Genomic DNA, 115,343 nt, shown 5'->3' with positions numbered 1-115,343 from the left:
CCCGTTCCGGAGTGACGACGATGATAGGCCTTTCCAGGTGCGACGTAGAAAACGCGCCCACGCGAGCAACATCCGCGTTCATCATGGAGAGCAGGCTGACAACAATCCCGTGCGACTCTGTCAGGGCGACCAGATGCTTCACCGGCTTCACGCCAAGGCCCCACTGCACGCGAAGAGCCTTAGCTGCTGAAAGCGGGTCCATCTGACCTCGATCTATCGAAGGTAGATCAACCTCCGGGAAACGGACCTTCTTCTCCAGTGCGAACGTCAGCTCCCAAACCTGTTCGATAAAGGCGATGGCCTTCGCGCGGTCCCGGGCGGACGTCGAACGCAAGCTTCGAAAGTGCGCACGGGAGCCGTCCACTCGACCAATTGGGCGGCCAGCTGCGAAGTATTCCACGGGAACGTGTAAGGCCTGAGCTATCACGGGAAGGAGATCACGTCGCGGCGTGGAAGCCCGTGATTCGTACTGACCGATGGCCGAGGGCGTCACTCCGACGAGTTCGGCGAGCCTTGCCTTGGAAAGACCTGCCGCAAACCGCGCCTGCGTCAAACGTGCAGGATCGAAGTTGAACGCGACAGCTTCGAGATGAGGACGCCCAACTTGCGCGCCCAGAGAGAAGAGGGTTTCCCGATCATCCATGAGTACCTCCACCCGCTTCCTCCGTCTTCACCCCCAGCTGAGGGCGCGGGATAGGCCCGTCAGAGAAGCCCTGGCCTTCTGCGGACTCGATAGCCACCAGCGAGCCCAATCCAATATCGAGCAAAGACTCCATCATCTCAAAGGTGAGGGAGCCGTCAATTCCCAGTGTGGCCTCGCCCCAGTCGATGCTGTGAAGTGCAGACGGGTTGCTCGCGAAAGGCACAACAACCACACGATGAGATGAAAGTGTCTCCTCGAGTTTCGCGGCTTCGCTCGCGACAAGCAGACGCTCTTCTTCACTCAGTTCTGAGTGTTCGAACTCAATGTCGAGATGCTGCTGTGCGACGTCTCGTTCCTGCGTGAATAGTGAGATGCGCGATTCTGAAACTGCGAAAGGGCGCGATCCGATGTCCGTGGATCGATCCCTGGCGAAGCGCCAGGGGAACAAGACCACGCCATTGAATGAGACCAGCCTGTAGCCTCGCCGTGGAACGATCTCAGCAGATGGAAGCTGCCCGAGCACCGAGACGAACTCATCCAGACACTTACGCCATATCTGCCCATACACCCCGGTGTGCCTCATGTCAGCTTCCGCCTGCGCGTTCGCCATCTTCTCGTGGCAGTTGCGAATAATGGCTGGGATTTGCTCCCGAACCAAGACGCCGTCAACTCCCAGTGTCCGTAGCGCCCATGCGCGCCCCTCATCGATCGCCACCTCGGGCTCCCTTCACTATTCTGCGCCTAGATTACCACATCACTTCATTTTCGAACCTAGAACGCTCAGACTGCTCCCCGCCTCAATATGTACTTCCGCGAAGAGCGCCTGCCTTTCGGCATCCCGCCCACGGGCCAGAGCACCTCACCAACGGGAATATAAGTTCGGTCGCGATCTCATCACGTGTTCTGAGATGGTTGTGAACGGTGAACCTGCGAACGAAATTCGCAGTGTGCAGTTTGTCGAGGAGTTCGATCCATGCATCTATGGAGATTCGTTGCACTCGAGACGTCCACTCGCCACTCTGCGTTATTGACTACTATCCCGCGTCGTCACCGCTCCCGACTCAGGCTCTCCGCACGTCGCAGAGTAAACACCGCCAGCAGGAACCCCACGACGGCCCACGCCGCCACGGCCAACACCCAGACCGCGGCCGGTTCCCGGAGAACCTCCACCTGGTACGTCAAAGGGTTAAAAGCCGCGACGATTCCGAGCCATCCGCCAGAAATCGGATAGAACAGCGGCGCCGCCAAGATGACCGGCAGCGACGTCACCGTGACCACCAAGTCACGAGCAGCATACGAATTGATCTTGCCTCCGAGGGCCGCCCCAAACCCGCTCCACCCGATCACGAGGAGAATTCCCAGCCCCGCCAACGACGACATCGACCCAACATCGGGCGCGGAACCTCCGAAAACCAGAAATGAGCACAACAACAGCAGAATCAATTGCCCCAGGAACACCGACGACGCAAAAATCACGATGCTCAGCATGTAGCCCATAGTCGACCCACCCTGCAGGGCGTAGATGGCAAACACGCCCCACTTACGGTCATTGGAGACATCGCTCATGCTGGCCGTCGCGGCTCGGAAGGACAATAAGCAGACCATTCCGGCAAGGATGAATTCGGCGTACGGCCCGGTTCGATCTTCTAATGCCCCTTGAAGGCCCGCGGACAAGAACAGTAGGTATGCGACCGGTTCGATGAAACGGCCAAGATACGAATTTCGCCAATTCCACAGGGACGCGAAATGGAATTTCGTGAGGATGAGCGGGCGCATCAGCGAGAGTCCTCCTTCAACTGCTGGTAAACGTCCCAGAGGTCTTCCGTCGGTCGCGATGAGCACGCCAAGTATTCGTCGACGGGCATGTCGGCGATCATCCGTCCCCCGCTGATCGCAACCACGCGAGTGCAGTGGCCGGAAAAACGCGAGGTTTCGTGGGTGCTGATCAGCGCGGCCGCGCCATCCCGTCGACGGTCATCGAGGTACCCAAACACCGCCTCGATGCCTTCAGGGTCCAATCCGGTGGTGGGCTCGTCGAGAATCATCAGCTCGGGATCCCCCGCTAAGGCGCGGCCAATCTGGGTCCGCCGCAGCTCCCCGCCCGAAAGCGTTTGAGCCGTCTTATCCAAGTGGGCATCCAGCCGAAGCGTTTCGGCGACTTTGGCTACCACCGCGCGAGATTTCCGACGAAGCGCAGGTTGGCGCAGCTCGAGACCTAATGCGATGTTCTGCCGCACGGTCAACGACCAATCCACGATTTCGCGCTGTGGACACCATCCGATACGTGTCCGGTCGACGTTGATCGTCACGGTTCCTGAAGTGGGGCGTGACAAACCACCGATCATGTCGAAGAGCGTCGACTTGCCGGCTCCGTTGTGTCCAACGACCGCAATCACGTCACCCGGGTAAATGGCGAGATCCAAGCCGTCGACGGCCGGTCTCTCGCGTTTCGGATATTTCTTGACCAGGCCCATCCCGGTCACCAAGGGCTCCATCACGATTCCCCTTTCACACGGCCTCGACGATGAGACCGCACTGTTAATTGGGCAGGAAGAGATAGGCAAACCGCAGTGTCACAAGCTTCTGGCGGGTTTGCCTCTATAAGGGGCCTAGGGCCCCGATGAAAGATTCGCGACGGTGCTCAGGCTGGCGCTTCCTCGAGGGAAGGGCCGTCGGGGGTTTTTCGCGATGGTCGGTGCGATGGGCACGACCAAGCGCCCCCAGGAGACCGAGACCGTCAGGAACCGGACTCGGCGCCCGGGATACGAATCGCGAAAATCTCTGAGCCTGTTCTCATCGTGAAACCCTCTCAAGAACCGTATGAGCGGTCGCGGCGCTTGCCCCCAAGAATGATGAGGCACCGATAGACCAGCGTCCGCGAGAAAGGATGTTATACAAGTCACCCATGAGGGACAAGGTCGCCCGCAATATAGGAGATTCACCGGGCATAACGCCGTCGTAATCATCACCCACATAGCCTCGCGGCGATCACCGCGAGGCTATGACAGCGCCCCTCGAGTCACGCAGGCGACCCGAGGGGCATCAAGGTATTGGAATTACATCCGGCTCAAGGACATCTGGCCGGCCTTAGTGTAGAACCGCGCCGAGAGCTGCTTCGGTGCCGTGTCGTCCTTCTCGATCCAGTCGACGCAGTAGAAGCTCGAGACCATATCCTGCGGCGTCACGGTCACGTGGACGTACCCGCGGCGACCGTCGTACTGCTTGACGTACGGGTGGTCCAGCCAGTCGCTGGTGTTGCTGTCCGTCTTGGCGCCGTCGCCGTCCGAGGCGACCGAGGTGCACACGAGTTCGACGCCGAGGGTTCGGCTGTTCTGGTCGTTGAAGTCTTGCTTCAGTTCGGCCGCCGAATGCTTGTGGATATCTCCGGAGAGCATCACCGGATTGGAGGCGCGGTTCATGACTTCCAGCATCCGCTCGCGGGCCGCGGGGTACCCGTCCCATTGATCCGTGCGGTCATCGGTGATGGGCGTGAGCACCACGCCGTTGGCCAGGATGTTCCACGTCGCGGGGCTGGTCTGCAAGGAATTCGCGACCCAGGCTTCCTGATCCGGACCCAAAATGGTCCGGTCCGGACGTGTCCGGTCGGCCTCGTCCTTCGGGGCCGGGTCACGGAATTGGCGGCTGTCCAGCAGGGAAAAGCGAATGAGATTGCCGACGTCGATCTTGGTGGTGATGTCGCTCGAGTCGCCCTGGGGCAAGGCCTCGACGTCCAGCGGCATGTTCTCGTAGAACGCCCGGTAGGCCGCCGCGATCCGCTCGCGGAAGTTGGGGTCCGGGGTCGACTCCGCCGGGAACTTGCCCGTGTAGTTGTTCTGCACCTCGTGGTCGTCCCAGATCACGGCGCAGGCGGCCCGCGCGTGCACATCCTGAAGGTGCGGATCGGTCTTGAACAAGGAATACCGGAGGCGGTACTGGGCCAACGTCTTGGTCTCCACGCGGTGGGCCGGACCGACCTCGGCGCCCTGGCGCGTGAGGTTCTTTTCGGTGATGCCGTACTCGTAGATGTAGTCGCCGAGGAACAGCACGAGGTCCAGGTCCTGCTCCTGCGCGAGGTGCTTATGCGCGGTGAAGTGCCCGTGGTACCACGCCTGGCAGCTGACAAAGCCGAAGGAGAATTTGGAGAGCCCCGTATTCGCCGCGGGAAGGGTCTTAAAACGGCCGACGCGGCTGATCTCGGTGCCCACCCGGAACCGGTAGAAGTACTCGGTGCCGGCCTGGAGCCCCTCGACCCGCGGATGGACCGCGTGGGACAGCTCGGGCTGCGCCAGGGCATCTCCCTCCTTCTCGATGCCGACGAAGCCCTCGTCCCGAGCCACCTGCCAGTTCACCGTGATCGGCCGCTGAGGCATGCCGCCGAGGCCGTCTTCGGCCAACGGCTGCGGGGTCAGGCGCGTCCACAACACCACACCGTCCGGCCGAGGGGCGCCGGCCGCAACTCCCAACCCAAAGACGTCCTTGAGATCGGGTTCCGCGACGAATTCCTGCCCCGGAGTCTCGGCGGCTCGGGCGCCGGAGAAGTTGATCCCCAGGGCCAGGGCCGTGGCGGAGACGCCGCTGAGTTGAAGGAGCTTCCGACGATTGAGTCCCGAACCGTTTCCGGACGATGCGTTCTGCACTGTGAATACCTCACTGAATAAACGATTGATGTGCGATGCCACATCAAGGTATCCATCGAGGATGACGCCGAAGAGACGTACAGACAGCGTCGATATTCACTATCGCGTCACAACATATTGGGCGTCATAATATTGAAGCGATGAACGTTCCTCGTGTATTCGCGAGGCATTATCAACGACCGGGTCACGGCGTCGCCTCCCCCGCAATGAGCGGGCTTCCCCGGAATCTCGGGGGATTCAAAGAAACGGCGGCGACCATTCCTATCACACGCGAAAACATCGATCTACCGTCGAATAATGCATTTCCGGAAACCTTTCATTCGAATCTTATCTATAAGCTCACATATCCTCTCCTCGCGGAGGCGACGAGCGCGTGGAGGGGGTTAACCCGTCGGCAACCGCATGAACCAACGCAATTTATCCGCATTTTCCGTCGCAGTTCGGGCCAGGGGATCATGCGGCCCGGTAGCCCGGTCGGCGAGCCCCACGCCGGCACCCCACGGCACCGCAACTACCAGCCACCTGGAGCCCGCCGACCTGGGAACTTCCTCATGATTCGGTCACGAGCGAATAACGCCCATTCACGGCGGCAACCCACCACGGGACAGAAAACGACGGCGCTGGCCCGGAAGCGCGCGGAATTGATCATTTTGTGACCGATCAAGGGCCGCATCACGGGCTCGTCTACCCCCAAAAATCAGGGGTTAGCGTGGGGAACGCCTGATCTTGCACATGGATTCAGGAACGTTTCGACCAAGGAGTTATCTCATGATCCGCACCCAGCACCTCACCCGTAAGGCATCCATGGCCGCCGCCGGTGTCGCGCTCGCGCTCGGTGCCGGCGTCGTCTCGATGGGGCCCGCGCAGGCCACATCCGCTCCTTCGTCCGAGGCGAAGGCCGTCAGCACGCAGAGCACCCCGCAGGGCGTGGAGCAGGCCGCGCTGGTCCGGTCCACCGAGAACCCCACCACGTACTTCCTGAAGGTGCCCAATACCGACGGCCCCGGTGAGTTGCCGGCCCCGAACGGCACCTACGACGTCTCGATCACCTCCGGTGACCAGCACGAGCAGCACCGCGTCGAGGTCAAGGACGGCGTCGTGGACCTCAAGGATTCTCACATCCTTCAGACCGCTCAGTTCGACCCCTACATCAGCATCACCTGGGTGGGCTGAGTCCCTTAAGCTAGAACCACACTGAGGGCCGTTACCGCATCACCCGATGCGATAACGGCCCTCTTTCATATTTCAAGGTCGAGACGACCCCGGGAGTAGGCTGGCCCTCATGCTTCGCCCCATTTTTTGGCCGGTCATCGTGCCGTCTCTGCTTTTCGCCGTCGGCGTGGGGGCGACCGTACCCGTGCTGGTCCTCTCGGCCCTGAGCCTGGGCGCCAGCGATGCCCTCTCGAGCGCCGTGGTCTCCCTGATGGGTGCGGCCAGCCTGCTCTTCACGGTGCCGGTGGGCATCCTGATCGACAAGATCGGCGACCGCAAGGCCATGATCTTCGGCACGAGCGCCGCCGTGGCCATCACGGCCCTCCTGGTGCTCTCCCTCTCGGGCTCGGTCGCCAAGCCCCTGTCCCTGATCTTGTACATCGTCCTGCTCATGCTCCTGGCGCCCGTTCAGGATATTTGGGGTCTGGCACGCCAGGCGGTCGTCGCGGAGAAGATGCCGGCGGTCCACATGGGACGGGCCATGACCGCCCTCGGCGGAACCCAGCGCGTGGGCAACTTGATCGGTCCCATGATCAGCGCGATGTTGCTGCTGTGGTTTCCACTGTGGTCGGTCTACATTTTCAGCGCTCTCTGCGCCGTGCTGGCCGTGATCGTGTTGTGCGTGCCGGCCCTCAACCGCGGTTTCGACGCCGTGCCGAGCCAGACCACGGCCTCGACGCCGGTGGTCAATCCCGCGGAGGGCCCGGCACCGAGCAAACTCGACGTCCGATGGAAGGCCGTCCTGCTGGCCGGCGTGTCCGTCACGATCCTTTCCCTCGCCCGGGCCGTCCAGCCCATGATGATCCAGCTGTGGGGCGTACACATCCACCTGCACGAATCGGGCATCTCGTTGCTCGTGGCCCTCGGGGCGGCGCTCGAGCTGGTGTTGATGTTCCCCGGTGGCTACATCAAGGACTGGCTCGGGAGATCCGCGGTTCTCATCGTCTGCCTGGTGATCTTCGGGTCGGGCTTCCTCGTGATGTCGGTTCAGCCGGTTCTCCTGTGGACCATCCTCGCGGTGATCGTGATGGCCATCGGCAATGGGCTCGGCGCGGGAGTCAACATGACCATCGGCGCTGACCTCAGCCCCAAGGTGGGGCGCGCCAAATTCCTCGGTATCTGGGCGATCTTCAACAACTCCGGCAAGCTCGGCGGACCCGCCCTCGTGGCGGGCCTGCTGGCCGTGGCCACGCTGCCGCTCGCTCTGGTCTCCACGGGGGTTCTCACGATCGCCGGCGCGGCCTGGATGGGGCTCTTCGCCTCGACCGTCAAGCTCCCCAAGGGGGTCAAGGAGCGTCCCGCGAAACGGCGGTGACCCGTCGCGCGGCGGTAGTGTCGTGGCATGCCCTTCTCGGAACCACGCACCACGACCGACCGCACCGATCAGAGCCTGCCGGAGGAACACGCCGTCGCCGTCCGGGACGCTCACCTGCACAATCTGCGCCACGTCTCCACGAGTTTTCCGCGAGGTCAGCTGGTGGCCTTCACGGGCGTCTCGGGGTCGGGGAAGTCCTCGCTGGCCTTCGGAACCATCCACGGTGAATCCCAGCGTCGCTACCTCGAATCCATCGCGCCCTTTGCCCGGCGGCTCATCGGGAGCACCATGGACCCGAGGGTCGAATCGCTCACGGGGTTGCCACCCACGGTGGCCCTCGAGCAACGCACCAGCGGCGGAGGCGCGCGGTCCAGCGTCGGGACGATCACCACGCTCTCGAACGGCATCCGCCTGCTGTACTCCCGCGCGGGCGATCACCCCCGCGACGTCCTGGATCGCGGTTCGGCCCTTCACGGCGGCAGGCTCCTGGCCGAGACCTTCAGCCCCAACACGCCGGAGGGAATGTGCCCCCAATGCCACGGCGCCGGCACCATCCACGAGCCCACGGAACGCTCGATGGTTCCGGACCCCAGCCTGTCGATCAACGAGGGCGCGATCCAGGCCTGGCCGGGGGCTTGGCTGGGGAAGAATTTCCACGACATCGTGCGCACCCTGGGCATCGCCGACATGGATCTTCCGTGGCGCGATCTTCCCCGCGAGACGCGCGACTGGATCTTGTTCACCGACGAGCAGCCCGTGGTCGAGGTGCACCCGGAGCGCGGCGTCGACCAGGCGCACGGAACCTATAAGGGCCGGTGGCAGTCGGTCAACCGTTACCTGTTGAAGTCGGTGGACCACGCCAAATCCGAGAAGACGCGAGCGCGAGCCCTGCGTTTTCTGGACACCTTCACGTGCCCGACGTGCCAGGGGCACCGGCTGAATCCGGATGCCCTGCGGGTCACCTACCTCGGGCAACCGATCTACGAGTTGAACGCGCGATCGGCCGAGGAAATCCTGGAGCTCCTTTCGGCCCGTCGGATCGAGGTGGGCAAGCTGCCGGACAGCCCCGAGATCGAGGCCGAGCGCTTGTTGTTGCCGAACGTGGTGCCCGTCCTCGAGACCATGGTCGGCCTGGGCCTAGGCCACCTGAGCCTGGACCGGGCGGCCCAAACGCTGTCCACCGGCGAGATGCAGCGGTTACGCCTCGCCGCGCAGCTGCGCTCGGGGCTCTTCGGCGTGGCCTACGTCCTGGACGAGCCCTCCGCGGGATTGCACCCCAGCGAGAAGGGGATCCTGCTGGATCTGTTCCAGCGATTCCTCGATGAGGGGAATTCGGTCCTCTTGGTCGAGCACGACATGCGCCTCGTCGAACACGCAGACTGGGTGGTCGATGTCGGGCCGGCGGCCGGGGTGGACGGCGGCCGGATCCTGCACTCGGGCTCGGTCGAACAGCTGGCAAACGTCCCCGATTCCGCCACGGCCCCGTACTTGTACAGGGGGCATCCGACGCCTCGTGGCGACGAGGAGACCCGCACCCCCACGGGAGAACTGACGTTGCGTGGCATCTCGGTGCGGAATATTCGCGGCGTCGACGCCTCGATCCCGTTGGGCGTCCTGACCGCCATCACCGGCGTGTCGGGTTCGGGCAAGTCCACGCTGCTCGGCGACGTCATCGCGCCGGTCCTGCGTCACAGCGTTCGGTCGAGCGTCCTGGACGACGAGGCGGTCGAAAACGTGGACCTGGCCGGCGCGGAAGGCACGGAGGCGATCGACCGACTCGTGCAGATCACCCAGAAGCCGATCGGCCGCAGCCCGCGGTCCTGCCTGGCAACGTACACCGGCCTGTTCGACCGCGTGCGCAAACTGTTCGCCGGCACCACCGAAGCCGCCGCGCGCGGCTGGGGCATCGGCAGGTTCTCCTTCAACGTGGTCGAAGGACGCTGCCCGACGTGCCAGGGGGAAGGCCAGATCGAGGTAGAGCTCGTCTTCCTTCCGGGCAGTTACTCCCCCTGCCCCGACTGCCACGGCGCCCGCTACAACCCCGAAACCCTCGAGGTCACCTGGAACGGCAAGACCATCGCCGAGGTCCTCGATCTGTCCGTGCGGGACGCGCTCGGCTTCTTCGAGGAGGACCGGCTGGTCTCCCGCGCGCTCAAGGCCCTCAACGCGATCGGGCTGGGCTACCTGACCCTGGGTCAGCCCGCGACGGAGCTATCCGGCGGAGAGGCCCAGAGGATCAAGCTGGCGACCGAACTCCAGCGCGCTCCCCGGGGACACACGATGTACCTGCTCGACGAGCCGACCACGGGCCTCCACCCCGCGGACGTGGACCTCCTCATCGCGGAGCTGAACCGGCTGGTGGACCAGGGCAATTCGGTGGTACTGGCCGAACACGACCTTCGGGTCATCGCCGAGGCGGACCACGTGATCGACCTCGGCCCCGGGGCCGGCGATCGTGGGGGCCGTGTTCTCGTCGCGGGAACGCCGGCGGAGGTCGGGTCCTGCGAAGAATCCGTCACGGGCCGGTGGCTGGCGGCATCCGAGACCCGGTAGAGCGCGCCCTACCGGACCGGATACACCCGGCTATCCCCCAGGATCATCGGCAGCTCCGCTGATCTCGAGGGGCTCCGCAACGAGCATGGAGACATGACCACTTATCTCGCTCCACGCCTGAACGCGCAGGGCCTCTTCAAGGCCTTCTCGTCGACGCGCGCCCTCGACAACGTATCCGTCACGATCATGCCCGGAGAATCCGTGGCCATCATGGGCCCGTCGGGTTCCGGCAAGTCGACCCTGATGCACATCCTGTCCGGCATCATGGCGCCCGATCACGGCGGCGTACAGCTGAACCTCGGGTCCGGAACGGCCCCCGTGGAGATCTCCGCGATGTCCTCCGAGGCGCGGGCCACGCTACGCCGGGACAGCATCGGGTTCGTTTTCCAGGAAGGCCTCCTCCTGCCCGAGCTGACGGCCATCGAAAACGTCGCGATGGCCCTCATGGTCTCTGGAACGGACCGCGCCGAGGCCGAACGCGAGGCCGCCCGCTGGCTCGCCGCGTTGGGCCTCGGCGGCATGGAGAACCGACGGCCCGGTGAGCTCTCGGGTGGTCAGGCTCAACGGGTCGCCATCGCCCGGGCGCAGGTCACCCAGCCCGACGTCGTCTTCGCCGATGAGCCGACCGGCGCCCTGGACAGCGACACCTCGCATCAGGTCCTGCGGGCCCTTCTCGAATCGACCGCCTCCCGTGGTGCCTCCCTGGTGATCGTCACGCACGACCCCGAGGTCGCGGCGGGATGCTCCCGGACCATCCGGCTCAACGACGGCCACGTCGTCGACGACGGGCTGGGAGGCCGGCGATGATTCCCCTCTTCCTCCGCAAGACCTTCGAGGACCGCGGAACCTGGATCCTGCCGGTCACCGCGTTCATGATGACCAGCGCCATCTGGTTCATCGTCCTCGGCGGAGCCCGATACCTCATGTCGATCCCGGGCGAGAACGGCCTGATGTACGGCACCTGCGCCGTCCTCGCCCTGTTGCTCCTGGTCATTCCCATGGCGGCCCTCATGTCGTCGGCCGGCAGGCTCATGGCACGTCAAAGGGACCGACGCCTGTCCACCCTGCGCCTTCTGGGCGCCTCCAAGTCTCAGCTGCGGGCCGTGTCCGTCGCAGAGGCCTCCGTGCTGGCGAGCGCCGGGATCGCCCTGGGTGTCATCTTGTACCTTCTCTTGTCTCCGCTGGTGGGGCTGGTCCATTTCAACGGCGATCCGATCGGAGCCTCCGGGTTGTGGATGGGTCCCGGCCTGCTGATTGTCGGGATCCTCGCGCTGCTCGCGCTCGCGGTCGGCAGTTCCCTCCTGGGCCTCAGCCGGGTGCACATCACGCCCTTGAGCGTGCGGTCCCGCACGACGCCGAGAAGAGTTCGCCGCACCCGGTTGATCGTGGCCGTGGTGGTATTCCTGCTGGCGCAGGTCATGATCGCGGCGGTCGGCGGCCTCGCCGGGGCCTTCATCCTGATCTTCCTCGTTCTGGCGATGGTCGTTCCCCTGCTCGGGATCAACTTCCTGGGGCCCCTGGTGCTGAAGTGGGTCGCCACGCGACAGGCGAAAAAGGCCCGCACCGCCGTCACGCTGATCGCCGCGCGCAATGTCCTCGAGTCGCCCCAGGAAATGTGGCGTCAGGTCGGCGGCGTCGGGTTCAGCATCTACTTGGCCGTGGTCGCCGGGTCCGGAATGGCGATGATCTCGGCGGGCTCGGGTCCCAATGCCAGGCCGGAAGAGGTGATGCTCAACAACGACATCCAAACGGGCGTCATCCTGGCCCTCGTCATTTCCTTCGTCATGGTGGCCGCTTCCGTGAGCATCAACCAAACGGCCCAGGTGCTCGACCGTCGGGAGCTCTACGTCGCCCTGTCACGGGTTGGCATGTCCATCGCGGACCAGGCGCAGATCCGGCAGCTTTCGGTCATGAGGTCCCTGCTGACGGTCATGATCATCACCGTGGCGATCGCCTGCGTGACCGCGGCGCCCATCGTCGGGGGCGCGATGCTCATGAGCCCCCTGACCCTGCTGGTCATTCTGGCGGTCTTGTTGGCCGGGATCGGCATCGTCTGGGTCGCCACCGTGGCCACCACCCCGACCCTTCGCCGGGTCGTGCAGGCATAGGCGACGCTGCTTCCCGGGCCGGACCCTCGGCCCGCCCCGGGATGCCGGCCCTAGGCGTCGTCCCTGAACTGATTCCGGATCTCCTGCGGCGTGACCACGGGGATCTCGGCCGTGAGCGGGCGCTTCTGGCTGATCAACCGGCGCTTGACGAACTGCCAGGCCACGGCCAAGAAGATGAACCACACCGGGCTCAGGTAGGCCGCGATCCGCGTGTCTTCGCTCAGGGTCAAGGTGAACGCGATGAAGACGAAGAACACCAGAACGACCCACGGCGCGATCGTTGACAGCGGCATCTTGAATCCGGAGGCCCGGTGCCGCTCGGGGTGCCGACGCCGGTAGATGATGTAGCTGACCACGATCGAGCCCCAGGTGAACAGGATGTCCGCGGAACAGATCGAGCTGACCACCGTGAAGGCCTGGGTCAAGGCGTCCCCGCCCAGCAGCAGCGGAATCGAGGCGAAGAGGAACACCGAGGTAAAGAAAACGGCGTTCCGGGGCACTCCCCGCCGGGTCGTCATGTTCAGGACCTTGGGGGCGTGTCCATCCTTGGCGAGACCGAAAGACATGCGCGTTGCGGAATATACGCCGGAGTTTGCGCTCGACGCCGCGGAGGTCAGCACCACCAGGTTGACGACCAAGGCCGCCCCCGCGAACCCGGCATTGCCGAACATGGTGGTGAACGGGCTCTGCTCCGGGTCGATGTGGTTCCACGGCGTCACCATCATGATCACCGCCAGCGAGCCGATGTAGAAGATCACGATGCGCAGCAGGATCGAGTTGATCGCGCGCGGAAGGTTACGGTGCGGGTTCTCGGTCTCGGCGGCCGTCGTACCCACGAGCTCCATGCCGATGAACGAGAAGATCGCCAGCTGGAAGCCGAGCATGAACCCGGTGAACCCGGTCGGGAAGAAGCCGCCGTGCTCCCAGAGGTTCGATACGGCCGCCCGAGTCCCGTCGCCGTTCTCGTAGCCGCGAAGAATCAGCACGATACCCACGAAGATCAGGGCAAGGATGGCCACGATCTTGATGATCGCGAACCAGAATTCCGTCTCCCCGAAGGCCTTCACGGGCTGAAGGTTGAGGGCAATCAGGCCGAGCGCCGTAATGAGCGCGGGTAGCCACACCGGAACATTGGGCCAGAAGTACTGGATATAGGCGGTGACCGCGACGAGGTCGGCCACGCACCCAACCACCCAGGAGAACCAGTAGTTCCACGAGACCATGAACCCGGCCCAGGGACCGATGTTGTCCTTGGCGATATCGCCGAAGGTCTTGTAGTTCAGGTTCGACAGCAACAGCTCGCCCAGCGCCCTCATCACGAAAAACAGGATGAAGCCGATGACCGCGTAGACCACCAGCAGGCCGGGGCCCACCACGTTGGTGAGCTTCCCGGAGCCGTAAAACAGGCCCGTGCCGATAGCTCCGCCGATGGCGATCAGCTGAAGGTGTCGATTCTTGAGCCCTCGGGACAGGTTCTCGGTGTTTTCCGGTGCTGACTGATCGCTCATGGTCCGCCTCTCAGGGGGGGTGGGGGGAAGTTATAGGTGACCTGGGCAACCACGGTACGTCATGTGACGTCATTCACTCAATATACAGCCACGGTGTCCGCCATACCCTCGCCACGTCAGGCCGTGGCCGGCCACGAGTCAGGCTCAGTCCCGCATCGCCGCCCCGGCGATCTTCAGCACGAGTTTCTTCGGCATCAAGGCCGCGCCCTTCGCGACCACCCTGTTGGCCAATCCGTCGATGAAGCTCGGGGATCTCCCATCCAGATGGGAGAACAGAGTTTCGGCAAATTGTTCGGTGGTGCGCATCCGACCGACTCGCGCGGCGGTTCCGGCGTGGTCGAAGAATTCCGTGTCGGTCGGTCCGGGGCAGGCCGCGACCACCCGAACGCCATGCGGCTTGGCCTCGGCCCACAACGCCTCTGTGAAGGAGAGGACCATCGCCTTGGTCGCGGCGTAGAGGGCCATATTCGGCACCGGTTGCCACGCGGCGGTGGAGGCGATGTTGATAATCGTGCCGCTTCGCCTCTCGACCATGGGCGCGAGGAAGCGACGCGTCAGCCCCACCAGGGTGAGGCAGTTCAACCGGACCTCTTTCTCGAGGAGTTCCGGGTCGGCGTCGACCACCGTGCCACCGTTGCCAAATCCCGCGTTGTTGATGAGCGTGTCCACCCGCCTCGAGGACAAGCGGTCCCAGAGTTCGGCGGCGGCCGAGGTCGTGGAAAGATCCATGTCCACGACCTCGACGTCGATTCCATCCCGGGACGTCAACTCGGCGGCGAGCGCTTCGAGGCGGTCCCTGCGACGGGCCACCAGGATCAGGTCGTCCCCCCGCCGGGCGCATCGATGGGCAAGTTCGGTGCCGATTCCGGAGGAGGCACCCGTGATGAGAGTGGTGGACATGTCGACCCTTTCGTACGTCGCGCCCCCGGATTCCCCGGGCACCTCCCTCATTCTGCGCCCCGCGCCCGGCCTCGTCACCCCCGAACCTCCCGGAAACCTACTTCTGACGGCCCTTCATGCGGGGATTCTCCTTGTTGATCACGTAGATGCGCCCTTTGCGCTTGACCACCTGCGCGCCCGGCTGGTTCTTGAGGGACCGGATCGATGCTCTGACCTTCATCGTGCTCCTTTTATGAGAATGATTCGCAATTACACGCTATAGTGTACGCATGAAATCCGAATGCAGAGGAGTCACGGAGTGGAATTGACCAGCGTCACCGCCGTCGTGGGTTCGTGCGTGCCCGAGCGCAGCGCCGTCGCGCACGGCATCGCCCAACGGTCCGGAAGCGAATTCATCCACGCGGAACGGCTGGCCGCGGCCGCGGACCCGGTCCGGGAGGCCACGGCGCTGATCCCTTGGACGGCGGCCTCCCGGGTGGTCGTCGAGTACCCGGTGCAAGCGCCGATGCCGGCAATTATCGGTTCCCTGGTCGATCCGGAGGAACCCACGCGGCTCGTCGAGGTCGTCTGCGTGATCGACGCGACGCATTTCTTCAGCGAGTTGGAACGCACCGACCGCGTCGAACACCTCGAGTTCCATCACGGCACGGCCTTCACGACGGCGTCGGCCCGCGCCTTGTTGACGGCGCAACAGATCGAATACTGCTCCACCGCCCTGCTGACGAACGCGCAACACGTGCCGAGCGAGGAGCGTGACCTCATCCGAGCGCTCATCGGGGAGCTCGCCCCGTGGGCCAAGATTGTCCTCGAACAAGACGCGTACGAATCCTTCCGGCAAGGAGCCGACGACGCCGCGGAAACCTACGGCTCCCACCAGGTACGTCCCGGTTGGATTGCCCACCTGAACGGCCTGCACACGGCGCGGCCGAAGCACCCGCGGGTCGCATCGATGCGCTACACCAACCCGCGGCCCTTTAACCCGGTGAGGCTTCAGCGCGCTCTCGACGAATACCTCGAGCCCGGCGCGGGAGGAAAAGTCATCAGATCCTGCGGCTTCTGCCGCCTGGCGAGCCGCCCCGGAATCACGGCCGCGTGGTCGCACACCGGGGCCGTGATGGTCATCGATCCGCTGGCCCGCGACGACACCACACCCGGCGAACCGCTGAGTTTCGGACAGGACATCATCCTGACCGGGATCGATCTTCGCCCGGTGGAGCTCACCCGCATCCTCGACGAAGCGGTGCTCGACGACGCCGAGCTCCTCTCCGACCCGGCGTCCTGGCGACACATGCCCGACCCGTTTCCCGCGTGGGTCACAGCGGGCGACCGCTTCGAGTGAACCGGGCCCTACGCGCGGAGGTCTTTACCCTTGGTTTCCGGCAACGTCAGGACCGTCAACCCCGAGATCACCAGCAGGGCCATCGAGTACAGCGCGAAGATGTAGGGGTTGCCGATCAGCGTCAGCACGTATCCCGCGGTGCCGCCAAAGGCCGCAATCGCGATGGAATACGGCACGCCGAATCCGGCCGTCCGCTGGTCCGTGGAGAACATCTCGGCGTACGTCGCCGGCCCGTGGCCGAGGAAGGCCGCCTGGAAGATCAGTTGGACGCAGATCGCCAGGGCCAGCTGCCAGAACTCTCCGCCGGAGACGAGTTTCATCAGCGGCAGGCTGCACACAAACGAACCGATGACCGAGATGAAGATGCACGGTTTCCGACCGATCTTGTCCGAAACGATGCCCCACACCGGCAGAGCCAGGATGAACACCACGTTGCCGATCAGCGAGGCGGTGAACGCGTGCTGTGACGAGTAGTGGAACGTGGTCGTGGCCAGCGAGGCCATCGTGACCGACCAGACGTAATAAGAGACGGTCAGCCCCGCCGTCATGCCGATCACCTGCAGTCCCGTGCGCCAGTTTTTGAGGATCGCGACGAAAATGTTCTGCTTCCGCACGTCGTTCTTCTTGACCGCGTCCATGTGCTCGGTGAACACCTCGGACTCCTCCAGCGTGGAGCGCAGCCAGATCGCGACGATGCCCAACACGGCCCCGACGACGAACGGGATGCGCCAACCCCACGCGGCCATCTGCTCGTCGCTCAGCGTGGACTGAAGGACCAGGCCCAGGATCAGCCCGCAGAGCAGCCCCAGGGTGCCGGTGATGTAGATGGAACTCGCGAAAAGGCCACGTTTCTTGGGCGGCGCGTGTTCCGCCAAATACGTTTGGGCCGCCGGGAGCTCGCCGCCGTGGGAGAGCCCCTGGACCAAGCGGCCGAGCAGCAACAGGGCCGAGGCGAGCCAGCCCACCTGGTCGTAGGTGGGGCAGAGCGCCACGATCAATGAGCCGACCGACGCGCTGACCACGGCCAACGTGAGCGAGCGCTTCCGCCCCCACCGGTCGCCGAGGAATCCGAAGAGAACGCCGCCGAAGGGACGGGCGACGAAGCCCACGGCGAAGATCGCCATCGTTTCCAGGAAAGCCGATTGCGGATCCGCCTTATTGAAAACCTGCGTCGAAAAATACACGGCAAAGCTCGCGTAGATATTCCAATCGAACCATTCCAGCGCGTTGCCGATACCGGTCCCGAGGAGGGTCTTGACGTTCGATTGGCCCCCGCGGACACGCGTCGGGGAAGTCGTGGATGTGCTCACGGTGGGATCCTTTCGTGAGGTTCTCTGGTGCGTTGATGCGGGCCCCGCGCCGGTGCGGACGGGTCCGGGGGTCAGGAGGTGAGGCGTCCCAGGGCGAGGTCCACCAAGAGCCTTGAGCAGTCGGTCAGCACCGAGTCGTCATAGGTCGCGAACGGAGAGTGGTTGAAGGCCGCCGTCTCGAAGTCTTTCTCAGGGTCGACGGCGGCGACGAACGCGTAGGCCCCGGGAATCCGCTCGAGGATCTTGGAGAAATCCTCGGACGCGCCGACCGGTTGCTCCAGCTCCGTCCAGCGGCCGGGGAACGCCTTCTCGGTGATATCTGCGAGGTACTCGGTCTCCTCGGCCTGGTTCACCGTCACCGGGTAGAGCTTCCGCTCCTCGACCTCGCAGGTCGTGCCGTGCGCGGCGGCGATGCCCTCGAAGAGCCTCGACAGGCTGTCCATGAGCCGGAGACGCGTCTCGGGGGTGAACGCGCGCAGCGTGAATTTGGCGGTCGCGTGGTCCGGAATCACGTTGGCGGCCGACCCGGCCACGACGCTCCCGCAGGTCACGACGACCGGATCAAAGATGTCGAATTCCCTGGTCACCAACACGTGCGACTGCGTCACCATCTCCGCGGCGACGGGCACCGGGTCCAGCGCCTTGTGCGGCGCGGAACCGTGGCCCCCGCGGCCGTGGACGCGCACGACCATGGTGTCGGAGGAAGCCATCAGGGGGCCGGGCCGGGCCGTGATGGTTCCCGTGGGGAACTGGGCCGACCAGACGTGCAGGCCGTACGCGTGATCCGGCAAGCGTCCCGCGGCTTCGAGGAGCCCCTCATCGATCAGGTGCTGCGCCCCATCCCACCCTTCCTCGCCAGGCTGGAGGAAGAACACGACATCGCCGGTCAGCTGCTCGCGGACCGCGTGGAGCGCCCGGGCCGCGCCCACGATCCCGGCCATGTGCATGTCGTGCCCGCACCCGTGCATGGCCCCGTTCTGGGAGGCCCAGCGTAGCCCGGATTCCTCGGCCACGGGCAACGCATCCATATCGGCCCGCAACAGAACGATGGGTCGCTCCGCGAGCGGAGTCTTGGCCGCCTTGCCGCCGCGGAGCACCGCGACGAAACCCGAGACCTCGTTCGCGTCGGTGATCTCCATGTCCAATTCCGCGAATTCGCGTCGGACGCGTGCCGCGGTCTGGGGCAGATGCAGGCCGGGCTCCGGGATCTGGTGGAGCTCGCGGCGCAGCGCCACCATCTCCTCCGCATTCTCGGAAATGGTGGACGTAACCAATTCGGTCAGGCTCGACATGATGTAACTACGATTCTTCGCTCGACGACGTACTGGACCCACGGAAAACGCACCCCTAATATGAGGTGCGTCTCGTAGGTACGTGTTTCAGCCTACTATTGAGGTTACTCCATGCAATATGTGACATCGGCGGCCTGGAACCCTTTGGCGGCAAGGTCTTACGGTGTGTCCATGGTTACTTCTCCGATTCGCCCCGCCGTGGCCGACGACGCCCCCGAAATCCTCGAACTGATTCAAGCCCTCGCCGGGTACGAGAACGAGGCGGATTCGGTCAAAGTCACCGAGGATCGCCTCCGGGAACAGCTCTTCGGGGAGAACCCGGCGGTCTTTGCTTTCGTCGCGGAGGCCGAAGGCGGGACGGGGCGACGCATCGACGGCGTCGCCATCTGGTTCCTGAATTTCTCCACCTGGGAGGGCGAACACGGCATCTACCTGGAAGACCTTTTCGTGCGCCCCGAGCGCCGCGGCTCGGGTCTCGGCAAGCAGCTCTTGCGAACTCTCGCCGCAACCGCTCTCGACCGCGGCTATCGGCGCGTCGAGTGGTCGGTCCTCACCTGGAACGAACCCTCGATCCAGTTTTACGAGTCCTTGGGCGCCGAGCCGATGGACGGCTGGCAGACCTACCGGCTCGACGGTCGAGCGTTGCGAGATTTCGGCGCGGCCTGACGGCGTCCTGCCCCCGCCCCACCCTGACAGACCGAGGCAGCGCGGCAGATATTCCACTCCGGGAATGTCACGGTTTTCGTGTGCCGAACGGAATATCAGCGCAGGCCACCTCGTTACGTGTGACGGGAAATACCTCGGGGCGATCATGCCCCACAACCAAGGAGGACCTCATGGCAGAACTTCAGCGCATCCCCCGCACCGACATCTCGGTGTTCCCGATCAACCTGGGCGGCAACACCTTCGGGTGGACCTCGGACCGTCAGGAGTCCTTCGACGTCCTCGACGCCTTCACGGAGGCCGGAGGCAATTTCATCGATACCGCCGACGTCTACTCGGCGTGGGCCGAAGGGCATCAGGGCGGCGAGTCCGAGACGGTGCTCGGCGAATGGCTGGCCGCGCGCGGTCGACGGGATGAGGTCGTCATCGCGACCAAGGCGGGCAGCCACCCCGAACATCAGGGTCAGGCCCGCGAGACCGTCATCGCGGCCATCGACGACTCCCTGAAACGCCTCCAGACCGACTACGTCGACCTCTACTACGCGCACTTCGACGACGAGTCGGTCGCGATCGAGGATCAGGCCCGGACCTACGACGAGATCGTGAAGTCCGGCAAGGCCAAGAGCATCGGCCTGTCCAACTACAGTCCCGAGCGCATGTCGCGCTGGTTCGAGTTCGCGACCGCCGAAGGGCTCACCGTCCCCGTGGCGATCCAACCGCACTACAACCTGGTCAAGCGCCGGGACTTCGAACAGGATTACGCGCCGATCGCCCGCCAGTATGACGCCGCCGTCTTCCCGTACTTCTCGCTGGCCTCGGGGTTCCTCACGGGTAAGTACCGGTCCCAGGACGACGTGAAGGGGACCGCCCGCCAGTCGATGATCGATGACTACTTCTCAGAAACCAGCATCGAGAACGGCCTGAGCGTCGTCGACGCCCTCGATCAGGTCGCCCGGAGCCACGACGTCGAGATCACCTCGGTCGCCCTCGCGTACCTTCTGGCCAAGGGCGTCACCGCGCCCATCGCCTCGGCACGCACCACCGAGCAGCTTCAGTCCGTCCTGGCGGCCGCCGACCTGACGCTGAGCGACTCCGAGGTTGCCCAGCTCGACGCCGCGTCCTCCGACTTCGCCTAGGCCCCTAGGCCTTCCGCAGCGTGATCTGCCAACTGGCCTCTCCGCGTTCGTGGAAGTCCGTGACCTCGTGGCCATCTTCGGCGGCCCAGTGCGGAATGGCCTCGGTGGCCTGGGTGCAGTCAAAGTCAATGACCAGGTGGTCGCCGCTGGCGAGGGTCGTCATGACGTCCTTCGCCTCGATCAGGGGGAAGGGGCAGACCGCGCCCAAGGAATCGAGCGCGTAGTACCCTTCACCCAGGTCACGCACCTTGGCCGAGGCTTCCGGAGCCTTGACCGCGAGCGCTCCCGGCGCCGCCGCAAATCCACCGAAGGGTGAGGTTTCTCCGGCGCCGGGTGCGGGCGTGTTTTCGATGTCGGCGGATCCGGCGGTGCCACCGAGGCTCTGATCCGTGGAGTAGGTGCCTTCGGTCGCGGGCCTCGTCCGGGACGGCTTGAGCCAGAGTTTGGCGCCGAGCCCCACACCCAGCGCGATGAACACCAGAGCGACCCATCCTTGGACACTGAACAGGCTGGTTTGGACCATGCCGTTACCGACGGTGCACCCTCCCGCCCACGAGGCTCCCACGCCCATCATGACGCCGCCGATCGCCGAGCGAACGGCCGTGGCGGCGTCGGGAACGCGCACGCGGAATTCTCCGGTTGCCTTGGCCGCCACGAAGGACCCCACGAAGAGGCCGAGCACGAGGAGAACGCCCCAGTCGATCGTCGCGCCGTCGCCCGTCACGATGAATTTCACCAGGTTTGACGAGGGCGAGGTAATGCCCAACCCGTCGTTACGGCCCGTCGCCGCGGACAGCGGCCAGGCGATGACCCCGAGGAGACCGACGAGCACGGCCGCAACGTAGAAGTGCAGGGGCCGCTTCCACGCGGACCGACCGCCGAGGGTCGCGGGCTTGGCCGCTTGGCGTTCCCTGCGCAAGAAGTGACGCACCATCACGAGGGTGATCGCGACCAGGACAACGACGAACAGCCACGGCGAAAGACCGAGGGCGGCGGGAATCGTCGTGAGCCCGGTGTCCCACTTTTTCATGCCGGTGTTCAGGCCGCCGAGCGCGCCCTTCTTCATGGCGGCCGAGGAGAGCGCGTACATCGCGAGCGCGATCCACGACCCCACGAGTCCTTCCGCGGCGCGGTACCACGTGCCCGAGGCGCAACCCCCGGCGAGGATGATGCCCATGCCGAAGAGCAACCCGCCGATCACGACGGCCGCGGGGGCGAAGGTCGGGTACTCGGGGGAAATAATCCCCGCGCCGGTCAGGGCCGCGATTCCGACGGCGTGGACGGCGATCACGATCATCAGGGCGGTAAAGGTCCGCCAGGATTTCAGCAGGAAGATATCCCGCAGCATTCCGGTGACGCAGAAGCGTCCCCGTTGCATGACGATGCCCAGCAGGGCGCCGATGAGGAGGCCGGTCAGGATCATGGGGTTCGAACTTTCTCGGAAGGTGCGCGGAGATGATGTAGAGCCGAACGTACCCCTCGGGAAGACCGCACCCCAGGCCTAGGTAACTCTTCGTCACGCACGCTCGACCCCGCCTCGGCGAACCGTCCCTGCCCGGGAGAGAAATATTTCCCGGAGTCGATTCCGGTGATCACGAAGCGGTCATATTTCAAACCCTTGAATAATCCCGGCTCCTCCGGTTGAGGAATTATCGCGGTGAGCGTTGTGACCCGCGTTCGCGGGATTGTCGGCTTGTCAGTTCCGCGCGGAATAGCGGGTCACTGTGATTTGAAATAGTGACGTCCTCGTGACCTGCGTATCGAGTTGGTTTTAAATTCAAGGAAGTCCTTGTTCCACCCGGAATCCTGAGGAATGGTTCACAGTGTCATCAGCAAATGATGGGAAACACCAACCACTCGGACCCCGCACCGGAGCCACCTCGGAGACGAGCGGACCGAAGGAGAGGAATGAACCAACATGCGCAGCACCACCTCGAATCGAATGAAGATTACCCTCGCGAGCGGCGGTAGCGCCGCCCTCCTGGCGGCGTCGCTGTTCGCCGGAACACCCGCCATGGCCGCGAGCCCGGCGGCGGCTCCTCAGGCGGCTGACACGCAGGCCGCCGCGGAACTTCCGACCTTCGACGACACGTGGACCGGAACCTGGCAGGAAACCTCACGCCAGGTCGTGAACCATCCGGTCCAGGGTAACCTCGAGATCCGCACCTACTTCCTGGATACGCCGCCCGTGGCCACAGCGCCGCAAACAGGGGCCGTGGGCTATGCCGTTTACCAGGACGGCCGCGCGGTGGGCTTCGCTCAAGACAACGGTTCGGGCAGCCTTCCGATGGCCCCCACAGCAATGTTCAGCACACCCGAGGTCCATTACGCCAACACCAATGTTGACCGCGAGGGCAATATCTATTTCGTTTCCGGAACATCGGTCATTTATCTGACCCCGACCGACGACGGATACAATTCACACCAGACCCTTCCGGGCTCCACCAATAAACTTTTTGCCAACGCCAAATCCCTGACCATCGATGACCAGGGGATCGCCACTATTGTGGCGACGGATGCCAATGGAACCGTCAATTCCTCCACCATGAAGGGCGGGGTATTTGAGACTAAGGCCGTCTAAATCCCACGGCTTCGGCCCTGAGGATTAACCAACGGCCCGTGGGGCGCTCACCGCATGGCGAGCGCCCCACGGTTGCGTCCAGACTCGGTATCGGGCGGCGGACCTACGTGGATCCGGAATGTCGAGGTCACGGGGAACTCTGTACACAGGATGTACAATCTTCGCACCCCTGAATGTACAATCTTCGACATGTACGTTCCTCGGTTCATCGAATCGCGGGTCGTCGAGCTCCTCGAGTCGTCGCCCGTCGTCATCATCGAAGGTGCCCGTGCCGTCGGCAAGACGCGACTTTTGAGGGCTCTTCACGAGGCCGGCACGATCACGACCATCGTCACCCTGACGGATCCCACGCACTATGCCGCGGCATCGGAAAACACCCTCGCGTGGCTTCGAAGCCTTCCCGTCCCCTTCGCGATTGACGAGGCGCAATTACTCCCGGGCTTGCCCCTGGCGCTTAAGGCCTTGTTAGACGAAAGGTCCGATGCCGTCCGGTGCATCTTGACTGGATCCGCCGCCATCGGCCGCACTGGCTTGGGAGGCACCGACCCCCTCGCCCGCCGTGTCTCCCGGCTCACGCTCGAACCCTTGAGTGAGGCGGAGCTGTCGGCGTCACCCGCTCGGCCCTGGTCGGTCATCGACCGTCTCTTCGATGGGACCCCCGACGCCGCCGGAGCCGCTTCCTCCGCCGTACGCCCTTGGGAGGAACGCGTGATTCTCGGTGGACTTCCTCGCTACCGAGTCACGGAAGAAGCCACATCGGGACTGGTTTTGGCGCACAGGATTGAACACGACATCGCGGGTCTCCTCACCGACAATGTCCTTCCCGGCGAAAAAATGGACGCCGGCACCGCTCACGACGTACTCTCCCATCTGCTCATGAACCCAGCGGGGGAATTCAACGCCACGGCGATCTCGACGGCCCTCGGAATAGATCGTCGAACGGTCAATCGGTACGTCGATGTTCTGGAACGCCGCTTTCTTCTCCACGAAATTCCGAATTTTCATCGCCCGGTCAAGAAGTCGGCCCGCTCAACCTCGAAGGTCTACCCCGCAGACACCGCGCTTTCCGCGTCCGTGGTGCTCTCCATCGACCGCACGCTCGGGGACGCCGGTGCTCGCGGAGGACTCCTGGAAGCCCACGTCGTTCAGCAGCTGGTGGCCCACCTCGGGTGGTCCGAGACTCTGACGCGCCTCACCCATTGGCGGGAGATTACCCAGGGCCGGACCCATGAGGTCGACATGGTTCTCCAGGATTCCCAGGGGCGCCTCGTCGCCGTCGAGGTCAAAAGCTCAGGATCGGCCACTCCTCAGCATTTCAAGGGCATACGCGCCTTCAAGAATCATTACGGCGAAAGGTTCCACCGGGGATTCGTCGTGTACACGGGTGACCGATCCGTCGCATTCGACGATAATCTCTGGGCCATTCCCCTATCGAGCCTGCACGATGAACGGCTCTGGGTTCCCCAGGAGTCCCCCAGCACAGAAGATCTAGCCCTTCCACTTCCGTCCGCCTCGCCAGAAAGCGAACCCATGTCGTCCATGACCGACGCCACCGTCTTCATCAGCTACACGCACAAGGATCAAGAGTCGGCCACCGGCGGCGATATTCGCCAGTTTGCGTTGGACATTCAGGACACCATGGAGGGGCGCTTCGGACGCTCCATCCAACTGTTCTTGGACGTCCAATCCATCCATTGGGGGCAGCAACTCCAGAGGAGTATCAATGACGGATTACGCACGTCAACATTTTTCCTTCCCTTCATCACACCGCGCTACGTGAAGAGTGAGGCGTGTCAGGACGAGTTCACCCAATTCTCGGACGCCGCGCAACGCAGTGGGTCGGAAAACCTACTTCTGCCACTCATCTGGATCACACCACGCGAATTGGGCTCTGCCCCTGCTCAGACACCACTTTTCACGCGCCTGCGTTCCATCAAGTACCTGGATGCGCATAAGGGACGCGTCTCAGACCGCTCGTCGGCAGAATATCGGCAGGCGGTGGAGGAGATTGCTCGGCGCCTTGACGAGGTCATGACCGAGAGAGAATCGCAACCGGTAGCTTCCGACGAATCACCCGAAGGAGCCTCAGGGGATCACGATGAACCCCCTCGTGGATTCATGGAATATATGGAGGCCGCGGAATCTCTTATGCCTCAGGCCCAAAAAGATATCCTTGAATTTCTCGAGGATTTCGACCGCCTAGGGCGAGAGTTTCGGACGATACCTCCACGGATCGCCGCGGCAGGACTCGATCGCGGCAAGGCACTGGCACGCGCGGAAAAGGCCTTGGCAACCCCGAACCAAAACCTCATCGAGAGCGGACGGAAAGCGTCGAATACCTGGGAGAACCTCATGACATCGCTGAATCGTGCGCTGTCCGCGGCATCGAAGATTGACCGAAGCGCACTTCCCCCAGACCTCATGCCGCAACTTGAGGCCATGGCAGATCAACTAGGCGATATGGAGACAGCCGAGCTGGAAAAAGTCGCCGGCCAGATGCCTTATTTTTCGAGCCACCTGGTGCCGACCTCGAAGGCGTTTCTATCGGCCGCGCGCACCATCAGGTCTATGGAGAAGTCCGTCCGGGCGTGGTTGGAGACTCTCTGACCCGCTGACGGAACGGGCGCCCCGTCTCTACGCCTCCCGATCCGCGCTACGCCCGGTGGTGCGATCCCCCAGGATGCCGACGTCCAGGATCAGTAGCACCATCGCGAGGGCAACCACCGAGAACACCGCCGCCGAACCGGCCCCGCTCAGCAACGGGAGCAGCAGGAACGGCAGAAATGCGCTGGTCAGCTTAGACAGCGAATACGCGAAGCCCGAGGCGGTTCCCCTGACCCGCGTGGGGAAATTCTCCGCCATGAACACATGGTAGGAATTCGAGAACATGTTGCTCGCCATCGTGAACAGCACGCCCGCGATCACCACCCACGCGGGCCCCGTGCCAAACCCGAAGGCCAGGCCGAACACGCCCATGAGGCCGGCCGTCACCATCACCAGGTACTTCCGCTCGAATTTTTCGATGAACGGAATGATCAGGATCGATCCCAGCGGATACCCGAAGTACGTCAGCGCCGTGTACCCAATGGACTCGACGACGTCGAATCCCTTGGCGCTCAGCGCCAGGACCGCCACGGTGCCAAAACCGTAATACCCGAAGACCTGCAGGAAGTTCATCGCGGACAGCATCAAGGTCCGCTTGCGGAACGGCTTCTGGAAGATCTCTCGGAAGGGAACCTTGGCTTCCGTGACGGGACGGATCGAGGCGTCAGGTTCGGCGAGGGTCTTGCCCGCGGCACGGGCCTCGTCCTCGAATTTCTCCACGATCGCCCGCGCCTCGCTCAGCCGCCCCTGGGTTTCCAGCCAGCGTGGCGACTCCGGGACCCCGCGGCGCACAAACCACACGATGAACCCGCCGAGGGCGCCCAGAACGAACAGCCACCGCCATCCGCTGATACCCAGCGGGGTCAGCGGCACCAACCAGTGGGCCAGCAAACCGACCGCCGGGATGCCGAGGAAGCTGACCGTGTACGCCCACGCGATGAAGCGGCCGCGGGAAGCCTTCGGGAGGAGATCGGAGAGATACGAGTCGGCCAGCGCGTATTCGCCGCCGATCCCGATGCCCGCGATGAAGCGGCAGACGATCAGCCATTCGGCGTTCGGCGCGAAGGCCGCGATGAGGGAGAAACCCGAATACAACAGCAGGTTCACGATGAACGCGGTGCGTCGTCCGACCCGGTCGGCCAGGCGGCCCATGAAGATCGCGCCCAAGAACTGTCCCAGGAACGCCGAGGCCAGCACGAGGGAAAGCACCGTCCCGGAGAGGAGAAAGTCGTTCTGGAGGACCTTGGAGATGGTCGCGGCCAGGAAGTTCTCGTACTGGTCGAAGAACACCCCGAGGCCCACGATCACCGTGATCATCCGGTGGGAGCGCAGGACCGGTAGCCGGTCCATGCGCGCGGAGACCGAGTAGTGGTCGTATTCCGCGGTGCCGTGGCGGGGCGTTCCAAAGTTCTCAGAGGGTGCGGCGGAGCTCATCCCCTCAAGGTATCGCCGAACCGGATAGTGTGGCGAAGTTCATGAGGGTTCATGACGCGTTCGTGTCGGCGGCCACAGTCGCCGCGGAGTCCCACGAGACCCGCGGCCGTCCGGGGGTATCGGCTAGAAGCCGCCGTCGTTGGCCATATTGGCGAACCGCGAGTAGTGGCCCTGGAAGGCGACGGTGATCGTCTTGGTGGGGCCATTACGGTGCTTGGCCACGATCACGTCGGCCTCACCGGCGCGCGGGGACTCCTTGTCGTAAATGTCCTCGCGGTGGAGCAGGATCACCATGTCGGCGTCCTGCTCGATGGAACCACTCTCACGCAGGTCGGAGATCATCGGCTTCTTGTCGTTGCGCTGCTCGGAGCCACGGTTCAGCTGCGAGAGCGCGATGACCGGAACCTCGAGCTCCTTGGCCAGGAGCTTCAGTGAACGGGAGAATTCCGAAACCTCTTGCTGACGCGATTCCACGCGCTTGCCCGAGGACATGAGCTGAAGGTAATCCAGCACCACGAGCTGAAGGTTATTCTTCTGCTTGAGCCGGCGACACTTGGCCCGGATCTCCATCATGGACATGTTCGGGGAGTCGTCGATGAATAGCGGGGACTTATCCATCCGTCCCATGACCTCGGCGATCTTGGACCACTGGCTGTCCTCGAGCGAGCCTCGGCGCAGGTCGGAGAGGTTCAGGGACGCCTCGGCGGAGAGCAGGCGCATCGCGATCTCGTTCCGGGACATCTCCAGGGAGAAGATCACCGCGGCCTGATTGTGATGGATCGCGGCGGACCGGGCGATGTCCAAGGCTAGCGTGGACTTACCGACCGCGGGTCGGGCGGCGACGACGATCATCTGCCCGCCCATCAGCCCGTGCGTGAGTTCGTCCAGTTCGTAGAACCCGGTGGGGACGCCCTGCATGCCGTCGGTCTTGTCCCCGTTGGCTTCGATCTCCTCGACGGTCTCGCCGATGATCTCCTTAAGGATCACGTAGTCCTCGGAGGTGCGGCGTTCGGCAACCTGGTAAACCTCGGCCTGCGCCTGGTTCACGACGTCGTCGACCTCGCCGTCCTGCGAGTAGCCGAGCTGCACGATCTTGGTGCCGGCCTCGACCAGGCGGCGCAATACCGCCCGTTCCCGGACGATCTCGGCGTAGAAGCCCGCGTTGGCAGCGGTCGGCACGGAGGAGATCAAGGTGTGGAGGTACGCTGCGCCGCCGACACGGCTGAGCTCGCCGCGTTTGGTCAGTTCATCCGCGACCGTGATGGCGTCGGCGGGCTCGCCCTTGCCGTACAGATCGATGATCGCGTCGTAGATCGACTCGTGAGCCGGACGGTAGAAGTCGACCCCCATGAGCACCTCGACGACGTCCGCGATGGCGTCCTTCGAGAGCATCATGCCGCCGAGCACGGACTGCTCGGCCACGTTGTCCTGGGGCGGTGTCCGCCCTACATCGTGTTCCTGGACCGCTTCGGCCATCGGTTTGGGTCTCCTTCTCTACGCCGCTGCTACCCCAGCCTACTGACTTCCCGACCCATTGCGGAGCCGGCCCCCGGCGGGGTTTTCCACTCGCCACCGTTCTAGGTGTGGATAACTTGTGCATAAGGCCGACGCACTTGTGGACCCCTTGGGTATAAGCCTGTGGATAAATAAATTTGTACTACATCACCCCTGATAACAAGGGGTTTTTCCCAAAGCCGCCCTGTGGATAACCTGGTTACTATTCCGCGACTTCCAGCCCTCATCCACGGGTTGAAGGTTCTCTGGGCCTCGACTCACACCGAGTTTTCCCCAACCCAGCGAAACGCTTGTGGATAACTTGTGGAGCGGCAGGGATGTCGCGCTCATCGTCGTTCACGATCCGTGAGAGACGATGCCGCTTCCTCGCGGCGGGCCCGGCTTGCCCCTCGGCATGACGGGACCTCAGGCCACCCCGCTCATCGCGACCATCAGGATGACCAACGGGTTGGTCGCCACGGAGATCAGCAGAAGGATGAGGTTGAAAACCTTGCGGCGGCGGTACTTGAACAGACCGAAGAGGGCCAGGAAGCTCGCGAAGGCGGCCGCGATGGCCGAGACCACCAGGCACACCAGGAAAAACCCCAGGACGGTCGAGGTCGACCCGGAATTTCCGGCGAAGAACCCCAAAACGATCAGAACGATCGACGCGACCCAGAAACCCGTCGCAATGACCAGCAGCTTGGTGCTGGGGAGCATAGGGAACCGGCTGTTCTTCCGGCCTGTTCTCTTGAACCGACCGTGGGGACGACTCTCGGAGACGTCGCCGTCGGCTTCGTCCCACATCGCTTCCCAGTCGGACTGCTTACTCGTTTGGGCCATAGCCTCATCTTTCCACGGCAATCTGATCGTGCACTGTGCCGTTGTTCCCCCACAGACAACGAAACCCGGACCCTCTCCCGCAGGAAAGGTCCGGGCTTCGATTGGTGTTCACGCGGCGATCTCGGTCAGGAGAATCGTCACGCTTTCACCGGCACCTAGGATGCGACGACGTCGATCTCGATGCTGGCGACGACATCTTCGTGGAGGCGAACGGCCACGGTGTGGCGTCCGGTCCGCTTGATGTTCTTCTCGACGGTCACGGCGCGCTTGTCGACCGAGCCGAGGCCGGCGGCCTCGATCGCGTCGGCGATGGCGGCCGGCTTGACCGTGCCGAAGAGGCGGCCCTCAGCACCGGCGTGAACCGGAACCGAGACGGTCGCTGCCGAGAGCTTCTCGGCCTGGGCCTGGGCGTCCTCGAGGTTGTGCTGCGCACGTGCCTCGCGGGCCTTGCGGATCGACTCGATCTGGCGTTCGCCGCCCTTGGTCCACACGGTGGCGAGGCCACGGGGCATGAGGAAGTTACGGGCGTAGCCGTCCTTGACCTCAACGACGTCGCCAGCGGCACCGAGGCCGGTGACTTCCTGAGTCAGAATGATCTTTGCCATGTCTTCTACTCTCCTTCTCTTTAGCGGCCAGCGCCGGAGTAGGGCAACAGGGCAACTTCGCGGGCGTTCTTGATTGCCTGAGCGATCTTGCGCTGCTCCTGAACGGTCACGCCGGTGACGCGACGCGCACGGATCTTGCCGCGGTCGGAGATGAACTTACGCAGGAGAGCGACGTCCTTGTAGTCGATCTCGGTGACTTCAGCAGTCTTCAGCGGGTTCTGCTTTGGTTTGGGCTTACGAATTTCAGCCTTAGCCATCGTGGTGCTCCTTCAGTGTTGTGGAGCCCGCGGCTTTCACACCGCGGGATGGGTTTATCAATGAATCGAGAGGTTGCGCCTCGGTTTAGAACGGCGGTTCGTCGTCCTGGCCAGCGCTCCAGTCGTAGCTACCACCGGAGTTCTGCTGGCCCCAGGGGTCCGCCGCGGGAGCCTGTTGGCCGCCCCGCTGGTTTCCACCCTGGTTAAAACCGTTACCGCCGTAACCATTCGAGCCCCCGGAGTTGCCTCCGAAGCCTCCCTGGCCGCTACCAGCACCCTGGCCCTGACCGGTGTTTCCACCGAATCCGCCCTGGTTTCCTCCGAAGTTTCCTCCTCCGGAACGCTGGTTGCGGTTAACCGACGCGGTAGCGAATCGGAGCGAGGGGCCGACTTCGTCGACATCCAGCTCCATCGAGGTGCGGCGCTCGCCCTCCTTGGTTTCATACGACCGTGCTTTGAGCCGACCCTGGGCGATGACACGCTGTCCCTTGGTCAGGGACTCCGCAACGTTTTCCGCGGCCTCGCGCCAGATCGAACAACGGAGGAACAGGGCTTCCTGATCCTTCCATTCGCCGCTCTGACGGTCGAAAGTACGCGGAGTCGAGGCGATCGTGAAGTTCGCGACCGCGGCACCCGAGGGGGTGAACCGCAGTTCAGGATCGGCGGTGAGGTTTCCGACGACCGTGATGATGGTTTCTCCAGCCATCATGACCTCCTGAGTCGTATTGAATGATGCTTCCAGTCAATCACCGGATCCGGCCGAATGGCACGGTTCCGGACGAATTGTGGAAACTAGGAGATCTTCTGCTCTTCCGGGCGGATGATCTTGGTGCGCATGATGGACTCGTTCAAGTTCAGAACGCGGTCCAGTTCCTTGGCGACGTCCGGCTCGGACGTGAAGTTGACGACGGCGTAAATGCCTTCGGTCTTCTTCTGGATCTCGTAAGCCAGACGGCGACGGCCCCAAATGTCGATGTTCTCGATGGTGCCGTTGTTCTTACGAACGACGTCGAGGAACTTGTTGAGGGTCGTCTCAACGGCGCGGTCGTCAACCTCGGGGTTAATGATGGCCATGAGTTCGTATTCACGCATGTTTGAACCCACCTCCTTTGGTCTTTGGCGGCTACGGTATTTCCGTAGCAGGAGGTTCGCATGTGCGTTGCCGGCGCGCTCGGCGATTGACCGAGTCGACACAGACCTCACCGAGTTTACAGCACCTGGCAAGCCTGACCACCCCTGTGGGAGTCAGATCACCGTTGAACCGCTGCTCGGCGGGCGTCGTCGGGCTCAGAAGCGACGGCGATTATTCAGCCGGGCCGTCTCGCCCGCGTTGATCAGACCCACGCGCACCGGGATGGTGAACAGGTCGATCAGCATCAGCAGGCCCAACAGGGCGAAGAAAACGTAGCCGACCAGGATCGGCGCGAGCAGCCACCCGAGGCCGTGAAGGATCAGATAGAAGATTCCCATGAAGGGTGCCCGCAGATAGAACTTGTGGATTCCGAAGACGCCCAGGAAGAACCACAGGATATAGGAGAGCAGCACGCTCTTTCGGACGACGTAGACCGGCCGCGGGCCACCGTCGTGATTGATGTACTGCGGGGAATGATGCTCGGGTTGCGGGTGGCTCATGGCCCCTCCTCGGGTCGGTCGATTGGCCGCGTGTGATCCATCGGGAATATCTACGCTACCGGTCCCCTCACCGAATAGTGAGCCCGCGGCATGCACGTTCGCGCTCCGTGGATGCCCGCGGCGAGTCGACAAGGCTCACTATTGCCTCGGATACGCCGATGGCGGCGGTGAAACACCGCCGCCATCGTTCGCGGAAGCCACAACGTCCGTGCGTGCTACTTCGGGTCGCGCTGCGTGAAGGAGAAGTACCCCAGGATCAGGGGCACCACCGACCACACCGCGTACCAGAGACCCGACTCGACGTACTTCGGGTCGGTCTGCGACTCGAAGGGGTTCGTCAGGTTTCCGCTCAACTGCTGCGGGATGTAGCTCTGGAAGTCCCGAACCCATTCCCACTGGAAGGGCATGAGAATCAGCGGCAGGATGAACAGCAGGACCACGAGGATCACGATCGCCCCGGCGTTATTCCGGATGATCGCGCCCAGGCCGATGCCCATCCACGCGGTCAGAACGAAGACCACGATGAGGCCCAGGATGTTCATCAGCGTCTGCTCTTCGAACAGGCCGAAGGTCAGGTCCACGCCCGAGAGCACCCACTGCGCCATGAGCCAGGACAAAACCCCGGAGACGATCGCGGCCACGATCGCGATGATCGTGATCTGCACCGTCTTGGCGACGTAGACCATGCCCCGTCGGGGAACCGCGGTCAGGGTCGAGATCACCGATTTATTGGCGAATTCAGACGCGATGAAGACTACGGCCATCGCGGCCAGGATGATGTAGGCAAAGATATAGCCCGAATCCACGGCCTGCCGTCCGTAGGCGGCGGGATCGCCCAATTGCATCAGGTAAGGATCCGGCTGCTTGCCGTTCTTGATCGCGTCGTCCAGCGAGGTCTTAATGGTGCGGGCCTGGTACGCCGTCAGCGCGGAGAACCCGGCCATCAGGACCACCGTGATGATCAGCATGACCCAGCTCGAGACCAACGTCCGGAACTTCAGGGACTCGGCCCGCAAGGCGCCGATGAACGACAGCTTGTGTTTCGATTCTTGGGAACGTGCGGGCTGCGACCCCCGCGTTTCGCGCGTATCTACGCTCGTGCTCATTGCTTACTTCTCCTCCTGGTTCCAGGGGGTGTCCTGTTCGGTGGAGTGCGCCGGGGTATAGCCGGGATCCTGAGGCCCTCGGTTCACGGGAGCCTGCGACGTCGCACCGTTGTTGTGCGCGGCGCCCGACCCGAGGCCGGCGTTCGGATCCGACGAGCGGTATTCGACCGAATCGTGCGTCATCGACATGTAAACCTGTTCCAGGCTCGCCTGCTGCGGGGTGATCTCCCAGAGCAGGGCGCCGTGGGACTGGGCCCGCTGGGCGACCTCGCGCCCGTTGCCTCTGACGATCAACGAACCGTCCTCCCGCTGGGTCACCCCCACCTGATCCTGGCGAAGGGCCTCGGCGAAGGCCTGGGGGTCGTCGGTGCGAACCAGAACCTGCTCGTCTCCGGTCTGGTTCAGGAATTCCTTGAGCGGCTGATCCGCCAGGACCTTGCCCTGGCCGATCACGATCAGGTGGTCGGCGGTCTGCGCCATTTCCGACATCAGGTGGGAGGAGAGGAACACGGTCTTGCCCTCTGAGGCGAGGAAACGTGCCATCTGGCGAACCCAGATCACGCCCTCCGGATCGAGGCCGTTGACCGGCTCATCCAGGATCACCGTGGTCGGGTCGCCGAGGATCGCGGTGGCGATGCCGAGCCGCTGACCCATGCCCAACGAGTAGCCGCCAACCTTTTTGCCGGCGGCACTGCTCAGGCCCGTAATGTCGATGACCTCGTCCACCCGCGATTTCGGGATGCCGTGGGTCAGCGCCATCGCGCGCAAGTGATTGACACCGCTGCGGCGCGGGTGAACCGCCCGCGCCTCGAGCAACGCCCCGACCGTCGTGAGCGGGGATGAGAGATGGTTGTATTTCTGTCCATCCACGAGTGCCTCGCCCGCGGTCGGTTTCTCCAAACCCAGGATCATGCGCATCGTCGTCGATTTCCCGGCGCCGTTCGGCCCCAAGAACCCCGTGACCTTGCCCGGCTGGACAGAAAACGAGATGTCATCGACGGCACGTTTGGACCCATACTGCTTGGTGAGGCCAGAGACCTCGATCATGGTGGCTCCTTCCTTACCCGGTATTGACCGGGGAAAATGTCGTCCGCTACCACCCTAAGGGCAAAAACGCCCCGTTCCCCTGGAAATTCAGGGAACCAGGACGTTTTTCATACCTGGGTATGAGTGCTTGTTACCCTCCGGCTCTACCCGCGGTGGTAGAGACAGCTCTCACCCGATCGTGGAACCGCCCTCCGGCACCGTCAGGAGGCGTGGTCGGATTCGGCCCACCAGGCCTTGAGCCTCCGCTCGGCCTCTTCCTCCCCCAAGCTCCCTTCGTCGAGCCGGAGATTGAGCAGAAAGTTATATGCCTTGCCGACCATGGGTCCCGGCGCGATGCCCAGAATGCTCATGATCTGCTGGCCGTCGAGGTCGGGCCTCATGGCCTCGAGCTCTTCCTGCTCGGCCAGCTCGGCGACCCGACGTTCGAGGTCGTCGTAGGCCCGTCCGAGGCGCTGCACCTTCCGACGGTTCCTGGTCGTCACGTCGGAGCGCGTCAGGCGATGCAGGCGTTCGAGCTGGTCTCCGGCGTCCCGGACATACCGCCGCACCGCCGAGTCGGTCCACCCGGCCTCGCCATAACCGTAAAACCTCATGTGAAGCTCCACGAGGCGACCGACGTTCTTGATCGTCTCGTTGTCGAAGCGCAGGGCACGCATGCGCTTCTTGGCCAATTTGGAGCCCACGACGTCGTGGTGCCGAAAGCTGACCGAGCCGTTCTTCTCCATCTTCCGGGTGGCCGGTTTCCCGATGTCGTGCATCAGGGCCGCAAAACGCAGGGTGAAGTCGGGGCTCGGTACGGCGCCATCGGGGCCGGTCTCGAGGTCGACGGCCTGCATCATCACCGTCAGGGAGTGCTGGTAGACGTCCTTGTGATGGTGCTGATCATCGGTTTCCATCCGAAGGGCCGGGATCTCGGGCAACACGTGCGTGGCGAGGCCGGTGTCCACGAGCAGCTCGACGCCGCGGCGGGGATTCTTGCCGATGATCAGCTTCACGAGCTCGTCACGCACGCGCTCGGCGGAGATGATCTCGATCCGATCGGCCATACCGGTCATGGCCTGCACGACCTCCGGAGCCGGATCGATGTCCAAGCGAGAGACGAATCGGGCCGCGCGCATCATGCGCAACGGGTCGTCCGAAAAGGAGTCCTCCGGAGTGCCCGGGGTCCGCAGGAGCCCGGCGGAGAGATCCTTGATCCCGCCGTAGGGGTCCACCAGTTCCAGGCTCGGCAGTCGGAGCGCCATGGAGTTGATCGTGAAATCCCGACGGAAGAGGTCGTCTTCCAGCTTCCGGGCAAAGGCGACGGCGGGCTTCCTGGAATCGGCGTCGTAGGCCTCGGCGCGGTACGTCGTCACCTCGATCATGGCATCGCCCTTGCGAAGGCCGATCGTGCCGAAGTCGCGGCCGATTTCCCAGTGGGCGTCGGCCCACCCGCGGGCGACGTCGAGGGTTTCGTCCGGCGTGGCGTTGGTCGTGAAGTCCAGGTCGAGCGCTGCCTGGCCCAGAAAGAGGTCACGCACGGGGCCGCCCACGAGGGACAGCTCAAATCCCCGGTCCTCGAAGAGCTTTCCGAGTTCGAGGGCGACGGGATGGATCGATGAGCTGTCAAAGAGGTTTGCCATAGTGCTTAAATCGTGCCAGAAAACCGGGCCCGCGGCGCGCCCGCCGCCGTCATCCACAACAAGACCTCGTTCACACGGACCCTCATCCAGCACGTGTCAAGGTCGAACTCTGTAAGGTGGACGTATGACTTTTCCAGTTCCCCGGGCGCCGAAGAAGCGGGCATTCACCCCGCCTTCGCCCTTGCCCACGGTGGAAGAAGTCTCTGCCGGGGGTATCGTCGTCGACCTTGAGACCGCGAATCATCCCGTCGCCATCATTGCGCGCATTAACCGCGGCGGCCGCCTGGAGTGGTGTCTCCCGAAGGGACACCCCGAGGGCGAAGAAACCAACGAGGAAGCCGCCTGCCGCGAAATCGAAGAGGAGACGGGGATCGCCGGACGAGTCCTCGCGCCACTCGGTTCCATCGACTATTGGTTCACCGTTTCCGGACACCGGGTCCACAAGACGGTCCACCACTTCCTCCTCCAAGCAACCGGTGGTTACCTCACCACGGAGAAGGACCCCGATCACGAGGCCATCGACGTTGCGTGGTCCAATATCGACGATCTCGGACGCAAGCTGTCTTTCCCGAATGAGCGTCGCATCGCGGACATCGCCAGGGAATACATCATCCATCAACTGTAGAAACGTGTGGGTGGTGCCCCCGACGGGGACGCTCCCATCCTTCATCGTTAGGGCTTAGCAAATATGGCACGTACCGGTGCTCGTTCCAGCGCCATTATGGCCGCGGGAACCATGGTTTCGCGCGTCCTCGGCTTCGTAAAGACGATGCTGTTGGCCGTCGCCATTGGCGCTTCAACGACCACCGGTAACGTCTTCGCCCTGGCCAACACGCTGCCGAACCTCATCTATGTCCTCGTGGCCGCGGGCATGTTCAACGCCGTGTTGGTTCCGCAGATCATCAAGGCCTCCAAGAAGCCCGACGGCGGCGCGGATTACATCTCTCGACTGCTGTCCCTGGCCGTCATCGGGCTGGCCGTGGTCACCGCCATCGTGGTCCTCTGCGCGCGGCCGATCATTTCGGTCATGGCGAGCGACTGGTCACCCGAAAAGCTCGACATGGGCACCACCTTCGCGCTCTGGTGCTTCCCCCAAATCTTCTTTTACGGGCTGTACACGGTCGTCGGGCAGATCCTGAACGCCCGAGGCGCCTTTGGCGCGTATATGTGGGCTCCGGTATTGAACAATATCGTCGCCATCGCGTCGTTGCTGGTGTTCATCATGCTGTTTGGTACCTGGCAGACCGGGGACCACGACCCGGCTCACTGGACCACCGACAAGACCTTCTGGTTGGCCGGAATGGCGACCATCGGCGTCGTGGCGCAGGCGCTCATTCTCTTTATTCCCCTCAAGGCATTGAAGCTCGGTCTAGGCATCAAGCTCGGGTGGCGCGGCATCGGGCTCGGCACGGCGGCCCGGCTCGCCAGCTGGACCCTGGCCACCGGCGTCGTGGCCAACCTGTCCTTCCTGTTCCTCGCGCACATCGCGACCACCCCGGAAGGATTCCAAGAGAAGTACGACCACCCGATCGCCGGCAACAACATGCTCGATCAGTCGACGATGCTCTATCAGCTGCCCCACGGGGTGATCGGCTTGTCGATCGCCACCGTCTTGTTCAACCAGATGTCCCGACACGCCGACAACAACGACGACGCCTCGCTGGTCCAGACCCTGTCCCGTGGCCTGCGCATCAGCTCGGTCGCGACGATCTTCTGCGCGGTCGCCCTCGTGGTGTTTGCCGGGCCGGTGGGGATGCTGTTCGGCGGCGGCGATCCGGCTCAGGGAGCGGTCGTCGGCCAGGTGATCTCGGTGATCGCCCTCGGCGGCCCGTTCCTCACGATCGCGTTCATGATGGGCCGAGCCTTCTACGCCCACGAAGACGCCAAGACTCCCCTGATCAATCAGGCCATCTCGGCGGTACTGGTGATCGTCTTGGGCTTCCTCGTGGGGCGCGTCCAACCGCAATACATCGTGTTCTGCCTCGCGGGGCTCTACGCCGGACAAAACATCCTGGCGACCCTGCTGTTCCACCGTGGCTTGAAGAAGTGGCTCGGCGATTATGACCTGGCGAATATCGTCAAAACCCACCTCCGGGTGACGATCTCGGCGATCTTCGCCGGCGTCTTTGGCTATATTGCCCTGCATCTGATGGGCGGCGGATCGTTCGACGGGTTCGCGTGGCACAGCCAGATCACGGCGTTCGTCACGGTCGTCATCGGCGGAATAGTCATGGCCCTGGTCTATCTCGGGGCCCTACGAATGTTCCGGGTCCGGGAGATGGAAGGAATTCTTCGCCCGGTCTTGGCACGAATTGGTCGCTAGATAAGGCCACATGGCCGGTACGCCGGTATCATCGAACTGTTACTTCGACCCAAACAGCGCGGGGGTTACTTTTGACGCAGGCTATCCAACTCGGCTCAGTCCTGGGCGGCCGCTATAAGGTGACCGGTCAGATCATCACCACCGCCGCGCAGGATCAGGTCCTCGATGGCAAAGATCAGGTCCTGGAACGCAAGGTCTCGATCCTTGTCGCGAGCCCTGACCACAGCGACCTCCTCATCGAAAATGCGCGCGACGTCGCCACGGGCTCGCGGTCCGGAAGCCTTCAGGTGCTGGACCTCGGCCAGTCCGACGAGGTCACCTATCTGATCACCTCGCACGCCCAGGCCAACGACCTGTTGGATCTGCTGTTGACGGACCATCAGGACGACACCTCCTCCGACAACGAGGAGCTCGGCGGCCAGATCTTCGGGGGCACGGATGCCCCTGCCGCTCCCGTCTCTGATTACGAGCAGGTCGGCACCGAGACCTCGCCCCAGGCCAAGATCGACGAACGCCAGGAGGAAGCCGCGGCTCCGGTCACCGAGTGGACCGATGCGGACTACGAGGCCTTCGGCGAGGAGCCTCCCGCGCGTCGCTCGTCCCGCGGGTCCTCGAGCGGCGGAACCCTCTTTGATCGCGCCGCGACCGACGTCGCGGGTGGTGCCACGGCGGCTTCCGCGGCCTCGTTGCGGGGCTCTGACTCCAGCTACGACGGCGACAACCGCTACGACTACCAGGAAGATTTCGAGCCGGCCCCTACCTATGAGGACGACGCCGAGTTCGAAGACGATTACCCCGAGGAGGACGCCGAATATTACGGCGACGACGAGGAGTACTACGACGAGGACGAGTACGAAGACCGTCCCCGGCGGCGAAGCTTCATCGGGCTGTGGATCACCGCAGCCGTCATCGTCATCCTGCTGATCCTGCTGGTGATCTTCGGGTTCAGCCGTCTCGGCAACCTGGTCTCGAGCTCCGGTTCCGTGCCCAGCGGCACGGTGACCTCGGCGGCCAGCCAGTCGGGTTCGGAGAGTTCGGATTCCTCCAGCAAGGATTCCTCCGGAGCGGCACCCCAGATTGATTCCGTCTCCCGTGTGGTCCCCGACGACCCCACCTTGATGTCGGACCAAGATGCCACGTTGCCCAAGACGTATGACGGCAACGCGTCGTCCTACTGGACCAGCTACGGCTTCTCCTCCCCCACCTTCGGCGAGTTGATCAAGGGATTCGGGCTGGCGACCAAGCTTCAGGAGCCGGCGAAGGTCAATCAGGTGACTATCGATTCGCCCAAGAGCACCGGCGGTCAGTTCACCGTTTACACCAACGACTCCCCCACCCTGGACGGCGCGACCAATGCGGGCCAAGGAACGTTCCAGAACGGGCAGACCACGGTTGATCTCTCCGACGAGGCTAAGTCCAAGGACTCCAGCTACGTCATCATCTACGTCACGCAGCTTCCGCAGGTCTCCTCCCCGATTGGCGGATACAACTACGGCGTCCACATCGGCGAAATCGCCGTCAAATAGCCTCCCAGTAGGCCAGATTCCCTGCGCCCCTGCCCGCGGCGTCTCCGCGGGTTGGACGGGGCGTCTCGGGGCCGTCAGCGGCGTTTCGTCGGTGCACGACGGTGGGCTCGGGGACGCGGAATATTCCCGGGGCCCCGCGGGTTTCATCATCAGATCATCAACCAGCCGAACCGTCAGGATGGCTTCGGCTCCCGGCAACCGCCATGACATGGCCGTCACGAAAGGAATTCAGTGAGCGATAGCGTCTTTTCACAAGGTGCAGCACCGTTGATCAATCTCTCCGAGAAAGACGCGGAGGCTCCCCGCCAGGCGGATTCCGAGTCCACTGTCGTCCACGACGTCGCGATCATCGGTTCCGGCCCGGCCGGGTACACGGCAGCCGTCTACACGGCACGGGCAAATCTCAACCCCGTCGTGTTCGCGAGTTCTGTCGAGGCCGGCGGCGACCTCATGACCACCACCGAGGTGGAGAACTACCCCGGATTCATCGAGGGCATCCAGGGTCCCGAGCTCATGTCCAACATGCAGCAACAGGCCGAACGTTTCGGCGCGGATATTCAGTACGAAGACGTCGAGAGCGTCGAACTCGAGGGCGACCTCAAGAAGATCACGTTGCAGGACGGCACCGTGCACCACGCCAAGTCCGTCATCATCTCGACGGGTTCCGAGTACCGCAAGCTCGGTCTTGAGGACGAAACACGGCTCTCCGGGCACGGCGTGAGCTGGTGTGCAACCTGTGACGGTTTCTTTTTCAAGCAAAAGCCCATCGCCGTGGTCGGTGGCGGAGATTCGGCCCTCGAGGAAGCCCTCTTCCTCACCAACTTTGCCTCCAGCGTGACGATCATTCACCGCCGCGATTCGCTCCGTGCCTCAGAGATCATGCAGGAACGCGCGCTCAACAACCCCAAGATCACCTTCGTCTGGGATTCCGCGGTTGTCGGCATCGAGGGCGAGAACAAGACCGAAGCGCTTCAGGTCAAGAACCTGAAGTCCGGCCTGACCCAGCGCCTCGAGGTCGAGGGCCTATTCGTGGCCATCGGCTCCGATCCCCGCACCAACCTCGTCAAGGGACAGCTGGATCTCACGCCCGACGGAACCATCGCCGTGCAGGGCCGTTCTTCCAAGACCAACATTCCTGGAGTCTTCGCCGCGGGTGACGTCATTGACCCCACCTACCGTCAGGCCATCACGGCGGCTGGCTCCGGTTGCGTGGCCGCAATCGACGCGCAACACTACCTCGAATCCCTCTGAACCAACCCACATCGGTATCGCCAGATACCCCACATCCGAAAGGAAACACCATGAGCAACGCTAAGGCTGTTACCGACGCCTCCTTCGAAGAGGATGTCCTCAAGAACGATCGCCCCGTGATCGTCGATTTCTGGGCCGAATGGTGCGGCCCGTGCCGCCAGGTCGGACCGATCCTGGACCAGATTGCTGAGGAGCACGCCGAGAAGGTCGACGTCGTCAAGCTCAACGTCGACGAGAACGGTGAGACGGCCGCTAAGTACGGCATCACCTCGATTCCGGCGATCTATGTCTTCAAGGGCGGAGAGGTCGCCAAGACCTCCATCGGCGCCAAGCCGAAGGCCGTCCTGGAGAAGGAATTCGCCGATTTCCTGGCGTAATGACGCCTCCTGAATAGGAAAAGACCCGCCGTGTTTCACGTGAAACACGGCGGGTCTTTTGTTGTTTACGACGGCCCGGAACAGCTCCAGCGGGACGTGACTACTCCCCCTCGATCTCCGGATCCAAGACGGAAATGATTCGGTTCAGGTCCTCCACCGAGGCGAATTCGATGGTCATTTTGCCCTTGCGAGATCCGAGATTGATCTTGACGCTTGTGTCGAGCTTGTCGGCGAAGGCGTCGGCGATATAGTCCAACCTCTCATGATGCCGATGAGGCGTGACAGGCTTCCGCGCCGGCTTTTCCTGTTTCTCTGCCGCGCCGGACTGGATGATTTCCTCGACGGTGCGAACCGACAGGCCCTCCGCCACAATCCTCTGCGCGAGCTTTTCCATGGCGGCCGGGTCGCTGAGACTCAACAACGCTCTCGCGTGGCCCGCCGACAGAATCCCGGCGGCGACACGTCGCTGAACCAATGCAGGGAGTCGCAGAAGGCGAATCGTATTCGAGATTTGCGGACGTGAACGGCCAATGCGCTGTGCGAGTTCATCCTGCGTCGTGCCGAATTCGTTGAGTAGTTGCTGGTAGGCCGCGGCCTCTTCCAGGGGATTCAACTGGCTTCGGTGTAGGTTCTCCAGAAGGGCGTCGCGCAGTAGGTCCACGTCCTGCGTATCGCGCACGATGGCAGGTATTGTCTTCAGGCCGGCGCGCTGGGTTGCCCGCCAACGCCTCTCACCCATGACCAGTTCATATTTTTCCGTGCCCTCTTCGGAGCTCGGACGAACGACGATCGGCTGTAAGAGGCCGATTTCACGAATCGAGTGGATCAGCTCTTCCATCTCGTCTTCGTCGAATTCTTGACGGGGCTGCTTCCTGTTGGGGTGGATCTCCCCCACCGGGATTTCCCCGAATTGAGCTCCGGGAACGTTGACAAGTTCTTCGGACCCCGACTGATCGTCCCCTTTGCCCGCCTTCTTTGTCTTGGCACCGGGCTTCGAGCGCTCACCATCCTGGACCCCGGGCTTGTGCGTTTCACGTGAAACGTCATCTTCGGACGACCAGGGAGTCTCATCCTTCGGGGGTTCTTCAGCGCTCTCCGCGCCGCTCTTTTGCTCCTGAATGGCTTCTGAGGGCTGGAAGAAGAAGTCGACGGGGCGACGACCGCCCGAACTCTTACGAAGAGCAGCACCCATATCCGCCCGAGCACCAGTCGACTTGCGCGTCTGGCTCTTCTGGGCGGTTGACGCCTTCCGCTGGCCGCCCGAACTCTGTGTTTCACGTGAAACCGGGGTCTCCCCCTTCGACGACGTGACGCCGGTCTGTGCCTTCTTCGAGTCGTCCGCCTTCTTCACCGCGGGCGCCGACTTCTTCGCACTGCGGGTCGTCGTCGATCGAGTGCCGGATGGGCTAGACGAGCTGGTCTTCGCGCCGACGCTAGAACCTTTCCTTCCCTTGCCGCTCCGAGTTTCGGCGGCCTCGTCGGGACTCGGATTCGTTTCACGTGAAACAGACGCTTCCTTCGATACCGTTGCGGCCTGTTTCTCGGCTTCGTTATTGACTTCTTGCTCGGAGGCGGTCGGTATGAGCGATCCCAAACCACGCCCAAGGCCTCGACGACGTTCTGCCACGATGCTCCTTAATGTTCAGCCGGATAGGACCTCAGTCTATCGGGACTTCGCACGACTTCGGGCGGCTATCCACAGTGTCGGTCATATTGGGCAGACAGTTCCGTCTATGTTTCACGTGAAACGCGTGCCCCGGCCGGCAGACAGCTCACGGTCGACCGTAGGCAGGCCATGAGGATCCGTCTGATGAAATGCCGAGATGACGGCCGACCGGTATCATCGGGGGAGAGCGGACCCGCCCTCCCATCAGTATCGACGTTCCTCGTGCCGTGTGTGGAGGAATGAGGCAGAACAGCACGGCCTAACCATGTTTCACGTGAAACCTGCTATGCCCAGCGGAACGCGGCGGCCTCATCGCGGCCCTTCGCAACGATCCCCTCCTCCACGCGAGCAGTGCGCTCCGAATACGTGAACTCGCGGCCCGGACAGAGCCTAATCTTTTCCTGCAAAGAACCCCGATGAGGTTCCCTACGTGTCGATGCCGTTTCATGGTGTTTCACGTGAAACACCGGATCCGAGCCCTCGGCCGGGGCTACGGTCACGGTCATGGCTAGGGCTAGGGCTAGGGCTACGGCCACGGCCACACCTATAGCTACAAGAGCCTTGCCTCACGCCATGGTTTCACGTGAAACACGAACCTCCGAAACCCCAAACCCGCCAAGGCCCACAACCTCGTATTGGCCAAACGACGCAAAAAGGGCCCGACACCCACGGGGTGTCGGGCCCTTCATGGGCAGGCTACTGCGCGCCCTTATGAGCGATTTCGACCGCCGCCTCCAGGTAAGACAACGCTCCCGTGGACTGCGGGTCATACGTCAGTACGGTTTGCTGGTAGCTCGGCGCCTCCGAAATGCGTACCGAGCGGGGGATGACCGCGTCGAGAACCTGATCCGGGAAGTGCTGCCGAACCTCGGCAGCGACTTGAGAGGCCAAATTGGTACGGCCGTCGTACATCGTCAACAAGATAGTGCTGACGTTCAGCGTGGGATTGAGGTGTTTCTTGACCAGCTCGATGTTCTTGAGCAACTGGCTGAGCCCTTCCAATGCGTAGTATTCGCACTGAATGGGTATCAAAACTTCCTTCGCGGCAACGAATGCGTTGATCGTGAGAAGGCCGAGGGACGGCGGGCAGTCGATAAAAATGTAGTCCAGGCGGGGGAGACCCTGCTCCTCGCGATATTTCGCGTAGTCCTGGATCGCACGGTCCAGCCGTTGTTCCCTCGCCACCAGGGAGACCAACTCGATCTCCGCGCCGGCAAGATCAATATTCGATGGCAGGCAATACAGGTTGGGGTATTCGGGACACTGCTTGACGACGTCGTGCATGGGTGCCGCGTCGATCAGCACATCGTAGGTCGAGTCCACCTCGACCCCATGCTCAATATTCAGCGCCGTCGAGGCATTCCCCTGGGGATCGATGTCCACCACGAGGGTCTCGAATCCGCGATCCGCCATCGCGGCCGCCAAATTCACCGCGGTGCTCGTTTTACCGACGCCGCCCTTTTGGTTGCTGATGGTGAAGACTCGGGTCTCTGCGGGACGAGGAACCGGTTGTTTCGCCAATTTCTTCCATCGCTTTTTTTCGTTCATCAGCTCTCTCGCAACGGGGTACTTCAGGCGGTCCGTGATCTTGATATTGGACGTTATGGCTTCAACCGTTTCACGTGAAACATGTCGACTCTGATCCGGAACAACCGGTTCAGTTTGGTCTTGCGGGTTCGGCGGCATTTCCGCGTCCGTTGGATCTGGAGCCCTATGTCGTCCTGCCACCAGCGGTACCCCTTTCACGATCCGGAGATTGATTCCACATCACACCAGAGTACCCGGAACCGGCAATGGAAACAGTCGGGGTCCTCCGTGTGGATGATTCTCCCGGCGATCCGCGGGCCACGGGCCTCCGTCACGGTGTGGGGGCCTCAACCCAGGCGAGCCATCTGCGCGCCGGATAGCACGAGCGGCCGCCGACAAACGCCACGGTCGCCCGGCAGCGGGGGAGTGCAGGGACCCCTACAGGTCTACGCGGACCACCGTCGTGGCCTGTTCCAGGATCGCTTCGCCCACGGTCAAGATCTCCGTGGAACGCACGCCGTATTTATTGAGTTTTTTCTGCGCCTTGGTCATTTCTTCCTCGGCGGTCCTGCCCTTGAGCGCGAGAAGACTTCCGGTTCCACGCAAAAGCGGGAGCGTGATGTCCAGCAGGCCCACCAAGGCGGAGACGGCCCGAGCCGTCACGATGTCCACCTCAAGGTCGCCCACAAACTGCTCACCGCGACCACGCAAGAGTTCAACGTTATCCAGGCCGAGGTCGTCGACCACCTCTTCGAGCCAGATGATCCTGCGCTCCAGGGGTTCGATCAGGGAAATCTGGAGATCGGGCCGTGCGATCGCCAGGCACAGCCCCGGAAGGCCGGCACCCGAACCGACATCTGCGACCCGCGCCTCAGCCTGAATCAGGGATTCAACGACGGCACAGTTCAGGACGTGACGCGACCACAGCCGAGGGACCTCACGGGGCCCAATGAGGCCACGTTCGATCCCGCTGGTCGCCAGGTGCCCGACGTACAGTTCTGCGAGCTCCAGGCGGTCCCCAAAGACCGTTTGAGCGGCCTCGCGCTCCGCGCCCGTCAGCTCAGTCTCCGAATTCACTCTGCCGCTCCGCCCCGCTCGCGCGCAGAGATCACGATGTGGCGCTTGGCCCCTTCGCCCTCCGACTCGGAGTGCAGCCCGTGTTCGGCGACGACGTCGTGCACGAGTTTGCGCTCGTACGGGCTCAGCGGCTTGAGATGTTGGGGTTCCCCGGTCTCCTTGACGGACGCGATCGCTCGCTCGGCCATCTCCTGCAGTTCGTTCCCGCGGCGGTCACGATAGCCGGCGATGTCGAGGATGAGACGGGATCGTTCGCCCGTTGACGCCAGGACGGAAAGCCTCACGAGCTCTTGGAGGGCGTCCAGAACCTCACCGCGGGGTCCCACGAGGAGCTCGAGGTCGTCCTCGTTCTCTTCGGTCACGACCGACAAATATGCCCTGTTCTGACGGACCTCGATGTCGATGTCCCCATCTAGGTCCGCGATGTCCAGGAGCTCTTCGAGGTAGTCGGCGGCGATTTCGCTCTCGTCTTCCTCCGCGGTGTCTTCTTCGGCCTCCGTCGCATGAGCGTCGGCATCGCCGTCCGCCGGCTGCGGGGTCAGGTCCGCGTCGGTCGCCTCCGCGGCCTGGGCCGCTTCATCCGTACCGGCGGCCGGTTCCGCCACCCCAGAATTTTCGGTGCTCTCTGCGCGGTCTTCGTTGTGCTCGACCATTTCCAACTCCTGCTTCCGCGTCCGTCAGTCCGACGCAGCTATCGGTTCGGGCACGTAACGCACCCGCAAGGGACCACATGCGACGGCGTCCGGCTCCCACCATCGGGAACCGGACAGCCTCGCATTACTTCTTCTTTTTCTTCTGCCGGTTCTTGCCCACGGGCTGCTGACGCTGGCCGCCCTTGGCACGCTCGCGTTGCTCCTCAAGCTCCGCCTCGTGCTCCTCCTTGGACTTGCCGACGGGGGGAAGGCCCTTCTCGGCGCGGCGACGGTTGAGCTCCTTCTCGGCTTCCGAGCCCGGAGTCGGATTGTTGTGAATGACCCACCACTGCTGGCCCATGGCCCAGAAGTTCGAGACGGTCCAGTAGACGAGCACACCGAGCGGGAAGTTGATGCCACCGATCGCGAAGATGATCGGGAAGAGGTACATCAGCATCTGCTGCTGGCGGTACATCGGCGACTCTTTGGCCTGAGCGCTCATGTTCTTGGCCGTCAGCTGTCGCTGGGTAAAGAACTGCGTCAGCGACATCGCGATGATCATGATGATCGCCAGGGTCACGGTCGCGGCGTGGTTGCCGTTGCCCGGCTGCATGAGCGTCGAGAACAGGGGAGCACCCAGGATGTACGCATCGTTGAACTGATGCACCATGTCGGCCGAGAGCACCAGGATTCCCTCGTGGTTACCCGACGCCGCGGGAACACCGCGGAGCACCTGCAACAGGCCGAAGAAGATCGGCATCTGAACGATGATGGGGAAGCACGAGGACAGGGGATTGGCGCCCTTGGACTTGTAGAGGGCCATCTGTTCCTGAGCCATTGCCTGGCGTGACAGCTGGTCCTTCTTGCCCTTGTACTTGGCCTGAATCTTGGCCATCTCGGGCTGAAGCTCCTGCATGCCACGCATGGACTTGATCTGCTTCATGAACAGCGGCACGGTCAGGATACGCATGACAAAGGTCATGAACACGATGGCCAGGACCCAAGTCCAGCCGCTGGCCGGGTCCATGCCGATGGCGGTGAACAAACTGTGGAAGACCCAGAGGACCGCCGAAACGATCCATTTGAAGGGCCACAGAATGATGTCGAGTGGATTCATCAGGAATTGACTCCTAGCCCCGAGGCTTGTGGGGCGTCGTGTACTCCGCCGTCGGCGGATGGTTCAACAGCAAAATCTTGGGCTCGGTGCCCGGCGCAAAGGTTCGCCGGCCAGGAGGTACGGGATCCACGCCGCCGGTCGCCCAGGGGTGGCACCGGATCAATCGTCTCACGGTCAGTCCAATGCCCTTGACCGTCCCGTGCACGGTGACGGACTCCAGTCCGTAGGCCGAGCAGGTCGGAAAGAAACGGCAGACATCGCCGTACAGCGGGGAGACGATGCGGCGGTACAGCCGCAGGAAACCGATGATGAGGTTCTGGGGGAGCGTCCACACGGCCTGGCCGACATTCCGCGGGCGCACGAACTCCGACGGGGCGTTCTTGAGGCGTTCCTCCGGTGACGCGATGGTCTCCGAAACGGAACCTTCACGGTAATCGCTCATGACGTGCCCTCGGCGGTGGCTTCAGCCTCATCGGCGACGCCGAGTTTCCGCGCCACGCTCTCCCACGCGGCCTCGTAATCCCGGGCCAAATCCGCCCACGATGTGTGAGCAGCCGATGGCAGGGCGCGCACGACGATGCTCAGCCCCTGCGGACGCGCCGCAATGACGGGGGCAACGAGTTCTCTGAGTCGTCTCTTGACCAAATTGCGGGTCACGGCATTGCCGACCGCCTTGGACACCACGAAGCCGCACACGCTCGGTGAGGATTCCTCAGAGAGAAGACGCGCATATAGAACTAAGTTCCGGCGTCCACTGCGGACGCCGGAACGTGTAGTTGCTGAGAACTGTCGAGAAGTCCTCATCCGGTGCTGTTGTGCCAGCACGTCAAGGCTCCTTCTACGCGGACCGGTGTGGCGTCTGGCAACGAAGTTCCCGAAGAAACTTCCGACCAGAAGAGATCCCCTCGAAGAGGGAGTCAGTTACGCCGAAACCGAGGCGCGACCCTTGGCGCGGCGGTTTGCCAGGATGGCACGGCCAGCGCGGGTGCGCATACGAAGACGGAAGCCGTGCTTCTTGGCACGACGGCGGTTATTCGGCTGAAAAGTCCGCTTGCTCACTGTAATAACTCCAAAGACTGTCGGTATGGGCCTACCCTGCTGTGGGTCCCTGCGGACCGCATCCTGATCAGGAACAGAAGATGGGCTCTTTCGGTTCTTCCGCGCGGTCGGACACCAGATTCCCAGCTCCCGACGCTTCGGGAAGCGGATTCGGGCAGGTGGGCATAGTCCAACGCGCAGTCGACTAACAAACTCTACGAGCCAGTCAACGGCCTGGTCAAGTCTTCATCCCGGAAAATCTGCACATTAGACGCACACCACAAGGATCGATGGCCACGCCGACGCCATGATTCGACACATCCCCACCCTGTGCGTGAGCCACTGTTCACAGCTGTGGATAATCCAAAATTTTTTTATCCGCCAGGAGGCGCGGGATGCCGCGGAACTACAAAGCTGTGATTACAGAATCCCCGGAATTTGAGGGCCAGAAGGGGCCCCTCATGGCCTAAGCTAGCTAAAGCCCTCCACGGTTTTCCACAATATCCACAGGTGTGGATAAGTGTGTGGAGAACCTGGGTAGAACACGTGGATAGGCCGTCGGCACCCCTTCGATGTCCGATCGTTCTTGAGCCCCTGCGGCTCGGGATCGGGCGGAAATTCAAGGGAGGTCCTCGGCTCGCCGAGCAACCGTCCCGAAAACAAGGAGAACAGTGAGCATTCAGGGCAACGACGAGGTTCAGTCCCAGTGGGACGCGTGCATCGCCGATCTTCAGGCCAACGTGGATCTCGCCCGCAGGCTCCGAGGTTTCCTGCCCCTTGCCAAGCCCCAGGGGCTCTTCGGCACCACCCTGATCATCGCCGTACCCAATGAGTACACCCGCGCGATCTTCCAGACCGAGATGCACGAGGCGTTCACGGAATCGGTCGCCCGCTCCTTCGGCCCCAATATCACCGAAGCCTTCGTCATCGATCCAGACATGGACAGCCCGAGCGCGCAGGCTCCGGCTCCGTCGACGTCTCGCTCGCATCCCTCGGCAACGTGGGAAGATTCCGAGACCTCTGCCCCTTCATCGCGGGGCGCCTCGGAGCCTTCTCTCCAGCACGAGAACTCCGTGACGGTCTCCGGTTCCTCGGTTCCGCCCATCAGCGAGCTCGAGGCCGAGAGGGGACACGCTTCCTCGCATTCATCGCCCGTGGATGTTCCGCGCAGCGATGAGACCGCAGCTTCCTCGTTGCGCAGCGCCGATGTGGAACTTCCCGCGCCCCGCGTGGACGGGCCGCGGCAGGAGCAAGATATGCCCCGAGAGCCATACGATCGCGGGCAAGAAGACATCGTGTGGGACAGCTCCGCTCGGCTCAACGACAAGTACATGTTCGAGACCTTCGTGATGGGGCAGTCCAACCGCTTCGCGCACGCCGCGGCCCTCGCGGTCGCCGAAAATCCCGCGAGTGCGTATAACCCGCTCTTCATTTACGGCGATTCTGGCCTGGGAAAGACGCACCTGCTCCACGCGATCGGGCATTACACCAAGCGGTTCTACCCGACCCACCGGGTTCGGTACGTGAATTCGGAAGAGTTCACCAACGACTTCATCAACTCGATCCGTGATGACGAAGGCTCCAGCTTTAAGCAGATCTATCGCAACGTCGACCTCTTGCTGATCGACGACATCCAGTTCCTGGCGGGCAAGGAGCACACGCAGGAAGAGTTCTTCCATACGTTCAATGCCCTGCACAACCACAAGAAACAGATCGTGATCACCTCCGATCTGCCGCCCAAGCAGCTCAGCGGATTCGCCGAGCGCATGCGGTCGCGCTTCGAGTGGGGCCTCATCACCGACGTGCAGCCGCCCGAACTGGAGACCCGCATCGCGATTCTTCGCAAGAAGGCCCAAAACGAAGATCTCGACGCGACCGACGACGTCATGCAATACATCGCCTCGAACATCACGACCAATATTCGTGAACTCGAGGGTGCCCTGATCCGTGTCACGGCCTTCGCCTCGCTCAACAAACAGCGCGTTGATCTGCCCCTGGCCGAACTCGTGCTGAAAGACCTCATCACCGACGACGGCGTCCCGGAGATCACCTCGTCGGTCATCCTGGGCCAGACGGCCAGCTACTTCGAGATTTCCTTGGATGAACTGCGCAGCAAGTCCCGGAACCGGACCCTCGTGACGGCCCGTCAGATCGCGATGTACCTGCTGCGCGAGCTCACCGACATGTCCTTGCCCAAGATCGGCCAGGAGTTCGGCGGGCGCGACCACACCACCGTGATGCACGCGGATCGAAAGATCAGGAAGCTCATGGCCGAGCGCCGCCAGATCTTCAACCAGGTCACCGAGCTGACCAACCGCATCAAGCAACAGCAACGCGAGGGCTGAAACTTATCCACAGCCGCCCGGGTGCCGGTGGATAACCTGTTTATTAACACCTGTGGATGAAAGTGTGGATTACCCGTTGACTTCTGTGGAGCTTAAGGGGAGAACTCGCCGGCGGCTGTGGAATCCCTCGAGAAGCCCCGGAATCCGTGCACAGACCGTCCACTCCGCCGGCGGAAAAAGCCCACAGGATGTCTACAGCCTGAACCCTACTGCCGGCTGCGATGCAGGCACTTTTCCACAGAATCCACATGCGTTATTAACACTACTGATCCTTTAAAGAGATCATTCCAAATAACAAATCTTCGTTCCCGAACCCTGCCGGCAGACCCCTTCGGGTCCGCCCAGAACTGCCCGGTCACTCGTAATTACAAGAATCCTATGGAGACCTCGTCTCCGGTAAGCTCGTCGTACAGACCGACCACTTTTCAGAGAGGGACTTCGCGCACGTGAAATTCTCAGTTGACCGAGACGTACTCGCCGAGGCCGTCACATGGACGGCCCGTTCCCTCTCGCCCCGGCCTCCCGTACCGGTTCTTTCCGGGTTGCTTATCAAGGCCTCCGGCAACGAGGTCTCGATCGCCAGCTTCGATTACGAGACCTCGGCCAAACTCAACATCGCCGCCGAAGTGATGGAGGAAGGCGAAACCCTCGTCTCGGGTCGACTCCTCGCGGATATCTGCCGGTCCTTGCCCTCGGCGCCCGTCGAGTTTGAGACCCACGATTCAAAGGTCTATCTCAACTGCCGTTCCGCGAAGTTCAACCTCGCGGCGATGCCGGTCTCCGAATACCCGGATCTTCCGGGCCTCCCCGAGGTCTCCGGAACGGTCGACGGCGCGGCCTTCGCTCACGCGATCTCCCAGGTGATCATCGCCGCGAGCCGCGACGACACCCTGCCGATCCTCACGGGCGTGCGCGTCGAGATCGAGGGTTCGACCATGACCCTCCTCGCGACCGACCGCTACCGCCTGGCCATGCGCGAACTCACCTGGGAACCCACCGATCCCCAGATTTCGACCTCCGCACTCATCAAGGCCAAGACCCTCAACGAGGTCGCCAAGACCCTGGGCAATGCGGGTCTGCTTAAGATCGCCCTCTCCGATTCGCACGAACTCGTCGGCTTCGAATCCGGTGGTCGACGCACCACGAGTCTTCTGGTCGACGGCGAATACCCCAAGATTCGTTCGCTGTTCCCCGACCAGACCCCCATCCACGCGGTGGTCAAAACCTCGGAACTGGTCGAAGCCGTTCGTCGCGTGTCCCTCGTGGCCGAACGCAACACCCCGGTCCGCCTCGCGTTCAGCCAGGGCCAGCTCACCTTGGATGCCGGAACCGGTGAAGACGCGCAGGCGAACGAGGTCCTCGAGGCGCATCTGGACGGCGACGACATCACCGTCGCGTTCAACCCCGTGTACCTGAGCGAAGGGCTGAACGTCTTCGGCAGCGACTACGTGCGGTTCTCCTTCACGACGCCGCCCAAGCCGGCGGTCTTGTCCGCTCAGGACGATCCCGAAGGCGAAGACGGCAAGGATTACCGCTACCTGCTGATGCCCGTTCGCCTGCCGAATCAGTAAAGGGGCCGCGAGGTGTACATAGATCACCTCTCGCTCATGGACTTCAGGACCTACGGGTTCCTGGATCTCCCGCTGACCACCGGACTGACCGTCATGGTTGGGCCGAACGGCGTGGGCAAAACCAACATCGTCGAGGCCATCGACTACACCGCAAACCTGTCTTCCCATCGGGTCAGCAACGACGCCCCCCTGATTAGGGTCGGCGCGGATCGTTCCTATATCCGTTCGCGGGTGGTTCGTGGCGGACAACAGACCGTCATGGAACTCGAGCTCGCCCCGGGAAAGGCCAATCGCGTCAGGATTAATCGCGCCGCGCCGGTGCGTGTCCGGGAGGCCCTCGGCATTTGCCAGACCGTGCTCTTTTCGCCGGAGGACCTCGACCTCGTTAAGGGCGAACCGGCGGGGCGCCGTCGTTTCGTCGACGACCTCGCGGTCTCCCTGCGTCCGGTCATCGGTGGGTACCGGGCCGACTACGAGAAGGTTTTGCGGCAGCGCAATGCCCTGCTGAAGTCGCTGCGCAAACGCGGCGTCGGAAAATCCCTCGGCGAGGACGAACGCGCGACCCTCGACGTGTGGAACGGTCAACTCGTCAACCTCGGGGCTCGCATCATGCAGGCGCGGTTCCAGGTATTGGCCGGTCTCTTGCCCCAAGCAGACCGGGCCTATGAACAGCTCACCGACGGTGGGAAGACCCTCGGCTTTGTGTACGAATCCGTCGCTCTCGGGCGGGGAGCCGGCGCCGACATCGCGGCGCTCTCACGCATTCCGTTGCAGGAATTGGGTGCGATGCTCGAGTCCGCGCTCGAGGAACGGGCCGTCGACGAGGTCGAACGGGGCATGAGCCTGGTCGGGCCGCATCGGGACGAAATCAGCCTGATCCTCGGAGATATTCCCGCTCGGGGATATGCCTCTCACGGTGAAACGTGGTCCTACGCCCTCGCCCTGCGGCTGGGCTCGTGGTATCTGCACCAGGCCGACCACGACGACGATTCCGCCTGCCCGATCCTGATCCTCGACGACGTCTTCGCGGAGCTCGACGCGACCCGGCGGGCGCGGCTGGCTCGGATCGTTTCCGGCGCCGAACAGGTTCTGGTGACGTGCGCCGTCGAGGAGGACCTGCCCGACGAGCTGGAGAGTGCGCGACGCATCGTGCGGGTCTCTCCGGGCCAGGCCGTGGTCGTGCAGGACCAGTCGGGCACGGGGCTGGACGCCGACGAGAATTCCGGTGCGCCCCCAGACGGGGATGAGTCGGAATGACCACGAACCCCGGAGATGACGCCACCGGCGAGGCCGCCCGGCGTGTGTTGGAGCGCAACCAGATCGATGCTCCGGCCGCGTTGTTGCAACGGCTGAGGAACGCCGCGCTCGAACGTGGCGAAGGTCGGCTCACGGGGAATGCCGCCAAGAAGATCATTCGGGATTTCGGGGATGTGGTCTCCGCGGAGCCCGGCAAGTCGAAGGTGCGCCGTTGGCGCGATGAGGCGTGGGATCCCCGGACCCTGGGCGGATACACCGGGCCGGGCAAGTCCTCGCGGGATCCCCAAGGCCTCGGTTCGGTGCTGACCCACATGATCTCTTCCCGCGGATGGAAGGAGCCCGTCGCGGTCAGCAGCGTGTTGTCGCGCTGGTCCGAGATCGTCGGCGCATCGATAGCGGCCCACTCCAAACCGGAGAGTTACGAGGACGCGGTCGTCGTGATCCGCTGCGACTCGACCAACTACGCGACGACCCTCCGCACGATGACCCCGCAGCTCATGCGGACCTTCGAGAAGGAATTGGGACCGGGGATCGTGACAAAGATCAGCGTGCTCGGCCCGAATGTCCCCTCGTGGCGCAAGGGCAGACGCGTCGCGCCGGGCGGTCGCGGACCGCGGGACACCTACGGCTAGTCGGCGGAGGCGACGATCCGTTCACCGCCGCTGTAGATGACGAATCGATGCCCACGGACGAAACCCGCGAGCGTCATGCCGGAGTCCCTGGCGAGGTCGACCGCCAGGGAAGACGGTGCGGACACGGAAGCCAGCATCGGCACGCCGGCCATCGCGGCCTTCTGCGTGAGTTCGAAGCTCGCCCGACCGGAGACCATCAGCACGTGCTGGCTCAGCGGGAGCTTTCCGTCCAAGAGCGCCCATCCGAGAACCTTGTCCACCGCATTGTGGCGTCCCACGTCTTCGCGAACGGCCACGAGCTCGCCGGTTCGGCCGTCGAACAGGCCTGCGGCGTGCAAACCGCCGGTGTGGTCGAAGACTTTCTGCCGATCGCGGAGGATCTGCGGCATGTCCAGGACGAACCGTTCGGTCAGGCGCAGGGGATCGTCATCGACCGAAAACATCGACTTCTGGTGCACCTGATCGATGCTCGTGCGGCCGCACATTCCGCACGCGCTGGACATCATCACGTTGCGCTCTTGGAAAGGAAGCGGCGGGAGGACCCACGGCTGCAGGACGACGTCGATCGTGTTGTCGCCGTCCTCGGCGCCCGGGCCAAAATCTTTGCGGCAATACCGGATCGAGGAGATCTGCTCGCCGTCGGTGACCACGCCCTCGCTCAGGAGGAACCCCGCGGCGAGGGAAAAATCTTCGCTGGGGGTGCGCATCGTGACCGCGAGGCGGCGGCCGTTGACGCGAATCTCCAGCGGTTCTTCCGTGGCGAGCATGTCGGCCCGAGCGTCACGAGTCCCGTCCTCGGAGACTCGCACCACCCGGGTGCGCGATTCGCTGCGGCTCACGATTCCTGGGCCTCCTCGCCGAGGCCGGCTTCGGCCCGAACCTCGTAGACCAGGTCGGAGACCCGGCGGGTGAGGCCTTCCAACTGCGCCGTGGTGGAAGGATCCGGGTGGGTGCCCTCGGCTTCGGCCAGCTGGCGGCCGAGGGCGACCCCCACCAGGAAGGAACTCGTGGGAGCCCCCGGGCGGACGATCCCGTGGGCCACGTCCTTGGTCATCGCCAGAATGGGGCCGGGCACCACGACGTCGCCCGGCAGATCGAGCTCCTCGGCGACGCGGTTCAACCATTCCTCGAGATTGGGCAGCTGTTGATCGGTCATGTCATGCCTTTCGCGGTTGTTCTGGCCACCTTAGACCTGATCAGGGACGATGCTTCCGGTCGGGGCACGGTGTGTCAGGTTCCGAATCCCGGTAGAGCGCTCAAATGGTCTCTCTAGTCTTGGAGGCCCCACGAGAGTGGACCTACACGAACGAGGGTTCAGGCTCGCCAGTAGGCATTGAAATGCTTGTGACGGCCATGAAGAGTCTCGAAGAACCGTCGAAATCGGCCCTGACAACGTTGAAGTCCGGTAGAATCGAAGCAGATCATCACGCAGGTGGCGCGCAGTCCAAGATACTTAGTCATGTTATCTAGCTCGAGCGTACGCCTGCCGTACCCGGACCGGGCCCTTTGAGGCGCCTGGATACAAGGAGCTGAATCCCTACAGTGGCAGCCGAAGAAAAGCACGAATACGGCGCAAGCGACATCACCGTCCTCAAGGGACTGGAAGCCGTTCGCAAGCGCCCGGGCATGTACATCGGGTCCACCGGTGAACGGGGTCTGCACCACCTGGTGTACGAAGTCGTGGACAACTCCGTGGATGAGGCCCTCGCCGGGTACTGCGACCATATCGAAATCACCCTCATGGCCGACGGCGGTGTCAGGGTCGTGGACAACGGCCGCGGCATCCCCGTGGATACGCACCCGACCGAGGGTAAGCCCACGGTCGAGGTCGTCATGACCGTTCTGCACGCGGGCGGCAAATTCGGCGGCGGCGGTTACGCGGTCTCGGGCGGTTTGCACGGCGTCGGCATTTCGGTGGTCAACGCGCTCTCCACCCGCGTGGAGACCACCGTGCGCCAGCAGGGGTACGTGTGGACCATGTCCTTCCACAACGGCGGGTTCACCGATCGGCAACTCGAACGCGGCGCGCAGACCGACGAAACCGGAACCCAGCAGGTGTTTTACCCGGATCCGGAGATCTTCGAGTCCATCGATTTCGACTACGAGACACTGCGGGCCCGGTTCCAGCAGATGGCCTTCCTGAACAAGGGTCTGCGCATCACGCTGACCGACGAGCGTGAGTCGGCCGATTTCGAGAACGAGGTCGCCGCGGAGAAGAAGACCGAGTCCAAGGTCAATCAGGAAGGCACGACGCCCGAGGGGTACCGCTCGGTCGTCTACCAGTACGACGACGGCCTGCTCGACTACGTCAAATTCCTCAACGCCAGCCAGCGCGTCAACGTGATCCACGAGGACGTCATCTCCGTGGACGTCGAGGACACCGAGAAGAAGCTCGCCCTCGAACTCGCGATGCAGTGGACCGAATCCTATAAGGAATCGGTGCACACCTACGCGAACACGATCAACACTCACGAAGGCGGAACCCACGAAGAGGGCTTCCGGACCGCGCTGACCTCCCTGATCAACCGGTATGCCCGGGACAACAAGCTGCTCCGCGAGAAGGACGACAACCTCACCGGCGACGACGTCCGCGAGGGCCTGACCGCCGTCATCTCGGTCAAGATCGCCGAACCGCAGTTCGAGGGCCAGACCAAGACCAAACTCGGAAATTCGGAGGTCAAGACCTTCGTCCAGCGCGAGGTCTGGGATCAGCTGGGGGACTGGTTCGAACGGAACCCCAACGAGGCGAAAGACATCGTTCGCCGTTCCATCACCGCGGCCCAGGCCCGGCTTGCGGCCCGCAAGGCCCGCGAGACCACCCGCCGCAAGGGCCTCCTGGAGTCGGGCGGCATGCCCGGCAAGCTCAAGGACTGCTCGTCGAAGAACCCAGAGATTTCCGAGATCTACATCGTGGAGGGTGATTCCGCTGGCGGTTCGGCCGTGCAGGGGCGTGACCCCGAGCGGCAGGCCATCCTGCCGCTGCGCGGAAAGATCCTGAACGTCGAGCGTGCCCGTCTGGATCGTGCCCTGTCCAACGCCGAGGTTCAGTCCATGATCACGGCGTTCGGCGCCGGCATCGGCGACGACTTCAAGATCGATAAGGCGAGGTACCACAAGATCGTGCTGATGGCGGATGCCGACGTCGACGGCCAGCACATCACCACCCTGTTGCTGACCTTGCTGTTCCGTTTCATGCGCCCGCTGATCGATGCCGGTTACGTCTATCTCGCTCAGCCGCCGCTGTACCGGATCAAATGGTCGAATGCGCCGCACGACTACGTCTTCTCGGACGCCGAGAGGGACGAGGTCGTCGCCCGCGGCCTGGCGAATAATCAGCGTCTGCCCAAGGACAACGGCATTCAGCGGTACAAGGGCCTGGGCGAGATGGACTACACCGAGCTGTGGGAGACCACCATGGACCCCGATCACCGCACGTTGTTGCAGGTGACCATGGAAGACGCCGCGGCGGCCGACCAGGTGTTCTCGGTGCTCATGGGTGAGGATGTCGAATCACGCCGTGAGTTCATCCAGAAGAACGCCAAGGACATCCGATTCCTCGATATTTAGCCGATACTCAATATTCCCATTGAGGCATGTAATGCCTCGGGATGACCGATATCGCGCGACTGACGACTTTCACCAGGACGGAACGAACACAGCATGAGCACCGAAGACAACGGTTCGACCAACGACCCTCAGGACCCGCAGGCCGGAGAGCCCATCGAGGGCGAAGTACTCGGCGGTGACCTCGAGGGCGGCCCTCGGCTGACCGACCGCGTCGAACGCATCGACCTCCAGACCGAGATGCAGCGGTCCTACCTCGACTACGCGATGGCGGTCATCGTGGGCCGCGCCCTCCCCGACGTGCGAGACGGCCTCAAGCCCGTGCACCGCCGCGTCATCTACGCGATGTTCGACGGCGGTTACCGGCCGGACCGGTCGTTCAATAAGTGTGCCCGCGTGGTCGGCGAGGTCATGGGGCAGTACCACCCGCACGGCGACTCGGCGATCTACGACACCTTGGTCCGCCTGATCCAGAACTGGATCATGCGCTACCCCCTCGCCCTCGGGCAGGGAAACTTCGGTTCGCCGGGTAACGACGGCGCGGCCGCGCCTCGTTACACCGAGTGCAAGATGGCTCCGCTCGCCATGGAGATGGTGCGGGACATCCAGGAGAACACGGTCGATTTCCAGGACAACTACGACGGCAAGAACCAGGAACCGGTCGTTCTGCCCGCACGGTTCCCCAACCTGTTGGTCAACGGCTCCTCCGGCATCGCCGTGGGTATGGCCACCAACATCCCGCCGCATAACCTCCGCGAGGTGGCCGACGGCGTGCAGTGGTACCTCGAAAACCCCCAGGCCAGCGACGAAGAACTCCTGGAGGCGCTCTTGCAGCGCGTGAAGGGCCCCGACTTCCCGACGGGCGCCCAGATCCTGGGTCATAAGGGCATCGAGGATGCCTACCGCACCGGCCGCGGATCGATCACCATGCGGGCCGTCGTCAACGTCGAGGAGATTCACGGACGGACATGCCTCGTGGTGACCGAGTTGCCGTACCAGGCCAACCCGGACAACCTCGCGATCAAGATCGCCGATCTCATCAAGGACGGCAAGATCACCGGTATCGCCGATCTTCGGGACGAAACCTCGGGTCGCACCGGCCAGCGACTGGTGATCGTGCTCAAGCGCGACGCCGTCGCCAAGGTCGTGCTGAACAACCTCTACAAGCACACGCAGCTGCAGGAGAACTTCTCTGCGAATATGCTCGCGATCGTCGACGGTGTGCCCCGCACGCTCTCGATCGACGCGTTCATCCGCCACTGGGTCCACCACCAGATGGACGTCATCGTGCGCCGGACCCAGTTCCGTCTCAATCAGGCCGAGGAAGAAGCTCATATTCTCCGCGGCCTGCTCAAGGCCCTCGACGCCCTCGACGAGGTCATCGCGTTGATCCGCCGCTCTCCGACGGTCGACGAGGCCCGCACCGGCCTGATGGAATTCCTCGACATCGACGAGGCGCAGGCCCAAGCGATTCTGAACATGCAGTTGCGCCGCCTGGCCGCCCTGGAACGGAAGAAAATCCAGGATCGTCACGACGAGCTCATGCGCATGATCGAGGAGTACAAGGCGATCATCGCCTCGGAGCAGCGCCAGCGCGATCTCATCTCGGAGGAGCTCGGCGAGATCGTCAACCGCTACGGCGACGATCGGCGCACGCAAATCCTCATGGGATACGACGGAGACATGTCCGTCGAGGACCTCATCCCCGAAGAGGACATGGTCGTCACGATCACCCGCGGCGGCTACGTCAAGCGCACCCGGATCGACCAATATCGTTCGCAGCACCGCGGCGGCAAGGGAATTCGTGGCGCTCAGTTGCGTGGCGACGACCTCGTCGAGCACCTGGTGGTCACCACCACGCACAACTGGATTCTGTTCTTCACTAACTTCGGCCGCGTGTACCGCACTAAGGCCTACGAGCTGATTGAGGCCGGTCGCGACGCCAAGGGGCAGCACGTGGCGAACCTCCTGGCGTTCCAGCCGGGGGAAACGATCGCCCGGGTGATGGCCTTGCGCACCTACGAGGACGCCCCGTACCTGGTCTTGGCGACCAAGCACGGGCTCGTCAAGAAGTCCCGCCTGAGCGACTACGACACCAACCGCACCGCCGGCGTGATCGCGGTCAACCTGCGTGAGGATGACGAGCTCATCTCCGCGCAGCTGGCCCACGCCGACGACGACATCATGCTGATCTCCCGCAAGGGACAGTCGCTGCGCTTCACCGCGAGCGACGAGGCCCTTCGCCCGATGGGTCGCGCGACCAGCGGCGTCACCGGGATGAAATTCCGCGACGGCGATGAGCTCCTGGCCGCCAACGTGGTGACCGATGACTCGTACGTCTTCGTGGTGACCGAGGGCGGATACGCCAAGCGCACCAAGGTTCAGGAATACCGGGTGCAGGGTCGAGGCGGTCTCGGCATCAAGGTGGCCAAGTTGGTCGAGGATCGCGGGGACCTGGTGGGCGGCCTGATCGTGGGCGCCGACGACGAAGTCCTCGTGGTCATGCAGTCCGGAAAGGTCGCTCGGTCCCACGTGGCCGAGGTCCCGGCGAAGGGGCGCGACACCATGGGCGTCATTTTTGCCAAGCCCGCCAAGAACGACCGAATCATCTCTATCGCCCGAAATCAGGACAAGGGCGTTGATGAGGGGCAAGAGATTGCCGAGGACGGTTCGGTTGAAGTGCTCGATACCGAAAATGCAGTACCGTTGGACAACAGTAGTGAACGGACCGATACTCCGGCCGAGTCGGAATCTTCATCACACGGAGGTAATGAGTGAGCACTAGTAAACCTGGGAATGCGGCAGGCAGGTCTTCCGCCGCGCCCGCCGGCTCCTCTGCACGCAAGCCGGCCGACAATCGTCGGCAACCCGCAGCAGGGAATTCGGCCCGAGGCGAATCGGTGACGGCGACCAAAAACGCGCCGTCGAAGGGCCCTTCGAACGGTAATAAGAGGCGCCCGGCCTCGGGATCTCGTCCCTTGGTTCGCCCGGCACCTCGCTCGAAGGTCCGTCGTGCGCACCTGACGGTCGCCAAGGTGGACCTCTGGTCGATCGCCAAGCTGGTGTTCCTGCTGTCGGTCGCCGTGGGCATCGTCGTCGTGGTGGCGACCGTGATCCTGTGGCTCGTCTTCGACATCACGGGCATCTTCGGCGGCGTGGACTCCGTGCTGTCGATGCTGTCCAGCCAGGGCAACGCGGTATCCATTACGGACTACCTCTCCCTCGGACAGGTGGCCCTGTACGCGACGATCCTGTCGATCGTGAACGTCGTTCTCATGACGTTGCTCGGCGTGATCTCGGCCTTCCTGTACAACATCGCGGCCAAACTGGTCGGCGGCATCGGGGTCACCCTGACCGACGACTAATCAGAGGTTTCCCCTTCCGGTGTCCCACCCTGTGGGTGAGGTCACCGAAAGGGGATTTGGCTGGAGCCGGGTAGTCATGTAATGTTTTATTCCGGCCCAAGGCCAATAAGGGCGTATAGCTCAGACGGTTAGAGCGCTTCGCTGATAACGAAGAGGTCCCAGGTTCAATTCCTGGTACGCCCACAGAGTCTTTTCTCCGAGGAGGTTCCCATGCGGAAGATCCTGGCGGCCATCGCGGCCGGTACGGTTGCCTTTGTGGTGACCAAACGAGTCAAGGACTCGCAGGAGACCAAGCGCACGTGGCAAGAGTCCACGGACGTGGTCGACTGAATTTGGGGGCGTGGCGCAATTGGTAGCGCATCTGCTTTGCAAGCAGAGGGTTAGGGGTTCGAGTCCCCTCGCCTCCACCAGGGAAAAGCCCGGGGCATCGTGAAGACGACGCCCCGGGCTTTTTGCTATCCGTCGGTCGTGCGAGGGCGTCCGGGGCGGGCCACTTGGGCAATTCAGCGGCGTTGTTGTAGGCTGTACAAGGCCTCGTTGACATGGGTAAATCCACGAAGCGACGGCACCGATTCGGGGGTGTGGCGCAACTGGTAGCGCAGCTGCCTTCGGGCAGAAGATAGAGGTTCGAGTCCTTTCGCCTCCACCGAATACGCATGAAGGTCCCCTTCCACCGGAAGGGGACCTTTTTCGTGTGTACTTCCCGCTCGAAAGGGCGTGCTCCGGAAGCGGATTGTCTCCTCCCGAGAGCAAACTGTCTACCTTACGGGGAACATAGTTAAAATCACAGGTTACCGATAATGAGTTAACCCTATGTTCACCAAAGTCTGGGTTGGTCTTTAGACGCGCGTCGGCATAATTCACATGTGACACCTGAACTCATCATCCTCGCAATCGTCATCGTGACGGCACTGGTCTTCGACTTCACGAATGGCTTCCACGACACCGGAAACGCCATGGCCACGTCGATCGCCACCGGGGCCCTCAAGCCCAAGGTTGCCGTTGCGCTGTCCGCCATCCTCAACCTCGTTGGCGCGTTCCTCTCGATTGAGGTCGCGAAGACGGTCGGCAAGGAGGTCGTGAACCTCCAGATGACCTCCGGCAGTGACCTGATGATCATCGTGTTTACCGGCCTGGTCGGCGGCATCACGTGGAATCTGCTCACGTGGCTCTTGGGCCTTCCCTCCAGCTCGTCACACGCCCTCTTCGGGGGCCTGATCGGCGCGACGATCGCCGGTCTCGGCGTGAGCGGCGTCCTGTGGACCGGAATCGTCGCCAAGGTCATCATTCCGGCCGTTGCAGCTCCGGTGGTCGCCGGCCTCATCTCGACCATCGGCACCGCCGTTATCTACCGCCTCACCCGCAAGGTCGGAGACGACCAGAAGGAACGCGGTTTCCGCTGGGGTCAGGTCGGCACCGCATCGCTCGTGTCCCTGGCTCACGGAACGAACGACGCCCAGAAGACGATGGGCGTGATCTTCCTGGCGCTGGTCGCCTCCTCCTCGATCGATCCGAGCGCGGACATCCCGTTCTGGGTCAAGCTCACGTGCGCCGGCGCGATCGCCCTCGGCACGTACCTCGGCGGTTGGCGCATCATCCGAACCCTCGGCAAGGGCCTGGTAGAGATCGATTCGCCGCAGGGCATGGCTGCCGAAGGCGCTTCTGCCGCGATCATCTTGACCTCCTCGCACTTCGGCATGGCCCTGTCGACCACGCACGTCGCGACCGGCTCGATCCTCGGCACCGGGCTGGGACGCAGGGGCGCGGAGGTCCGTTGGGTCGTCGCTGGTCGCATGGTCGCCGCCTGGGTCATCACGATTCCCGCGGCAGCCATCGTCGGCGCGATCACGTGGTTCATCGCTCATCTCGTCGCGATGGTGAGCAACGAGCTCGTCGGAGCCCTCGTGGTCTTTGCTCTGCTGATCGCACTGTCGGGCTTCATGTGGGCACGCTCCCGCAAGACCCCGGTCACGCAGGACAACGTCAACGACCATTGGGAGGGCGACTCCGCGAGCCTCGACGGCGCGACGCCGAAGCCCGGTGAAGCTGAGAGTTCTCTCGGCGGACCGATGGTTCCCCAGAAGGTTGGCGAAATGATTGGTCAGGACGCCACGAGCAGCTCCCACCCAGCCGATTCACTCAACCGCTAGTCACGAAAGGATCATCATGAATTTTCTGCAGCTTCTGTCGAATCTGATTCCCGTGACCATTGCGGGCATCGTCTTGGGCGCGGGGCTCCCCGCCCTCTTCGCCCTGGGAATGCGCATCAATTCCGGCCAGACCCAGGTTCAGGAAGATGGCTCCGTGGTGCAGGTCCGTCCGGCGTCCGCCCCCATGCGGATTCTGGGCACCATCGTCTTCGCCGTGATTATCGCGGCGATTCTCATGGGGATCCTCTGGATCGCCAAGGATTTCCTCTTTCATTTGACGGGATTTAACTTCTTGGGTCTCGCCAAAAAGTAGGGTTCTCTCCAGAGCCCTAAGAAAGGAGGCGACATGCGAAACATCGCTGCCTCCGTGATCAGGTGGCTCAGAGCTGGATACCCCGAGGGAATGCCAAGCCAGGACTATATCCCCCTGGTGGCCGTATTGCGGCGTCGGCTGGGTGACGACGAAATCGTCGACATCTGCCGACAGCTCAAGGCCGAAGGGGTCATTCCCGCGGGAACCGTGGATATCGGCGTGGAGATCACCAAGATCACCGACGAGATGCCACTTCCCGAGGACGTCAACCGCGTGGAGGAACACCTCCGTCACGGCGGTTGGGACCTCTAACCCCGGCGTGAACGCTCGGCGCAGGGAACCGATTCTCCCGGTCGAAGCCCACCGTCAATTTCCTCACCGGTCGATATCCCGGCACGGAATTGAATGATCACGTATCAGAACCATAAAAAACGACGCCGCCGCGCTGGATCAGCGCGGCGGCGTCGTCGTTCAGTAGGAAAGAACCTTAGTTCTTGCCGTCCTGATCGTTCTTCGGGGCCTCGTGCTTGCCCGGACGAGCGGGCTTCTCGGCCTCGCCCTTGTCCTGACCATCAGCCGGACGGTTGCCCTTGGCGTCCGGGGTGCCCGCGACCGGCGTGGCCGGCTTATCCATCGGGGCGCCCGGGGCCGGGTGGCTGGTGTTCTTGGGGTCGTTCAGCGACTTGACCTCTTGGTTGGCCGGAGCCGGGGCCGAAGCGGGCTTGGTGACCTTCTGTTCAGCCGGAACGGGCTTGGCGGCCTCACCCGGCTGGTCGTTCTTGGCCGAACCCGGCTTCTGGTTGGCATCCGCCGGAGTCTTCCAGGGATCCTCGACCGGACGGGAAGCGCGCCATGCGGCGACACCCGCGACGGTTGCCGCGGCCAGCAGACCGAAGACGAGAAGACCCTTGTGGGACTTCTTGTTGGCCTTCTTCTGCTGCTTGGCGAACTCCTCGGCGCGCTTGGCCGCGGCCTTCTGCGCCTTCTTGAAGGTCTTCTTGTTGCCGGTGACCTTGGTGGTCCAGGCTTCGACCTGCGGGTTGACCTCGGCGGAGTTGAGCTTATCGGCCAGGACGCCTGCGGCCTCTCCGGCCTTCACGCGGGCGTTCGACACGGCGTTCTCAACGGCCGGGGTGGCGCGGTCGATCTGCTCCTGAATACGGGGAGCGACCTCCTTCTGCGCCCAGTCGTTGGCCTGATCGGCACGCTTCTGCAGCTTGGTCGTCAGATCGTTGACCTTGTCGACACCCTCGGAGTAACGAGCGTTTGCCGACTTGCGGGCCTGCTTTGCGGCCTTCTGGGCCTTCTTTTCAGCCTTCTTCTGGCATCCCATGAGTTACCTCCTCGTGGACCGGTGCGCAGACAGCATCTCTGCCAACGCCACCCGTCGAAGAGACGGGCAGTTTTTACCGAGTCAGTTTTAGTCCTCTCCCAGGATATGTAATGAGCAGTACGGTGTCCCCACCCTTCGGGCGAGTCGCCCCCGTGTTTTCACTGAAGGCGGAACGCTCTTGGGAGGTGGGCGCCCTCATGGGAAAATAATGGACATGACTGCGATTCCCACTGCAAAAGCGACCATTCACACGAACCACGGCGACATCGTGGTCAACCTGTTTGGCAACCATGCGCCCAAGACCGTCAAGAACTTCATCGGTCTTGCCGACGGATCCCAGGAGTGGACCGACCCCAAGACGGGCGAGAAGAAGACCACCCCGTTGTACGACGGCGTGATCTTCCACCGCATCATTCGAGACTTCATGATTCAGGGCGGCGACCCCCTCGGACAGGGCATCGGCGGCCCGGGTTACCAGTTCGACGACGAGATCAGCCCGGACCTGAACTTCAACGAGCCCTACATGTTGGCCATGGCCAACGCCGGCATCCAGAACGGCCGGGGCACCAACGGTTCCCAGTTCTTCATCACCACGGTTCCCACCACCTGGCTTCAGGGCAAGCACACCATCTTCGGTGAGGTTGCGGACGACGACTCCAAGAAGGTCGTCGACGAGATCGAGGGCGTGGCCACCGGCATGATGGACCGTCCCGTCGAGGACATCGTCATGAAGAGCATCGATATCGAACAGCTCTAAGACGCGTCCGCGTCACCTTCGGGATCACTCACCGATCCCACCCGAATGAGGCCCTTCCGCTCCGCGGTGGGGCCTCATTTTTAAACTCACCTTTACTGCGTCACAAACGAGGAGACAACCCATGGATCAGGAACCGCCCCGGTACGGACAGCGAGACGCGTCCGCCGGCGGGGAGCCCAACGGACGGCCCGTTTGCCCGAGACACCCCGACCGGGTCTCCTACGTGACCTGCGCTCGCTGCCATCGACCCGTGTGCCCCGAGTGTCAGGTGCAGGTTCCGGTCGGCGTGCAGTGCGTCGATTGCGTGCGTGAGGTTCAGCAGAACCAGCAAGGCGGTGGTGGCGGACGTAGTTCTTTCCTTCCCGGTGCCTCGGGACTCGCGATGACGTGGACGCTCATCGCGGTGACCGTGCTGGTCTTCGTGGCCCAGTGGGTTCTACCTCGGCAGTTGGTCCTGAACCATCTGGCCTACGCGCCGGTTTTGACCGAGGTGCAGCCTTGGCGGATGCTCACCAGCGGTTTTGTCCATTCCCCGGGCAATCTCCTGCACATCGGGCTGAACATGTACACGCTGTACATCTTTGGCGCGGCGTTGGAACCGCGGATGGGAAGGTGGCGGTTCTTGGTCGTGTACCTGCTGTCGATCATCGGCGGCTCCGCGGCCGTGTACCTGTTGGCGAGCCCGTACACCCTCGTGGTGGGCGCTTCGGGCGGCGTCTTCGGCCTCTTTGGAGCCCTCTTCGCGTGGACGCGATTCCGCGGGGGAGACACCCGTGGACTCTTGGTTCTGGTGGGTATCAACCTCGTCTTCGGTTTCATCGTGCCCGGCATTGCGTGGCAGGCGCATGTGGGCGGACTCGTGGTGGGAGCGGTCATCGCGCTGCTATTCGACGTGACCACACATCGGCAATCCCGGCCACGGCGGGGGAGCGGGCCCAGCAGGTAGGCTTTCGCATTTTTTGTGATTACACGATTCCTGCGGCTGACCGCAGTTATCCACAGGAGTTACCCACAGCTGTTAATAACTACAGGGCTGTAACTCCACACCTGTTAATAACCCTGTGGATGATGGTTTTTCCCGGAATGACGGGGTTGAGTGCGCCGGCGGCCCGTGGGAAGGGGACTGGTTTTCCACTCCTGTGGATAACTTTGTGCACTACTGGGGATGAGTGGGGCATGGACCAGCCGGAGATTCTTGTGATTCTGAGCGGCGACGGCCCTCGCGGCGACGGGGCCTCCTCGGGGTGGAGGCTCGTGGCGGTGTGGTGTGGGGTGGTGTGCTGCGCGAGATCCTCTCCGGGGTGGCGCGTGGGACACGGCTGAGCTTCACAATAAAGAGTTGATTACTTTATTCGTAAAGCAATTTTTCGGCAGATCCTTTTAGTCGCAAGGGAATGCAATTCGAGGTCTGCTCCATTCAAATATGGACTATTGAAATATATTGCTTTGCCCATGGTTTTCTGATGCGGGGCCTTAGACTAGTTTGGCTCTCACCCTGCATCGTCGAGGAACCACCATGACCAAATCATCGTCAGCGCCCCCACGTTCATCCTGGAAGAATCGCTATCCCCGGCGGCTGTTCGCCGCTCTCAGTGGCGGGATGATCGCCGCGCTTCTGTTGACTTCTTGCGGCGAGGAACAGAACGCCGTCGATGACCCCACGAACGTTCTGCAGTCCGTGAATGTTCAATTGGGAAGCGATGCATCAGTGTCATCCGTGGCGAGCAATAATATCTTCGCCAACTCAGACTCGGGGAAGTCCGAAAGCAAAGATTCGCGGTACGAGACCCGCGACGTCGTCAATGATCTTCCCGTGCGAATCACGACCAACTACACAACGGGTGACGATCAGTCGGGGTCGAACCTCAAGGACTTGGATGGGTACTCCGGGAAGGTTCACATCAACCTCACGGTCGAGAACCTGAGCGTGGCCCCGCAAGAGGTCAGTTACGACGCCGGGGGCACCAAGCACAGCAAGCAGGCGCTGGTGGGGATCCCGATGAGCGTTTCCGGTTCGACCGAGCTCGACGGTGTCTCGCCCAATCAGGTGGTCGGCGACGCGACCGATCCCGACAACAAGGCCGACGGGACCAACGGCATCGTGAGCTCGACCAAGGACGGCAAGACCGTGGTGCAGTGGGCCTCGATTCTGGCCCCGCCCTCCTCGGGGGCGAGCACCACCATGCAGCTGAACCTGGACGCCAAGGACTTTCACGCCCCGAACTTCGATGTGGGCGTTCAGCCGGGGTTCTCGAATAATCTCTCGACCGACGGCGTCCTGACGTCGGCGTTCAACAATAACGATTCCACCGAAATGGCGCTGTTGCAGCGCACCATGAAACTTGCCTCCGAGACGCAGCAGACGCTCAACGACGCCGGAACCCAGATCAGCGACGTCCGGAACAACCTGGATGCAAACTCCGAGACCCTGGGCAAGACGGCCTCCGAGGACCTGTCCAAGAGCAATCAACGACTGACCGACACCATGAAGGGTCTCTCGGAGCAGGTGGACACCCTGAGCGGTGATCTGGACCAGGCCGCCAAGGACAATAAGTCGGCCATGACGGAGCAACTGAGCCAAACCGTCAAGGCCCTGGACTCGATGCTCGGGGACACCTCGGGCTCCGCGCCCGCGATGGATTTCAGCGGAGAAACCTGCAACGCGCAGATCCCGCAACCCCAGGGCGGGTCGACGGTGTATTCGTCCCTGATTCAGCTCTCGGGCTTTTTGCAGGGCTACGCCAAGGCGAATGAGGGATGTCAGAAGGAACTTTCCGCGTCGCTGAAGACCCTGGTGGGTCCGGAGAAGCCGAACGCGGAAAACTGCAAGGTGGGGTCCCTGACGTGCTCGCTGTATAGCTCATCCTCGGTGGTCACGGCCTCCCTGCTGGGGACGGTCGACGAAAGCACGAAGGTCATCGATTCCCTGCAGCCTGAAGGGGTGCGCAAGGCCAACGAGAGCCTCGGCAAGGTCAACGCCAATATCGGTGAGTTGGAGGCAGCTCTCGAGAAACTACCCCCGGGGCCTATTAACCCTGATGTTGCCAAAGCTTTACAGGATTTCGATGCCTCCAACGGTCGTTTGAAGGAATCTACAAAAGACCTTTCCATCGACGTGGACAAACTCAAGAAATCCCTGGACGAGATTCATCAGACCGCGGTTCAGGCCAGGCAAGAGATCGGCGCCGCCGGCGACGGTGCTGCGGCCAACGGCACGATGCAGGCGCAAAATAAGGCGCTGGCCGAACAGATTTGTGCACTCCAGGACGATGGGATTGCCCAAGATGGCAAGCTGAGCAAGGAGCAGGTGGCCCAGTTGTTGAAATACGTCAACAACGGGACCTGCGATAAGTCGGCTGCTGCCGCTGCGCCGCCGGAGCCTACGGCGTCCGCCTCGCCGACCGAAAATCCCACTCCGACCCCTTCCGAAGCATCGTCTCAGCCGAGCGACAAGCAACCGTCGAACGGGTCGACCTCGGAATCTCCGAAATCGGAGGAGTCCTCAGACGCTCCTGTGACTCCGACCGCGCAGGCACAGGGGCAGGCCGTCGAGGTCAAGCCGATGGTTGATACCGAACCGACGGTTCCGGAAAAGCCAATGGACGCTCGGCTTGAGAATCAGGCCACACAGTGGGATCAGATCATTAACGAGACGGACCCAAATAGCGCCCAATTCATCGGTGGAAAGATCGCTGATTTTCAGGACAAGATCGAGGCAGTGAAAGCTCAATCCGATGACGTCGGGGACAAGCGAGAGGACCTGAGTTTAGCGCTGTCTCAAGGCGGCGCCATCGGCGATCAGGTCGGCAAACTCAAGGGGGCCGTCAGCGGATTGAAGGAACAGACCGGCGCACTTTCAGGAGATCTCGACGAGATCAAGGAGACACAAACCGAGGTCAAAGAATCCGTGAAGAAGGCCTTCAAGGACACCTCCGACAAGACCGCCCAGCAGATCTCCTCCATGATGGACGAGCAGACGCGCGTGATCTCGAAACAGGGCCAGGAAAGCAGCCAAGCGGTCGTGAACTCCTTCGGCAATTCCGTGGCGGGACTGTCCAACACGGCCACCTCAGTAGTCGGCACGGCGAACGGAACCGTGGAGGAACAGCGTAAGCAACTTGCCGGGCAAGGAAACGCCCTGCAGACCAGTGTTGACCAGCAGACTCAGGGCTCCCTGCAGGGGTTGAACGAGCGCACCTCGGCCGCGACCCGCGACCTCGCCGGATCCTCGACGTTGCTGGCCAACGACATGAATGACCTCCTTCTCGACCTCGGTGACCGGCGCGTCAACGGATCCGGTCTCCTGGGCGCCATGGCCACGAGCTCGGCCAGGGCCGGGTCCGCGGATTACCAGTTGGCGCTCGCCGAACAGAATGCCGAAGGTTTCGCCAACGTGCGGAGCCAGGATATCGACGGGCTTCAATTGCGGCAGGCCCAGTTCAAGGCGTCGTTGGACAAGCTGTCCACTATGAAGGGGTTCCATCTAGATGAACCCAACGGTGTGGCGGTCAAGTCCCTCTACAGCTTCCACATCGGTGAGGTGGAGAAATGAGCAAGAAGGCGCTGATCTGGATTTCCGCGGTCGCCCTGGTGCTGATCGTCGGTATCGCCACCACGCTCGTGCTGGTCAAGACCAACCAAGAGCAGGAGCAGGACCAAGCGGTCGCCGTGACGGTTCCGGTGGCGTTGTCCGCCGAAAAGGTCTCGCAGAAGGCCAAGATCGGTGTGATCGAGACCCTCGGTAGCAACGCGGCGGAAGGCTCGGAATGGGCCGACGCCGCGCAGGGAGCCCGCGTCGCCCAACACCGCTTCCAGATGGGCGGCACCGAGGTCGAGCTCGTCACCGAGAACGATAACGGAACCTCCGACGGGGCCAAGGACGCGGTTCACAAGCTCTCCGAGCAAGGGGTCTCGGGCATCGTGATGGCCACGAGTGGCGACCACACGGCGTCCGGGCTCGACGAAGCCCGCGACAGCGGTATCCCGGTCATCCAGCCGTATTCCCCGACCGACGGATCGCGCGATAACGTCTGGTCGTTGGCTCCGTCAGCATCTGACACCACTCAGGGCGTGCAGAAGGCCCTCGACTCGCACAACAAACCCGTGTTGATCGATGGAGACGGCCACGCGCCCCAGGGCGTCCAGTACGCGGACACGATCTCCTACAAGGCAGGAGACGACGTCCAACAGGTCGCCCGGAAGGTTGCCGACAAGACCAATCCAAAGGACCAGACGCAAACCTCCGCCGACTCGGTGGTCGTCAGCGCCGATGCCTCGACCGAGGCCGCCCTCGTCGCCGCATTGCAGCAAGCCAAGGTCAACGCGCCGATCGTGATGACGCCCGAAGCCACCAGCCCGGAATTTCAGAAGACCCTGAAGGAGAAAGACGGTAGTCCCTCGGGTGATCTGATGACCATCGGCACGAATTCCTTCGACTCCGCCTCGTTGGCCAGCGACGGCCACGGGCGAGCGATGTCGGCGTTCCTCAATGGTGTCCGCGTGCTCTCGCAGGATCCTCAGGCCAAGAACCTCACGGAAGACCAAGAGTTTTCCAAGGTTGCCCAGCAGGCGGATTCGCGGAGCCACGACGCCGTGGTGGCCCTCGTGAACGGCATTTCTCGGGGTGGCAGCGCCGCGCCCAAGGATGTCGCCGACAACCTGCGCAAACTCACCCTCGGGCCATCGGATGGTCTCGCCGGATCTTCCCTGGACTTCTCCCACAAGGACGCCGCGACCGACCCGGTGCTCCCCGTGCATTCCTCGACCCAGCAACTGGGCCTTCGACCCGAAGAATCTTCCGACCAGACCCTCACCTGGTTCTCCGCAACGACTCGGTAGAACCCCGTGACCCCGCGGCCTCGGCCGAAGAGAAGGTAAACCCACCATGCGACTGCTCATCGAATTGGCCGATTTCCACCGAAGCGTGGAGGTCGATCACTGGCGCGAGACCACCACGGTTTCGGAACTCCTCCGTGAGGCCGGCGCTCCCGCGATCGACGAGGCACAGTCCGCGTACCTGGATCACGAGCCCATCTCCCCCACCTCGCGCCTCTCTGAGCTGAACCTGCTGGAAGGCTCACGAATCTCTCTCACGCCGACGACCAAGCCCTCCAGGATCAAGGACTGGACGGCGGGCGTCAGCGACGGGATCACCACGGGCGCCGTGGTCGCGGTGCCGAATCACCGCCAGATGATCATCGGCCGGTCCCCGCAGGCCGACGTCGTCCTTCCCACCGACAGCGCCTCCTGGGAACACTTCCGGGTCGAGCGCACGGGCAAAGGGCTCAAAATTCTGGACTCCGGGTCCACCAACGGGACCCTGGTCGGCGGATCGAAAGTCCCGGAGGAAGGTCGGGAGATCACCGAAGCGACCTCCGTCCAGGCCGGGGGCTGCACCGTCGTCTTCCGACCGAGCATGAACGAGCCCACCGCGCCCGCGGCCGGAACCCTGCCGAACCTCACCCCGGCACGGACCGCGCCGTTCAACAGGCCCCCGCGCCCCGGGGCGCCGAAGGGTCCGGAGCCGGTCAAGCCGCCGGTCCACAAGGACGTACCCAACGCGAGCAAATTCAGCTGGGCGACCGTGATCGCGCCGTTGATCCTGGCGGTGGCCATGGTCTTCGTGATGGGAAACGCGAGATTCGCGTTGTTTGCGCTCCTGAGCCCCGTGATGGCTATCGGCATGTGGGTCGAACAGCGGCACCGTCGCAAGAAGGGGCTCGAGGAAGAAGCCGAACGCTTTAAGAAGGCCCTCCAGGAATTCAGGGAAAAGATCCTGACCGCGGGGGTCAAGGAAGCAGCACGACGTCGGGAGATCATCCCCGACCCGTCGCTCGTCCTTCGCCGACCGGCCCTGCCGAGCACCGAAATGTGGCAACGCCGCGAGTCGGCCGAAGACTTCATGGCCCTTTACATCGGTACGGGAGACATCCCCTGGAGTCCCGAGATCGACAAATCGGGAATTTCGACCGTTCCCGACGAGGTCAAGGACGCCCTCTCCGAGAGTCGGTTGCCGCAGGTTCCCGTGATGGCGGATCTGACGGACGCCGGCGTCATCGGGATCGTGGGGCAGCGCGACGGCGCGCTCGCGCTCGCCCGTAACCTCGTGGTTCAGGCCGCGGTGCACTGCGGACCGGCCGATATGACCCTGGGTGTGTTCTTCGACAAGGGCCGGTCCGACGACTGGTCCTGGACCTCGTGGTTGCCTCATACGCGGCAGGCGGGCTCGCCGACCGGGCAGCGATGGATCTCCGACGACCAGGACACCAGTTCCGCGATGTTGCGGCAGCTGAGGCAGGGGATCGACACTTTTCTGACACCGTCCGTCATGGTCGTGATCGACTCCGAGGTTCTCACCGAGGGGCGCGACGCACCGGCGCGCTCCTTGCTGGGGTACGGACGGTCGATGACCCAGGCGCGGACCTTGCGGCCGGAGGAGCGCAAGCATCGGGTCCCCGGCGTCGTGATCGCGACCTCCGAGGAGCAGCTCCCGGCCTCGTGTAATTACGTGGTTCACGTCGAGAACGATGCCTCGGCGACCATGACCGAGCCCGGCGACCGCAAGACCGTCGACGATCTGGTGCTCTCCGGGATCGACCTCGAGGCCGCGCGCCGGGCGGCGATGAACCTCGCCCACTACGATGATCCGGAGCTCGTGATTCCCGGGGCCTCGCTGCCATCGCTCGTGCGCCTGCCGGAGCTGATGGACCTAGCGCACCCCACCGCCGCGGATATACGCCAGACGTGGGCCGATGCCCGCGGCTTCGCGACCGAGATCGGCGTGGGCGACAATGGCACCTACTCGATCGACCTGGTCAAAGACGGCCCCCATGGGTTGGTCGGCGGAACCACCGGTTCGGGCAAGAGCGAATTCCTGAGGTCGATGGTCGCGGGTCTGGCCGCGCGCCACGATCCGACGCGGCTGAACTTCATCCTCATCGACTTTAAGGGCGGTGCCGCATTCACCGCGTGTGAGCGGCTTCCGCACACCATCGGAACGATCAGCAACCTGGACGAACAGCTGGCCGACCGAGCATTGCGCTCGCTCGAGGCCGAGATGGAACGCCGCCAGCGGGTCTTCGCGGCCGCCGGGGAAGGCATCGATAACCTCCCGGCCTACCTCGCGACGAATCCGGAGGAACCGATGCCGCGTCTCCTCCTGGTCGTGGACGAGTTCGCGATGCTCGCCAAGGATTTCCCGGACGTGCTGGACTCGCTCGTGAGCGTCGCGGCGGTCGGTCGTACCCTCGGCGTGCACATGATCCTCGCGACGCAGCGACCTGCCGGCGTGGTCAACGACGACATCCTGGCCAACACCAACATGCGGGTCGCCCTGCGCGTCCAATCCAAGGAAGACTCCACGAACGTCATCGGTGTCCCCGAGGCCGCGGCGATCTCGCGCTCGCAACTCGGCCGCGCCTACGTGAAGCTGGGACAGGACGACATCACGCCTGTTCAGACCGCGCTGGTGACCGGCAGGACCGAGGCGACGGAGAAGACCTCCGTGGGCATCCGCGACGTCAGCGAATTTGGCGTTCCGGCGTTGCCCGAGGCGCCGGCCAAGCAGGGCGGGAACGAATCGAACGACCTGGATGTGCTGATCGACGCGATCACGGAGGCCTCCGACGACCTCGGATACTCCGATCCCCTCAAGGTGTGGCCCGAGGCCCTGGGCCGCCGCGTCCCGTTGCAAGGCTTTGCGACCGGCGAGCACGAGGGAGCAGTACCGGAGGTGGGTTCCGTCGAGGGGACGATGGTCTCGGTGGCCTTGGCCGACGAACCGGATCGCCAGCGTCAGATCCCGGCCGGATGGGACATGAGCCAGGGCAACCTGATGCTCATCGGCATTCCCGGTAGCGGTACCACCACGACCATGATGTCGATTGCCCTGACGCTCGCCTCATCGGCGTCTCCCGAGGAGCTCGAATTCCTGATCCTCGACATGGGGTCCCGGGATCTCGAACCCCTCGAACGAATGCCCCACACGGTGGCGTACGTGGGGACGGGTTCCGGCGCCAAAGAGAAACAGGCGCGATTCCTCCGGCATCTCATGGAGGAGATCCAGCGACGCCGCGCCCATCCGGGACGCTACCCCAAAGCGGTCGTATTCCTGGACGGGTTCGCGACGCTCAAGGACGAATTCTCCGACTTCGTGGGCGCGGACCTGCTGAGCTTTTTCTACCGCGCCTACGCGGAGGGCCCGAGCCTCGGGCTGTATTTCGTGGTGTCGACCTCGCGCGCCAAGGGAACGCCTTCGGCCATGGAAGAGGTGTCCCTTCAGCGTTGGGTCTATCAACTCGCCGACCACTACGACTATGCCTCGCTCGGGGTTAAGGGGACCAACATCCCCGCTTCCGTGTCGGGGCGTTGCGTGGACGTCAACGTGCTTTCTCAGATGCACGTGGCCACACCGCAGTGCGGAATCTTCGAGGCGATCGACCGCGTGGTCAGCCAGTGGCCGGACGCGAAGGCCAAGGAAGACGTGATCGGCCAACTCCCCGACGTCCTGCCGGTCTCCTCGGTCGCGGGAGAGCCCAGCTTCTCCGGGATGCCGTGGAAGATCCCGATCGGCGTCCGCGAACACGATCTGGCGACGTCGGAACTCGAGTTCTACGACGGCGAGCACGGACTCATCGTGGGGCCGGCACGCTCGGGAAAGTCCACGCTCCTGTTGGCCATCGCCGAATCCGTGCGCAAGCTTGGCGGCGGTGGGGAACATATTCCCGCCGTGTGGGGCGTGTGCTCCCGGAGGTCTCCGCTCGTGGACGCGGATTTGGACAAGGTCGCCGTGGGTCCGGATGAGGTACCGGCCCTGATCGCGTCCCTGCGCATCGAACGAGGTCCGGTTCTGTTGCTGATCGACGACGCCGAACGCTTCGACGACACCGACAAATCCATCAGCTCACTCGTGGAGACCGATCATCCGGGGCTATGCATCATCGCCGCGGGCCGGTCCAATGACCTGAGAACCATGTACAGCCACTGGACCCGCAGCGTCAGGAAATCCCGTAGCGGCATCATCCTGCAACCGAACGTCGACCTCGACGGCGAATTTTTCGGTGCAACGCTTCCCCGCCGCGCCCCGGTGGCACTGACGAAGGGCCGCGGCTACGCCTTTGCCGGCGGAGACATGAGCCTCGTTCAGGCGATGAGCCCGGACGATATGACGACCGACTAATCAATCACCAGGAGAATTAAAGATGACCTCAATGGATTACGCCCAGGCGCAACCGCAACCGCAACCGCGGCCGCGCGTCGGGTTCGGTACCGCCGTGAAGAACTGGGCGAAAAACATGTTCAAGTTTTCGGGACGCGCCTCGCGGTCGGAATTCTGGTGGGTGTGGTTGTTGCTCATTCTGGTGCCGATTATCGTCGTCGTAGTCCTGCAATTCCTGGGGGAACACGTATTCCCCTCGTATGGCGAATGGCAGTATGCGACGGGGCCCGGAGAACTCCACACGCAACGATATGAGAAGTCGAACGGGGCGTTCATGATTCCGGCGGCGATCATCCTCCTGTTTTTGTTGCCGTTGTTCGGAATTTTGATCATCGCGTTGGGAGTGCGTCGTCTGCACGACGCCAACCTCAGCGGATGGTTTTACTTGCTGATCTTGATCCCTGTGGGAGGTTTGGCCCTGCTCATCATGGAGTTGTTACCCGGTAAGCCCGAAGGAGCGCGGTTCGACGCCCCTCAGCGGCCGATGCAACAGTACGGCCAGCATCCTCAGGCGCCCGGTCCGGACGTGAATCAGCCCGTGTCCTAACCATTCTTTGCGGTGAAAACCCGCCGGTCCATCACAGGACCGGCGGGTTTTCTATTTGCCGCGAGCCGTGATGCTGAATTGGTTGCTCTGCAAATCGGTGAAATTACCCACCGACGCATTCACGCTGCACTGAGGCGCGACGGACAGCGCGGTGACCGACTTCCCGTCCTTGGATACGACGGTATTTCCGGCGCATCCGTCGGTGAAATGCACGCCCTGATCCGCAGAGGAAATCGAGGACAACATCTTCGACGGCTCACCCTTGGACGGGCTGACGAAGAGAGGGTTGAGGGTGTCCGGGCCGCTCGGCCACACCGGGTAGAGGGAGATATTCAGTGACGACTGATTGACCGCCCGATCCGGGGCCTTGACCTGAATGTCGGTGAGGCGCTGTGCCGGGTATGCCGTGGAATGGGTGCCTTCATTGGTGGTGGCGTCTTCGGTTTTGTCTCCCACGGCCTTGACCCAGTCCTTGAGGTCCTTTTCCGAGGAAGAGTCCATGTGAATCCTCGCGGTGACCTCGGTCGAATCATTGGCGGGGACCTTGAGGTCTTTGAGCTGCCATCCGCACTTGGCCTCGAGGCCGGTGACCGAGACCTGATTGCGCTGGGCGGAAGCGCCCTCCCAGTCCACCGACGGGCAGGAGCCACCGCCGGCGTCGGGGATGACCTCGAGGAAATCGCCGGAGAGGTCAGCTTTCTGGGCCGAATAGGTGATTTTCAGGCGAGCCGTCCCCGAGTTCGGATCGTATTCCGCCGATCGCTGGACGGACAGCCCGCTCGGCAATGGCGAGGCGGGCTCACCCTGTGCGGTGAAGGACTCCTTCGGCTTGTCCTTGTTCATGCCCGGCCCCCAGATCAGGGCTGCCACCACGGCGAGAACCAAGATCAGGCCCGCGCCGCTCATCCAGAGAACCTTGTTGGTCAGCCAGTCCGGACGGCCGCTCTTTTCCTCCGGGCCTGAAGGCTCTTGGCCCTGCGGCTCGCCGATGTCCGGACGCGCTATGGGGCGGACGATGGTCTTCTGCCCCGCGTCTCCCAACTCGGGGGATTCTTGCGGGGCCGCCTCGACGGCCTCGCTCGGAACCGCGTCCTCGGTTCTCGAGCCATTCCCCGACGCATCAGGGACGATGCCACGGTGCGCGGTCGAGGGCTTCTCGGCCTCGTCGAAGTACATGGGCTCGGGGAGGGGAGCCAGGGCGCCGAGGTCTTGGTACTTCTTGGCCAATGCACGCGTCGTGCCGGCGGCCTCGGCTGCGGAAGGCCGTTCTTCCGGATTCTTGGACAGCAGGACCATGAGCTCCTGCCACAGCGGTAGCGGAAGGTCCAAGCGGGGTGGCTGGGAGCTGACGTGACGGTAGGCGATCGCGAAGTCGGTGCCCGGGCCGGCGAAGGGTGTTCTCCCGGCCATCAATTCGTAGAGCATGATGCCCGTGGCATATACGTCGGCGGGACCTCCCGTGACACCCGTCGTGATGCTCTCCGGGGAGAGGTAGTAGGGGGTGCCGATGATTCCCGTGGAATGGCGGGTGGCCGATTCGGTCAACGAGGCGATGCCGAAGTCGGTCACGCGCAAGATGCCGCCGAGGTCGCCCTCGGTCCGTTGGGAGAGGAGGACGTTTTCCGGTTTGACGTCGCGATGCGCGATGCCGTGCTCGTGGGCATAGGCCAGAGCATCGAATACCTGAGTCGCCGCCTGGAGCGCGGCCGACGGTTTCAGCGTCGAGTGGTGGGATAGATAGTCGCTGAGGGTGCCGCCGGGCTCGTAGTCCATGACGATCGCAAGTCGATCCGCCTCGACGACGAGGTCTCGGACCCGGGCGATGCCCCGGTGGTGAAGTGAGAGTAAGAGCGAGCGTTCGTGGATAAACCGCTCGACGAGTTTGGGATCCCTCCCGTGTTCCGGGTGGAGAACCTTGGCCGCGCGGGTCTCACCCGTCAGGGAATGCGTTACGGTCCAGACCTCGCCCATGGCACCGGAACCGACCTTCTCCGCAAATTCGTAGAATGCGCCGAGCGGTGCTCCCTGCTGGATTCCCTCCACTTATTGGACCCCTGACTGAATACCCGCGATGTGCCGGGATAAAGCATACGCGACGGGGCTGATTCCGGCCCTGTCTTCCCGACACCGATGTTTTTTACAGACTGTGACAAAGGGGTGACGGATTCAACCAATAGCCTCGCGGGCGGTCGTGACAGGGCGAGATATTTTCAGTGTCAAGCAAAATTCCTTTGCTTGAATACTGAACATTGCGTCGCTATTGATTCATGTAACCTAAATCTCGCAACGGTTGGCCGGTTACTACATCGGTTAGAAAATTTCAAAACTTGTCGAATAAGGATGGGATGACCATGTCAGGACGCGTACTCAGCAGTGAAGAGGCCAAGCAGGCCATTACCCAGATTCAGACCATCATCGACGGTGGGCTGACCGACCAGATCCAGCAGTTGGACACCCAGGGACAGCGCCTGTCCGAACCGAACGTCTGGGATGGCCCGTTGGCCGATCAGTTCCGTTCCTCGACCTGGCCCGAGACCAAGACCGCTCTCGAGAAGGCAAAGCAGGAGCTCGACGAGCTCCGCACGCAGCTTCACAAGATTTCGACGGATATCTTCACCGCCGGCGGCGGCGCTTAAGCACCGCGCCCGTTCCAGCAGGGTGGGGCTGATGCGACTGGTTGGCATGAGCGGCCTCGCACCAGCCCCACTTTTGCTGTCCCTATCTACTTAAAATAAAAGTTGAAATGCTAGCTTCAGGAGAAGTGTCCCGTGTCTGATGTCCTCGAGGGAATTGACAGCGATGTCGAATTCGATTTTGGCGTAGCCGAAGACGTCATCTCGGCGTTCAATAACTGTGCCCAAGTGATCGACGGGCAGAAGTCGTCACGGTCCGGGGATGTCGAGACGGGCAAGAAAGAGTTCAAGGGGCATTTCTCCACCCTGTTTGCGGACAACGCCAGGACCGCGGCCTCGGACGCGGACGAGCTGTGCACGCAATTGCGCCAGGTCGCGACGTCCGCCGGTGAACTCCGCGATTCCGCGAAAAGCGAGAACGAACGTCGCCGGCAGGCCCGGGAGTGGGTCCAAAAGCGTGAGTCGCGGAACTTCGTTCAAAAAGCTTGGGATGACAAGATCGGGGACGATTTCCAGGGCCACGACGAGCCCCCGGTCGGTCCGGCCGATGTTCCCCCGAAGCAGCCCCAAGCGGCGGCTCCCCCCAAGAATCGTGAGACACCTGCTCCGGGCGGTTCCGGCGGTGGCGGAGGCGGCGTCAGCTCGGCCGTGCCGGGGAATCTGCGTTCTTTTGCCCGCGGATCCAGTGGGAATAACGAGGCCTTGGCCAGCAAGCCCGGCGAATTGCGCGGCAAACTCTCGGATTTCAAGAGCCAGTGCAAGTGGGGAACCCTCAACGCTGACGCTTTGATGGGTGACTTCGATAAGTGGCTTGAACTGAATAAGGACGACGTCGACTGGGCCAATACGGTGGCCGACGCCTTCGAGGAGGCCGGCGGCGACGGCAACGTCAAGACCGTCTCGGATGCGGCCCTTCAGGCTTCCCTCGAGGCCAAGGGCGTCTCCGCGTCCCGGCAGGACCTGACGGTGAGCCCTCCTCAGGTCGTGGGCCATCCGCCGACGTCCGGGTACGCAAACGATCCTGTCAACACGGCGACCGGTAACTTCATCGAGCCGGAAACCGACCTGGGATTCGCCGGTGCGAGCTCGGCGCTCGCCCTGACCCGCATGTACAACAGCGTGTTCGTCGAGGACGACGCATCTCGCACGGGCGCCTTTGGCCCGGGATGGTCCTCGATCCTCGATGCCCGCCTGCTCCTCAACAACGAGGGTGCCACGTGGGTCTTTGACGACGGCCGACACGTGGTCTTCCCTCGTGAGGGATCCGGGTGGGGACGCGCCGAAGCCGAATCGTTCTGGCTGACCGAGGAATCACGCGATCAGGCCCAGTTCCGGGCGCTGTCCCGATTGGTGGATGAGGCGGGCGTGGATGATGCGGATCCGTTCGCTAGGGTCCTCGTCATTCGCGACAATGTGGGCTCCTGGGTCGCCTTTACCCGCAGCGGCAGCTGGTTGGGAAGCGGTTCCGGCACCGGGAATACGGTGGCCGCGCTGCGCAATGACGACGGCGAAATTACCCGCCTAGTCCACGAGCGAGGACGGTGGATCGACCTCGAGTATTCGTCCGGACGCGTGGTCGTGGCCCGCGCCTCGGACGGTCGGCTCGTCGAGTACGTCTACGACGACAACACCCATTTGATCCAGGTCCTCTCGGAGACCGGCACCCGGGAATACCGCATCGGTGATAACGGCCTGATTGCGGCCGTGGTGGCCGAGACCGGCGTCGTCGAGGTGACCAATACGTATGACGACAAGGGCCGCGTGACCGGTCAGGTCTCGGAACACGGCCGTCGCATCCGCTACGGGTATCTCCCGGGCCGGGTCACGGTGGTCTCCGACGACGACGGCACGTCGTCGAATACCTGGATCGCCGACGCGCGCGGGCGTGTGGTCGGCATCATCGACACCGATGACAACCGTCAGTCGATGGCTTATGACAACTTTGGCAACCGCGTTTCGGTGACCGAGCGCGATGGTTCTGTGACCGCGCGCGGCTTCGACAGCCGCGGCCGGTTGGTCCGAGAGGTCACGCCGGAAGGCGGTGATTTCACGTACGGCTACGATGAGCAGGATCGGACGACCACGGTGGTCACCGATGCGGGCGCCGTCGTCGAGTACGAATACCAGGACGAGGTTGAGCGTAACCCCTCGGTGATCGTCGATCCGATGGGTGGACGCACTCAGCTGACCTGGACCGATGGCCTCCTCCTACAGGTCGTGGACCCCGAAGGCGTGTCGGTTCGGTTCGGTTATGACGACTTGGGGGATCTGGTCTCTTCGACCAATGCCGCGGGAGAGACCGCGCGGTTGGTGCGCGATTCCGCCGGTCGGGTGACCGAGGCCATCACCCCCTCGGGTGCCTCGACGACCTACGAGTACGACAAGAGCGGGCTCTTGGTATCCCGGACCGACCCGGACGGTTCGCGGTGGCGTTTCGAGCACGGCGCCGGTGGCCGGATGACCGCGATGGTGGATCCGGCCGGGGCGCGTACCGAGTTGGAGTACGGGCCCTCGGGTGATCTGGTGGCGACGGTGGATCCGCTGGGGCGGCGTGTGTCCCGCGTCTTTGACCAGATGGGCAACGTTGAGTCGCTGATCCTTCCCGACGATGCGGCGTGGAATTTCACGCACGACGGTCTCTCACAGGTTCGGAAGATTATCGATCCGGCCGGTGGATCGTGGACCCGGGACTACGACAAGAACGGCGTTCTGATCTCGGTCACGGACCCCACGGGGGTTTCTGAATCCGTGGACTACGACCGCACCACACGCTTTGAGCAGGTCCGGGACGCTTTTTCCTCGGTTCGCACCGATTACGACCAGTACGGTCGTCCGACCAAGACGACCTCCGCGGACGGCTCCAGCGAGCTGACCACCTACGACGCCTGCGGGCGTCCGGTCGAGCTGGTCGATGCCGATGGCGGATTGACCCAGATCGAGTACGATCTGGCCGGCCGAACCACGGCGATCACCACGCCCGGTGGCAAAACGTCCAGGTTTACTTATGACGTGTGCGGCCGCCCCGAGACCGAGGTCGATCCGGGCGGTGCTGTCACGCGCCTGGTCTACGACGCCGGCTCCCGGGTGATTCAGCGAATTCTTCCCAGCGGCGATACCGAGTCGGTGACCTATGACGTGATGGGCCGCGTCGTTGAGGCAACCTCACCCGGTCGCGGAACGGCGCGATACGGCTATGACAAGGTCGGGAACCTGGTGTCGGTGGCCGATGGTCGTTATGGGCAGCGCCGCTTCGCCTACGACGCCGCGGGCCAGCTGATCCAGGCCACCAATGGCTTGGGCGGTAAGACGCGTTTCGAGTACGACGTGCGCGGGCGTCTCGTGCGGGTCACCGATCCTTTGGGTGGGGTAACCGAACGAGAATACGACGAGCTGGATCAGGTCGTTCGGAGTGTGGATCCTTCCGGGCGCGTGACCACGGGTGGCTATGACGCCGCCGGTCGTCAGGTATGGCAGAAGGAGCCAACCGGTCAGGTGACCGAGTGGGAGTTCGATGAGGCTGGGCTGGAACGGTCCGTTCGGGTGGACGGCCGGCTGATCGCCGAGACGACCCGTCGCTCTTCCGCCCGTGAGGTTTCCGTCACCGATTACACGTGCCCGGATGCCGAGGCCGTCCATACGTTGAGCTTCGATCGTTTGGGTCGGTTGGTTCGTCGCGACCTCGAGACCGCCACCGAGCGGATGTCGATGAGTTGGGGTTACGACGCGGACGGCGCCCGGACCTTCATGGACACCCCGTCCGGTCGGACGGAGTATTCCTATGATTCCGCCGGTCAGCTGGTATCCGTCCGCACGCCGGCCGCCGGCGAGGTGACTCTGGAACACGACGTCGAGGGCCGGTTGGTCGGTGCCGTCTCGGGGGCTGGGCGTCAGTCGTGGGAGTACCGCGAAGGCCAGATGGTGACCCATCGGAAGGTTTCTCAGGATGGGGTTTCATCGAGCACGCAGGTTTCTTACGATGCCGCGGGTCGAGTCGCCTCGGTGGATCAGTCCGATGGTGGGTTGACGGTGTATTCCTACGACGAGGCCTCACAATTGGTGGCCTCGCGCACCACCGGGTCGACCGATTCAGATATCGAGGATCGCACGTGGGTCTATGATCTTGCCGGGCGTTTGGTGCGCGAGTCCGTTGACGGTGTGGAGTTCACGTATTCCTACGACGAGGCGTCGCAGCTGATGTCCGTAGTGGGCACGGACGGTTCGGAAGCGTCGTTTGTGTATGACGGTTTGGGCCGGCGTGTGCGTGAGACGCGGACCGATGGTTCCGTGCGTCATTTCGCGTGGGGTCCGACGGGCTTCTTGGAGTCTGTGACCACTGACGATGCCGTTGGTGGGGCGGTTTCTGCGATTGATGTGTGGGTTGATGCCACTGGTGAGCCGCGCCGGGTCAATGGCACACCGTTGTGTTGGGATTCGGCGTCGGTGGTGCCGGCGTTGGCCGGTGTTGGTGAGATCCCGGTGGTTGCTTCGGTTGCTGGTGTGGCCGTGGGTGGTTCGTGGGTTGCTGCTGGGTGGCGGTCTGCTCGGGAGACTTTGGTTTCTGATCCGTGGTCTGTTCCGGGGTTGGGTGCCGATGTTGCTGGTTTCTTTGGTCAGGGTTCCGCTGTTGGTGGTGTGGGTCTGACTGTTGGTGGCGCGTTGAGTCTGGATGGTCTGGAGTGGATGGGGGCTCGGGTGTATGACCGGGGTTCTCGTGGGTTTTTGTCGGTTGATCCGTTGGATCCTGTGGTGGGTTCTGGTTGGTCGGGGAATCCGTATTCGTTTGCGGGTAATGATCCGGTGGGGGCGTTGGACCCGTTCGGGTTGTCTCCGGTGTCGCCTGCGGATTTGGAGTCGTATCGGGAGGCGCATAAGAGCCCGTTGGAGAAGGCCGCCGGTGCTGTGGGGCATTGGTGGAAGGATAACTGGGAGTATGTCGCGGCTGGTGCGGCGATTGTTGGCGGCGTCGCCCTTATGTGCACCGGTGTTGGTGGAGTCGCGGGTGTTGCGCTGATGGCCGGTGCCGGAGGTTTGATGTCTGGTGGTGTCTCGGTAGCTTCGCAAAAGGCGACTAACGGTTCCGTTGACTGGAAAAAGGCCGGTAAGGACGCGTTGATCGGCACCGCGACCGGTGCCGTGGGTGGTGCTGGCATGGCGGTTGCAAAGGGTGCGACCGCGGGAATGACTTCCGGTGGAACTCAGCTAGCGAAGGCTATGGGGATCAATGCAGGCGTCAACGGCGTTGCTGGTGGGGCGGGCTCGTCTTTCCAGTATTTGGCAACTCATGGTTGGAAGATTGAGAATGGCCGTGACTTCGCGGGAACTGTAGTGGGCGGTACGGTGGCTTCCGCCGCGGGTGCGAATTTGGGACCTGCGAGCGGTTCTCTTGCGAAGAAAATAGGCTCATCAGTGGAAGGTAGTTCGGTATTCAAAAATATGCCTAGCAACGTAACGAACAAGTTGAATTTCAACGCGTCAGGAAATGTCGCAACGTCAATCAAGACTCTAGGAAACATGGGTATTGGTGCGGGCGGTTCAGTGGTTTCGGACGTTGTAGCAGGGCGTAACATCGATGCAAAAAGTGCCGGGATAGCTGCCGGTGGTTCAGGGGCCACCACCGGTGTAACGCATATAACTGGCAAGTATACAGGGATTGGAAATTATACAAATCAAACAGGGGTAACGACTCTACGGCAGATGAAGAGTTTCGCTCCTAGAAGTATGAACGGCCTGACCAACTTGCAGCAACAAAATACGAAAACAATGTACGGTTCTGCAATCTACGGTACGTTAGTCGGCGGCACGGTAAGCTCGAGTAGTAGCCTGCTATTCAACTAGAAGGTAGAACAACATTGGGTAGAACAAAGTATATATTCCTGCCGGTCGCGACAGTTGTACTCGCATTAGCACCGTGGAGCGACTGGTCAACGGAGATGGTGTATGGAAAATTGGCCGCTTGGATCGAGGCAGTAATTTTATCGCAAATTCTCCTTTTTGGCTTACGAAAAACCAAAGTGGAGCCGTTTATAATTTTTATAATAATCTTTTCAGTGTTTGTCTATTCCATCTTCGGGTTTAATGCCAGAGGGCAAACCACAAATTTCGCGTACATGATGGGTATTTGTGCGTCGATGCACGTATATAGTCTGGTTACTGGAGGACCAGAAAAATCCCGACGGACAAATAGAAGCAAAAACTCGGTCGGCGGATCAGTAGTGGATAAGAGCAGGAAACCTGTTCCTGCCGAAATTATTGAGCTGGATGGTATATCGGTGACAAATTCTCCAGGTCAGGAAAAAAGAGCGGTTCATGTCAAATTCTCATTAGGTTCCAGAGAGCGAATGCCGGCGGGGTTTCGTTCAACAGTGTTCATGGACTCGGATGTGCTCAATTGCAATTTTGAGGTGAAAGAATTCGACGAAGAATTTATTCACAGCGGTAAAATCGTAGACGACAATGGACGTATGAGTAATCAAGTCTTCGCCTTGATATTCAACAGGTCATTTCATGGTGGAACTGATGTTGACAAGATTTTCGGATCAATTTCGAACGGCAAGTTGGTAGTATATTCTCCTGAAAATAACGGAGTTTTGGGTGTAACATTTGATGAGGGTGGAACCAATGAGTTTGTTCAATGGATTGAACAATTTCACTGTAACTGGAAATCCTGATTGCAGCGCACGCAGAAAACGTATTCATAAATGTATACCCAAATAGGTTACCGGGGGTTCGGAAGCCACGTTTAGCAGTGGGGTTCGGAGTGGCTCTAGGTGTAACGTCTACGAGAAATCGGGCCGGAAAGAAGCCCGAGCTACCTTGGTATCAGATGGCCAGGACTTACTGGATTCCGATTGGTGTTGTCTTGCTAGCCGTTATCTCCTGTATGGGAATAAATAAGCTGACTAGCAGAACCGAAATTTGTACCGTAGTGAGCTCCACACCCTCTAGGGGAACCAATGGTATAGCTGGTAGGGAAGTCAATGTAGTAAGGGCAGTGGGTAAATAGTGTCCGGATATTTCTATGGGTAACCCAAACTGGAGTTGGGGTGATGTTAAAACTGAAGCGGAATCTCTCGTGCCTGGGAAGAAATATAAATTCACGATTGACGCAATTCAATGTGAATGGATATTCCACAGTTGGATCGGAAAAGACTTCGAAGGTCCGGTTGAAGGGACGTAGGGCTCCTCTTCGTCCTGCTCGCCCATCGAGGTCATGTCTCCGGGGTTGTGTCCTTCAACCACCACATCACCGCATTGATAGTCATCTATCGACCTCTCCGTTGGTGGTTTCCACGGAGCTACATAGTGTTGTTTCGTCCGCGGGATAGTGCATGGTGCGTTCTATAGGCCTGGGTAAGGCATGACCGTCGTCTGAGTGGTTGGAATCGGGACGGGAGAGGATCCGTCATCGGGTTCTGCTGGTCACGCTTGGCTGGGCCTTTCTCGGGGATTGCGAATTCCGGTGATGGTTGGGGTGGAACGTCCTCGGTGTCGTGAGCCCAACGCCGCTGGGACACCCGATTTGAAGCGCCCCCCACAAGCCAGAATCTTTGTTCCACGTGAAACCAACCGCCGCACGCTGGTCGAGACGTCTTCTCGCGACAGACCCGTGATCCGCATTCCAAGCCGCCGCTAGAGCCGTTAAAACACTCGTGGCGGCCCACCCCGGAGGGGGACCGCCACGAGCAGGCAAGTCAGGTCGCCGAATTAACCCTTGAACTTATCGCCGATGTTGCGAGCGGCGTCCTTGACCTTCTCGGCACCGTCCTTGACGGCTGCGGAGATCTGGTCGCCCTTGCCTTCATTCTTCAGATCATCGTTGCCAACGGCCTCGCCAACTTTCTCCTTGGCGTTGCCGGAAGCATCCTGAAATGCGTTGTTAGCCTTGTCCTCGATACCCATATGGGACTCCTTTCGTTAAGGTTCCCCAAGGAATTACCCGAGGGGGTGAGCAAGATTGAGCGGAAGGAACTGAGTCTTAGTTTCCGAACTTATCGTTCAAGGCGTCCTTGGCCTTGTCGAGGTGCTCGTCCTTGACAGTGTCCTTGCCGGTCTTGTCGTTGACGGCATCCTTGCCCTTGTTCAGAGCGTCGTCAACCTTGTCGTTATTCAGATCGAAACCCATAATCGGCTCCTTTCGTCACGGCAATCCTTTGAATTTTTGTGCTCTGGATCGCCTCTTGTCCAATACACTAGGCCACCGATTGGCCGCCTGTGAACCGTAAACCCCAGGAAGTGCCCGTTGTTCACCCCTGGCAAAACGTTGTAACCGAACCGTGACCACTTGTCCAGGGAATGTCGAGGCGATTTCCGGTAGCGAATCAGTTCGGCCGAATCGGTCTACCGATGGGCGCGGTAGAACTGTCCCGGCCATTCGATGTCCTGGCGCAACTCGTCGGCCGCGCGGAGCGCCCAGCGGGGATCCCGGAGGGCTTCACGACCGATGCTCACGGCGTCGGCCTGGCCCGTGGCCACGGTGTGCTCGGCCTGAATGGGATCGGTGATGATCCCGACGGCGCTGGTCACCACTCCCGTTTCCCTGCGGATATGGGCGGCGAACTCCGTCTGGTAGCCGGGGACCGGCTTGACGTTCGGCTGCACGAGGTTGCCCCCGGAGGAAACATCGACCATATCCACGCCGAGCTCGCCGGCGCGCCGGACGAATTCGGTGATGTCCGCGAGGTCCTCGTCGTTGGCGCGACGCCCCGCCTCGGTGCCCCATTCCTCGCGCCAGTCCACGGCGGAGACGCGAAGCATGAGCGGCATATGCTCGGGCAGCACCTCGCGGACGCGGCGGACCACCTCGAGCGGGAACCGCATGCGGTTCTCGAGGTCATCGCCGCCCCACTGGTCGTCACGGGTATTGACCGCCTTCTGGAGGAACTCGTGCAGAAGGTAACCGTGGGCTGCGTGAATCTGGACGGTGTCGACCCCGGCCTCCACGGCGCGGCGGGTCGCACTGGCGAACGCTTCCGCGGTGTCGAGGATTTCCGTCTCGGTCATCGCGTGGGGCGCGTCGAAGTCTCCGAAGGGCTCTTCTGTGGGGGCCACGGTGGTCCAGGCGCCGTCCTCGGGGCTCAGGGAGCCGCTGGGGTATCCGGGTAGCGCGTGGTATGTCGAGGCCTTACGCCCGGCGTGCGCCAGTTGGATGCCAAATGCGGCGCCCTGGCCGTTTTCATGCACAAAGTCCGCGATGCGGGAGAACGCCCCGATCTGCTCGTCGTTCCACAGGCCCAGGTCTCCTGGCGAAATGCGGCCCTCGGGAACGACGCCGGTGGCCTCCGCTGTCACGAGGGAGAAGCCGCCGGTCGCGAAGGCCCCCAGGTGCATGAGGTGCCAGTCGGTGGGGATGCCGTCGTCCGCCGCGCTGTACTGGCACATCGGGGCGACCAGTGCCCGGTTCTTGAGGGTCAATCCGCGAAGGGTCAATGGCTGAAAGAGGTGGGAGTACGCCACGAGGGGCAACCTTTCCGAGGGGGTTCGTTGGAGTTGAGGTTTCCACCAGCCCAACGGCGGCATGGCGTCGGCTTATTCCCCAGGGGTCCGGAACAGGGTCACGATCCGACACAATAACGCCAGCATTTTCGGAAAAAAGTAGAACTGTGACGCCCGGAGGACAACCTTTGATTAAGATTCGGCCCTCGCGTTGGTGGTCCGTACTCGTGAGTGTTTTATACTTAATCGTCGATATCGACCACGTGCGAAGCTTCGCACAACCCGTGACGCGTGCCTGCAGCGTTGCGGTCTATGGGAGAAGAACCACGTGAGTCAGGCAAGAAGGCGGGGCGCATGACATGCGCTCCGCCTTCTACTTTCTATTGGAACGCTCAGTTGTTGAGCGCCATTATTCGGTACTTCACACGTCTCGATTGGCGGGACGCCCTGGGGCCAGGGGCAGAAAAACGGGTACCTCGAAGTCTCGGTGCGCAAAAGCATCCGCCACCGCCTGGGCGGTTTCGGTGATCCGCTCCCGAGAAACCAACGCCAGAACCGCTCCACCGAAGCCGCCACCCACCAGGCGCGCACCGAGGGCCCCGTGGTCGAGGCAGGTCTTGACCGCGACGTCGAGCTCTTCGCGTGATGCACCGAGGTCGTCACGCATCGAAGCGTGCGACGTGGTGAACAGCGTTCCGAGCTCGGTCCAGGTCTCCTCGTCGACGGGCAGGCGATCCGTGAACAGCGTTCGCGCGCGTTCGACGAGCATCATGTCGGTGAAAACGTGTTTGATCCACGACCTCAGCTTCCGCTCGCCGACGTGCTGGATCACCTCGAGGTCCGCGGCCAGCCGATCCAGGGTCTGCCCGATGACCCGTTGGCGGGCGTCGCGGGCCTGTGCGGCGTCGAGGTCGGGGAACCCGATCTCCTCGGGCAGCAGGTCGCGGAGATGTTCGACGCCGGTCGCGCGTTGCAAGCTCTCGCACACGTCACGACGGCTCGAGTACTGCCCGTCGGCCAGATCGTGCGGGGCGCGGGTGTCGATCACCAGAAAGGCGAGGTCCGCCTCCGTGACATTCACGTCCACCGGCTCGATCGAAAAATCGCGGAAGTCGATGACCATCGCCTGGCCGGGAAGGGAACGCAGGGAGGTGGTTTGGTCGAGGCCACCGGTCACCGCGCCGGCGACCTCGTTCTCGGCCCTCATGCACACGCGAGCAAGGCGGGCGCGCAGGGCGTCGTTGTCCGGTCCGCAGCCACCCACGGGAAGAGGCTGCATCGCGGCTTCCGTGCGCAACGGGCAGGAAAGTTCCAAGAGGGCCAGGGCCGTGGCGCTTTCGAGGGCGGCCGAAGAAGACAGGCCGCCACCGACCGGGACGGTCGAATCGATGAGAAGATCGGCGCCGAAATCCGGGGGCAGGGCGATGTCACCGTTGCCCTCCTGATTCATGGACCACGCGACGCCGCCGACGTACGAGAACCACCCGCAGACCGTGCCCGGCGCGATCTCGGACACCCGGTGCTGAACGGGTTCGGACATTTGGCGAGATTCGGCGTGAAGGATGCCATCGCGGCGAAGACGGCCAGCGATTAGGGTCCGGTAGGGCAGGGGCGTGGGGAAACACGCCCCTCCGTTGAAGTCGACGTATTCACCCAGCAGGTTCAGGCGCCCGGGTGCCGACCAGACGCCGTCGGGTTCCGAACCGTAGCGTTCAAGGAAGGCCTCACGCAGAGACCTCACCTGCGCCGCGTGGTCCGGCAGCGTGGCCCACCGGGCCGAGATCGAAGCCTCGGTCATGGAGTTATACCTGAATTCTTCACTGGGTGATCGGGGACGGATGGCGTGGTGCCCAACTGCGGGGCCGCCGGCTCGGAACCGGGGGTATGGCTCCGAACGCCTCACCCATTGTAGTGCGATCCGCGTAGCGCCCCTGGTGGTGCCGGTCTCGTGGTGTGCAGCAGGCCGGCCACGGCCGAACGGACGCCGAAATCGCACGCTTCGGCCTCAAATCCCGCGACCGAGGAGCCTCCCTCGGCACCCACGCCGGAGGCCCCGGCCGGCGAGATCAACCGTGCGTGATTGTGCTCGGCCGAGACGAACCCCAGCACCGCGTACAACACCGTCCGCGCTCCCCAGTCGGCGCGTCGCTCGGCCAGGCCCGCCGCACCCAGGATCTCCCGAATGCGAACGAAGGCCGCGATGGACTCCGGGCGAGTGGCCATCGCGATTCCGATGACGTCAGCGCCGTCGGGGTAGGGAACGATCGCCTCTCGCACGCCCCTGGCCAGCGCGGACACTGCCTCGATGGTCTCGGCCTCGACGCCGGACGGGCCGTGCGCCGCGGGCGTGGCCCCGGAGCCGGATGCCGGCTCCGGGGCGACGGACCCCCGCGGGACGTCGAGCATTCTGCCGGCCAGAAGGGTCAGCAGTTCTTGCTTGTTCTTGACGTGGTAGTACAGCGCGCCCGGGGCGACGCCAAGTTCCGAGGCGACCCGACGCATCGACAAGTCGCCCAGCCCGTACTCGCTGAGCAGCGAGAGGGCGGTCGTCAGGATGCGTTCTTGCGTCAGGGCCACGGAAAGAGTCTACCGATCGGTCCCGACGCCTGGATTAGGAGAGGGCCTCGGAGATCGCGGCGTTGAAGGCGTCGATGTCGTTGGGGTTGCGGCTCGTGATGAGGTTGCCGTCCACGACCACCGGGGAATCCTCCCACTCGGCCCCCGCGTTGATCAGGTCCGTGCTGATCGAGGAGAACGAGGTCAGGTGGCGCCCGCGCGCGAGATCGGCCTGCGCGAGGATCCACGGCGCGTGGCAGATCGCGGCGACCGTCTTCTCCCGATCGAAGAAGGCGCGCACGAACTCCGTGGCGCCGTCCGCGATCCGCAGGGTGTCGGCATTGATGGTTCCGCCGGGCAATACCAGCGCGTCGAAATCGCTCGGATCAGCCTCGGAGAGCGGAACATCCACGGGGAAGGTGTCGCCGTGGTCCCAGTCGCCGTTCATGGCCGTCAGGGAGCCCTCGGCCGGGGAGACAATGACGGTCTTGGCGCCGGCCTCGTCGAGGGCCTTGCGCGGGCGGGTCAGTTCGACCTCCTCGACGCCGTTGGTCAGCAGGAAGGCGATGGTCTTTCCGTTCAAATCTGCCATGGTGAAATCCTTTCTGAGAAGTACTTTTCGCTTTTACGCTACGTCCGCGACGGCCTCCGGCGGAACCCGTGTGCGCTGAGAGCCGATCCTCGTCAGGGGTGTCCCGCGATTCATCATTGAACACTGTTCAAAAACCGTGTTCAATGCTGGCATGGATATTCAACCCCTTGACCTGGCGCGCCGAATCTCCGCGGGCCAACCCCTGACCCGCGAGGAAGCGCTCGCGATTCTCGACGCCCCCGACGCGGCCACGCTGGGCATCGTCGCCGCGGCCGCCGAGCTGCGGCGCGAGCATTTCGGCAACACCGTCAAACTCAATTACCTGGTGAACCTGAAATCGGGGCTCTGCCCCGAGGACTGCACCTATTGTTCCCAGCGCCTGGGTTCGGCCGCGGAAATCCTCAAGTACACCTGGATCAAACCCGACGAGGCGGTCCGTCAGGCCGAACTCGGCATCGCGGGCGGCGCCGCGCGGGTGTGCATGGTGGCCAGCGGAAAAGGCCCCACGGACCGCGACGTCGACCGTGTGGCTGGGATGATCGACGGTCTCAAGGCCACCAATCCCGACGTCGAGGTGTGCGCGTGCCTGGGAATCCTGCGCGAGGGCCAGGCCGAACGGTTGAGGGACGCGGGCGCCGACGCCTATAACCACAACCTCAACACCTCCGAGGACCACTACGGGGACATCTGCACCACGCACGGCTTCGGGGAGCGCGTGGCCACGGTCGAGCACGTGCGAGACGCCGGGCTCCAGGCGTGCTCGGGGCTGATCGTCGGCATGGGTGAGACCCCCGAGCAACTGGTCGACGCCGTCTACACGCTCGTGGACCTGGGGTCCGAATCGATACCCGTCAACTTCCTGATGCCTTTCGAGGGCACGCCCCTGGAAGGGACGTGGGAGCTCGACCCGCTGAAATGCCTCCGCATCCTCTCGATGGTTCGCATGGCGGCCCCGCAGCGGGAGGTCCGCATGGCCGGAGGTCGCGAGATGCACCTGCGGACCCTGCAACCGCTCGCCCTGCACGTGGTCAATTCCCTCTTTCTGGGCGACTACCTGACCAGCGAAGGCCAGTCGGCCCTGGACGACTTGCGAATGATCCGCGACGCGGGGTTCGAGGTCCTGGGCGCCGAGGGTCGCGACCTCGTGGCCGAACACGAGGAGCGGGCCGAGCGGGTATCCCTGCGGCGCCGCGGGGTAGGAACGGCCGCGGCGCCCAACGCGTGAGATGGCCAGCCGCGCTCGCGTGACGGTTCACGACCGCCGCGGGGGCGGCGATTGCCCATGTCACACTCCCTTGCGGACTTCCCACATTCTGGAGTTCGGATCTCCCCGAGGAGCGCGCGCCACGTAAGGTCGGATTGTGGACTTCATGATCGTGATCATCGTGATTTTGTTGGCAACGCTGGTTTTGGTCGGCGTTGGCGACCGTTTCAACCTGCCCTGGCCGGTGCTGCTGACCCTCGCCGTTGCGGCGATCATCTTCATCCCGGCGGTGCCCAACGTCAGCATCGAGCCCGAGCTGATCCTGCCGATATTCCTGCCCCCACTGTTGTGGGCGCTGGGGCAGCGGGCCAGTTGGCAAATGTTCCGGACGAACTGGCGGGCGATCGTCATCTACTCGGTGGTCCTGGTCGCGATCACCATCCTGGCCGTCTCGTGGACGGCCCTCGTCTTCGTCCCCGGCATGACCATCGCGGCCGCCGTCGCGATCGGGGCCGCCGTGGCCCCGCCCGACCCCGTCGCGGTCGAGGCCGTCGCCGAACCCGTCGGGATCCCGCGGCGCATCGTCGCGACGCTCCAGACCGAGGGGCTGTTCAACGACGCCGTGTCCCTCGTGGCCTTCCAGGCCGCGCTCGCGGCGATCACCGATCACGGCCACCTTTCCGCGCCGATGCTCGGCCTGCAATTTCTCTACACGGCGGTGGCGGCGGTCGCCGCGGGGCTCCTCTTTGGGTGGCTCGGCGGCATCGCCCGGCGGCATCTGACGTCGAGCGTGGCCCGGTCCGGGCTGACCCTGGTCATGCCGTTCGCGATCTACATCGCCTCGGAGGAAATCCACGCCTCGGGTGTCATCGCGGTGGTGGTGGGCGCGGTGCAGATGTCCAGCACGATGGGCGACCTGGAACCCGAAGACCGGCTCAGCGGCACGGCGTTCTGGGGCGTCCTCGAAATGCTGATCACCGGCGTCGCATTTGGCCTGATCGGCCTCCAGGTCCGGGAGGTCATCGCCGACGCGGGGGATCGCCTGGGGGAAATGATCCTGCACGGGGTCATCATCTCGGCCGTGGTGATTCTGCTGCGCCTGGCGTGGATGTGCGGCATCGCGCTACTGATGACCAAAAAGGGCCGGCGCTACATGACGCCGCGAACCTTCGGCGAGGCCCTCGTGATGACGTGGTCCGGGATGCGCGGGCTGGTCACCCTGGCCCTGGCCCTCTCCTTGCCCACGGTCGGCTTCGGCTTCCGCTCCGAGGTCCTGGTCATCGCGTTCATGGTGCTTCTCTTCACGATGGTCTTCCCCGGGTTGACCCTGCCCATACTCGTCAAGATGCTGGGGCTCGACCAAGAGGACCAGCAGGATCGGCAAGAGCGCGAACTCTTGCAAAGGGCTCAGCGCGCCGCGATGGAGGCCGTGAGGGATTCCGCCAAGGACGCGCCCCCGGAACTGGTCGCCACGGTCTCGGAGCTCTACCGCCGCATGGTTCCCCGGAGCCCCCAAGAGGTCGAGAGCACCGAGGTCTACGAACAGCAGATGCGGGAGCGCATCAAGCGCCGCAAGATGTTCACCAAGATGCGTGAGGTCGCGCTGAACGCGGCCCAGGACGAGGTGATTCGAGCCCGCTCGGACCGCGGCGTCGACCCCACGACCGTCGACCAGGTCCTGCGCCGCCTGGACCAGCTGGCGGCTGTCGAAAATCCCGACATGGCGGGGATCCTGCCGGTCATGCGAACGGACGGGCCCGCGCCGACGGCAGCCAAGCCGGTCAGGAAAGAGCCTGGTGATTCGGCGCCGCCGACCTCGTGATGAAATAGAGGCATGAACTATCGCGTCTTCCTCACCCCCGCGTATCTGACCTCACTCTTCGCGCTCCTCGTGGGCGCCATCCTGATGACGGCCCACCTGGGCGTCCTGGGATGGATTCTGCTCCTGGCGGGCATCGCCCTGAACGTCGTGGCCTCCATGGTCAGCCATAATCGCGAAGAACTGCGCAAGGCCGAGCAGCTGGAACGCTCCGCCCCCGCCCAGGGCCAGCCCGCCGCAACGCGGACGTCGAGCACCGCCCGGTCCTAGCTGCACGCGCGGGCCGTGCCGCGCCCCGCACGCGACGACGGGCCCGCAGTCCTCGCTGGGGCGAGGCGTGCGGGCCCGTCGTTGTGGTTCTGAAGTTTTAGCTAGCCGCGGCGCAGGCGCTCGCGAACCCGGCTGAAGACGCCGTGGACGACCTCGGCCTCTTCGAGGGTGACGAGGTCATTGAACATGTCCTGGACGTGCTTCTTGTGGATCGCCCGGGCCTCCAGGAAAATCTCCATGCCGTGGCTGGTCAGCTCCGCGAAAGCCGCGCGGCCGTCGGTCGTATCCTCGATGCGGCGGAGGATCCCCTTGTCGCAGAGGACGCCCACCTGGTAGCTCAGGCGGGACGGGGAAAAGACCATTTCGTGGGCGATGTCACCCAGCCGCAGACGCCGGTCCTTGGCATTGAACAAGAGCTGGCACACGTCGTAATCGGCCAAGCGAAGAGCGGTGTCCTTGCGGAGCAGCTGCTCGAGCTTATTCATCAGCATTTGCGACGTCTCGAAATACTCTCGCCACGAGTCGGCTCGGATCTTCTCCTCAGTCCCGACCGGGCTATCTTGTGGTTCTGTCAACGGTTCTCTCCCTTGGTGGTTTCTCTGCAACGGCGACCACTCGCGGAGCGCGATTTTTCCGCGCGCGAGTAATTGCCATGCGTACAAAGAGTACTAGCATTTTTGCAAATCAAAACTTTGAAAACCATGGTTGAGGAAATTTCTTGTGGGTCTCCGCTGGGCAGGGGGAACATCTCCGGTGCGCACGCCGAATGCTCCCTGACAACCCGCGGAATTTTACTTGTCTAGGAACGCGAGTACGGCGCGTACGCGGCGGTTTCCCGCGTCGGGATCGAGACCGAGCTTGTCGAAAATATTTCCGATGTGTTTGGCCACAGTAGCGGAAGACACATACAGTTCCCGCTCGATTTCCGCATTGGCTTTGCCCTGGGCCATGAGGTTGAGGATCTCGGTCTCCCGAGGCGTCAACAGGTCCAAGGACGACGAGCGGTTGTCGGCCGAGGCGTTGCCCATGAGGTGCTTCACGACGTCGGGGTCGATCACCGTGCCGCCGCCGGCGACGGTCTCGAGGGCACGAGCGAAGTCCTCGACCTTGGCGACCCTGTCCTTGAGGAGGTAGCCGAGACCCGAGGAATCCGCGGAAAACAGCTCCCGCGCATAGGCCGAGGCGATGTACTGAGACAGGACCAGCACGGGCAACCGCGGGTAGCGCTCGCGGAGCGTGTGAGCGGCTTGGAGGCCGTCGTTGGTGTTGGTCGGTGGCATCCGAACGTCCGTGATCACCACGTCGACCCCCTCGCCCCCGCGAGCCTGGTCCACGGCCGTCAGCAGGGCGTCGGCGTCCTCGACCTGCCGGGTGACCTCGTGGCCGAGCCTGGTCAGGACCATGACGAGCCCTTCCCGAAGCAGGGTCGAGTCTTCCGCAAGAACTATGCGCACTGGTTGGCCTTTCGAAAGCGTCGAGGAACGGGGGTGGGCCGCCGTGGTTCCCGGGAGCCCACCGTCACTAGGTTATCTTTTTGCCGTCTCCGAGGTCATCACTCAGGGGATCGCGTACTCGACATCGCGGGCATCGGTGATCAGCATGTGGCCCGGCGCGTGCCCGATGGCGAACTCCGGTCGGGAAGCCATCACCGCCGCCTGGGGTGTCACGCCGCAGGCCCAAAAGACCGGGATGTGCCCCTCGGGTATGCGGACCGGGTCGCCGAAGTCGGGGCGGCCGAGATCCTCGATGCCGATCTCGGCCGGGTTCCCGACGTGCACGGGCGCGCCGTGGACGGCGGGGTACCGGGAGGTGATGCGTACGGCGTCGGCCACCTGAGACGCGGGCAGCGGGCGCATCGACACGACCAGCGGCCCGCCCAGCGACCCCGCGGGGGAACACGGAACCGACGTGCGGTACATCGGAACGTTGACGCCCTGGTCGATGTGGGCCACCGGAATGCCGGCGTCCAGAAGGGCGGTCTCGAAGGTGAAGGAACATCCCACGATGAAGGTCACCAGGTCCCCGCGCCACCGGCCGGTGATGTCGGTCAGCCGCTCGACCGGTTCGCCGTGCTCGTAGACGATGTATTCGGGGATGTCCGTGCGGATGTCGCCGCCCGCCATGAGCCGTCCGGTGGTCTGCCCGGCGTCGAGAACGTCCAGGACGGGGCACGACTTGGGGTTGCGCTGAGCGAAGAGCAACACGTCGAAGGCGAGGTCCCGGGGAACGATGATCACGTTCGCCTGGGCGTAGCCCCGCGAGATCCCGGCGGTGGGGCGCACGAGGCCGTGGCGGAACCGGGCGCGCGCCTCGGCGGGGAGCAGGGTCGTCAGGTCTGGGATCTCGGGCATTTTCCCAGGTTACGCGTCCGCCGGCGCCGGGTTGTTCGCGGAAGCATCGGCGCGCAGCGGCAGGCGTCCGGAGAGGGTGGTCGGGCCGCCCACGGGGGAGTCCACCCAGACCTCGCCGCCGAGCGGTTGCACGCGTTCGTTGAGCCCCGAGATGCCTGTGCCTCGGCTCATGTCCGCGCCGCCCTGGCCGTTGTCCGTGACCTCGACGAGCAGGGCGGAACCCTCGACCGATGCGTTGATCCACAGTGCGTTGGCGGTGGAATGCTTGAGGGCGTTCGTTACCGCCTCGTTCGCCAGATAATAGGCGGTCCGCTGGACGTCATTGGGGAGCTGTTCCGCTGCGGTGTAGTGGAGGTGCACGGGCAACATGCAGTTATTCGCGAGCTCTTCCAGCGCCGCCTTCAGGCCGTGGTCCTCCAAGACGGCGGGGTAGATGCCGCGGACCGTATTGCGGAGAGTCTGCAGGGCGTGGTTCATCTGCTCCTGGGCGCGCACGACCTGCTCGCGGGCCGCGGACGCGTCCACCCCTTGGCCCTCGAGCATTTGCAGCTCGAATTCCGCCAACCCCAGGCGGAGGTTGAGGTTGACCAGTTCCTGCTGGACGCCGTCGTGAAGGTCCCGTTCGATGCGGCGGCGTTCGGATTCGAAGTTGTCCAGGATCCGGGCGCGGGACGAGGTCAGCTGGTGAACCTGGCGCTCGATCTCCTCGGGGCGTGGGCTGAGCAGGAGTTTTGAAACCGTGCCCGTGATCGCGGCGTATAGCCCGTTGAAGTATGCGAAGAGGAGGAGGAATCCTAGGAACGTCAGGGCCGCCATCCACCAGTCGTCCGCGGCAAGGTGGCCCTTGGTTAACCACGAGACCCGAATCGGAATAGACTCCAGGTCGCTCGCGGAAAGACTACGGTGAAGGCCCCCCGTCACCGCCCACAGAAACGCGGTGACGCCGAGGAACATGCCTTCAAAGAGGAAGACGACCATAGTGGCGATGCCGAACATCGTAGAGGCCGCCATTGCCAGTACATTGCGCCAGGAGGCGGGCTCCCTGTAGCGCGTCACGAACCATACTTTGACTGGTCGCAATGGTAGGGCAACGTGAGCAGAGGGGATGTCTCGGAACCCGAGCACCCAGAGGCGCCCTCGTTCGACGTAACTGAACCACAGCCCGAGGATCGGTAGAAAACCACCGCACAAGATCACCATCAAGAGCATTTCGATAATGAATCCGGTGGGGTATTGAATCGGGTTAACGGTGGACGCCAGAGAAACGGAGAACCAGAAGAAGAAGAGCCCGAAGAAGAAAACCGAAGGTTGGATGACCATGCTGATGAGCGCGGCCCACGGCGCCGCCGAGACGAGGTACCAGGGGCTCCTCAGCATGCTCCACATCGACCGATTCATGGTGTCCTTCGCCTCGTGGTTCCGGGTCTTAGCTATCCGTGACGTTACACGCCGGGTCAGGACGAGGCCGAGCCGAAGAGGAAGATGCCGGCCCGGTGAGTTGTGCAGTGGTCGAGACGGACTCACCGGGCGGGGGAGGTCTTCTCTTCGGATCGGCGCTACGTCACCCGTCCAGCATCGCTCGGAATGAGCTCGCGGACAGTGGGGGACGGGCTGATGTTCGGGGTAGTGCTGGTTCTACCCCTCGGCCGGTGCGGCTTCGAGGCCGAAGAACTCCGCGATGACCTCGGCGGCGACGAAGGAGTCCGTGCCCGGTCCCAGCCGTGGCGAGAGCTTGCGTGGCGACGGCACGACGTGGCCCATGCCCTCGACGGTCCACAGTTCGACGGGTTCCCGGCCGGGCTCTCGCCAGCGGGTGACCTCGACGTCGTCCATCGGCCGGTCGCGCGTTGGGGTGGCGGTGATGCAGTTGCGTCGGGCGAAGTATGCAGCGGAATCGGGTGCCGAGAGCACGCAGCCCCGAGACTCGTGCCCCCACAGGGAGGCTTCGCCGCCTTCGTAGGGTGCGAGGGGGTCGGCGGTGCCGTGAATGGCCAACAGCCGGACCGGCTTCGGCTTGGTTGGCAATCGGTCCGCGAGGAGAAAATTCCTCGGCGACGGTTGCGTGGCCGCGATCGTCGCCGCCCCGGCCAGCAGCTTCGGGGCTTCGTGGATGAGGCGGATGACCATCTGACCGCCGTTGGAGTAGCCGACCACGAACACGCGGGACGGATCGACGCCGTGGGTCTGAACCGTGCGGTGGATGATCGCGGCGGTGAAGGCGACGTCGTCGATGCCGCGTTTCCGGGTTTCGAAGCTCGAGCAGATGCAGATGCGGGCGTCGTTGAAGTGTTGGTGGTAGCCGTCCGGGTAGGCGAGGATCGCGCCGGTGGCCGCGGCGGCGTCGTCGAAAATCCCGCCGGTGAACTTCCGGAACACGCGCGAACTCTGCTCGGAACCGTGGAACACGATGATCAGGGGCGGGTTCGGACCGTGATGGTGTGGCTCGACCAGGGTGTAGGTCCTCTCGACCTCCTGGAGGGTCAAGCACTCATGACGTACGACGTATGGCTTCTTCACCCGGATATCGTAGGTCGGTTCGGCGCCCACCGCATATTTCCTGGTCACGCGGGGGCGCCCGCCTCGCCGGGGCGGGGAGCCCCCGTGGGACGTGAAGGGGAGTCGTCGTGGCGGCCTCGCGTGACGCGGTGCGTCACGTGGCATCTCCGGGATGCAGGGCACGTCGCGAACACGATACTTTGGGGAGGCTCTGGCCCCGTCGGGGCGCGTGCCGACGCCGTGACCACTTTGCCTCCAGGAGATCCCCCGTGACGCCCTTGACCGCTCTTCCCCTCGTGGTGACCTGGATCGTCGTGCTGGTGGCGCCCGGGCCGGACGTGCTGATGATCCTTCAGCAGGCCGCCCCGCGAGACGCCGACCGGGACCGCGCCGCGTCGGACGGCCACGCCTCGGCGGAGAACGCACCGAATCCGCGCATTCTGGGGCTCTGGTCGGCCCTGGGCGTGATGACGGGGAATTTCCTGTGGATGATGGGTGCCGTGATCGGGCTCGGGGCGCTGATCGCGCTGTTTCCCGCCATCGTGCCGATCCTCAAGATCCTCGGCGGGGCCTTCCTGACCTATGTGGGTCTGTCCGGGCTGTGGGCCCTGCGCGGCGCCTCACGCGGCGGGCCGCGGGTCAAGGTCCGCCGGGCCAGCCCGCGACGCGCGTACCTCAAGGGACTCGCCACGAACCTCTCCAACCCGAAGGCCCTCGTCTTCTTCAGCGCGATGTTGGCGCCCTTCATGAGTCACGGGTACCCGTGGTGGCAGACCGCGATCCTCGTCCTCGTGTTCATGGCGATCGGGCTGGCCTGGTTCTCGATGTTCGCCTGGATCGCTTCGAGCGCGGTCGTGGTCCGGTGGGTGCGCGCGTACTGGTTCCGGGTCGAGGTCGTCACGACCTGCCTGTTCGCGGTGATCGGGATCGTCTTCATCGTCGACGGCCTGCTGGGGCTGAGGGCCTAGCGCGCGACGGCGTCGAACGGGCCGAACCGCCGTGCGCCGGGCGGGGGCGCTCCGCTCGGCGCGCCGACGGCCGCTACCGGCCCAGCAGCTCCTCGAAAGGCGTCACCGTCAGTGGGGGCAGGCCGCTTCCGCCGGGCAGGACGGGCTGACGCGCCTCGGCACCCCGACCGGACGAGGCCGCGGCCTCCGAACCCGAAGGCACGGATTCCTCGGCCGCCTCGCGGACGGTCGTTACGCCGCGGATCGCCTCGCCAGTCCCGAACCGCCAGACCAGTCTCTCTGCCAGCTCTTCGCCCGCCCGGTCGATCCGAGATTGTAGGGAGGTGTCCGCGCCGAAGTCGTCCGTCGCCGCGAAAACGCCGGTCGGGACGACGTCGGCGTGCAGGTACGCGAAGAGCGGTCGCATGGCCGCGTCGATCATCAGGGAGTGGCGTGCCGTGCCGCCGGTCGCCGCGAGGATCACGGGCTTGCCGGTCAGGTCGGCGTCGTCCGTCAGGTCCCAGAAGGACTTGAACAGTCCCGTGTACCCGGCCTTGAAAGTCGGGGTCACGGCGATGACGGCGTCGGCGGAGCGCACCGCGTCCAGGGCCGCCCCGATCGGCCCGGACGGAAATCCCATGGTCATGTAGTCGGCGATGCCGTGGGCCAACGAGCGCAGATTGACCGTCTCGATCGAGGCCTCGACGCCCGCCCGCTCCAGAGCGGAGCGAGCGGCTTCCGCGAGGCGCTCGCCCAGCAGGGCGGTCGACGACGGTTCGGACAGGCCGGCGGCCACGACCACGATCTTCGGGTTACGCATGGTTCTGCGCCTCCTCGCGTGTTTCGAGGTGGTCCCGGGCCGCGGCGGCCCGGGGGTGCACCGGAGCCTCGGGGACCTCCGGGTCATGGGAGGCCGCGTATTCCTTCCGGAGTTCCGGGAGGACCTTCTCGCCGAACAGATCCAGCTGCTCCAGCACGGTCTTCAGCGGCAGGCCGGCGTGATCCACGAGGAACAGCTGACGCTGATACTCCCCGGCATAATCCCGGAACGACAGGGTCTTCTCGATGACCTGTTGCGGCGAGCCGACGGTCAGGGGCGTCTGATCGGTGAACTCCTCGAGCGTGGGCCCGTGGCCGTAGACCGGTGCGTTGTCGAAATACGGGCGGAATTCCCGCCAGGCATCCTGGGAATTGGGGCGCATGAAGAACTGCCCGCCGAGACCGACGATCGCTTCCTTGGCCGTTCCGTGGCCGTAATGCTCGAAGCGCTCGCGGTACAGGTTGATCATCTGCTGCGTGTGCTCCTTATTCCAGAAGATGTTGTTGTGGAAGAAGCCGTCGCCGTAGTACGCCGCCTGCTCGGCGATCTCGGGGGTGCGGATCGAGCCGTGCCAGACGAAGGGCGCGACGCCGTCCAGCGGCCGCGGCGTCGAGGTGAAGGACTGCAAGGGCGTGCGGAACTTGCCCTGCCAGTTCACGACCTCCTCGGTCCACAGGCGGTGCAGCAGGGCGTAGTTCTCGATGGCCAGGTTGACGCCCTGCCGGATATCCCGGCCAAACCACGGGTACACCGGGCCCGTGTTGCCGCGGCCGAGCATCATGTCCACGCGTCCGTCCGCGAGGTGCTGGACGTACGAGTAGTCTTCGGCCAGGCGCACCGGATCCATGGTGGTGATGAGCGTCGTCGAGGTCGAGAGGATGATCCTCTCGGTCTGCGCCGCCAGGAAAGCCATGAGCGTGGGCGGGTTGCCGGGCGCCACGAACGGCGGGTTGTGGTGCTGACCGGTCGCGAAGACATCCAGCCCGATCTCCTCGGCCTTCTTGGCGATGGCGACCGTGGCCTTGATGCGTTCGTTCTCGGTGGGGGTCTTCCCGGTGGTGGGGTCCTGGGTGACGTCGCCGATGGTCATGATGCCGAGTTGCATGGGTGCCTCCTGGGCCGTGATTCCTTGTCAGTTGACCATAGCAACATCGGCAATCTACCGCTTATTCCCGGGAAAAATTATATGTCTTGTAAAGTATTCCGCGAGGCCGGGATCCCGCAGGATGTGCCGCCGAATCGCGACCTGTTGTGAGAAAACCAGCGGTAGCCCGCGCGCGCGATCATCGAAACCCCGGGGGCAAGGATGATTCGCGCGATCAGTCGGTCGGCACGGTGGTGGGATGCCGCCAGGCCGCACGCGATGGCCTCGTGCCCCCAGCGGTGCGCGACGTCGGGAAGGGTCGCGCCGCCCAAGGGTTTCGGCCCGGCCGCATACAGGGCTTCGTCGGCGAAGCGCTCGATTTCTTCCTCGGTGAGCTCTTCGCGGACCGTCGAGAAAGGGGCCACGTCCAATCTGCCCCGGGTCCGCCGCGCGAGCAGGTGCGCCATGGGAACGCAGGGACCGCAATTGTCGTCATACACGAACACCCTCATGGTTCGAGGTTAGCCCCCAGCCGCCGGCTTGTGTGGAAACGAGTTTGTGCGCCTGGCGGGGCCGTGCCGTGCGAACCCTGGGGAGGGATCCGCCACGGTGTGAGACACCCTTTACAGGCTGTGACTAGGGGCGTATCCTGCTGGCGAGATTTATGCCACACCTCTAGGTCGTTATTGTCAGGTCAATGAATTAGGCAGGGACGGGTCTAGCAATGCAAGTCAAGGTAGAGGGAGTCAGCGACGCAACCGTACGTTCTCGGGATGGTTCTTGGGCGCCACCCGATCGTCGGGCAGCCATCGGCATAGCGCACGGCGTTCTGGGGGAACTCTGGCAAGGGCCGGTAGACGAGACCGTGGCGGTGGTATCGCTACCGACCGCATCCTTCAGCCGCGCTGTACTTTCCTCATCTGCAAAATCGCAAAACCCCGCGTCGTGCCTGACGCCTCTGCGGCAGGCCGCGCTGGTCAAATTCCACGAACGCTACCCGGGGGCGCGGATACCGAGCGGGGCCTGGGCATTCGACTCCGGTTTAGCCACCGGGCACGGAATGGCCAGCTCCACCGCGGATATCGTGGCTTTTCTCCGGTGCCTCGCCGACGCCGCGGGCGTGGTCCTCCTGGAACAGGACGTGATCGCCATACTGCGAAGGCTCGAACGATCAGACCCCGTCTTCCGCCCTTCGGTGTCGCTCTATAAGACGTCGGAACACGTGTTGATCGAGGACTTCGGTTCGGATATCGCGTTTCACGCCTGCTACGCCCTGAGCGGTTCCGGCGTTGAGACCAGGCGCGTCAGTGAGGCCGAACTCCTGGCTGCATACCGCCAGAACGCCCGCGACTACGCCGAGTCCCTGGCGCGGATACGCCAGGGACTGCGCGGCCGAGACCTCGAGGTTGTCGCGCAGGAAGCAACGCGTAGCGCTCTCCTTGCCCAGGACTACCTGCCGAACCCCGTCATCGACGAGCTCGGCAGAGACTTCCGGAAGTTGGGAGCAATCGGCGTCGCCCGAGCACATACCGGGTCCATCGTGATGCTGCTCTTCGCGGCCTCTCTCAGCATCGCGGATAAGGAACGCCTTTCTCGCTACTTCCACGCACGTGACCTCACCGCACGATTCGAGAAGGTGGGCTCACATGACGCATGAACACATCGCACAGTGCTTGGCCGAACCCGACATCGTTCGCGTGGCTGAGAATCTCACGGTGGTCCGCTTCGAATCCATGAAGGTTGCCTCTGTCATCGGCGCCATCGACCATCTCGAGTCCACCGGCGAGATTCGACGAGGCGACACCCTGGTCGACAGCTCCAGCGGCATCTACGCCTACGCGCTAGCCCTGGTCTCCCACTGGAAGGGCTACCGGTGTCACATCGTCGCGTCGGTGACCGTCGACGCCACCTTGAAGGCCCAGCTGCTCGCGTTGGGAGCGACGGTCGAGCAGGCGCCGAACCAGAGTTCGCTGGCCCTGGACCAGAATGACCGTGTCGCGAGGGTCCACCGATACCTCGAAGAACATCCCGACGCCCACTGGATGCGCCAGTACCACGACAACGTTCACTACCTGGGCTATCAGCGGGTCGCCGATCGGATAGCCCAGGGAACACCTGACGAGCCGCTTCTGCTCGTAGGGGGTGTGGGGTCGGGGGCGTCCACGGCCGGAATCGCGCACCGGTGGAACACCACCGGCGTGGACCACAGGCTGTGGGGGATCCAGCCGTTCGGGAGCGTGTCCTTCGGTAGCGAGCACGTCGACGACCCCCAGATCATCATCGCGGGAATCGGTAGCGCGATCGAGTTCCGCAACATCGACTACAGCCTCTACGACCAGATCCACTGGGTCGGGTTCGAACCCGCGGTGGTCGGCGCCCAAGCGCTCCTTCGGGACACCGGGGTTTTCGCCGGTTTGTCGAGCGGAGCGAACTACCTCGTGTCCCGGTGGGCCTCGCGCGAGGCGGAACCAAGGCACGTGGTGATGTTGGCCGCGGACACGGGGCATCGATACACCCGCCAAGTTTTCGAGGAACCTTCCTCCCCGCAGTTGTCCGCTTTCTCCCCCGAACCGGTGACCCGGCGTTCCGACCTGCGGCCACCGTGGTGCTACGCGGAATGGTCGGGGCAGCTTTATCGCGTGGGGCAGGAAAGCTCGTGGGGCACGCGAACCGCGCACACCACGGATCGGCGTCCTGTAGTCAGGAGCCACTCAGCAACCGATCAGGGCTAGACCGAAGGGACGGTGCAAACGGCAGTGAAGATCCTACTGGCCGTGGAGGCGATGACAGCTGGGGTGCGGCGGATGGCCGACCACGCGAGCACGCGCGGGTACCGGCTCAGGCTGCTCGCGGAGGACCCCACGATCTACTCCGATGTGGACGGGCTCGACGTGCTGACCTTTCCCACGCGCGATCACGCGACGTTGCGCGAGTACGTCCGAAGCGAACGAGACACGATCGGTGGGGTTTTCAGCCCCACCGACACCTGGGGCGTCGTCGCAGCTGAGCTCCGCGAAGAGTTCGAACTGCCTCGTCGTTTCACGTCAGCGCGACTGCGAGATCTGCGCGATAAGCAGTGGGTCCGAAACGCGGTGAGCGGGGAACCTGCCGGCTCCCTCGATCAGCTCCCGAAGATCCTGAAACCCCGAGGCGGTACCGGATCCGCGGGTGTGACTCTGGTGCGTACGGAAGACGAACTCCGCGCATCGCTCGAGTCCCTCGACGACCCCGCGGAGTACATGACCGAGCCCTACTACCGCGGCCCCGTCTATTCGGCGGAGCTCTGGTCGAACGGCAAAGCAACGGTCTTCTTCGGCGTGACCAACCGTGTCCTGACGGCCCCTCCACTGTTCTTGGAGAAGGTCAAGACGTTCCCCCACGAGCACGGCACGCCGTGGGAAGCGGACGTGCAACGCTGGGCCCGCGGGCTTCTCGAGGCGCTACGGTATGACGTCGGCTTCGCTCACATCGAGTTCATCGAGACCTCCCACGGGTTCGCACTGGTCGAACTCAACGCCCGGATGCCGGGCGCCCTGATCACACCCGCCATCGACGAATGCACCAACTTTGACCCGTATGCCTTAGCGGTCGACGACGCGCTTAACCTCGAGCCCGACCTGCCGAACTCCCGTGAGATTCACGCCGGGCACAGCCACGTGAGCGTGTACGCCACCAGCATGGGTCGACTGCGCGGTGTTGACGGCCTCCAGGAGCTCCAGAATTACCCTGGGCGGCCGGGGTGGACCGCGTCGAAATCCGTGGGTGACCGGGTCTCGGACACTCACTCGTACCGGGCGCGCATCGGCAACGTCTTTGCCACCGCCAACACGCCGGCACTCGCTCAGGATCGGGCCATCGCGGCATCGCAAGCGCTCACGGTGGACATCCGGTGACCGCGCAGCCTCCCGATGCCACGCTCCCCGGCGCCGGTGGCCAGCCAACCTCGTCAACGGGGCTCCTCCTCTCCGCGATTGTGGTCAGCGGCGTCACCACGTTCATGTTCTATCCGCTGATAACCCTTGAACTCCTGGATCGCGGTATAGGCGCCGGCGCTACCGGAGCGGTCCTCGGGCTCCTCTCGGGCACGGGGCAGATCTTGTCGGGGTTGATAGGCAGGGTCAACGCCCGGTTGGGGTCCAGGGCTCTAGCCGTCGGCGGTCTGGCCCTGCGCAGCGTGGGTCTTCTGGCTTTCGCGATCGACGGCAACACACTGGTCTACGCGGCCGGCGCCGTGGTCGCCAGCATAGGTAGTTCCTCCACCGCTTTGGCGCTCAAAACCGAGCTCATGCGTGCCTCTGCCGACCGTCGAACCATCACGATGAGATCCATCGCCGTGAACATCGGTGCTCTCGTCGGCCCGTCCATCGGTGGTCTGGTCTTCGTCGCGGCGTCATTCTCGGTGATCGTTCTTTCCGTGGTCATCTCATACGTGGTGCTGGGCTTGGGCCTGTTCTTCGTCACGTTCCAGCCGCCGGAGGAGGGTGCCCCGCCGGCGGGACGAGCGGCTGCCCGGTCCGGGCCCGGGTTCGACAAGCCCTTCCTCGTTCTGCTCGGCTGCACGTTGGCGTACTGGGGCATCTACTCCCAGTGGGCGCTCGTTGTCCCCGTCTACGCGGAGAGAGGGTTCGGCACCCCGCTGGGCTCGACGTGGGTGTACACGGGTAACGCGATACTTATCCTCGTCGTGCAGTATCCGCTCCTCGTCGGGCTCCTCAAGGGCGTCCGATCCCCGCATATTCTCGCCACCGGATTCCTGGTGTTCGGTGGAGCGTTCCTGGTGTTGCCCATACCGGCGGGGCCGGGAGCCGTGATTGCCTTCGCGACGTTGTTCAGCCTGGCTGAGCTTCTGATCAGCCCGACCCTCGATGAGGTGACCGCGCGGCTCCGCAGTGAGGGGCCTGGGCTCACTCGCGCGTACGGCACTACCGCCACGGTCGGCGGCGTGTCCTCGCTGGCGGGCTCGAGTGCGGGCGGCGCCCTAATCGAGCATCTCGGCACCCCCGGTTCAGTTCTCTGGCTGGTGCTTCCGGTGGCCGCCCTCGGCTTCTCCGGTTCCGCGGTTCTCTCACGTCGAAAGGTGGACTCGTGATCTTCTTCGTCCTTAACCCTCGCCAGGCCGTCCTCGACGCGGCCGAATCGGTGGGCGCCTCGATGACCGCCGTCGCGGATGCTCGGTCGCTCTCCTCGCTGACCACCGAACGGGAGGCCGTCGAGGTGGCCGACCCGTTAGACGCCCTCGAGGTCACGCGCGCCCTCGAGCCGATCGTCGGGAGGAGCGGGCATCCCCCGGAGGAAGTGCTGTGCGTCGGCCTGGGAGACGACAGTTCTCAGGTGGCCGCGCTCGTGAACAGTGCCCTGGGCCTGGCGGGCGGGAATTTCCCCACGGTGAGGAGCCTGGAAGTGATGCGGGACAAGCATCGACTGCGGGCGTCGCTGCCCACCGATTCGCCCCTTAACGGACTCCACTGGTCAGCAAACATTTCGGAGGAGTCGGACGGAGGCCTTCGGCGGTTCTTCGCGCGAGCTCCCCACGGCATCGTCGTTAAACCAAACTCCGGCTCCGGCAGCCGTGGGGTACACAGCATCACCTCGGAAAGGCAGCTTCACGCCGTCCAGCTGGAGCCCGGCACCTACCTCGTCGAGCAGCGGTTCGTCGGATCCGAGTTCTCGGTGGAAAGCATCTCCTGGAATGGTGTGCACCGCCCCTTGGTGGTGACCGAGAAAGAAACGGGCGGGACGAGCGGACTGGTCGAGACGGGCCACCATCAGCCGGCTCGAATCCCAGACGAGCATCGGGATCGCTTATTCGATGCGGCCCGCGCGGTTCTCGACGCCGCCGACTACCGGTTTGGGCTCTCGCACAGTGAGTTCATTCTCGAGGACGGGCAACCCCGGCTCATTGAAGCCCACGGACGAGTCGGCGGCGACCACATCGCTGACCTCATGAAGTGGAGCGTTGGCCGGTCGGCATTCGAGGCGCTGTTCACCGCCTACCAGCATCAACAACTGCCCGACGCAGAACCAACCGGCAACCAGGCGAGCGTCCTCTTCCCCGATCTGCGCACCTGGCCATCCACCGATCAGCACTGGCTGGACACAGTACGACGGACCGAGAGTGTGCAAGAGGCCGATGTCCTGAAAGCGGCAGGTCACCGCGGCGACATGGTGTGCTCTGCGGACCGGCACGCGTATGTGATCCTCGCCGGAAGCACGATCACCGAAGCGAAACTATCCCTCCAACGCCAGAAGGCACTCCCGTGAAGATCCTCGTCCTGACACTCCACAGAACCCACTACGAACCGGTCAACAACTTCTTCATTCCCCGATCCCTCCACGAGCTCGGCCATGAGGTTGTGCTCGGTGACGTCGACACGCTCACCCTCGTCGACGGCCGTGTCACCGCGCGCACCGCCCCGTTCGAGGAAAGTCAGGTGGGAGACGAGCACCCACGGATGACCGAGGCGCTCTCCTGCGAGGACTTCGACCTGGTGTGGCTCCTGGAATACTCGCACCCCTCCCGAGAGCGAGAGTTCTTCCAGCTGCTCTGGGTGCTTGAGCAGCGAGTCACCTTCGTCAACCGGCCATCATCTGTTGTCTTCATCAACAACAAAATCGGTGTGCTCGGGCTGCGGGCCGCGAAACATTTCGCCCCGTCGCATGTGCTCCTGCAGGAGTCCGAGGTGCGGGAGGTCGTCGACGCGGCGCCCGACGACACCTGGGTCCTGAAACCACCGAACCTGGGGTGCGGCGCCGGCGTCTTTCTCCTGCGTAAGGGTGACTCGAACCGGTCCGCATTGATCCAGGCCGCAACCGGGAACGCCTACCAGAAGTACGAGATGCACACGCGTGAAGCGTACGGTCAAGCCGAGGAATACACCCTCTTGCAGCGGTACATCCCGGAGATGGCTGCGGCCGAGAACCGAGTGATTGTTGCCGGCGGTCGTGTCGTGGGCGGTTACAAAAAGACGCCCACGGGAGCGGAATTCCGCGGTAACTACGCGGTCGGCGGGGTAGAGACCGAACTCGAGATTTCCGAGGCCGCCCGGGAGCTGTGCGAGGAGGTCGGCCGTGAGCTGCAGGAGCACGGCATCAACTACGTCGGCATCGACCTGGCGTTCCCCTACATCGTCGAGTACAACCTGGTGAACCCCGGGGGGATCAGCGGGCAGCTGGCCGCAACGGGCATCGATATCGGGGTGGATGCCTGCGCCGCAGCACTCGATGGTGCTCTGAAGGTTTCGGGCTCTGGGACAGGCTGAAACGGTGTCGTATCCGTAGAGAAATATGGAAGGCCGGGGCGGTGCGAGCGCCTCTGGGCGAGTAGGCTCTAAATACCTAGTGACACTAATTTTTTGGCGCCTTCCGGGAGGGAAGTCTCACCCATGCCCAGTTCCTCACGACGCATCGCACCGGCCTCGAACGTCCGACGCGACGTCATGAAACTCCTGGTCTGTTTGGCCATGGTGCTCGTGGGAGGCCTCGGCTCCTTCCTCGTCCAGACCAACGCGGGAACCGTTCAGGTGCAGAGCCTCAAGATCCCCGGCCCCAACGGGCAGGTGATTTCCGCGGACCTGTACAAGCCGGTCGCCGCGAGTGAGGACCACAAGGTGCCGATGGTCGTGGTGACCCCCGGCTTCCAGCGCACCAAAGAGACCCAGGTCAGCAATTCCCTCGAGTTGAGCCGACGCGGCATGGCCACGCTCGTGGTCGATCCCTATAACCAGGGCGAATCCAGCTCGCAGGATCCCGGCTCCAAAGAATCCGCGCTGATCCCTGCGGTCGACTACGTCACGAAGACCTCGACCTTCAACTATGTGGACCAGGACCGTATTGGAATGACGGGACATTCCGCCGGAGGCAGCCAGGTCAGGACCGCCGCGGCCCACTACGGGAAGTTGGAGAAGGACGCCCTGAAGAAGGCCGCCGAACCTTCCTCGCCCGGCGGCGCCACGGTGACCGAGGACGAGCGCGCCCATGCGCGGTCCCTCAATAAAATCCGGTCGGCGTATATCTCCGGGTGGCTACGCAATTTCGACGAGAAGTCCTTCAAGAACATCGACTCGAACCTGGGCCTCGGTTACGCCCGGTACGACGAGGGCGGATACCGAAACGTCAACGGGGACGGCGACCTGACCGACGCCCCGGAGGCCATCGCGTTCATCAATTCCGGCCTGCCCAAGAGCCAGCACGTGACCTCCGTGGATACCGACACCCCCTATGGGGACGCCTCGGACCGCACCTACCGCATCGCCAATAACGACGAGACCATCCACCCCTTCCAACCGATGTCGCCCAGCGCCATCGGCGGCCTCATGGACTTCTTCACGACGACCCTCGACTGACACACCGACCTCTCGAGCGGGAATCAGACCTGGTTCCTGAAGGAAGTGTTCAACCTGATCTCCCTGGTGGGCGGGCTGGTGATGCTCCTGCCGTTGAGCAGGCTGTTCCTGCGCATCCCGGCGCTCAGCTCTGCGGCCCAACCGGTTCCGGCGCCACAGGGCCGGCAGACCGGCGTCGGCAAGCTGATCTTCTGGGGCACCCTGGTGGTCTCTGCCGCGGTGGCCTGCCTGACGTTCATTCCGCTCTCCAACGCCACGAAATTCGTGTTCCCCGACGCGACCAACTCGGTCAACACGTGGTTCTTCCCCGCGCGCATGGTCAACGGTGTTTTGCTCTGGTCCTTGGTCAACGGGCTGTTCGGCCTGGCGCTGTTCTTCGGGACGCACTGGCTCTATGGGCGACGCCGCGGTGCGAGCTCCCGCACGTGGGGGCTCAGGATCGGCGCCAAGGATTTCGGCAAGACGCTCCTGCTCGCGCTGTTGCTCGTCACGAGCTTCTACGTGCTGCTGTCCGTGATTTACGGGCTGTTCCACTCCGACTACCGCTTCCTGGTGGTCGCGGCCCGCCCGATCTCGGCGCGGTGGTTCTGGGTCGGGCTCATGTACATCGTGTTGCTCTTCGTCTTCTTCTTCAGCAATTCGCTGCGCGTCAACGGGTCGATGCGCATCGCGGGGCACAAGAAGTGGGTGGGCTACCTGATCGCCGCGCTCGCCAACTCGGTAGGCCTGGCGGCGATCTTCGTGATCCAGTACGTCACGTTCTTCTCCACGGGGACGGTGTTCTGGACCGACGACTGGCTCTACGTGAACATGCTCCAGTCGGTGTTGCCGATGATGGTGATCCTCCCGCTGTTCAACAGGGCGTTCTTCACGATCACGGGACGGGTCTGGCTCGGGCCCATCGTCACGGTCACGCTCTTCGCGATGATGGCCCTCGGCGGCAGCGTGATCTACGTGCCGCTGCCGCACTAGGAACGGGGCCGGGTCGGGCCTCGGCGGTTTTCGGCGGCACCGAGGCCTCGTCGTGCCCGCCGGGCCCGGCACTACTCGCGTGCGCTCATCGCCGAGGCCGCACGCCGGGCCTGCCGCCGCTTCGGCACGCTGACCCTGGTGGAGGACAGCGTCGTGCCCATCGACGCGAGGATCACCAGGGTGATCGCGAGGAAGCGGAGCGGGCTGATCGCTTGGTGCAACAGGAAGAACCCGAACAGCGCGGCGAAAGCCGGTTCGAGGCTCAGCAAGATGCTGAACGTCGCGCTGGGCAGAACGCGCAGGGCCTTGAGTTCCAGGGAGTAGGGGATCACGGAGGACAGCAGCCCGACCGCCGCGCAGACGCCGAGCAAGGCGGGATCCGAGAACGCGTGAACGGCCATGGGTCCACCCACGGGTGCCATGGCGATCGCCGCCACGACCATCGCCATCGCCAGACCTCCGGTGCCGGGGACGATCTTGCCGACCTTCGAGCTGGTCAGCACGTACCCGGCCCAAAAGGCGCCGGCGATCAGCACGAACATCACGCCGAGGGGGTCGAGGGCGGCCTCGCTAGAGGTCAGGCTCTCGAAGCCCAAAACGCCCATGCCGCACAGCGCGAGGAGCACCCACAGGAAATCGACCATTTTGCGGGAGAGGACCGCCGCGAGGGTCAGCGGCCCCAAGAACTCGATGGCCACGCCGGCCCCCAGCGGGATGCGGTCGATCCCCGCGTAGAAGAAGCCGTTCATGCCGCCCAGGGCCAGGCCGAAGAGGATCACCGAACGCCACTGGTGCCAGGTCCACCCCGCAATGCGGGGCCGGACGACCAGCAGCAGAATGAGGGCCGCGAAGGCCATCCGCAAGGACGTGACGCCCCAGGCCCCGAGCGTCGGAAACAGTTGTGTGGCGATGGCGGCGCCCAATTGCAGGGAGGTGCAGGAGCCGAGCACCATGAGGACCCCGAGCCCCATGTGCCGCTGCGAGGCCGGGTCGGGGTTGACCGTGGGCATCGACCCGGTCGAGACGACCGCCGGGGTCACGCCGGTCACGGGTCCGGTGTTCATTCTGCTCATGACGGCCCTGCCTGTAGATGACTGCGATGGACGACGCGGAAGACGCCCCTCGGCGACATCCACCTCTATAGCTTGGGGCCTCGGGAATGAGTAGTCTAGCGAAGGTATTTCACGGAACCCGGTGAAGATTATTCACGCAACGCTCGGAGGGTCCATGCTCGATCTGCAACGGCTTCGCATGCTTCGCGAGGTGCACCGGCTGGGGACCCTTGCCCGCGCCGCCGATTCGATGGCGTATACCCCGTCGGCCATCTCCCATCAGCTGTCGTTGCTCGAAAAGGAGGCCGGGGTCGTGCTGCTCGAGCGCGTGGGTCGAGGGGTCCGCCTGACGCCCGAGGCCGTGACCCTGGTCCGGCACACGGAGGAAATGCTCGCCCAGATGGAGCGGGCCGAGGCGGACCTCGCCGGGGCCCAGACGACGGTTGGCGGAACCATTCGGATCGGCGCCTTTCAGACCGCGGTCATGGCGGCGGCGTCGACGGCCCTGGACTATTTGGAGCAGGCCCACCCGCAACTGACCGTCGAGATCACCGAGCAGGAGGTTACGGCGGCCTACGAGGGGCTCGTTTCCCACGACGTCGACATGATCATCGGCGAGGAATATCCCGGCTTGGCGGAGCCCGTGCGCCCGGGCGTCGAGCGAGTCGACCTGATTCGTGACCCGATGTATCTGGTGATTCCGACGACGGGGCCATTCTCGGACATCCCGGAAACCTTCCGAGACCTGGCCGACTGCCCGTGGGCCATGGACCCCGACGACCAGCCGACCGGGCTCTGGGCGCGGGCCCTGTGCCGCCACGCGGGCTTCGAACCGCGCGTCCGGTTCAACACCCACAATCCGCTGATCCAATCGAACCTCGTGGCGGCGGGGCACGCCGTCGCCGTGATTCCGGCCCTGCTCGGCGATCACGCCGCGGCGGGCACGCGGCTCATCGGACTTCCCGGCAACGGGTACCGCATGGTCTACACCTCGGTGCGGACCGGCCGCGAGAACCACCCCGCGGTGCGCGCATGCCGGGAAGCCTTCGAGGCCGCGGTGCATCGCGAGGCCTCCCCGGATCCGGAGCTGCGCTTGAGCCGCTGAGCGGCCGGACGGACGCTCTCGGATCGCGTCGACCGGACCTCCCGGCGCCGCCGTCGCACGTCGTCATATGACGCGTCGAAACGCCCCGGTGAACCGTGTGTGACGCACGGCGCGCATATTCCGTCATGACCTGCCGGGCCCCGGGCGGCGCTGTTAGGTTCGGGGCTAAGGATCACGAGTACCGGTCGAAATGCTCTGGCTGACCGGTCGGCAACCCTTCCCGCTGTGATGGGGTGCCCCAGATGACGATCCGGCCGGGAGCGCCATCGCCTCGGCAAGCACGGCGTTTCGAGACCCTCTCGGCGCCCGCCCAGGAGGAGGTCATGATGTCCGCTGAAACGAACCCCACGGCACCCGGGATCGGGACGGTCCAGGTGCACGGGGGAACCGCGAACCCGCCGGCCGCGCATCCCGTGCACCCGCCGCTGTACCTGACGGCCTCGTATTCCTTCGGCTCCCTGGCCGAGGCCCGCGAATGTTTTGCCCAGCGGCAACCGGGTTTTACGTATTCCCGCACGGGTAGCCCCACGGTGGGTCTTCTGGAACGACGCCTCGCCGAACTCGAGGGCGGGGTCGGGGCGGTCGCCACCGCTTCCGGTCAGGCGGCCATCAGCCTCGCCCTGCTCGCGCTCGCGGGACGGTCCGGACAGAGCCCCGACGGTGAGCCGCACCCCGACGTCGACCCCGGTCACGTGGTGGCCTCCAACAGGATCTACGGCGGCACGGCGGACCTGCTCAACGACACCCTCGCCGAGGCCGGCATCGGCGTCACGTGGGTCAGCCCGCACCGACCCGAGGAATGGGCGCGCGCCGTCACCCCGCGGACCCGCGCGTTCCTGGTGGAATCCATCGGTAACCCCCACGCGGATCTTCCGGACCTGCCCGCGCTGGCCGAGATCGCTCACGCCTCGGGCGCCGTGCTGATCGTGGATAACACGCTGGCGACTCCCTACCTCTTGCGGCCAGGCCTCCTCGGGGCCGACGTCGTGGTGCATTCCGTGACCAAGTACCTGACGGGCAACGGGACCGCGCTCGCGGGCGTCGTCGTGGACACCGGTCGGTTCAGCCCGAGCCTCGATGCGGACCGCTGGCCGCAGTTCACCGCGCCCCGCCGGCGCTTCGGCAACCAATCCATGGTGGCCGCTCGCGGAGAGCACGGTGCTTTTCTGCACCTGGTCAGGGCGCAGTTGCTCAACGACCTGGGCCCGAGTCTGGCGCCGTGGAACGCCCAGCAGGCCCTCGA

Annotated in this window: 98 protein-coding genes, 3 tRNA genes, 1 pseudogene and 1 riboswitch (2 of these 103 only partly in view); of the genes and pseudogenes, 52 read left to right on the top strand and 50 right to left on the bottom strand. The window is 63.5% G+C overall.

Annotated elements, in window-relative coordinates; translation table 11 throughout:
* The 5 genes from CURSPS6_RS11975 to CURSPS6_RS11955 all read right to left on the bottom strand — a co-directional run.
* Window positions 1-643, bottom strand: the 5' portion of a protein-coding gene (locus CURSPS6_RS11975) for a helix-turn-helix domain-containing protein (protein ID WP_030016526.1). The gene continues 521 nt to the left of window position 1, outside the view; the window shows 643 of its 1,164 coding nt (coding positions 1-643); its start codon is at window positions 641-643; its stop codon lies beyond the left edge, outside the window.
* Window positions 636-1,358: a hypothetical protein gene (locus CURSPS6_RS11970; RefSeq protein ID WP_030016525.1), complete on the bottom strand. Its 723-nt coding sequence runs from the start codon at window positions 1,356-1,358 to the stop codon at window positions 636-638. Before CURSPS6_RS11970 ends, CURSPS6_RS11975 begins: the two co-directional genes overlap by 8 nt.
* Before the next feature lie 332 nt (window positions 1,359-1,690).
* Window positions 1,691-2,419 (bottom strand): ABC transporter permease, encoded by a 729-nt coding sequence (locus tag CURSPS6_RS11965; RefSeq protein ID WP_030016521.1) that lies wholly within the window; start codon window positions 2,417-2,419, stop codon window positions 1,691-1,693.
* Window positions 2,419-3,117 carry an ABC transporter ATP-binding protein gene (locus CURSPS6_RS11960; protein ID WP_160319801.1) on the bottom strand — a complete coding sequence of 233 codons (699 nt, stop codon included), beginning with the start codon at window positions 3,115-3,117 and terminating at the stop codon, window positions 2,419-2,421. Before CURSPS6_RS11960 ends, CURSPS6_RS11965 begins: the two co-directional genes overlap by 1 nt.
* A gap of 582 nt (window positions 3,118-3,699) precedes the next feature.
* On the bottom strand, window positions 3,700-5,280 hold the full coding sequence (locus CURSPS6_RS11955) for an alkaline phosphatase D family protein (RefSeq protein WP_030016519.1): 1,581 nt from the start codon (window positions 5,278-5,280) through the stop codon (window positions 3,700-3,702).
* Window positions 5,281-6,048: 768 nt separating this feature from the next.
* Here CURSPS6_RS11955 and CURSPS6_RS11950 point away from each other — a divergent pair.
* The 5 genes from CURSPS6_RS11950 to CURSPS6_RS11930 all read left to right on the top strand — a co-directional run bounded on the left by CURSPS6_RS11950 (window position 6,049) and on the right by CURSPS6_RS11930 (window position 12,468).
* Window positions 6,049-6,453 (top strand): hypothetical protein, encoded by a 405-nt coding sequence (locus CURSPS6_RS11950; RefSeq protein WP_030016517.1) that lies wholly within the window; start codon window positions 6,049-6,051, stop codon window positions 6,451-6,453.
* 109 nt (window positions 6,454-6,562) lie between these two features.
* Window positions 6,563-7,807 (top strand): MFS transporter, encoded by a 1,245-nt coding sequence (locus CURSPS6_RS11945; protein ID WP_082470565.1) that lies wholly within the window; start codon window positions 6,563-6,565, stop codon window positions 7,805-7,807.
* A gap of 27 nt (window positions 7,808-7,834) precedes the next feature.
* Window positions 7,835-10,360: an excinuclease ABC subunit UvrA gene (locus tag CURSPS6_RS11940; protein WP_082470563.1), complete on the top strand. Its 2,526-nt coding sequence runs from the start codon at window positions 7,835-7,837 to the stop codon at window positions 10,358-10,360.
* A gap of 93 nt (window positions 10,361-10,453) precedes the next feature.
* A complete protein-coding gene (locus tag CURSPS6_RS11935; protein ID WP_030016511.1) occupies window positions 10,454-11,167 on the top strand; it encodes an ABC transporter ATP-binding protein in 714 nt (237 codons plus the stop codon).
* The gene (locus tag CURSPS6_RS11930) at window positions 11,164-12,468 is read left to right on the top strand and encodes an FtsX-like permease family protein (RefSeq protein WP_030016510.1); all 1,305 of its coding nucleotides are present in this window, start codon (window positions 11,164-11,166) and stop codon (window positions 12,466-12,468) included. The genes CURSPS6_RS11935 and CURSPS6_RS11930 overlap by 4 nt, the downstream gene beginning before the upstream one ends.
* Before the next feature lie 50 nt (window positions 12,469-12,518).
* On the opposite strand, the gene CURSPS6_RS11925 is transcribed toward CURSPS6_RS11930, so the two are convergent.
* The 3 genes from CURSPS6_RS11925 to ykgO all read right to left on the bottom strand — a co-directional run bounded on the left by CURSPS6_RS11925 (window position 12,519) and on the right by ykgO (window position 15,096).
* Window positions 12,519-13,976 (bottom strand): amino acid permease, encoded by a 1,458-nt coding sequence (locus tag CURSPS6_RS11925; protein ID WP_051687994.1) that lies wholly within the window; start codon window positions 13,974-13,976, stop codon window positions 12,519-12,521.
* Between the two features lie 144 nt (window positions 13,977-14,120).
* A complete protein-coding gene (locus tag CURSPS6_RS11920) occupies window positions 14,121-14,876 on the bottom strand; it encodes an SDR family NAD(P)-dependent oxidoreductase (RefSeq protein WP_030016508.1) in 756 nt (251 codons plus the stop codon).
* Window positions 14,877-14,973: 97 nt separating this feature from the next.
* The gene (gene ykgO, locus CURSPS6_RS11915) at window positions 14,974-15,096 is read right to left on the bottom strand and encodes a type B 50S ribosomal protein L36 (protein WP_030016507.1); all 123 of its coding nucleotides are present in this window, start codon (window positions 15,094-15,096) and stop codon (window positions 14,974-14,976) included.
* A 78-nt stretch (window positions 15,097-15,174) separates the two neighbouring features.
* Between ykgO and CURSPS6_RS11910 the strand changes: the two genes are divergently transcribed.
* Window positions 15,175-16,215 (top strand): GTP-binding protein, encoded by a 1,041-nt coding sequence (locus CURSPS6_RS11910; RefSeq protein ID WP_051687993.1) that lies wholly within the window; start codon window positions 15,175-15,177, stop codon window positions 16,213-16,215.
* A gap of 8 nt (window positions 16,216-16,223) precedes the next feature.
* Here CURSPS6_RS11910 and CURSPS6_RS11905 read toward each other — a convergent pair whose 3' ends face one another.
* Together CURSPS6_RS11905 and CURSPS6_RS11900 are read right to left on the bottom strand one after the other, a co-directional pair.
* Window positions 16,224-17,525: an MFS transporter gene (locus CURSPS6_RS11905; protein WP_030016503.1), complete on the bottom strand. Its 1,302-nt coding sequence runs from the start codon at window positions 17,523-17,525 to the stop codon at window positions 16,224-16,226.
* 71 nt (window positions 17,526-17,596) lie between these two features.
* Window positions 17,597-18,817 carry a M20 metallopeptidase family protein gene (locus tag CURSPS6_RS11900; RefSeq protein ID WP_035811302.1) on the bottom strand — a complete coding sequence of 407 codons (1,221 nt, stop codon included), beginning with the start codon at window positions 18,815-18,817 and terminating at the stop codon, window positions 17,597-17,599.
* 171 nt (window positions 18,818-18,988) lie between these two features.
* Between CURSPS6_RS11900 and CURSPS6_RS11895 the strand changes: the two genes are divergently transcribed.
* Entirely contained in the window at window positions 18,989-19,483 is a 495-nt protein-coding gene (locus CURSPS6_RS11895) for a GNAT family N-acetyltransferase (protein WP_030016499.1), read from the top strand.
* A gap of 170 nt (window positions 19,484-19,653) precedes the next feature.
* Window positions 19,654-20,616, top strand: a complete 963-nt coding sequence (locus CURSPS6_RS11890) for an aldo/keto reductase (protein ID WP_030016497.1) — start codon at window positions 19,654-19,656, stop codon at window positions 20,614-20,616.
* 4 nt (window positions 20,617-20,620) lie between these two features.
* Here the strand turns inward: CURSPS6_RS11890 and CURSPS6_RS12865 are convergent, their stop codons facing one another.
* Together CURSPS6_RS12865 and CURSPS6_RS12860 are read right to left on the bottom strand one after the other, a co-directional pair.
* Window positions 20,621-20,854, bottom strand: coding sequence for a sulfurtransferase TusA family protein (locus tag CURSPS6_RS12865; protein ID WP_235503780.1), 234 nt, complete (start codon window positions 20,852-20,854; stop codon window positions 20,621-20,623).
* A 276-nt stretch (window positions 20,855-21,130) separates the two neighbouring features.
* Window positions 21,131-21,964: pseudogene (locus CURSPS6_RS12860) on the bottom strand (YeeE/YedE family protein); the annotation flags it as partial.
* A 570-nt stretch (window positions 21,965-22,534) separates the two neighbouring features.
* On the opposite strand from CURSPS6_RS12860, the gene CURSPS6_RS11880 reads away from it, so the two are divergent.
* The gene (locus CURSPS6_RS11880) at window positions 22,535-23,197 is read left to right on the top strand and encodes a hypothetical protein (RefSeq protein WP_030016494.1); all 663 of its coding nucleotides are present in this window, start codon (window positions 22,535-22,537) and stop codon (window positions 23,195-23,197) included.
* 189 nt (window positions 23,198-23,386) lie between these two features.
* Entirely contained in the window at window positions 23,387-25,804 is a 2,418-nt protein-coding gene (locus CURSPS6_RS11875) for a DUF4143 domain-containing protein (protein ID WP_030016493.1), read from the top strand.
* 27 nt (window positions 25,805-25,831) lie between these two features.
* Here CURSPS6_RS11875 and CURSPS6_RS11870 read toward each other — a convergent pair whose 3' ends face one another.
* The 11 genes from CURSPS6_RS11870 to CURSPS6_RS11820 all read right to left on the bottom strand — a co-directional run bounded on the left by CURSPS6_RS11870 (window position 25,832) and on the right by CURSPS6_RS11820 (window position 35,841).
* Window positions 25,832-27,235: an MFS transporter gene (locus tag CURSPS6_RS11870; RefSeq protein WP_030016492.1), complete on the bottom strand. Its 1,404-nt coding sequence runs from the start codon at window positions 27,233-27,235 to the stop codon at window positions 25,832-25,834.
* A 123-nt stretch (window positions 27,236-27,358) separates the two neighbouring features.
* Entirely contained in the window at window positions 27,359-28,711 is a 1,353-nt protein-coding gene (gene dnaB, locus CURSPS6_RS11865) for a replicative DNA helicase (RefSeq protein ID WP_030016491.1), read from the bottom strand.
* Window positions 28,712-29,155: 444 nt separating this feature from the next.
* Window positions 29,156-29,572, bottom strand: a complete 417-nt coding sequence (locus CURSPS6_RS11860; RefSeq protein ID WP_030016490.1) for a hypothetical protein — start codon at window positions 29,570-29,572, stop codon at window positions 29,156-29,158.
* A 155-nt stretch (window positions 29,573-29,727) separates the two neighbouring features.
* Window positions 29,728-30,177, bottom strand: a complete 450-nt coding sequence (rplI, locus tag CURSPS6_RS11855; protein WP_030016489.1) for a 50S ribosomal protein L9 — start codon at window positions 30,175-30,177, stop codon at window positions 29,728-29,730.
* Window positions 30,178-30,197: 20 nt separating this feature from the next.
* Entirely contained in the window at window positions 30,198-30,434 is a 237-nt protein-coding gene (rpsR, locus tag CURSPS6_RS11850) for a 30S ribosomal protein S18 (RefSeq protein ID WP_030016487.1), read from the bottom strand.
* Between the two features lie 85 nt (window positions 30,435-30,519).
* Window positions 30,520-31,140 carry a single-stranded DNA-binding protein gene (locus CURSPS6_RS11845; RefSeq protein ID WP_030016485.1) on the bottom strand — a complete coding sequence of 207 codons (621 nt, stop codon included), beginning with the start codon at window positions 31,138-31,140 and terminating at the stop codon, window positions 30,520-30,522.
* An 86-nt stretch (window positions 31,141-31,226) separates the two neighbouring features.
* Window positions 31,227-31,526, bottom strand: a complete 300-nt coding sequence (gene rpsF / locus CURSPS6_RS11840; protein WP_030016483.1) for a 30S ribosomal protein S6 — start codon at window positions 31,524-31,526, stop codon at window positions 31,227-31,229.
* A 195-nt stretch (window positions 31,527-31,721) separates the two neighbouring features.
* The gene (locus CURSPS6_RS11835) at window positions 31,722-32,066 is read right to left on the bottom strand and encodes a TM2 domain-containing protein (RefSeq protein ID WP_082470552.1); all 345 of its coding nucleotides are present in this window, start codon (window positions 32,064-32,066) and stop codon (window positions 31,722-31,724) included.
* A 215-nt stretch (window positions 32,067-32,281) separates the two neighbouring features.
* Window positions 32,282-33,172 (bottom strand): ABC transporter permease subunit, encoded by an 891-nt coding sequence (locus tag CURSPS6_RS11830; RefSeq protein WP_030016479.1) that lies wholly within the window; start codon window positions 33,170-33,172, stop codon window positions 32,282-32,284.
* Between the two features lie 3 nt (window positions 33,173-33,175).
* Window positions 33,176-34,219, bottom strand: coding sequence for an ABC transporter ATP-binding protein (locus CURSPS6_RS11825; protein WP_082470550.1), 1,044 nt, complete (start codon window positions 34,217-34,219; stop codon window positions 33,176-33,178).
* 200 nt (window positions 34,220-34,419) lie between these two features.
* Window positions 34,420-35,841, bottom strand: coding sequence for a CCA tRNA nucleotidyltransferase (locus CURSPS6_RS11820; RefSeq protein ID WP_030016475.1), 1,422 nt, complete (start codon window positions 35,839-35,841; stop codon window positions 34,420-34,422).
* A gap of 124 nt (window positions 35,842-35,965) precedes the next feature.
* Between CURSPS6_RS11820 and CURSPS6_RS11815 the strand changes: the two genes are divergently transcribed.
* From CURSPS6_RS11815 to trxA, 5 genes are all read left to right on the top strand, one after another.
* A complete protein-coding gene (locus tag CURSPS6_RS11815) occupies window positions 35,966-36,466 on the top strand; it encodes an NUDIX hydrolase (protein ID WP_030016473.1) in 501 nt (166 codons plus the stop codon).
* Between the two features lie 63 nt (window positions 36,467-36,529).
* Entirely contained in the window at window positions 36,530-38,164 is a 1,635-nt protein-coding gene (gene murJ / locus CURSPS6_RS11810; RefSeq protein ID WP_030016471.1) for a murein biosynthesis integral membrane protein MurJ, read from the top strand.
* Window positions 38,165-38,235: 71 nt separating this feature from the next.
* Window positions 38,236-39,690 carry a hypothetical protein gene (locus CURSPS6_RS11805; RefSeq protein ID WP_030016469.1) on the top strand — a complete coding sequence of 485 codons (1,455 nt, stop codon included), beginning with the start codon at window positions 38,236-38,238 and terminating at the stop codon, window positions 39,688-39,690.
* 270 nt (window positions 39,691-39,960) lie between these two features.
* Window positions 39,961-40,941, top strand: coding sequence for a thioredoxin-disulfide reductase (trxB, locus tag CURSPS6_RS11800; RefSeq protein ID WP_051688025.1), 981 nt, complete (start codon window positions 39,961-39,963; stop codon window positions 40,939-40,941).
* Between the two features lie 50 nt (window positions 40,942-40,991).
* Entirely contained in the window at window positions 40,992-41,318 is a 327-nt protein-coding gene (trxA, locus tag CURSPS6_RS11795) for a thioredoxin (protein WP_030016463.1), read from the top strand.
* Between the two features lie 100 nt (window positions 41,319-41,418).
* Here the strand turns inward: trxA and CURSPS6_RS11790 are convergent, their stop codons facing one another.
* The 8 genes from CURSPS6_RS11790 to rpmH all read right to left on the bottom strand — a co-directional run bounded on the left by CURSPS6_RS11790 (window position 41,419) and on the right by rpmH (window position 48,396).
* Window positions 41,419-42,945, bottom strand: coding sequence for a ParB/RepB/Spo0J family partition protein (locus CURSPS6_RS11790; RefSeq protein WP_235503773.1), 1,527 nt, complete (start codon window positions 42,943-42,945; stop codon window positions 41,419-41,421).
* Between the two features lie 735 nt (window positions 42,946-43,680).
* Window positions 43,681-44,670, bottom strand: a complete 990-nt coding sequence (locus CURSPS6_RS11785) for a ParA family protein (RefSeq protein WP_082470546.1) — start codon at window positions 44,668-44,670, stop codon at window positions 43,681-43,683.
* Between the two features lie 279 nt (window positions 44,671-44,949).
* Entirely contained in the window at window positions 44,950-45,588 is a 639-nt protein-coding gene (rsmG, locus tag CURSPS6_RS11780) for a 16S rRNA (guanine(527)-N(7))-methyltransferase RsmG (RefSeq protein ID WP_030016460.1), read from the bottom strand.
* The gene (locus CURSPS6_RS11775) at window positions 45,585-46,241 is read right to left on the bottom strand and encodes a protein jag (protein ID WP_082470544.1); all 657 of its coding nucleotides are present in this window, start codon (window positions 46,239-46,241) and stop codon (window positions 45,585-45,587) included. Before CURSPS6_RS11775 ends, rsmG begins: the two co-directional genes overlap by 4 nt.
* Before the next feature lie 124 nt (window positions 46,242-46,365).
* Window positions 46,366-47,337, bottom strand: a complete 972-nt coding sequence (gene yidC, locus CURSPS6_RS11770; RefSeq protein WP_030016458.1) for a membrane protein insertase YidC — start codon at window positions 47,335-47,337, stop codon at window positions 46,366-46,368.
* 13 nt (window positions 47,338-47,350) lie between these two features.
* Window positions 47,351-47,779, bottom strand: a complete 429-nt coding sequence (yidD, locus tag CURSPS6_RS11765) for a membrane protein insertion efficiency factor YidD (protein ID WP_051687992.1) — start codon at window positions 47,777-47,779, stop codon at window positions 47,351-47,353.
* Window positions 47,776-48,162: a ribonuclease P protein component gene (gene rnpA, locus CURSPS6_RS11760; protein ID WP_030016455.1), complete on the bottom strand. Its 387-nt coding sequence runs from the start codon at window positions 48,160-48,162 to the stop codon at window positions 47,776-47,778. The genes yidD and rnpA overlap by 4 nt, the downstream gene beginning before the upstream one ends.
* Before the next feature lie 96 nt (window positions 48,163-48,258).
* A complete protein-coding gene (rpmH, locus tag CURSPS6_RS12430) occupies window positions 48,259-48,396 on the bottom strand; it encodes a 50S ribosomal protein L34 (RefSeq protein WP_048680695.1) in 138 nt (45 codons plus the stop codon).
* Between the two features lie 650 nt (window positions 48,397-49,046).
* Here rpmH and dnaA point away from each other — a divergent pair.
* The 4 genes from dnaA (at window position 49,047) to CURSPS6_RS11740 (ending at window position 54,180) form a co-directional block, all read left to right on the top strand.
* Window positions 49,047-50,720 carry a chromosomal replication initiator protein DnaA gene (dnaA, locus tag CURSPS6_RS11755; RefSeq protein WP_030016453.1) on the top strand — a complete coding sequence of 558 codons (1,674 nt, stop codon included), beginning with the start codon at window positions 49,047-49,049 and terminating at the stop codon, window positions 50,718-50,720.
* A 446-nt stretch (window positions 50,721-51,166) separates the two neighbouring features.
* Complete coding sequence (gene dnaN, locus CURSPS6_RS11750) at window positions 51,167-52,291, top strand: DNA polymerase III subunit beta (protein WP_030016451.1); 1,125 nt, start codon at window positions 51,167-51,169, stop codon at window positions 52,289-52,291.
* A 12-nt stretch (window positions 52,292-52,303) separates the two neighbouring features.
* Window positions 52,304-53,548 carry a DNA replication/repair protein RecF gene (gene recF, locus CURSPS6_RS11745; RefSeq protein ID WP_030016449.1) on the top strand — a complete coding sequence of 415 codons (1,245 nt, stop codon included), beginning with the start codon at window positions 52,304-52,306 and terminating at the stop codon, window positions 53,546-53,548.
* Window positions 53,545-54,180 (top strand): DciA family protein, encoded by a 636-nt coding sequence (locus tag CURSPS6_RS11740; RefSeq protein WP_082470542.1) that lies wholly within the window; start codon window positions 53,545-53,547, stop codon window positions 54,178-54,180. Before recF ends, CURSPS6_RS11740 begins: the two co-directional genes overlap by 4 nt.
* On the opposite strand, the gene fdhD is transcribed toward CURSPS6_RS11740, so the two are convergent.
* Both fdhD and CURSPS6_RS12855 read right to left on the bottom strand, forming a co-directional pair.
* Window positions 54,177-55,019: a formate dehydrogenase accessory sulfurtransferase FdhD gene (gene fdhD, locus CURSPS6_RS11735; protein ID WP_030016442.1), complete on the bottom strand. Its 843-nt coding sequence runs from the start codon at window positions 55,017-55,019 to the stop codon at window positions 54,177-54,179. The two genes, CURSPS6_RS11740 and fdhD, sit on opposite strands and share 4 nt — an antisense overlap.
* Entirely contained in the window at window positions 55,016-55,336 is a 321-nt protein-coding gene (locus CURSPS6_RS12855; protein WP_051687991.1) for a DUF6457 domain-containing protein, read from the bottom strand. Before CURSPS6_RS12855 ends, fdhD begins: the two co-directional genes overlap by 4 nt.
* Before the next feature lie 386 nt (window positions 55,337-55,722).
* On the opposite strand from CURSPS6_RS12855, the gene gyrB reads away from it, so the two are divergent.
* The 10 genes from gyrB to CURSPS6_RS11685 all read left to right on the top strand — a co-directional run bounded on the left by gyrB (window position 55,723) and on the right by CURSPS6_RS11685 (window position 63,884).
* Window positions 55,723-57,747, top strand: a complete 2,025-nt coding sequence (gene gyrB, locus CURSPS6_RS11725) for a DNA topoisomerase (ATP-hydrolyzing) subunit B (protein ID WP_030016438.1) — start codon at window positions 55,723-55,725, stop codon at window positions 57,745-57,747.
* 93 nt (window positions 57,748-57,840) lie between these two features.
* Window positions 57,841-60,522 (top strand): DNA gyrase subunit A, encoded by a 2,682-nt coding sequence (gyrA, locus tag CURSPS6_RS11720; RefSeq protein ID WP_082470540.1) that lies wholly within the window; start codon window positions 57,841-57,843, stop codon window positions 60,520-60,522.
* 200 nt (window positions 60,523-60,722) lie between these two features.
* Window positions 60,723-61,109: a DUF3566 domain-containing protein gene (locus CURSPS6_RS11715; RefSeq protein ID WP_051688022.1), complete on the top strand. Its 387-nt coding sequence runs from the start codon at window positions 60,723-60,725 to the stop codon at window positions 61,107-61,109.
* 109 nt (window positions 61,110-61,218) lie between these two features.
* A tRNA-Ile gene (locus CURSPS6_RS11710) sits at window positions 61,219-61,292 on the top strand.
* A gap of 27 nt (window positions 61,293-61,319) precedes the next feature.
* Window positions 61,320-61,439: a DLW-39 family protein gene (locus CURSPS6_RS12850; RefSeq protein WP_235503772.1), complete on the top strand. Its 120-nt coding sequence runs from the start codon at window positions 61,320-61,322 to the stop codon at window positions 61,437-61,439.
* Between the two features lie 4 nt (window positions 61,440-61,443).
* Window positions 61,444-61,519, top strand: a tRNA-Ala gene (locus tag CURSPS6_RS11705).
* A gap of 165 nt (window positions 61,520-61,684) precedes the next feature.
* Window positions 61,685-61,755 (top strand) — tRNA-OTHER (locus CURSPS6_RS11700).
* A 220-nt stretch (window positions 61,756-61,975) separates the two neighbouring features.
* A complete protein-coding gene (locus tag CURSPS6_RS11695; protein WP_082470536.1) occupies window positions 61,976-63,259 on the top strand; it encodes an inorganic phosphate transporter in 1,284 nt (427 codons plus the stop codon).
* A gap of 16 nt (window positions 63,260-63,275) precedes the next feature.
* A complete protein-coding gene (locus tag CURSPS6_RS11690; RefSeq protein ID WP_030016432.1) occupies window positions 63,276-63,572 on the top strand; it encodes a hypothetical protein in 297 nt (98 codons plus the stop codon).
* 33 nt (window positions 63,573-63,605) lie between these two features.
* Entirely contained in the window at window positions 63,606-63,884 is a 279-nt protein-coding gene (locus tag CURSPS6_RS11685) for a DUF3349 domain-containing protein (RefSeq protein ID WP_030016430.1), read from the top strand.
* Window positions 63,885-64,059: 175 nt separating this feature from the next.
* Here CURSPS6_RS11685 and CURSPS6_RS11680 read toward each other — a convergent pair whose 3' ends face one another.
* Window positions 64,060-64,905 carry a hypothetical protein gene (locus CURSPS6_RS11680; protein ID WP_030016428.1) on the bottom strand — a complete coding sequence of 282 codons (846 nt, stop codon included), beginning with the start codon at window positions 64,903-64,905 and terminating at the stop codon, window positions 64,060-64,062.
* A 214-nt stretch (window positions 64,906-65,119) separates the two neighbouring features.
* On the opposite strand from CURSPS6_RS11680, the gene CURSPS6_RS11675 reads away from it, so the two are divergent.
* The 6 genes from CURSPS6_RS11675 to CURSPS6_RS11650 all read left to right on the top strand — a co-directional run bounded on the left by CURSPS6_RS11675 (window position 65,120) and on the right by CURSPS6_RS11650 (window position 76,425).
* A complete protein-coding gene (locus CURSPS6_RS11675) occupies window positions 65,120-65,662 on the top strand; it encodes a peptidylprolyl isomerase (RefSeq protein ID WP_030016427.1) in 543 nt (180 codons plus the stop codon).
* Window positions 65,663-65,783: 121 nt separating this feature from the next.
* On the top strand, window positions 65,784-66,608 hold the full coding sequence (locus CURSPS6_RS11670; RefSeq protein ID WP_030016426.1) for a rhomboid family intramembrane serine protease: 825 nt from the start codon (window positions 65,784-65,786) through the stop codon (window positions 66,606-66,608).
* Between the two features lie 570 nt (window positions 66,609-67,178).
* Window positions 67,179-70,214: a hypothetical protein gene (locus CURSPS6_RS11665; RefSeq protein ID WP_035811296.1), complete on the top strand. Its 3,036-nt coding sequence runs from the start codon at window positions 67,179-67,181 to the stop codon at window positions 70,212-70,214.
* Window positions 70,211-71,500, top strand: coding sequence for an amino acid ABC transporter substrate-binding protein (locus CURSPS6_RS11660; RefSeq protein ID WP_051687990.1), 1,290 nt, complete (start codon window positions 70,211-70,213; stop codon window positions 71,498-71,500). The genes CURSPS6_RS11665 and CURSPS6_RS11660 overlap by 4 nt, the downstream gene beginning before the upstream one ends.
* Before the next feature lie 46 nt (window positions 71,501-71,546).
* A complete protein-coding gene (locus CURSPS6_RS11655) occupies window positions 71,547-75,839 on the top strand; it encodes an FtsK/SpoIIIE domain-containing protein (RefSeq protein WP_030016421.1) in 4,293 nt (1,430 codons plus the stop codon).
* Between the two features lie 22 nt (window positions 75,840-75,861).
* Entirely contained in the window at window positions 75,862-76,425 is a 564-nt protein-coding gene (locus CURSPS6_RS11650; protein WP_051687989.1) for a DUF805 domain-containing protein, read from the top strand.
* Window positions 76,426-76,476: 51 nt separating this feature from the next.
* On the opposite strand, the gene CURSPS6_RS11645 is transcribed toward CURSPS6_RS11650, so the two are convergent.
* The gene (locus CURSPS6_RS11645) at window positions 76,477-78,468 is read right to left on the bottom strand and encodes a serine/threonine-protein kinase (RefSeq protein ID WP_030016417.1); all 1,992 of its coding nucleotides are present in this window, start codon (window positions 78,466-78,468) and stop codon (window positions 76,477-76,479) included.
* Window positions 78,469-78,776: 308 nt separating this feature from the next.
* Here CURSPS6_RS11645 and CURSPS6_RS11640 point away from each other — a divergent pair, with 308 nt between their 5' ends.
* The 3 genes from CURSPS6_RS11640 to CURSPS6_RS12595 all read left to right on the top strand — a co-directional run bounded on the left by CURSPS6_RS11640 (window position 78,777) and on the right by CURSPS6_RS12595 (window position 85,726).
* The gene (locus CURSPS6_RS11640) at window positions 78,777-79,061 is read left to right on the top strand and encodes a hypothetical protein (RefSeq protein ID WP_030016415.1); all 285 of its coding nucleotides are present in this window, start codon (window positions 78,777-78,779) and stop codon (window positions 79,059-79,061) included.
* Between the two features lie 132 nt (window positions 79,062-79,193).
* Entirely contained in the window at window positions 79,194-84,893 is a 5,700-nt protein-coding gene (locus CURSPS6_RS11635; RefSeq protein ID WP_030016413.1) for a DUF6531 domain-containing protein, read from the top strand.
* Window positions 84,894-84,907: 14 nt separating this feature from the next.
* Window positions 84,908-85,726 carry a hypothetical protein gene (locus CURSPS6_RS12595; protein ID WP_152978152.1) on the top strand — a complete coding sequence of 273 codons (819 nt, stop codon included), beginning with the start codon at window positions 84,908-84,910 and terminating at the stop codon, window positions 85,724-85,726.
* 1,036 nt (window positions 85,727-86,762) lie between these two features.
* On the opposite strand, the gene CURSPS6_RS11630 is transcribed toward CURSPS6_RS12595, so the two are convergent.
* The 6 genes from CURSPS6_RS11630 to CURSPS6_RS11610 all read right to left on the bottom strand — a co-directional run bounded on the left by CURSPS6_RS11630 (window position 86,763) and on the right by CURSPS6_RS11610 (window position 91,638).
* On the bottom strand, window positions 86,763-86,957 hold the full coding sequence (locus CURSPS6_RS11630) for a CsbD family protein (RefSeq protein ID WP_030016409.1): 195 nt from the start codon (window positions 86,955-86,957) through the stop codon (window positions 86,763-86,765).
* Window positions 86,958-87,033: 76 nt separating this feature from the next.
* Window positions 87,034-87,180, bottom strand: a complete 147-nt coding sequence (locus tag CURSPS6_RS12590; RefSeq protein ID WP_152978151.1) for a ribosome recycling factor — start codon at window positions 87,178-87,180, stop codon at window positions 87,034-87,036.
* A gap of 215 nt (window positions 87,181-87,395) precedes the next feature.
* Window positions 87,396-88,511: an NADH:flavin oxidoreductase/NADH oxidase gene (locus CURSPS6_RS11625; protein ID WP_035811294.1), complete on the bottom strand. Its 1,116-nt coding sequence runs from the start codon at window positions 88,509-88,511 to the stop codon at window positions 87,396-87,398.
* A gap of 400 nt (window positions 88,512-88,911) precedes the next feature.
* Window positions 88,912-90,288: a galactokinase gene (locus CURSPS6_RS11620; protein WP_030016403.1), complete on the bottom strand. Its 1,377-nt coding sequence runs from the start codon at window positions 90,286-90,288 to the stop codon at window positions 88,912-88,914.
* Window positions 90,289-90,389: 101 nt separating this feature from the next.
* Complete coding sequence (locus tag CURSPS6_RS11615; protein ID WP_051687988.1) at window positions 90,390-91,067, bottom strand: TetR/AcrR family transcriptional regulator; 678 nt, start codon at window positions 91,065-91,067, stop codon at window positions 90,390-90,392.
* A gap of 34 nt (window positions 91,068-91,101) precedes the next feature.
* Complete coding sequence (locus tag CURSPS6_RS11610) at window positions 91,102-91,638, bottom strand: type 1 glutamine amidotransferase domain-containing protein (protein ID WP_030016399.1); 537 nt, start codon at window positions 91,636-91,638, stop codon at window positions 91,102-91,104.
* Window positions 91,639-91,789: 151 nt separating this feature from the next.
* On the opposite strand from CURSPS6_RS11610, the gene bioB reads away from it, so the two are divergent.
* The 3 genes from bioB to CURSPS6_RS11595 all read left to right on the top strand — a co-directional run bounded on the left by bioB (window position 91,790) and on the right by CURSPS6_RS11595 (window position 94,931).
* A complete protein-coding gene (gene bioB / locus CURSPS6_RS11605; RefSeq protein WP_030016397.1) occupies window positions 91,790-92,863 on the top strand; it encodes a biotin synthase BioB in 1,074 nt (357 codons plus the stop codon).
* A 145-nt stretch (window positions 92,864-93,008) separates the two neighbouring features.
* A complete protein-coding gene (locus tag CURSPS6_RS11600; RefSeq protein ID WP_235503778.1) occupies window positions 93,009-94,664 on the top strand; it encodes a cation:proton antiporter in 1,656 nt (551 codons plus the stop codon).
* A 12-nt stretch (window positions 94,665-94,676) separates the two neighbouring features.
* The gene (locus CURSPS6_RS11595; RefSeq protein WP_035811291.1) at window positions 94,677-94,931 is read left to right on the top strand and encodes a hypothetical protein; all 255 of its coding nucleotides are present in this window, start codon (window positions 94,677-94,679) and stop codon (window positions 94,929-94,931) included.
* A 101-nt stretch (window positions 94,932-95,032) separates the two neighbouring features.
* Here the strand turns inward: CURSPS6_RS11595 and CURSPS6_RS11590 are convergent, their stop codons facing one another.
* From CURSPS6_RS11590 to CURSPS6_RS11570, 5 genes are all read right to left on the bottom strand, one after another.
* Window positions 95,033-95,506, bottom strand: coding sequence for a MarR family winged helix-turn-helix transcriptional regulator (locus CURSPS6_RS11590; RefSeq protein ID WP_152978150.1), 474 nt, complete (start codon window positions 95,504-95,506; stop codon window positions 95,033-95,035).
* Window positions 95,507-95,722: 216 nt separating this feature from the next.
* Window positions 95,723-96,385: a response regulator transcription factor gene (locus CURSPS6_RS11585; RefSeq protein ID WP_030016391.1), complete on the bottom strand. Its 663-nt coding sequence runs from the start codon at window positions 96,383-96,385 to the stop codon at window positions 95,723-95,725.
* A gap of 102 nt (window positions 96,386-96,487) precedes the next feature.
* A complete protein-coding gene (locus tag CURSPS6_RS11580) occupies window positions 96,488-97,282 on the bottom strand; it encodes a putative hydro-lyase (protein ID WP_030016389.1) in 795 nt (264 codons plus the stop codon).
* A gap of 9 nt (window positions 97,283-97,291) precedes the next feature.
* Entirely contained in the window at window positions 97,292-98,680 is a 1,389-nt protein-coding gene (locus tag CURSPS6_RS11575; protein WP_051687985.1) for a sensor histidine kinase, read from the bottom strand.
* A 237-nt stretch (window positions 98,681-98,917) separates the two neighbouring features.
* Window positions 98,918-99,799 (bottom strand): alpha/beta hydrolase family esterase, encoded by an 882-nt coding sequence (locus tag CURSPS6_RS11570; RefSeq protein WP_200910957.1) that lies wholly within the window; start codon window positions 99,797-99,799, stop codon window positions 98,918-98,920.
* A gap of 248 nt (window positions 99,800-100,047) precedes the next feature.
* On the opposite strand from CURSPS6_RS11570, the gene CURSPS6_RS11565 reads away from it, so the two are divergent.
* Window positions 100,048-100,746, top strand: coding sequence for a LysE family translocator (locus tag CURSPS6_RS11565; RefSeq protein WP_030016383.1), 699 nt, complete (start codon window positions 100,048-100,050; stop codon window positions 100,744-100,746).
* A gap of 73 nt (window positions 100,747-100,819) precedes the next feature.
* Here CURSPS6_RS11565 and CURSPS6_RS11560 read toward each other — a convergent pair whose 3' ends face one another.
* The 3 genes from CURSPS6_RS11560 to CURSPS6_RS11550 all read right to left on the bottom strand — a co-directional run bounded on the left by CURSPS6_RS11560 (window position 100,820) and on the right by CURSPS6_RS11550 (window position 103,141).
* Window positions 100,820-101,545 (bottom strand): CE1759 family FMN reductase, encoded by a 726-nt coding sequence (locus CURSPS6_RS11560; RefSeq protein WP_082470530.1) that lies wholly within the window; start codon window positions 101,543-101,545, stop codon window positions 100,820-100,822.
* The gene (locus CURSPS6_RS11555) at window positions 101,538-102,650 is read right to left on the bottom strand and encodes an LLM class flavin-dependent oxidoreductase (protein ID WP_030016380.1); all 1,113 of its coding nucleotides are present in this window, start codon (window positions 102,648-102,650) and stop codon (window positions 101,538-101,540) included. Before CURSPS6_RS11555 ends, CURSPS6_RS11560 begins: the two co-directional genes overlap by 8 nt.
* Window positions 102,651-102,727: 77 nt before the next feature.
* Window positions 102,728-103,141 (bottom strand): DCC1-like thiol-disulfide oxidoreductase family protein, encoded by a 414-nt coding sequence (locus CURSPS6_RS11550; RefSeq protein WP_082470528.1) that lies wholly within the window; start codon window positions 103,139-103,141, stop codon window positions 102,728-102,730.
* Window positions 103,142-103,353: 212 nt separating this feature from the next.
* On the opposite strand from CURSPS6_RS11550, the gene CURSPS6_RS12900 reads away from it, so the two are divergent.
* From CURSPS6_RS12900 to CURSPS6_RS12730, 8 genes are all read left to right on the top strand, one after another.
* The gene (locus tag CURSPS6_RS12900; RefSeq protein WP_152978149.1) at window positions 103,354-104,286 is read left to right on the top strand and encodes a hypothetical protein; all 933 of its coding nucleotides are present in this window, start codon (window positions 103,354-103,356) and stop codon (window positions 104,284-104,286) included.
* Window positions 104,276-105,361 carry a pyridoxal-phosphate dependent enzyme gene (locus tag CURSPS6_RS11540; protein WP_082470526.1) on the top strand — a complete coding sequence of 362 codons (1,086 nt, stop codon included), beginning with the start codon at window positions 104,276-104,278 and terminating at the stop codon, window positions 105,359-105,361. Before CURSPS6_RS12900 ends, CURSPS6_RS11540 begins: the two co-directional genes overlap by 11 nt.
* Window positions 105,362-105,385: 24 nt before the next feature.
* On the top strand, window positions 105,386-106,522 hold the full coding sequence (locus CURSPS6_RS11535) for an ATP-grasp domain-containing protein (RefSeq protein ID WP_082470524.1): 1,137 nt from the start codon (window positions 105,386-105,388) through the stop codon (window positions 106,520-106,522).
* Window positions 106,519-107,718: an MFS transporter gene (locus CURSPS6_RS11530; RefSeq protein ID WP_030016374.1), complete on the top strand. Its 1,200-nt coding sequence runs from the start codon at window positions 106,519-106,521 to the stop codon at window positions 107,716-107,718. The genes CURSPS6_RS11535 and CURSPS6_RS11530 overlap by 4 nt, the downstream gene beginning before the upstream one ends.
* Window positions 107,715-108,890, top strand: coding sequence for an ATP-grasp domain-containing protein (locus CURSPS6_RS11525; protein WP_030016373.1), 1,176 nt, complete (start codon window positions 107,715-107,717; stop codon window positions 108,888-108,890). The genes CURSPS6_RS11530 and CURSPS6_RS11525 overlap by 4 nt, the downstream gene beginning before the upstream one ends.
* Window positions 108,887-109,888 carry an ATP-grasp domain-containing protein gene (locus CURSPS6_RS11520; protein ID WP_030016371.1) on the top strand — a complete coding sequence of 334 codons (1,002 nt, stop codon included), beginning with the start codon at window positions 108,887-108,889 and terminating at the stop codon, window positions 109,886-109,888. The genes CURSPS6_RS11525 and CURSPS6_RS11520 overlap by 4 nt, the downstream gene beginning before the upstream one ends.
* A gap of 123 nt (window positions 109,889-110,011) precedes the next feature.
* Window positions 110,012-110,971 (top strand): alpha/beta hydrolase family protein, encoded by a 960-nt coding sequence (locus CURSPS6_RS12735; RefSeq protein WP_200910956.1) that lies wholly within the window; start codon window positions 110,012-110,014, stop codon window positions 110,969-110,971.
* Between the two features lie 45 nt (window positions 110,972-111,016).
* The gene (locus tag CURSPS6_RS12730) at window positions 111,017-111,943 is read left to right on the top strand and encodes a hypothetical protein (protein ID WP_200910955.1); all 927 of its coding nucleotides are present in this window, start codon (window positions 111,017-111,019) and stop codon (window positions 111,941-111,943) included.
* Between the two features lie 71 nt (window positions 111,944-112,014).
* On the opposite strand, the gene CURSPS6_RS11510 is transcribed toward CURSPS6_RS12730, so the two are convergent.
* Window positions 112,015-113,016: an EamA family transporter gene (locus tag CURSPS6_RS11510; RefSeq protein WP_235503771.1), complete on the bottom strand. Its 1,002-nt coding sequence runs from the start codon at window positions 113,014-113,016 to the stop codon at window positions 112,015-112,017.
* A 121-nt stretch (window positions 113,017-113,137) separates the two neighbouring features.
* On the opposite strand from CURSPS6_RS11510, the gene CURSPS6_RS11505 reads away from it, so the two are divergent.
* Together CURSPS6_RS11505 and CURSPS6_RS11500 are read left to right on the top strand one after the other, a co-directional pair.
* Window positions 113,138-114,100, top strand: coding sequence for a LysR family transcriptional regulator (locus CURSPS6_RS11505; protein WP_200910954.1), 963 nt, complete (start codon window positions 113,138-113,140; stop codon window positions 114,098-114,100).
* A gap of 170 nt (window positions 114,101-114,270) precedes the next feature.
* A riboswitch (SAM riboswitch) is annotated at window positions 114,271-114,387 on the top strand.
* Between the two features lie 36 nt (window positions 114,388-114,423).
* Window positions 114,424-115,343, top strand: the 5' portion of a protein-coding gene (locus tag CURSPS6_RS11500) for an O-acetylhomoserine aminocarboxypropyltransferase/cysteine synthase family protein (protein ID WP_235503770.1). 511 nt of this gene lie beyond the right edge of the window; only the first 920 of its 1,431 coding nucleotides appear in the window; the start codon lies at window positions 114,424-114,426; its stop codon lies off the right edge, out of view.

Source organism: Curtobacterium sp. S6 (assembly GCF_000710345.2).
Taxonomy (GTDB): domain Bacteria; phylum Actinomycetota; class Actinomycetes; order Actinomycetales; family Micrococcaceae; genus Rothia.
This window is presented reverse-complemented; position numbering and strand designations above follow the sequence as displayed.

Coding starts and splice junctions, on each gene's coding strand:
- yidC (WP_030016458.1), bottom strand. CDS start 47,337: ATGAATCCACTCGACATCATTCTGTGGCCCTTCAAATGGATCGTTTCG.
- CURSPS6_RS11540 (WP_082470526.1), top strand. CDS start 104,276: ATGACGCATGAACACATCGCACAGTGCTTGGCCGAACCCGACATCGTT.
- CURSPS6_RS11650 (WP_051687989.1), top strand. CDS start 75,862: ATGACCTCAATGGATTACGCCCAGGCGCAACCGCAACCGCAACCGCGG.
- CURSPS6_RS11960 (WP_160319801.1), bottom strand. CDS start 3,117: ATGGGCCTGGTCAAGAAATATCCGAAACGCGAGAGACCGGCCGTCGAC.
- CURSPS6_RS11945 (WP_082470565.1), top strand. CDS start 6,563: ATGCTTCGCCCCATTTTTTGGCCGGTCATCGTGCCGTCTCTGCTTTTC.
- CURSPS6_RS11825 (WP_082470550.1), bottom strand. CDS start 34,219: ATGATCGAGGTCTCTGGCCTCACCAAGCAGTATGGGTCCAAACGTGCC.
- CURSPS6_RS11595 (WP_035811291.1), top strand. CDS start 94,677: ATGAACTATCGCGTCTTCCTCACCCCCGCGTATCTGACCTCACTCTTC.
- CURSPS6_RS11845 (WP_030016485.1), bottom strand. CDS start 31,140: ATGGCTGGAGAAACCATCATCACGGTCGTCGGAAACCTCACCGCCGAT.
- CURSPS6_RS12735 (WP_200910956.1), top strand. CDS start 110,012: ATGCCCAGTTCCTCACGACGCATCGCACCGGCCTCGAACGTCCGACGC.
- CURSPS6_RS11950 (WP_030016517.1), top strand. CDS start 6,049: ATGATCCGCACCCAGCACCTCACCCGTAAGGCATCCATGGCCGCCGCC.
- dnaB (WP_030016491.1), bottom strand. CDS start 28,711: ATGGCCGAAGCGGTCCAGGAACACGATGTAGGGCGGACACCGCCCCAG.
- rpsF (WP_030016483.1), bottom strand. CDS start 31,526: ATGCGTGAATACGAACTCATGGCCATCATTAACCCCGAGGTTGACGAC.
- CURSPS6_RS11610 (WP_030016399.1), bottom strand. CDS start 91,638: ATGGCAGATTTGAACGGAAAGACCATCGCCTTCCTGCTGACCAACGGC.
- CURSPS6_RS11675 (WP_030016427.1), top strand. CDS start 65,120: ATGACTGCGATTCCCACTGCAAAAGCGACCATTCACACGAACCACGGC.
- CURSPS6_RS11870 (WP_030016492.1), bottom strand. CDS start 27,235: ATGAGCTCCGCCGCACCCTCTGAGAACTTTGGAACGCCCCGCCACGGC.
- CURSPS6_RS11560 (WP_082470530.1), bottom strand. CDS start 101,545: ATGCGTAACCCGAAGATCGTGGTCGTGGCCGCCGGCCTGTCCGAACCG.
- CURSPS6_RS11740 (WP_082470542.1), top strand. CDS start 53,545: ATGACCACGAACCCCGGAGATGACGCCACCGGCGAGGCCGCCCGGCGT.
- CURSPS6_RS11860 (WP_030016490.1), bottom strand. CDS start 29,572: ATGGCCCAAACGAGTAAGCAGTCCGACTGGGAAGCGATGTGGGACGAA.
- CURSPS6_RS11555 (WP_030016380.1), bottom strand. CDS start 102,650: ATGCAACTCGGCATCATGACCATCGGCGACGTCACCCAGGACCCCACC.
- CURSPS6_RS11830 (WP_030016479.1), bottom strand. CDS start 33,172: ATGAGCACGAGCGTAGATACGCGCGAAACGCGGGGGTCGCAGCCCGCA.
- CURSPS6_RS12900 (WP_152978149.1), top strand. CDS start 103,354: ATGCAAGTCAAGGTAGAGGGAGTCAGCGACGCAACCGTACGTTCTCGG.
- CURSPS6_RS11580 (WP_030016389.1), bottom strand. CDS start 97,282: ATGCCCGAGATCCCAGACCTGACGACCCTGCTCCCCGCCGAGGCGCGC.
- CURSPS6_RS11930 (WP_030016510.1), top strand. CDS start 11,164: ATGATTCCCCTCTTCCTCCGCAAGACCTTCGAGGACCGCGGAACCTGG.
- rplI (WP_030016489.1), bottom strand. CDS start 30,177: ATGGCAAAGATCATTCTGACTCAGGAAGTCACCGGCCTCGGTGCCGCT.
- CURSPS6_RS11510 (WP_235503771.1), bottom strand. CDS start 113,016: ATGAGCAGAATGAACACCGGACCCGTGACCGGCGTGACCCCGGCGGTC.
- CURSPS6_RS11665 (WP_035811296.1), top strand. CDS start 67,179: ATGACCAAATCATCGTCAGCGCCCCCACGTTCATCCTGGAAGAATCGC.
- CURSPS6_RS11775 (WP_082470544.1), bottom strand. CDS start 46,241: ATGGTCGAGCACAACGAAGACCGCGCAGAGAGCACCGAAAATTCTGGG.
- bioB (WP_030016397.1), top strand. CDS start 91,790: ATGGATATTCAACCCCTTGACCTGGCGCGCCGAATCTCCGCGGGCCAA.
- trxA (WP_030016463.1), top strand. CDS start 40,992: ATGAGCAACGCTAAGGCTGTTACCGACGCCTCCTTCGAAGAGGATGTC.
- CURSPS6_RS11575 (WP_051687985.1), bottom strand. CDS start 98,680: ATGAATCGGTCGATGTGGAGCATGCTGAGGAGCCCCTGGTACCTCGTC.
- ykgO (WP_030016507.1), bottom strand. CDS start 15,096: ATGAAGGTCAGAGCATCGATCCGGTCCCTCAAGAACCAGCCGGGCGCG.
- gyrA (WP_082470540.1), top strand. CDS start 57,841: ATGAGCACCGAAGACAACGGTTCGACCAACGACCCTCAGGACCCGCAG.
- CURSPS6_RS11880 (WP_030016494.1), top strand. CDS start 22,535: ATGCGCAGCACCACCTCGAATCGAATGAAGATTACCCTCGCGAGCGGC.
- CURSPS6_RS11815 (WP_030016473.1), top strand. CDS start 35,966: ATGACTTTTCCAGTTCCCCGGGCGCCGAAGAAGCGGGCATTCACCCCG.
- CURSPS6_RS11550 (WP_082470528.1), bottom strand. CDS start 103,141: ATGAGGGTGTTCGTGTATGACGACAATTGCGGTCCCTGCGTTCCCATG.
- CURSPS6_RS11935 (WP_030016511.1), top strand. CDS start 10,454: ATGACCACTTATCTCGCTCCACGCCTGAACGCGCAGGGCCTCTTCAAG.
- CURSPS6_RS11640 (WP_030016415.1), top strand. CDS start 78,777: ATGTCAGGACGCGTACTCAGCAGTGAAGAGGCCAAGCAGGCCATTACC.
- CURSPS6_RS11965 (WP_030016521.1), bottom strand. CDS start 2,419: ATGCGCCCGCTCATCCTCACGAAATTCCATTTCGCGTCCCTGTGGAAT.
- CURSPS6_RS11670 (WP_030016426.1), top strand. CDS start 65,784: ATGGATCAGGAACCGCCCCGGTACGGACAGCGAGACGCGTCCGCCGGC.
- CURSPS6_RS11925 (WP_051687994.1), bottom strand. CDS start 13,976: ATGAGCGATCAGTCAGCACCGGAAAACACCGAGAACCTGTCCCGAGGG.
- yidD (WP_051687992.1), bottom strand. CDS start 47,779: ATGAGCGATTACCGTGAAGGTTCCGTTTCGGAGACCATCGCGTCACCG.
- CURSPS6_RS11920 (WP_030016508.1), bottom strand. CDS start 14,876: ATGTCCACCACTCTCATCACGGGTGCCTCCTCCGGAATCGGCACCGAA.
- CURSPS6_RS11600 (WP_235503778.1), top strand. CDS start 93,009: ATGATCGTGATCATCGTGATTTTGTTGGCAACGCTGGTTTTGGTCGGC.
- CURSPS6_RS11785 (WP_082470546.1), bottom strand. CDS start 44,670: ATGCCGCCGAACCCGCAAGACCAAACTGAACCGGTTGTTCCGGATCAG.
- CURSPS6_RS11900 (WP_035811302.1), bottom strand. CDS start 18,817: ATGTCGAGCCTGACCGAATTGGTTACGTCCACCATTTCCGAGAATGCG.
- CURSPS6_RS11680 (WP_030016428.1), bottom strand. CDS start 64,905: ATGGGATGCCAGAAGAAGGCTGAAAAGAAGGCCCAGAAGGCCGCAAAG.
- CURSPS6_RS11685 (WP_030016430.1), top strand. CDS start 63,606: ATGCGAAACATCGCTGCCTCCGTGATCAGGTGGCTCAGAGCTGGATAC.
- CURSPS6_RS11895 (WP_030016499.1), top strand. CDS start 18,989: ATGGTTACTTCTCCGATTCGCCCCGCCGTGGCCGACGACGCCCCCGAA.
- CURSPS6_RS11890 (WP_030016497.1), top strand. CDS start 19,654: ATGGCAGAACTTCAGCGCATCCCCCGCACCGACATCTCGGTGTTCCCG.
- CURSPS6_RS11660 (WP_051687990.1), top strand. CDS start 70,211: ATGAGCAAGAAGGCGCTGATCTGGATTTCCGCGGTCGCCCTGGTGCTG.
- murJ (WP_030016471.1), top strand. CDS start 36,530: ATGGCACGTACCGGTGCTCGTTCCAGCGCCATTATGGCCGCGGGAACC.
- CURSPS6_RS12855 (WP_051687991.1), bottom strand. CDS start 55,336: ATGACCGATCAACAGCTGCCCAATCTCGAGGAATGGTTGAACCGCGTC.
- CURSPS6_RS12850 (WP_235503772.1), top strand. CDS start 61,320: ATGCGGAAGATCCTGGCGGCCATCGCGGCCGGTACGGTTGCCTTTGTG.
- CURSPS6_RS11820 (WP_030016475.1), bottom strand. CDS start 35,841: ATGGCAAACCTCTTTGACAGCTCATCGATCCATCCCGTCGCCCTCGAA.
- CURSPS6_RS11940 (WP_082470563.1), top strand. CDS start 7,835: ATGCCCTTCTCGGAACCACGCACCACGACCGACCGCACCGATCAGAGC.
- CURSPS6_RS11630 (WP_030016409.1), bottom strand. CDS start 86,957: ATGGGTATCGAGGACAAGGCTAACAACGCATTTCAGGATGCTTCCGGC.
- rpsR (WP_030016487.1), bottom strand. CDS start 30,434: ATGGCTAAGGCTGAAATTCGTAAGCCCAAACCAAAGCAGAACCCGCTG.
- CURSPS6_RS11620 (WP_030016403.1), bottom strand. CDS start 90,288: ATGACCGAGGCTTCGATCTCGGCCCGGTGGGCCACGCTGCCGGACCAC.
- CURSPS6_RS11835 (WP_082470552.1), bottom strand. CDS start 32,066: ATGAGCCACCCGCAACCCGAGCATCATTCCCCGCAGTACATCAATCAC.
- CURSPS6_RS11655 (WP_030016421.1), top strand. CDS start 71,547: ATGCGACTGCTCATCGAATTGGCCGATTTCCACCGAAGCGTGGAGGTC.
- CURSPS6_RS12590 (WP_152978151.1), bottom strand. CDS start 87,180: ATGGGTTTCGATCTGAATAACGACAAGGTTGACGACGCTCTGAACAAG.
- CURSPS6_RS11875 (WP_030016493.1), top strand. CDS start 23,387: ATGTACGTTCCTCGGTTCATCGAATCGCGGGTCGTCGAGCTCCTCGAG.
- CURSPS6_RS11690 (WP_030016432.1), top strand. CDS start 63,276: ATGAATTTTCTGCAGCTTCTGTCGAATCTGATTCCCGTGACCATTGCG.